This window comes from Paraburkholderia sp. SIMBA_027, assembly GCF_046535315.1.
Lineage (GTDB): Bacteria > Pseudomonadota > Gammaproteobacteria > Burkholderiales > Burkholderiaceae > Paraburkholderia > Paraburkholderia tropica.
The window spans coordinates 55127-167639 of sequence record NZ_JAWRWY010000002.1 but is presented as its reverse complement, the minus strand read 5'-3'; the positions used below and the strand labels follow the sequence as shown (position 1 = coordinate 167639).

112 protein-coding genes (1 of these 112 only partly in view) are annotated in these 112513 nt (G+C 64.5%); 54 read left to right on the top strand and 58 right to left on the bottom strand.

The window, feature by feature from the left end:
* Positions 1-34: 34 nt before the first annotated feature.
* Positions 35-700 carry a hypothetical protein gene (locus SB764_RS03765; RefSeq protein WP_065058891.1) on the bottom strand — a complete coding sequence of 222 codons (666 nt, stop codon included), beginning with the start codon at positions 698-700 and terminating at the stop codon, positions 35-37.
* A 461-nt stretch (positions 701-1161) separates the two neighbouring features.
* On the opposite strand from SB764_RS03765, the gene tssJ reads away from it, so the two are divergent.
* The 3 genes from tssJ to icmH all read left to right on the top strand — a co-directional run bounded on the left by tssJ (position 1162) and on the right by icmH (position 4133).
* The gene (gene tssJ / locus SB764_RS03760; RefSeq protein WP_065058892.1) at positions 1162-1788 is read left to right on the top strand and encodes a type VI secretion system lipoprotein TssJ; all 627 of its coding nucleotides are present in this window, start codon (positions 1162-1164) and stop codon (positions 1786-1788) included.
* 216 nt (positions 1789-2004) lie between these two features.
* A complete protein-coding gene (tssK, locus tag SB764_RS03755) occupies positions 2005-3351 on the top strand; it encodes a type VI secretion system baseplate subunit TssK (RefSeq protein ID WP_065058893.1) in 1347 nt (448 codons plus the stop codon).
* A complete protein-coding gene (gene icmH, locus SB764_RS03750; protein WP_065058894.1) occupies positions 3348-4133 on the top strand; it encodes a type IVB secretion system protein IcmH/DotU in 786 nt (261 codons plus the stop codon). Before tssK ends, icmH begins: the two co-directional genes overlap by 4 nt.
* 50 nt (positions 4134-4183) lie before the next feature.
* Here icmH and SB764_RS03745 read toward each other — a convergent pair whose 3' ends face one another.
* Positions 4184-5245: a diguanylate cyclase gene (locus SB764_RS03745; protein ID WP_065058895.1), complete on the bottom strand. Its 1062-nt coding sequence runs from the start codon at positions 5243-5245 to the stop codon at positions 4184-4186.
* Positions 5246-5700: 455 nt separating this feature from the next.
* Here SB764_RS03745 and SB764_RS03740 point away from each other — a divergent pair, with 455 nt between their 5' ends.
* The gene (locus SB764_RS03740) at positions 5701-6261 is read left to right on the top strand and encodes a DUF4142 domain-containing protein (protein ID WP_065058896.1); all 561 of its coding nucleotides are present in this window, start codon (positions 5701-5703) and stop codon (positions 6259-6261) included.
* 79 nt (positions 6262-6340) lie between these two features.
* On the opposite strand, the gene SB764_RS03735 is transcribed toward SB764_RS03740, so the two are convergent.
* Positions 6341-6940, bottom strand: coding sequence for a TMEM175 family protein (locus SB764_RS03735; protein ID WP_065058897.1), 600 nt, complete (start codon positions 6938-6940; stop codon positions 6341-6343).
* Positions 6941-7106: 166 nt separating this feature from the next.
* Here SB764_RS03735 and SB764_RS03730 point away from each other — a divergent pair, with 166 nt between their 5' ends.
* Positions 7107-7817: a cytochrome b/b6 domain-containing protein gene (locus tag SB764_RS03730; protein ID WP_080180445.1), complete on the top strand. Its 711-nt coding sequence runs from the start codon at positions 7107-7109 to the stop codon at positions 7815-7817.
* Positions 7818-7829: 12 nt separating this feature from the next.
* Here the strand turns inward: SB764_RS03730 and SB764_RS03725 are convergent, their stop codons facing one another.
* Entirely contained in the window at positions 7830-8903 is a 1074-nt protein-coding gene (locus tag SB764_RS03725; protein ID WP_373681642.1) for a hypothetical protein, read from the bottom strand.
* A gap of 132 nt (positions 8904-9035) precedes the next feature.
* On the opposite strand from SB764_RS03725, the gene SB764_RS03720 reads away from it, so the two are divergent.
* Positions 9036-9296 (top strand): H-NS family nucleoid-associated regulatory protein, encoded by a 261-nt coding sequence (locus SB764_RS03720; RefSeq protein ID WP_065058899.1) that lies wholly within the window; start codon positions 9036-9038, stop codon positions 9294-9296.
* 123 nt (positions 9297-9419) lie between these two features.
* On the opposite strand, the gene kdgD is transcribed toward SB764_RS03720, so the two are convergent.
* The 4 genes from kdgD to SB764_RS03700 form a co-directional block, all read right to left on the bottom strand.
* A complete protein-coding gene (gene kdgD, locus SB764_RS03715) occupies positions 9420-10337 on the bottom strand; it encodes a 5-dehydro-4-deoxyglucarate dehydratase (protein ID WP_065058900.1) in 918 nt (305 codons plus the stop codon).
* Between the two features lie 44 nt (positions 10338-10381).
* On the bottom strand, positions 10382-11731 hold the full coding sequence (gudD, locus tag SB764_RS03710; RefSeq protein ID WP_074985718.1) for a glucarate dehydratase: 1350 nt from the start codon (positions 11729-11731) through the stop codon (positions 10382-10384).
* Positions 11732-11820: 89 nt separating this feature from the next.
* A complete protein-coding gene (locus SB764_RS03705; RefSeq protein ID WP_074985793.1) occupies positions 11821-12897 on the bottom strand; it encodes a lactonase family protein in 1077 nt (358 codons plus the stop codon).
* 37 nt (positions 12898-12934) lie between these two features.
* Positions 12935-14272 carry an MFS transporter gene (locus SB764_RS03700; RefSeq protein WP_183716161.1) on the bottom strand — a complete coding sequence of 446 codons (1338 nt, stop codon included), beginning with the start codon at positions 14270-14272 and terminating at the stop codon, positions 12935-12937.
* 400 nt (positions 14273-14672) lie between these two features.
* On the opposite strand from SB764_RS03700, the gene SB764_RS03695 reads away from it, so the two are divergent.
* Both SB764_RS03695 and SB764_RS03690 read left to right on the top strand, forming a co-directional pair.
* Positions 14673-15032: a type II toxin-antitoxin system RelE/ParE family toxin gene (locus tag SB764_RS03695; protein WP_260183600.1), complete on the top strand. Its 360-nt coding sequence runs from the start codon at positions 14673-14675 to the stop codon at positions 15030-15032.
* Between the two features lie 26 nt (positions 15033-15058).
* Positions 15059-15343 carry an XRE family transcriptional regulator gene (locus SB764_RS03690; RefSeq protein ID WP_065058904.1) on the top strand — a complete coding sequence of 95 codons (285 nt, stop codon included), beginning with the start codon at positions 15059-15061 and terminating at the stop codon, positions 15341-15343.
* Positions 15344-15401: 58 nt separating this feature from the next.
* Here the strand turns inward: SB764_RS03690 and SB764_RS03685 are convergent, their stop codons facing one another.
* Complete coding sequence (locus tag SB764_RS03685) at positions 15402-16142, bottom strand: FadR/GntR family transcriptional regulator (RefSeq protein WP_065058905.1); 741 nt, start codon at positions 16140-16142, stop codon at positions 15402-15404.
* Between the two features lie 611 nt (positions 16143-16753).
* Here SB764_RS03685 and SB764_RS03680 point away from each other — a divergent pair.
* The 8 genes from SB764_RS03680 to SB764_RS03645 all read left to right on the top strand — a co-directional run bounded on the left by SB764_RS03680 (position 16754) and on the right by SB764_RS03645 (position 22887).
* Positions 16754-17359, top strand: a complete 606-nt coding sequence (locus SB764_RS03680; protein WP_410862882.1) for a c-type cytochrome — start codon at positions 16754-16756, stop codon at positions 17357-17359.
* Between the two features lie 103 nt (positions 17360-17462).
* A complete protein-coding gene (locus tag SB764_RS03675) occupies positions 17463-18737 on the top strand; it encodes a c-type cytochrome (protein ID WP_065058964.1) in 1275 nt (424 codons plus the stop codon).
* Positions 18738-18744: 7 nt separating this feature from the next.
* Positions 18745-18927, top strand: coding sequence for a hypothetical protein (locus SB764_RS03670; protein ID WP_065058906.1), 183 nt, complete (start codon positions 18745-18747; stop codon positions 18925-18927).
* A gap of 15 nt (positions 18928-18942) precedes the next feature.
* Positions 18943-19518 (top strand): cytochrome C oxidase subunit II, encoded by a 576-nt coding sequence (locus SB764_RS03665; RefSeq protein WP_065058965.1) that lies wholly within the window; start codon positions 18943-18945, stop codon positions 19516-19518.
* Positions 19508-21133, top strand: a complete 1626-nt coding sequence (locus SB764_RS03660; protein WP_065058907.1) for a cbb3-type cytochrome c oxidase subunit I — start codon at positions 19508-19510, stop codon at positions 21131-21133. Before SB764_RS03665 ends, SB764_RS03660 begins: the two co-directional genes overlap by 11 nt.
* Positions 21130-21918 (top strand): c-type cytochrome, encoded by a 789-nt coding sequence (locus SB764_RS03655; protein ID WP_321892575.1) that lies wholly within the window; start codon positions 21130-21132, stop codon positions 21916-21918. The genes SB764_RS03660 and SB764_RS03655 overlap by 4 nt, the downstream gene beginning before the upstream one ends.
* 89 nt (positions 21919-22007) lie before the next feature.
* On the top strand, positions 22008-22439 hold the full coding sequence (locus tag SB764_RS03650) for an OsmC family protein (RefSeq protein ID WP_065058909.1): 432 nt from the start codon (positions 22008-22010) through the stop codon (positions 22437-22439).
* A 103-nt stretch (positions 22440-22542) separates the two neighbouring features.
* Complete coding sequence (locus tag SB764_RS03645) at positions 22543-22887, top strand: cupin domain-containing protein (protein ID WP_110328155.1); 345 nt, start codon at positions 22543-22545, stop codon at positions 22885-22887.
* A gap of 51 nt (positions 22888-22938) precedes the next feature.
* Here SB764_RS03645 and SB764_RS03640 read toward each other — a convergent pair whose 3' ends face one another.
* The 4 genes from SB764_RS03640 to SB764_RS03625 form a co-directional block, all read right to left on the bottom strand.
* Positions 22939-23523: a hypothetical protein gene (locus tag SB764_RS03640; protein WP_065058911.1), complete on the bottom strand. Its 585-nt coding sequence runs from the start codon at positions 23521-23523 to the stop codon at positions 22939-22941.
* A gap of 60 nt (positions 23524-23583) precedes the next feature.
* Positions 23584-23895 carry a hypothetical protein gene (locus tag SB764_RS03635; RefSeq protein WP_074985730.1) on the bottom strand — a complete coding sequence of 104 codons (312 nt, stop codon included), beginning with the start codon at positions 23893-23895 and terminating at the stop codon, positions 23584-23586.
* An 87-nt stretch (positions 23896-23982) separates the two neighbouring features.
* Positions 23983-27417, bottom strand: coding sequence for a YadA-like family protein (locus SB764_RS03630; protein ID WP_410862694.1), 3435 nt, complete (start codon positions 27415-27417; stop codon positions 23983-23985).
* A gap of 334 nt (positions 27418-27751) precedes the next feature.
* Positions 27752-29482: a LuxR C-terminal-related transcriptional regulator gene (locus SB764_RS03625; protein WP_410862692.1), complete on the bottom strand. Its 1731-nt coding sequence runs from the start codon at positions 29480-29482 to the stop codon at positions 27752-27754.
* A gap of 255 nt (positions 29483-29737) precedes the next feature.
* On the opposite strand from SB764_RS03625, the gene SB764_RS03620 reads away from it, so the two are divergent.
* Positions 29738-31324 (top strand): sensor domain-containing diguanylate cyclase, encoded by a 1587-nt coding sequence (locus tag SB764_RS03620; protein WP_065058914.1) that lies wholly within the window; start codon positions 29738-29740, stop codon positions 31322-31324.
* 94 nt (positions 31325-31418) lie between these two features.
* Here SB764_RS03620 and SB764_RS03615 read toward each other — a convergent pair whose 3' ends face one another.
* On the bottom strand, positions 31419-32861 hold the full coding sequence (locus tag SB764_RS03615; RefSeq protein WP_410862690.1) for a cytochrome-c peroxidase: 1443 nt from the start codon (positions 32859-32861) through the stop codon (positions 31419-31421).
* 205 nt (positions 32862-33066) lie between these two features.
* Positions 33067-34749, bottom strand: coding sequence for a phospholipase C (locus SB764_RS03610; RefSeq protein ID WP_110328150.1), 1683 nt, complete (start codon positions 34747-34749; stop codon positions 33067-33069).
* Between the two features lie 517 nt (positions 34750-35266).
* Between SB764_RS03610 and SB764_RS03605 the strand changes: the two genes are divergently transcribed.
* Positions 35267-35527, top strand: a complete 261-nt coding sequence (locus SB764_RS03605; protein WP_321869950.1) for a hypothetical protein — start codon at positions 35267-35269, stop codon at positions 35525-35527.
* A 120-nt stretch (positions 35528-35647) separates the two neighbouring features.
* Here SB764_RS03605 and SB764_RS03600 read toward each other — a convergent pair whose 3' ends face one another.
* The 3 genes from SB764_RS03600 to SB764_RS03590 form a co-directional block, all read right to left on the bottom strand.
* Positions 35648-36052, bottom strand: a complete 405-nt coding sequence (locus SB764_RS03600) for a DUF302 domain-containing protein (protein WP_065058917.1) — start codon at positions 36050-36052, stop codon at positions 35648-35650.
* A 137-nt stretch (positions 36053-36189) separates the two neighbouring features.
* Positions 36190-37197 carry a M23 family metallopeptidase gene (locus SB764_RS03595; RefSeq protein ID WP_231957480.1) on the bottom strand — a complete coding sequence of 336 codons (1008 nt, stop codon included), beginning with the start codon at positions 37195-37197 and terminating at the stop codon, positions 36190-36192.
* A gap of 380 nt (positions 37198-37577) precedes the next feature.
* Positions 37578-37877, bottom strand: coding sequence for a hypothetical protein (locus SB764_RS03590; RefSeq protein WP_082991784.1), 300 nt, complete (start codon positions 37875-37877; stop codon positions 37578-37580).
* Between the two features lie 260 nt (positions 37878-38137).
* Between SB764_RS03590 and SB764_RS03585 the strand changes: the two genes are divergently transcribed.
* The 4 genes from SB764_RS03585 (at position 38138) to SB764_RS03570 (ending at position 40928) form a co-directional block, all read left to right on the top strand.
* The gene (locus SB764_RS03585; RefSeq protein WP_321869949.1) at positions 38138-39679 is read left to right on the top strand and encodes an FAD-dependent oxidoreductase; all 1542 of its coding nucleotides are present in this window, start codon (positions 38138-38140) and stop codon (positions 39677-39679) included.
* 151 nt (positions 39680-39830) lie between these two features.
* Entirely contained in the window at positions 39831-40040 is a 210-nt protein-coding gene (locus tag SB764_RS03580) for a hypothetical protein (protein WP_183716155.1), read from the top strand.
* 47 nt (positions 40041-40087) lie between these two features.
* A complete protein-coding gene (locus SB764_RS03575) occupies positions 40088-40504 on the top strand; it encodes a universal stress protein (protein ID WP_065058921.1) in 417 nt (138 codons plus the stop codon).
* 31 nt (positions 40505-40535) lie between these two features.
* Positions 40536-40928 (top strand): hypothetical protein, encoded by a 393-nt coding sequence (locus tag SB764_RS03570; protein ID WP_065058922.1) that lies wholly within the window; start codon positions 40536-40538, stop codon positions 40926-40928.
* A 107-nt stretch (positions 40929-41035) separates the two neighbouring features.
* Here SB764_RS03570 and SB764_RS03565 read toward each other — a convergent pair whose 3' ends face one another.
* The 3 genes from SB764_RS03565 to SB764_RS03555 form a co-directional block, all read right to left on the bottom strand.
* Positions 41036-41308, bottom strand: a complete 273-nt coding sequence (locus SB764_RS03565; RefSeq protein ID WP_146230020.1) for a hypothetical protein — start codon at positions 41306-41308, stop codon at positions 41036-41038.
* Positions 41309-41353: 45 nt separating this feature from the next.
* Positions 41354-42277 (bottom strand): LysR substrate-binding domain-containing protein, encoded by a 924-nt coding sequence (locus tag SB764_RS03560; protein WP_110328145.1) that lies wholly within the window; start codon positions 42275-42277, stop codon positions 41354-41356.
* 76 nt (positions 42278-42353) lie between these two features.
* The gene (locus SB764_RS03555) at positions 42354-43316 is read right to left on the bottom strand and encodes a fatty acid desaturase (protein WP_080180446.1); all 963 of its coding nucleotides are present in this window, start codon (positions 43314-43316) and stop codon (positions 42354-42356) included.
* Between the two features lie 266 nt (positions 43317-43582).
* Here SB764_RS03555 and SB764_RS03550 point away from each other — a divergent pair, with 266 nt between their 5' ends.
* Positions 43583-44608: a sulfonate ABC transporter substrate-binding protein gene (locus SB764_RS03550; RefSeq protein WP_065058924.1), complete on the top strand. Its 1026-nt coding sequence runs from the start codon at positions 43583-43585 to the stop codon at positions 44606-44608.
* Between the two features lie 248 nt (positions 44609-44856).
* Positions 44857-45483, top strand: coding sequence for a LysE family translocator (locus SB764_RS03545; protein ID WP_065058925.1), 627 nt, complete (start codon positions 44857-44859; stop codon positions 45481-45483).
* A gap of 18 nt (positions 45484-45501) precedes the next feature.
* Here SB764_RS03545 and SB764_RS03540 read toward each other — a convergent pair whose 3' ends face one another.
* On the bottom strand, positions 45502-46917 hold the full coding sequence (locus SB764_RS03540) for a PLP-dependent aminotransferase family protein (RefSeq protein WP_410862686.1): 1416 nt from the start codon (positions 46915-46917) through the stop codon (positions 45502-45504).
* Positions 46918-47071: 154 nt separating this feature from the next.
* On the opposite strand from SB764_RS03540, the gene SB764_RS03535 reads away from it, so the two are divergent.
* From SB764_RS03535 to SB764_RS03525, 3 genes are all read left to right on the top strand, one after another.
* A complete protein-coding gene (locus tag SB764_RS03535; protein WP_065058927.1) occupies positions 47072-48400 on the top strand; it encodes an aspartate aminotransferase family protein in 1329 nt (442 codons plus the stop codon).
* Positions 48401-48634: 234 nt separating this feature from the next.
* Positions 48635-48883: a hypothetical protein gene (locus tag SB764_RS03530; RefSeq protein ID WP_410862683.1), complete on the top strand. Its 249-nt coding sequence runs from the start codon at positions 48635-48637 to the stop codon at positions 48881-48883.
* A 2-nt stretch (positions 48884-48885) separates the two neighbouring features.
* Positions 48886-49986: an NAD(P)/FAD-dependent oxidoreductase gene (locus tag SB764_RS03525; RefSeq protein WP_410862681.1), complete on the top strand. Its 1101-nt coding sequence runs from the start codon at positions 48886-48888 to the stop codon at positions 49984-49986.
* A gap of 22 nt (positions 49987-50008) precedes the next feature.
* Here SB764_RS03525 and pcaC read toward each other — a convergent pair whose 3' ends face one another.
* The 5 genes from pcaC to SB764_RS03500 form a co-directional block, all read right to left on the bottom strand.
* Complete coding sequence (gene pcaC, locus SB764_RS03520) at positions 50009-50422, bottom strand: 4-carboxymuconolactone decarboxylase (RefSeq protein WP_410862679.1); 414 nt, start codon at positions 50420-50422, stop codon at positions 50009-50011.
* Complete coding sequence (gene pcaD / locus SB764_RS03515) at positions 50419-51210, bottom strand: 3-oxoadipate enol-lactonase (protein WP_410862677.1); 792 nt, start codon at positions 51208-51210, stop codon at positions 50419-50421. Before pcaD ends, pcaC begins: the two co-directional genes overlap by 4 nt.
* Positions 51211-51214: 4 nt before the next feature.
* The gene (locus tag SB764_RS03510) at positions 51215-52594 is read right to left on the bottom strand and encodes a 3-carboxy-cis,cis-muconate cycloisomerase (RefSeq protein WP_410862675.1); all 1380 of its coding nucleotides are present in this window, start codon (positions 52592-52594) and stop codon (positions 51215-51217) included.
* 127 nt (positions 52595-52721) lie between these two features.
* The gene (locus tag SB764_RS03505; protein WP_065058932.1) at positions 52722-53381 is read right to left on the bottom strand and encodes a 3-oxoacid CoA-transferase subunit B; all 660 of its coding nucleotides are present in this window, start codon (positions 53379-53381) and stop codon (positions 52722-52724) included.
* Positions 53382-53398: 17 nt separating this feature from the next.
* On the bottom strand, positions 53399-54100 hold the full coding sequence (locus tag SB764_RS03500; protein WP_074985751.1) for a 3-oxoacid CoA-transferase subunit A: 702 nt from the start codon (positions 54098-54100) through the stop codon (positions 53399-53401).
* Positions 54101-54459: 359 nt separating this feature from the next.
* On the opposite strand from SB764_RS03500, the gene SB764_RS03495 reads away from it, so the two are divergent.
* Positions 54460-55383, top strand: a complete 924-nt coding sequence (locus SB764_RS03495) for a LysR family transcriptional regulator (protein WP_205991862.1) — start codon at positions 54460-54462, stop codon at positions 55381-55383.
* Between the two features lie 114 nt (positions 55384-55497).
* Positions 55498-56160 carry a GTP cyclohydrolase I FolE gene (gene folE / locus SB764_RS03490; protein WP_205991861.1) on the top strand — a complete coding sequence of 221 codons (663 nt, stop codon included), beginning with the start codon at positions 55498-55500 and terminating at the stop codon, positions 56158-56160.
* Between the two features lie 64 nt (positions 56161-56224).
* Here folE and epsC read toward each other — a convergent pair whose 3' ends face one another.
* Together epsC and SB764_RS03480 are read right to left on the bottom strand one after the other, a co-directional pair.
* A complete protein-coding gene (gene epsC, locus SB764_RS03485) occupies positions 56225-57148 on the bottom strand; it encodes a serine O-acetyltransferase EpsC (protein ID WP_065058935.1) in 924 nt (307 codons plus the stop codon).
* A gap of 149 nt (positions 57149-57297) precedes the next feature.
* On the bottom strand, positions 57298-57531 hold the full coding sequence (locus SB764_RS03480; RefSeq protein ID WP_065058936.1) for a hypothetical protein: 234 nt from the start codon (positions 57529-57531) through the stop codon (positions 57298-57300).
* 313 nt (positions 57532-57844) lie between these two features.
* Here SB764_RS03480 and SB764_RS03475 point away from each other — a divergent pair, with 313 nt between their 5' ends.
* Both SB764_RS03475 and SB764_RS03470 read left to right on the top strand, forming a co-directional pair.
* Positions 57845-58282, top strand: a complete 438-nt coding sequence (locus SB764_RS03475; protein WP_065058937.1) for a DUF3005 domain-containing protein — start codon at positions 57845-57847, stop codon at positions 58280-58282.
* A gap of 537 nt (positions 58283-58819) precedes the next feature.
* Positions 58820-59524 carry a helix-turn-helix transcriptional regulator gene (locus SB764_RS03470; RefSeq protein WP_065058938.1) on the top strand — a complete coding sequence of 235 codons (705 nt, stop codon included), beginning with the start codon at positions 58820-58822 and terminating at the stop codon, positions 59522-59524.
* Here SB764_RS03470 and SB764_RS03465 read toward each other — a convergent pair.
* A complete protein-coding gene (locus SB764_RS03465; protein ID WP_065058939.1) occupies positions 59508-59828 on the bottom strand; it encodes a helix-turn-helix transcriptional regulator in 321 nt (106 codons plus the stop codon). The genes SB764_RS03470 and SB764_RS03465 overlap by 17 nt on opposite strands.
* A 167-nt stretch (positions 59829-59995) precedes the next feature.
* On the opposite strand from SB764_RS03465, the gene SB764_RS03460 reads away from it, so the two are divergent.
* Positions 59996-60586, top strand: coding sequence for an acyl-homoserine-lactone synthase (locus SB764_RS03460; RefSeq protein ID WP_065058940.1), 591 nt, complete (start codon positions 59996-59998; stop codon positions 60584-60586).
* 223 nt (positions 60587-60809) lie between these two features.
* Here the strand turns inward: SB764_RS03460 and SB764_RS03455 are convergent, their stop codons facing one another.
* Positions 60810-62360, bottom strand: coding sequence for an MFS transporter (locus SB764_RS03455; protein ID WP_065058941.1), 1551 nt, complete (start codon positions 62358-62360; stop codon positions 60810-60812).
* A 356-nt stretch (positions 62361-62716) separates the two neighbouring features.
* On the opposite strand from SB764_RS03455, the gene SB764_RS03450 reads away from it, so the two are divergent.
* From SB764_RS03450 to SB764_RS03440, 3 genes are all read left to right on the top strand, one after another.
* Entirely contained in the window at positions 62717-63184 is a 468-nt protein-coding gene (locus tag SB764_RS03450; protein WP_410862672.1) for a universal stress protein, read from the top strand.
* 179 nt (positions 63185-63363) lie between these two features.
* On the top strand, positions 63364-64122 hold the full coding sequence (locus tag SB764_RS03445) for a helix-turn-helix domain-containing protein (protein ID WP_410862670.1): 759 nt from the start codon (positions 63364-63366) through the stop codon (positions 64120-64122).
* 162 nt (positions 64123-64284) lie between these two features.
* Positions 64285-65562, top strand: coding sequence for an SUMF1/EgtB/PvdO family nonheme iron enzyme (locus SB764_RS03440; RefSeq protein WP_410862668.1), 1278 nt, complete (start codon positions 64285-64287; stop codon positions 65560-65562).
* Positions 65563-65645: 83 nt separating this feature from the next.
* Here SB764_RS03440 and SB764_RS03435 read toward each other — a convergent pair whose 3' ends face one another.
* The 3 genes from SB764_RS03435 to hisN form a co-directional block, all read right to left on the bottom strand.
* Positions 65646-66083, bottom strand: a complete 438-nt coding sequence (locus SB764_RS03435; RefSeq protein WP_074985757.1) for an NUDIX hydrolase — start codon at positions 66081-66083, stop codon at positions 65646-65648.
* Positions 66084-66128: 45 nt separating this feature from the next.
* The gene (locus tag SB764_RS03430) at positions 66129-66899 is read right to left on the bottom strand and encodes a DeoR/GlpR family DNA-binding transcription regulator (protein ID WP_065058946.1); all 771 of its coding nucleotides are present in this window, start codon (positions 66897-66899) and stop codon (positions 66129-66131) included.
* 74 nt (positions 66900-66973) lie between these two features.
* Complete coding sequence (hisN, locus tag SB764_RS03425) at positions 66974-67765, bottom strand: histidinol-phosphatase (RefSeq protein ID WP_065058947.1); 792 nt, start codon at positions 67763-67765, stop codon at positions 66974-66976.
* 272 nt (positions 67766-68037) lie between these two features.
* On the opposite strand from hisN, the gene SB764_RS03420 reads away from it, so the two are divergent.
* The 3 genes from SB764_RS03420 (at position 68038) to SB764_RS03410 (ending at position 71833) form a co-directional block, all read left to right on the top strand.
* Complete coding sequence (locus tag SB764_RS03420; protein WP_173816841.1) at positions 68038-69054, top strand: ABC transporter substrate-binding protein; 1017 nt, start codon at positions 68038-68040, stop codon at positions 69052-69054.
* Between the two features lie 80 nt (positions 69055-69134).
* Positions 69135-70151: an ABC transporter ATP-binding protein gene (locus tag SB764_RS03415; protein WP_074985760.1), complete on the top strand. Its 1017-nt coding sequence runs from the start codon at positions 69135-69137 to the stop codon at positions 70149-70151.
* A complete protein-coding gene (locus SB764_RS03410) occupies positions 70136-71833 on the top strand; it encodes an ABC transporter permease subunit (RefSeq protein ID WP_410862665.1) in 1698 nt (565 codons plus the stop codon). Before SB764_RS03415 ends, SB764_RS03410 begins: the two co-directional genes overlap by 16 nt.
* Before the next feature lie 96 nt (positions 71834-71929).
* Here the strand turns inward: SB764_RS03410 and SB764_RS03405 are convergent, their stop codons facing one another.
* Together SB764_RS03405 and SB764_RS03400 are read right to left on the bottom strand one after the other, a co-directional pair.
* Positions 71930-73429: an ATP-binding protein gene (locus tag SB764_RS03405; protein WP_176080554.1), complete on the bottom strand. Its 1500-nt coding sequence runs from the start codon at positions 73427-73429 to the stop codon at positions 71930-71932.
* Positions 73426-74187 carry a response regulator transcription factor gene (locus SB764_RS03400; protein WP_065058950.1) on the bottom strand — a complete coding sequence of 254 codons (762 nt, stop codon included), beginning with the start codon at positions 74185-74187 and terminating at the stop codon, positions 73426-73428. The genes SB764_RS03405 and SB764_RS03400 overlap by 4 nt, the downstream gene beginning before the upstream one ends.
* Before the next feature lie 165 nt (positions 74188-74352).
* On the opposite strand from SB764_RS03400, the gene msrB reads away from it, so the two are divergent.
* The 5 genes from msrB to SB764_RS03375 all read left to right on the top strand — a co-directional run bounded on the left by msrB (position 74353) and on the right by SB764_RS03375 (position 79913).
* Entirely contained in the window at positions 74353-74886 is a 534-nt protein-coding gene (gene msrB / locus SB764_RS03395; RefSeq protein WP_065058972.1) for a peptide-methionine (R)-S-oxide reductase MsrB, read from the top strand.
* Between the two features lie 40 nt (positions 74887-74926).
* Positions 74927-76828 carry a cytochrome c biogenesis protein DipZ gene (locus tag SB764_RS03390; RefSeq protein ID WP_410862663.1) on the top strand — a complete coding sequence of 634 codons (1902 nt, stop codon included), beginning with the start codon at positions 74927-74929 and terminating at the stop codon, positions 76826-76828.
* 69 nt (positions 76829-76897) lie between these two features.
* Positions 76898-77614, top strand: a complete 717-nt coding sequence (msrA, locus tag SB764_RS03385) for a peptide-methionine (S)-S-oxide reductase MsrA (protein WP_065058952.1) — start codon at positions 76898-76900, stop codon at positions 77612-77614.
* A 156-nt stretch (positions 77615-77770) separates the two neighbouring features.
* On the top strand, positions 77771-79030 hold the full coding sequence (locus SB764_RS03380) for a sensor histidine kinase (RefSeq protein ID WP_110328132.1): 1260 nt from the start codon (positions 77771-77773) through the stop codon (positions 79028-79030).
* Between the two features lie 7 nt (positions 79031-79037).
* The gene (locus tag SB764_RS03375) at positions 79038-79913 is read left to right on the top strand and encodes an alpha/beta fold hydrolase (RefSeq protein ID WP_410862661.1); all 876 of its coding nucleotides are present in this window, start codon (positions 79038-79040) and stop codon (positions 79911-79913) included.
* A 125-nt stretch (positions 79914-80038) separates the two neighbouring features.
* On the opposite strand, the gene SB764_RS03370 is transcribed toward SB764_RS03375, so the two are convergent.
* The gene (locus tag SB764_RS03370; RefSeq protein WP_065058973.1) at positions 80039-80617 is read right to left on the bottom strand and encodes a VOC family protein; all 579 of its coding nucleotides are present in this window, start codon (positions 80615-80617) and stop codon (positions 80039-80041) included.
* 17 nt (positions 80618-80634) lie between these two features.
* On the bottom strand, positions 80635-81006 hold the full coding sequence (locus SB764_RS03365) for a nuclear transport factor 2 family protein (RefSeq protein ID WP_183039433.1): 372 nt from the start codon (positions 81004-81006) through the stop codon (positions 80635-80637).
* A 650-nt stretch (positions 81007-81656) separates the two neighbouring features.
* Between SB764_RS03365 and SB764_RS03360 the strand changes: the two genes are divergently transcribed.
* Together SB764_RS03360 and SB764_RS03355 are read left to right on the top strand one after the other, a co-directional pair.
* On the top strand, positions 81657-83402 hold the full coding sequence (locus SB764_RS03360; RefSeq protein WP_410862659.1) for a winged helix-turn-helix domain-containing protein: 1746 nt from the start codon (positions 81657-81659) through the stop codon (positions 83400-83402).
* A 4-nt stretch (positions 83403-83406) separates the two neighbouring features.
* A complete protein-coding gene (locus tag SB764_RS03355) occupies positions 83407-84825 on the top strand; it encodes an MFS transporter (protein ID WP_080180449.1) in 1419 nt (472 codons plus the stop codon).
* Between the two features lie 21 nt (positions 84826-84846).
* Here the strand turns inward: SB764_RS03355 and SB764_RS03350 are convergent, their stop codons facing one another.
* Both SB764_RS03350 and SB764_RS03345 read right to left on the bottom strand, forming a co-directional pair.
* Positions 84847-85500, bottom strand: a complete 654-nt coding sequence (locus SB764_RS03350; protein WP_065058956.1) for a response regulator transcription factor — start codon at positions 85498-85500, stop codon at positions 84847-84849.
* Positions 85493-87133: a PAS domain-containing sensor histidine kinase gene (locus tag SB764_RS03345; protein WP_260183610.1), complete on the bottom strand. Its 1641-nt coding sequence runs from the start codon at positions 87131-87133 to the stop codon at positions 85493-85495. Before SB764_RS03345 ends, SB764_RS03350 begins: the two co-directional genes overlap by 8 nt.
* On the opposite strand from SB764_RS03345, the gene SB764_RS03340 reads away from it, so the two are divergent.
* Positions 87132-87299, top strand: coding sequence for a hypothetical protein (locus SB764_RS03340; protein ID WP_234774886.1), 168 nt, complete (start codon positions 87132-87134; stop codon positions 87297-87299). The two genes, SB764_RS03345 and SB764_RS03340, sit on opposite strands and share 2 nt — an antisense overlap.
* A 119-nt stretch (positions 87300-87418) precedes the next feature.
* Here the strand turns inward: SB764_RS03340 and SB764_RS03335 are convergent, their stop codons facing one another.
* Together SB764_RS03335 and SB764_RS03330 are read right to left on the bottom strand one after the other, a co-directional pair.
* On the bottom strand, positions 87419-87805 hold the full coding sequence (locus tag SB764_RS03335) for a response regulator transcription factor (protein ID WP_221224367.1): 387 nt from the start codon (positions 87803-87805) through the stop codon (positions 87419-87421).
* A gap of 345 nt (positions 87806-88150) precedes the next feature.
* On the bottom strand, positions 88151-88906 hold the full coding sequence (locus SB764_RS03330; RefSeq protein WP_074985773.1) for an SDR family NAD(P)-dependent oxidoreductase: 756 nt from the start codon (positions 88904-88906) through the stop codon (positions 88151-88153).
* A 298-nt stretch (positions 88907-89204) separates the two neighbouring features.
* Between SB764_RS03330 and SB764_RS03325 the strand changes: the two genes are divergently transcribed.
* Positions 89205-90167 carry an alpha/beta fold hydrolase gene (locus tag SB764_RS03325; RefSeq protein ID WP_065058960.1) on the top strand — a complete coding sequence of 321 codons (963 nt, stop codon included), beginning with the start codon at positions 89205-89207 and terminating at the stop codon, positions 90165-90167.
* 112 nt (positions 90168-90279) lie between these two features.
* Here the strand turns inward: SB764_RS03325 and SB764_RS03320 are convergent, their stop codons facing one another.
* Entirely contained in the window at positions 90280-90693 is a 414-nt protein-coding gene (locus SB764_RS03320; protein ID WP_074985774.1) for a putative quinol monooxygenase, read from the bottom strand.
* Positions 90694-90911: 218 nt separating this feature from the next.
* Positions 90912-91148: a hypothetical protein gene (locus SB764_RS03315; protein WP_410862894.1), complete on the bottom strand. Its 237-nt coding sequence runs from the start codon at positions 91146-91148 to the stop codon at positions 90912-90914.
* Between the two features lie 142 nt (positions 91149-91290).
* Here SB764_RS03315 and SB764_RS03310 point away from each other — a divergent pair, with 142 nt between their 5' ends.
* On the top strand, positions 91291-92055 hold the full coding sequence (locus SB764_RS03310; RefSeq protein ID WP_080180148.1) for an SDR family NAD(P)-dependent oxidoreductase: 765 nt from the start codon (positions 91291-91293) through the stop codon (positions 92053-92055).
* 78 nt (positions 92056-92133) lie between these two features.
* Positions 92134-92838: a pirin family protein gene (locus SB764_RS03305; protein ID WP_065058378.1), complete on the top strand. Its 705-nt coding sequence runs from the start codon at positions 92134-92136 to the stop codon at positions 92836-92838.
* Positions 92839-93015: 177 nt separating this feature from the next.
* Here the strand turns inward: SB764_RS03305 and SB764_RS03300 are convergent, their stop codons facing one another.
* Both SB764_RS03300 and SB764_RS03295 read right to left on the bottom strand, forming a co-directional pair.
* The gene (locus SB764_RS03300) at positions 93016-94494 is read right to left on the bottom strand and encodes a YncE family protein (RefSeq protein WP_124261758.1); all 1479 of its coding nucleotides are present in this window, start codon (positions 94492-94494) and stop codon (positions 93016-93018) included.
* On the bottom strand, positions 94491-94904 hold the full coding sequence (locus tag SB764_RS03295) for a DUF305 domain-containing protein (RefSeq protein ID WP_408733987.1): 414 nt from the start codon (positions 94902-94904) through the stop codon (positions 94491-94493). Before SB764_RS03295 ends, SB764_RS03300 begins: the two co-directional genes overlap by 4 nt.
* Positions 94905-95702: 798 nt before the next feature.
* On the opposite strand from SB764_RS03295, the gene SB764_RS03290 reads away from it, so the two are divergent.
* From SB764_RS03290 to SB764_RS03275, 4 genes are read left to right on the top strand one after another with little or no spacing between them, the layout of a single operon-like run.
* A complete protein-coding gene (locus tag SB764_RS03290; protein ID WP_110329568.1) occupies positions 95703-96509 on the top strand; it encodes a transporter substrate-binding domain-containing protein in 807 nt (268 codons plus the stop codon).
* A gap of 48 nt (positions 96510-96557) precedes the next feature.
* Positions 96558-97235 carry an amino acid ABC transporter permease gene (locus SB764_RS03285; RefSeq protein WP_065058374.1) on the top strand — a complete coding sequence of 226 codons (678 nt, stop codon included), beginning with the start codon at positions 96558-96560 and terminating at the stop codon, positions 97233-97235.
* Entirely contained in the window at positions 97232-97882 is a 651-nt protein-coding gene (locus SB764_RS03280) for an amino acid ABC transporter permease (RefSeq protein WP_074987390.1), read from the top strand. Before SB764_RS03285 ends, SB764_RS03280 begins: the two co-directional genes overlap by 4 nt.
* The gene (locus tag SB764_RS03275; RefSeq protein WP_065058372.1) at positions 97869-98588 is read left to right on the top strand and encodes an amino acid ABC transporter ATP-binding protein; all 720 of its coding nucleotides are present in this window, start codon (positions 97869-97871) and stop codon (positions 98586-98588) included. The genes SB764_RS03280 and SB764_RS03275 overlap by 14 nt, the downstream gene beginning before the upstream one ends.
* A 6-nt stretch (positions 98589-98594) precedes the next feature.
* Here the strand turns inward: SB764_RS03275 and SB764_RS03270 are convergent, their stop codons facing one another.
* The 11 genes from SB764_RS03270 to SB764_RS03220 form a co-directional block, all read right to left on the bottom strand.
* Positions 98595-99284 carry a GntR family transcriptional regulator gene (locus tag SB764_RS03270; protein WP_065058371.1) on the bottom strand — a complete coding sequence of 230 codons (690 nt, stop codon included), beginning with the start codon at positions 99282-99284 and terminating at the stop codon, positions 98595-98597.
* Positions 99285-99401: 117 nt separating this feature from the next.
* Positions 99402-99824, bottom strand: coding sequence for an oxalurate catabolism protein HpxZ (hpxZ, locus tag SB764_RS03265; RefSeq protein WP_110329599.1), 423 nt, complete (start codon positions 99822-99824; stop codon positions 99402-99404).
* A 35-nt stretch (positions 99825-99859) separates the two neighbouring features.
* Entirely contained in the window at positions 99860-100525 is a 666-nt protein-coding gene (locus SB764_RS03260) for a cysteine hydrolase family protein (protein WP_110329570.1), read from the bottom strand.
* A 6-nt stretch (positions 100526-100531) separates the two neighbouring features.
* Positions 100532-101530, bottom strand: coding sequence for a formamidase (locus SB764_RS03255; protein WP_410862653.1), 999 nt, complete (start codon positions 101528-101530; stop codon positions 100532-100534).
* A gap of 3 nt (positions 101531-101533) precedes the next feature.
* Positions 101534-103180: an ABC transporter ATP-binding protein gene (locus tag SB764_RS03250; RefSeq protein WP_410862651.1), complete on the bottom strand. Its 1647-nt coding sequence runs from the start codon at positions 103178-103180 to the stop codon at positions 101534-101536.
* Positions 103181-103182: 2 nt separating this feature from the next.
* Complete coding sequence (locus tag SB764_RS03245) at positions 103183-103875, bottom strand: cysteine hydrolase family protein (protein ID WP_065058368.1); 693 nt, start codon at positions 103873-103875, stop codon at positions 103183-103185.
* 67 nt (positions 103876-103942) lie between these two features.
* On the bottom strand, positions 103943-104869 hold the full coding sequence (locus SB764_RS03240; protein WP_065058367.1) for an ABC transporter permease: 927 nt from the start codon (positions 104867-104869) through the stop codon (positions 103943-103945).
* Positions 104862-105992: an ABC transporter permease gene (locus SB764_RS03235; protein WP_065058366.1), complete on the bottom strand. Its 1131-nt coding sequence runs from the start codon at positions 105990-105992 to the stop codon at positions 104862-104864. Before SB764_RS03235 ends, SB764_RS03240 begins: the two co-directional genes overlap by 8 nt.
* Before the next feature lie 67 nt (positions 105993-106059).
* Entirely contained in the window at positions 106060-107157 is a 1098-nt protein-coding gene (locus tag SB764_RS03230) for a BMP family ABC transporter substrate-binding protein (RefSeq protein WP_074987394.1), read from the bottom strand.
* Positions 107158-107243: 86 nt separating this feature from the next.
* Positions 107244-109094, bottom strand: coding sequence for an allophanate hydrolase (atzF, locus tag SB764_RS03225; protein WP_410862648.1), 1851 nt, complete (start codon positions 109092-109094; stop codon positions 107244-107246).
* 358 nt (positions 109095-109452) lie between these two features.
* The gene (locus SB764_RS03220; RefSeq protein ID WP_321867533.1) at positions 109453-110412 is read right to left on the bottom strand and encodes a universal stress protein; all 960 of its coding nucleotides are present in this window, start codon (positions 110410-110412) and stop codon (positions 109453-109455) included.
* A 343-nt stretch (positions 110413-110755) separates the two neighbouring features.
* On the opposite strand from SB764_RS03220, the gene SB764_RS03215 reads away from it, so the two are divergent.
* Positions 110756-112336: an isocitrate lyase gene (locus SB764_RS03215; protein ID WP_065058363.1), complete on the top strand. Its 1581-nt coding sequence runs from the start codon at positions 110756-110758 to the stop codon at positions 112334-112336.
* 131 nt (positions 112337-112467) lie between these two features.
* On the opposite strand, the gene SB764_RS03210 is transcribed toward SB764_RS03215, so the two are convergent.
* A protein-coding gene (locus SB764_RS03210) for a LysR family transcriptional regulator (protein ID WP_065058362.1) crosses the window boundary here: on the bottom strand, positions 112468-112513 show its final stretch. It continues 974 nt past the right edge of the window; only the last 46 of its 1020 coding nucleotides appear in the window; its start codon lies off the right edge, out of view — the gene reads right to left on this strand; the stop codon is at positions 112468-112470.

The window sequence follows — 112513 nt, the reverse complement described above, 5'->3', positions numbered from 1 at the left end:
TGTTATCGGACGTGTCGCGTGTGGTGCTCGAAACTCAGCGCAGCGCGCTGAACGGATCAGCGGCGTTACCGGCAGCCTTGGCGGGCGCCGGCGCGGCGGGTGCTGCGGGCGCGGCCGGAGCCGCGGATGCAGCCGCCGTTTCTGCGGATTCGGCAGCCTTCGGCGCGGCCTTGGTGACGCGCTTCACATAGCGCTTCTTCTTCACCGGCGACTTCGCGCTCTGGTCGGGCGGGAACAGCGCGTCCTCGCCGAGCGTGTCGCGCAACTGCTTCGCGAGCGCCTGGGCGTCCGACTTCGCGTCGCCTTGCAGCGAAGCATCCTGACGCAGTTCGCCAAGCGACTCTGTCGCTACGCGCAGGCCGGCCACGGCCAGCACGCTCTTCGCGCCACGATCCGTCTGATCGCGTTGCAGCGCTTCTTGCGCCGCCACGATCGCCTGACCGTAGTGCTGCTGCTGGAACTGGATCTGGGCGATGCGCGACCACGGCTCTTCACGCGTGGGATCGGCGGCTGCAAGCTTTTGATACGCGGCGATCGCCTGATCCTGGTCGCCGCCCTTCGAGAGCGCGTCCGCATCGGCGAGCGCCTTGTTGAATGCTTCGGGCGATGCGGAAAGATTGTTGCCCTGGGTGGCGCAACCCGCGACGATGCCGCACGCGATCACAGCCCCCGTTAGCTTCGAGAAGACGCTCTTATTCATGTTTTCTCTACCGACCAGAGAGTTTGATTGTGTTTGTGATTCAGCTTCGAGATCTGCGCCTCGAAAACTACCATCGAGATCTCTGTCTCGCAGACTTATCTCGATATTGAAACGAGTGTTTTACTTATTGCTCAACGCGCGGGTATAGTACAGGCCAAATTTCGATAATTCAACTGTGCAATGAAAAGTGCCCGAAAGAAAATGGTCCTCGCGTGAAGCTGAAAAGTGCTGGAGAAGCGAGTAAGAACCATGACAGAAGCCACAAAGTAACGGGCGCACAGCTGACAAGGAAATAATTTCCGGCGCAACCAATGTACACGGGGCTTCGGGCAGGAAAATTTGCCGGATTTTTATTAAAGAAGGCATCACGGGGATAATGCCCGCGCAATGCGCCGTGCATTACCAACGTTCAAGCGGATTTAACGTTGTCGGAGAGTTCGGGCTTCAAGCCCGCGATAAAAATGACTGCGCGCATTATTCAAATCGCATCAAATGCGGCTCTGGTTTGCGCCGCTGCTGCCTTGCTGGGCGGGTGCGCGGCGGCCGTGCCCGCGTTGGGCAGCGCGGCCTCGGCGGCGCTGCAACTCGCGGGCATCGGCAAGCCCGATGTACCCGACAGCCAGAAGCCGCCGCGCGACCTCGGCGTCACGCTCTACGCGGCGCGCAATCTCAATGCGGCGACCGATAACAAGCCGCTCGCATTAGTCGTGCGCCTCTACGCGTTGAAGGATCCGACCTCGTTCCAGCAGGCGCCGTTCGACACATTCACCGATCCCGCGAAGGAAAAAAGCACCTTGGGCGCCGACCTGCTGAGCGTGCGCGAAATCACCTTGATTCCGGGGCAGCGGTATAACGCCACAGAGAAAGTTTCGCGCGAAGCACAAGCTTTCGGCATCGTCGCGCTGTTCCGCGACCCGGCAATGAAGCGCTGGAAATTCGCTTTCGATCCGGCGAAATCGGAGAAATCCGGCATAATGGTTGGCCTGCACAACTGCGCCATGACGGTCACGAGCGGTACCGTAATCCCCGCGGATGCGAGTCAGTCGGCGCAAGCGCTCAATCTGCTTTCGTCTGTCACCTGTGGTTAAAAGCGAATCGGTGACAGCGAATGCGAAGATTTAAAACGGGGCAGAAAGAGCGGCAGCGAACCTTGCAAATGAGGGGAATGCGGGGATGAAAGCGGGGATGAATGCACACGCCAGAAGCGCGTTGAATTTCACGGAAACGGACCTCTTTAACCAATTCAGTCAGCCGGCGGCTCGCACGCCAGGCACGACCCGATCGACGCATAACGCTGAATCAACATGAGCTATTCCTCGAAAGTGCTTTGGGGGGAAGGCCTGTTTCTCAGGCCTCAGCACTTCCAGCGGCAAGACGCCTATCACGAAGCGCGGCTCTTCGAGTCGATCCAGGCGATCCAGCCATATAACTGGGGCGTGCGCTCGATCCGTATCGATCACGACTCGCTTGGCAGCAATATTCTGCGCATCAGCGAGTTGTCGCTCGTGTTTCCCGACGGCACGCTCTACTCCGCGCCGCAAGCCGACGACCTGCCGCCGCCCGTCGCGCTCGACACGCTGCCCGAAGGCATCAACGAATTCACGTTCTATCTGGCGCTGCATCAGGTGCGCGAAAACGGCTCGAATTATTCGGCCAATCGCGACGACGGCTTTATTGCGCGCTACGTGAGCGAACAGTCGAGCGTGGCCGATCATTACACCGACGCCGCGCAGGCCGACATCACGTTCCTCAAGAACAACGTGAAGCTCGTTGCGCACACCGAGCCGCGCGACCAGTTGCTGTCGGTGCCGGTGGTGCGCGTGCGCCGCACGGCGTCGTCGGGTTTCGAGGCCGACGAGAGCTTCGTGCCGCCGAGCCTCGCCATCGAGGCGTCGCCGCTGCTGCATCAGCGCCTGCGCCGCCTGATCGACGCACTGCAGGCGAAGGTCAACGCGCTCTACGGTTTCCACCGCGAGCCGACCAAGAACATCATCGAATTCCGCTCGGGCGATATCGCGTCGTTCTGGCTGTTGCACACGGCCAGCGGCGCGTTCGCGACGCTCGCGCATCTGTACCAGCACGCGGCGCTGCATCCCGAACGGCTCTTCCAGGAAGAGCTGCGTCTCGCGGGCCAGTTGCTCACGTTCTCGAAGAATCACACGCTCGCCGATCTGCCCGCTTATCGTCACGACGATCCGGGCCCGGGTTTTGCGCGCCTCGACGCCATCCTGCGCGATCTGCTCGAAACGGTGATCTCCACGCAGTACTTCGCGATTGCGCTCGAAGAAGTGCGCGCGTCGTTCCATATCGGTCGCCTCGACTCCGGCAAGATCGACGACAAGACCACGTTCTATCTCGCTGTCTCGGCCGACATGCCCGCCGTCGATCTGGTCGATGCCGTGCCCGCGCGCTTCAAGGTCGGCGCGCCCGACGACGTCGACAAGCTCGTGCTTTCGGCCATGCCCGGCGTGCGTCTCGTCTACACGCCGCAAGTGCCGCCCGCCATTCCGGTGCGCCCGGGCGCCTGCTATTTCGCGCTCGAATCGCGCAGCGCGCTCTATGAGCGCATGATTCAGGCGCAGTCGGCGATGGTGTACACGCCCTCGGGCATCAACGATCTCAAACTCGAACTGATTGCGGTGACGTCATGACCAACGCGCCTTCCCTTTTCGGCGACGTCGCGCCGCCGCCCGTCACGCCGCAAGCGCCGGTGGGCGATCCCGCCTATCAGGTGCGCTCGCTGCTCGACCTGCTCTACGATGGCTTTTTCATGCTGTTTCTGCTGAAAAACGGTCGCGAGCCCGGTGACGCCGCCGAGTTCAGCGCACGCGTGCAGCAGTTTCTCGGCGACTTCGAGCGCGGCGCGAAAAAGCTGAATGTTTCCGCCGACGACGTCTATGCGGCCAAGTTCGCGTTCTGCGCGGCGATCGACGAATCGGTGCTGTCCTCGCCGTTCCGCATTCGCGCGGACTGGGAGCGCCGTCCGCTGCAACTCACGCTGTTCGGCGAACAGCTTGCGGGCGAGAAGTTCTTCCAGTATCTCGAGCAATGTCGCGCACAAGGCGCCGCGCGCCTGCAATCGCTCGAAGTCTTTCACATGTGCCTGCTGCTCGGTTTTCAGGGCAAATACATGCTCGAAGGGCCGGAGAAGCTTGCTTATCTGACCGCGCGCATCGGCGACGAAATCGCGCACATGAAGGGCAAGCGCGCGCCGTTCGCCCCGCATTGGCCGCTGCCCGATCAAGTGGTGCACCGCCTCAAGCGCGAAGTGCCGCTCTGGACGATCGGCGCGGTGTTCGCGCTCGTCGGCGTGCTCGGATGGCTGGGTCTCAGCACGTGGCTGCGCGACAACACGCTGCGTACGCTCGCGCCTTACACGCAGATCGTCAAGCTCGGCCCGCAATCGGCCAATCTCACGATCTCGCTGCCTTGATGTCGACCCGATGGCGATTTCAGCCCTGAAAACACGGGCTGGAATCGCTCTCACGCAGGTTCGCCCTGCTCCGCGACCACGCGATCGCGACCCGTCATCTTCGCGCGATACAGACTCGAATCGGCCCGCTTGAGCCATGCGGCGTGATCGTTCATCGCCTCGTCGCATTGCGCCACGCCGATGCTCACCGTACACGGGCACACGCTGTCCGCGTCCTTCGCCTGCAAGCGTACCGCGCGCGCAAAACGCTCGGCGACCGTGCGCGCTTCGGCGAGCGTCGCGCCCGGCAACACCACGCCGAATTCCTCGCCGCCATACCTGCCAATGCTGTCGCTCGCGCGAAAATGCTCGCGTAGTTGCCCCGCAAACGCGCTTAGCACGGCGTCGCCCGCCTGATGCCCGCGCGTATCGTTGACGTCCTTGAAATGGTCGAGGTCGATGAGCAGCAGCGACGATGCATAGCGCGTCGCGCGGCAGCGTTCGAATTCGCGCACGAGCAGATTTTCCCAATGGCGGCGATTCAAGAGACCGGTGAGGCCGTCGGTGCGGCTCAGCCCTTCGAGCATGCGCGATTGCTCGGCGAGCTTGCGCGAGATGCGATACACCGCGAGGCCCAGCGCAAGCGGATAAATCGCGAGAAACGGCAGGCACGCGAGCAGCGTGGGCAAGCGCGTACCGGGCTCGAACGCGAAGCCGAACATCAGCAGACCGGCCGCCAGCCCCGCAAGATTCGCCAGCACGCCGCGCAGAAACAGCCGCATGCCGCCCGAAGCCATGTTGTCCATGCCCGACATCACGAGCATCAATGCGCTCGGCAGCAAATCGAATCGCATCGCGGCCACCCACACGCCGCCCATTGCGGAATCGACCATCAAATTGAGGCGTTCGCCGCGATACGGCACGGCCCACGCGTGCGCGGCACGCCGCGCGATATGCGGCCAGATCAGGCAGTCGATGACGAGCAGCACCCAGAACGGCGCGCCGCGCCCCTGCTGCACGAATACCGACGCCATGCAGAAAAACGCGAGCACACGCCCGCCGACGCGCAATCGCCAACTGCGCTCGACGAAGCGCCTCCCCTTGCCCGCCATCGGATTCGTGCTGGGTAACATTCTCGGTCTCTCGAATGTCCTGCTGTCGCGCAGGATCTATGCATGTATTGTGCCATCGGCGACAGCGTTCGCCGTGGAGAATTCGGGTTTTCCCCCTGAAAATAAGGGCTATTCGATGCGTGCGATGAGCGCACGATCGATGCCCGCGCAACCGGACGTCCATGTGTGTGGATCGCGACGGCCCCGCATCGCATGACGTCGCGATGAATTCACCCCACTCAGGGCGCGTCCAAGCCCGTTCTTACCAACCGTTACAGAAGCGACGTGATCGTTGCACCTGTACGCGCCACGCCTTCCTAGAATGCTTCAACCGTTGCGCAGCAAGACCGCCAGCGGCCGCCAACGACACTCGACGCGGACATTGCACGCCTATGCACGGTGCATGCGGCAGCGCGCGAATGCCGTGGGCGTAATCGATACCAATGACGTAGAAATCACGTAGAAAAGGAGTTCGCATGAATCGCCTCTCGCTTGCCTCGCTCGCCAGTGTTTCCGCCACCGCGCTGCTCGCGCTCTCCGTGAGCGCTCACGCGCAAACCGCCGCGCCGGCAGCCACGACGGCGGGCGCCACGCAGGAACTGCATGCCGCCGACAAATCGTTCATCGCGGACGGCACGCAAACCGTCGCCACGCAGCGCGACGCGGCGCGTATTGCCGACTCGCGTTCGACCGACCGCGAAGTGAAGGCCTTCGCGGAACAACTGGTCGCCGACTACACGAAGCTCTCGAATTCGATGCGCGCCGCCAGTCCGCGCGGCGTGGACGTCCCGCGCGACGATCCGGACGCCGCCGTGCTCTCGAGCATCAACAATCTGCGTGGCGCCGATTTCGACAAGACCTATATCGAACAGGTCGCGCTGGCCGGCCAGCAAAAAACGCTCTCGGCATTTCAGGCGGAAATTGCATCGGGTCGCGATGCCGGTTTGAAGAAGGCCGCGACCGAAGGGTTGCCCGTGATTCAGGCGGATATCGCCAAGGCAAAGGAGCTGGCCGCGCGCAAGCATCTGGCGGGCTGATGAAAGCATGCGCGTGAGCGCAGGATCGGCGAGGCGGCGCGCATTCGTGCGCCGCCTCGCATTCTGTCATGCGCGTCTTTTACGCTTCCGGATGGTCGTGCGCAGCCGTCACGAGACGTTCCATGCGGCGGTCGGGCACGAGCCACAGCAGCGCGACGAGCAGGAAAAACAGCGCGCCGAAATGCGCGTAATCGGCAGCGGCACAGCCGATTCCCAACAGATATCCCACCACCGACAACTTGCCTTTGTAATCGCGTCCGAGCGCTTGCGCCAGCGCGCTTTGCGCACCGTGATAGCGCACCAGGCAGCCTTGCAGCACGACATAGGCAATCGCGCAAAGCAGCAGATTCACGCCATACAGCATGGTCGGCCAGCGCCCGAAATGATTTTCGCCCATCCAGCCCGTGGTGAACGGCAGCAGCGAAAGCCAGAACAGCAAATGCAGATTCGCCCACAGCACGGTACCGTTCACGCTGCGCGCCGCGTGCATCATGTGATGATGATTGTTCCAGTAGATGCCCACGTAGATGAAACTGAGCACGTAGCTCAAATACGTCGGCCACAATGGCGCGAGCGACGCGATGCTGTCGCCGTGCGGCACCTTGAGTTCCAGCACCATGATCGTGATGATGATGGCGAGCACGCCATCGCTGAACGCTTCGAGTCGGTTCTTGTTCATTGGCTCAATGATTCGAGGGGTTCGCAGACGAAGTAAGGCGCGCGAAAGTATTGCCGAAGTATCGCTGAAACCGGCGTGCGATGCTACGTCCTGCCGCCATCGCGCGATAATCTCCCGATGCCGCCGTAAGCGGCGCGCTACATCGTCTGACGAATCGGGCTCGCCCATGGATACCGACCGACGCGCCACCGCCCCACCCGCGAACGCAACCGACGCCGCTGCACCCTCGCGCAGCGTGCGCGTCTGGGACTTGCCGACCCGGCTCTTTCACTGGCTCGCTGTATTGCTCGTCGGCGTCGCGTGGATTTCGCAGCATTTCAACTGGATGCAGTTGCACGTGCGCGCCGGCGAAACGCTGCTCGCGCTGGTGCTGTTCCGTCTGCTATGGGGCGGGTTCGGCAGCGAGACCGCGCGCTTCGGGCGCTTCGTGGCGTCGCCGCTTGCCGCGTGGCGGCATCTGCGCCACGTCTTGCGGCGCGAGCCCGACACCCAGGTGGGCCACAACGCGGCGGGCGGCTGGATGGTGCTGTTGCTGCTCGCGTTGCTGTTCGTCGAAACGCTCAGCGGTCTCTACGTCAACAACGATATCGAGGATGAAGGCCCGCTTTCGGAGTACGTGAGCGCCGCATTCGCGAACGCGATTTCGGCGCTGCATGCCTACGGCTGGGATGTGCTCGCCATCGCCGTCGTGCTGCATGTCTGCGCGATCGGCGTCTATGCGCTCGCCAAGGGCCACAATCTGCTCGGCCCGATGCTCACGGGCCGCAAGCGTCTGCCCGCCACGGTGCGTGCGCCCGCGCGCGCCTCGCTCTGGCTCGCGGCGCTGCTGATGGGCTGCGCCGCGCTCGTGACGGCCTTGCTGGCGATGTATCTGTGACGCTCGGGCGCGTCAGCCGGCCGGCACCGTGAGTATCGGCGCCTTCTGATCCTGATTCGCCTGCGAGAGCGCGATCAGATTCTGCAGCACCGTCAACGCGTATTTCGAATCGAAATCGTCGTTCTCGATCCAGTAAGTGGCGTCGTGATAACCGATCGTGGCATACGCATCGGGCGGCGCCTTGCTGCCCACGTGCACGATGATCGTGGGCCGCGTTTCGCCGCCGATCAGATGCACGGTGGGAATCGTCGCGCCGCGCTTCACATCGTCTTCGGGCACGGAAATCTGCGCGCCGAGATTGGTCAGAATGCCCATCACAGAACGCGTCACCATGCGGATGCTGCGGCCGTCGCCGTTCGCGGGACCGTACACGACCGGATATTCGCGCACGACCGGCGAGAGTTTCAGCAGACGGCGCACGTCGTCGAGATCGGCTTTCGTTTCGGGCGGCGCGTCTTCGCTGCCGAGTGTCATCGTCACGCGATGCGAGTGATCCACCGGATCTTCCTTGTAGCTGACGGTGAGTTGTCCCGCGAGTTGCAGGCGACGCAATGCGCGCAGCAGTTCGAAAAAGCCGGGACTGCCGTCGCTCGTTGGGCCGCCGAGCGGCGCGGCGTTTTGCAGGCCGCCCACCGATTGCACCGAGAGGCGCAGCAGCAGGTCGATCGGCACGCCGCTGTCCGCGAGCGGCAGCACGAGTTCGGTCGGCAGCGGGCGAATATAGCCCGTGGCGAGCGCCTCGCCCGTGGTCGGCACGAAGGTGAAGGTCGGGTGATTCGAGTACGTCGCGCCCACGCTCGCCTGGCCGTAGCTGGTGCCCGCCGTGCTGGAGCCGCCCTCCGCGATCGCGCCCGCGTTGGCCTCGAACGTGTAAGACGCGATGATCTGGCTCACCGCGACGAACGACGGCGAATCGCCGAAACGCAAACCGACGATGGTCGCGAGCATCTCGCGTTTCTTGGCGTCGCCGAGCGCGCGTTCGTAATCGACCTGATCGGTGCGCAACATGTGCGGACCGAACCAGGCGCAGCCGGACGTCATGAGGAGTGGACACAGAGCGGCGATCAGGCGGCGCCGCGGCAGCAGGCGAAATGAAATCATGTCGGCTTCGGTCGTCGGTGAGGCAACAGCCGATGCAGCTAGCAAGTCACATGCCTCGCGTGCGCCGCTTGACGTAAAATCGGGCGATCCCGTTCACTTCATTCGACACGACCGCACATGGCAACTTACCTCGAATTGCTCGCCGAAAAGCGTGCGCTCGACGCGCGTATCGATGCGTTGCGCGCCGAGGCGGCCGACGAAGCACTCGCGGCCGCCCGCGCCGCCATCGCCGAATTCGGTTTCACGCCGGACGACCTGTTCGGCAAACCGCGCGCGAAACGCGAGAAAAAAGGCGCGGCCCGTTCGCGCAAGAATGCGTCCGCGCAAGATGCCGACCACGGCAATCTCGATCTTTTCGGCGGCTCCGGCGCAAATTGAAAATCTGCGTTGAACCGTTGAAATAAACGATTGAAATAAACGCGTGCGCGCACGATAAAAAAGGCCCGCGAACCATCACGGTTCGCGGGCTTTTTTTCCTGCGATGCGAGCTGATCGGCCAGCTTACTGCGCGCCCAGCTTCTTGATCAGCACGTCGAGCTGCTCCATCTCCTCGGCCGTGAGGTCGGTGAGCGGCGCGCGCACCGGACCCGCGTCGTGGCCGACGAGCTTCGCGCCCGCCTTCACGATGCTCACCGCGTAACCGGCGCGGCGATTGCGGATCTTCAGATACGGCAGGAAAAAGTCGTCGATCAGCTTGCCGACCGTTGCGTGGTCATCGGCCGCGATCGCGCGATAAAAGTCCATCGCCGTCTTCGGAATGAAGTTGAAGACCGCCGACGAATACACCGGCACGCCCAGCGCCTTGTACGCCGCCGCATACACTTCCGCTGTCGGCAGGCCGCCGAGATACGAGAAGCGGTCGCCCAGACGACGGCGGATCGTCACCATCGCCTCGATCTCGCCCACGCCGTCCTTGAAGCCGATCAGGTTCGGGCAACGGTCGGCGAGCTGTTCGAGCATGTCCGGGCCGAGCTTCGAATTCGCGCGGTTATAGATGATCACGCCCATCTTCGGCACGGCCTTGCAGACCTGCTCCGCGTGCGCCGCGATGCCTTCCTGCGAGGCTTCCGTGAGGTAATGCGGCATCAGCAGAATGCCTTGCGCGCCGTTGCGCTCCGCTTCCTGCGCGTACTCGATGGCCACGCGCGTCGCGCCGCCCGCGCCCGCGAGAATCGGCACCTTGCCCTTGCAGGTTTCCGTGGCGGTCTTGATGACCTGCGAGTATTCGCTTTTCGTGAGCGAGAAGAATTCGCCCGTGCCGCCGGCCGCGAACAGCGCGCTCGCGCCATACGGGGCGAGCCATTCGAGGCGCTCGGCGTAGGTATCGGCGCGGAAATTGCCTTGCGCGTCGAAGTCGGTGACGGGGAACGACAGCAGCCCTTCGGAAACGATCTGCTTGAGTTCTTGCGGCGTGGTCATGGTCGGGGATCCTGTGATGATGGCGATATCGGGCGAGCCTGCGTTCAGCGCACGAGGCACGGACGCTTGTGGTCGAACGTCCAGTTGGGAATCAGGTATTGCATGGCGATCGCGTCGTCGCGCGCGCCGAGTCCGTGCTGCTGATACAGCGCGTGAGCCTTGTCGAGTTCGTCGAGATCGATGTCGATGCCGAGGCCGGGCTTCTGCGGCACCTGCACCTTGCCGCCCACGATCTGCAGCGGCTCGCGTGTGAGACGCTGGCCGTCCTGCCAGATCCAGTGCGTGTCGATCGCGGTGATCTTGCCGGGCGCGGCGGCGGCCACGTGCGTGAACATCGCGAGCGAGATGTCGAAGTGATTGTTCGAGTGCGAGCCCCACGTGAGGCCCCAGTCGTTGCACATCTGCGCGACGCGCACCGAGCCCTGCATGGTCCAGAAGTGCGGATCGGCGAGCGGAATATCGACCGATTGCAACTGGATCGCGTGCCCCATCTGACGCCAGTCGGTGGCGATCATGTTGGTGGCCGTCGGCAGGCCGGTCGCGCGGCGGAATTCGGCCATCACTTCGCGGCCCGAGTAACCGTTTTCCGCGCCGCACGGATCTTCGGCGTAGGCGAGCACGTCGTGCTGGTCGCGGCACAGGCGAATCGCTTCGGCCAGCGACCACGCGCCGTTCGGGTCCAGCGTCACGCGCGCCTCGGGAAAGCGTTCGGCCAGCGCCGTGACCGCGTCCATTTCGGCGTCGCCGGCCAGCACGCCGCCCTTGAGCTTGAAATCGTTGAAGCCGTAACGCGCTTTGGCGGCTTCGGCCAGGCGCACGACGGCCTCGGGTGTCATCGCCGCTTCGGTGCGCAGGCGCTCCCAGTCGTCGCGGCCGTCGGCGCCGCTCGCGTACGGCAGATCGGTCTGGCGCCGGTCGCCGATAAAGAACAGGTAGCCGAGCATCTCCACTTCGCTGCGCTGCTGTCCTTCGCCGAGCAGCGCCGCCACCGGCACGTTCAGATGCTGGCCGAGCAGATCGAGCAGCGCTGCTTCGAGCGCCGTGACGGCGTGAATCGTGGTGCGCAGGTCGAAGGTCTGCAGGCCGCGGCCGCCGGCGTCGCGATCGGCGAACTGCTTGCGCACCGTGTTGAGCACCGCCTGCAGATTGCCGATCGACTGACCGACCACGAACGCGCGCGCGTCGTCGAGCGTCTTGCGGATCGCCTCGCCGCCCGGCACTTCGCCGATGCCGGTGTTGCCCGCGCTGTCGCGCAGCAGCACGACGTTGCGCGTGAAGAACGGGCCGTGCGCGCCGGAGAGATTCATCAGCATGCTGTCGCGGCCCGCGACGGGCACGACGCGCAGTTCGGTCACGACGGGCGTGGCGTTCGGTTGGACGGTTGGTGTGGACATGAAGGCTTACCTGCTTGAAAGCGCTGTTTAAAGGCGGCGCGGGCGAGCGTCCCGCGCCAGTCGGTCGGTCAAAACGGTATGTGCCGAAATCAGGCCGGGGCGGCGACGATCTCCACCCAGTTCGCGCCGTGTCCGCCCGCGCAGCGCGCGGCGAGCGTGAGCGCCCCGCTCTGCGCATCGACGCGATACAGCGAGACATGCGGTGACTTCTCTCCGCAGGCCACCGCAAAGCGGCCCGAGGGATCGAGGCGGAAACCGCGCGGCTGGGTTTCGGTATCGACGAAACCGGCGTAGTCGAGCGCGCCATCGGGCTGCACGGCGAACGTGAGCAGGCGGCTGGTCGTGCGCTCCGAGGCGTAGACGAAGCGGCCGTCGGGCGAGACGTGGATATCGGCGGCCCAGACCAGCTTCGCCAGCTCGGCGGGATCGGGCTGCACCGGGTCCGACGAACTCGGGCGCGCGAAGCCGTCGTTCAGATGCGCGAGGTCGGCGGCGCGCGGCGAGACGTGGCCGGGCGCAAGTGCGCCGGTTTGCGCGTCGCGCGTCAACGCGGCCACGGTGGCGCGGAATTCGCTCAGCACGTAAAGCGTCTTCTCGTCGGGCGACAGGCACAGATGGCGCGGACCGAAGCCCTTGCCGAGATCCACGGCGCCGATCTCGCGCAGGCGCCCCTCGTTTTCCAGCGCGAAGCAGAACACGCGGTCGCTGCCGAGCGACGAGGCGTACGCAAAGTGCCCGTCGGCGGAAACGATCACGCAATGCGCGTTCTGGATCCCTTCCACGGTCTGCAGCGGTCCGCCCAGGCCCTGGTCGATGTCCTGCGTGCGATACAGACACACGCGATGCTCGCCGTACGAGGCGCCGAGCAGAAAGCGCCCGAGCGGATCGGCGCACAGATAGGCGAAACTCGAATCGAGCGGCGCGCGGCCGAGCGTGGTCAGCGTGCCGTTGTGCGCATCGATCGCGTAGCGATACAGATGCAGGTCCGAACCGCGCGTCACGGCATAGAGATGGCGGCGGTCGGGCGCGAGCGCCATCGGCATGACGGTCGGCGCGATGGCCGTGCGCGCGTGCGGCGTGAGCGTGGCGGCGTTGGCGTCCAGGTGCAGCACGTCGATCTCGCCGTCGTTGGCGTTCGAAACGTAGACGAAGTAGCGGTCTTGCATGAGCGTTTCCTCAGTGGTCGCGGTCGTGGCGAAAGCCTCAGTGTGCGCCACGATGGACGGACTCTGCTTCGTCGCCGAACGCGCGGCGCGTCGGTTTGTTGCGGGCGAGGAACGCGGCGGCCGCGGCGATCAGCGACGTCACGCCGAGTCCATACAGGCCGCCCGCGATCGAGCCGGTGTGCTGCTGTAGATAGCCGAAGGTGGCGGGCGCGAAGAATCCGCCCAGATTGCCGAGCGAATTGATCAGCGCGATCACGGCGGCAGCCACGCGGGCGTCGAGATAACCTTGCGGCAGCGGCCAGAACAGCGACGAGGCGGCCTTGAAGCCAATCGCCGAAAAGCAGATCGCGACGAACGAAAACACCGGATTCGCCGAGGTCGACGCGAACAGCCCGCACGCGGCAATCACCAGCGCCAGCGCGAGCCATGCCTGCTGGAAGCGCCATTTCGCCGAGAGCAGCGCGAAGCAGTACATCGCGACGATGGCGATCATCCACGGAATCGCGTTGTAGAGGCCCACCTGGAAATCCGTCAGGCCGCCCATCTTGCGGATGATCGTCGGCAGCCAGAACGTGGCCGCGTAGATCGTGAGCTGGATCGCGAAGTAGAGAAAACAGAACAGCACGATCTGCGGATCCTTCAGCAGGCGCATGACGGGCACGTGCGCGCCGGTCGCGGCTTCGCGCTCGGCCTGTTCGCGCGCCATGTAGCTTTCGAGCGCGCCCTGCTCGTCGTGCGTGAGCCAGTGCGCGTCGCGAATGCGCGACTTTAGCAGCAGCCAGCTCGCGCCGCAGAGCACGATCGAGAACGCGCCTTCGATCAGGAACATCCACTGCCAGCCCGCGAGGCCGAAACCGCGCACCGAGAGCAGCGCGCCCGTGATCGGCCCGGACAGCACCGAGGCGAACGCCGAGCCCGCCAGAAACACCGCCACCGCCTTGCCGCGCGCCTGCTGCGGCAGCCATTGCGCGAAGTAATACACCACGCCCGGAAAGAACCCCGCTTCGGCGATACCGAGCAGAAAACGCAGCAGATAGAACGAGGTGTCGTTCTGCACGAACGCCATCGCGCCCGCCACGAGACCCCACGTTCCCATGATGCGCGTGAGCCAGGCGCGCGCGCCGTACTTCTGCATCAGCATGTTCGACGGCACTTCGAACAGCGCGTAACCGATGAAAAACAGACCGCTGCCGAGCCCGTAGGCCGCCGCGGAGAGGCCCAGATCGGCCTCCATGTGCGCATTCGCGAAACCGACGTTCACGCGGTCGATGTAGTTCGCGATGAACATGATCAGGAAGAGCGGCAGCACGTGCCGCATGACCTTGGCGCTGGCCGAATCCAGCAGGTCGTCGTGACGCTTGGCGGGAATGGACATCTGGGCTTGTCTCCTGAGCGGCGTCCGCGCATCGGGGTCCGTGTGCGGCGCTTCATGGTACGTTTCATGGTACGTTGTCTGACGACATTGTAGGGAGGAGACGGGTGGGATTCTATTGGGTGTTTACCCTGAAAATTGGCTAGATTTGCCGTGAAAATGCGATCAGAGCAAGCAACATCGCTCCCATTAAAGGCCGGTCAGTCGATAACTTCGCCTAGTTGTACGATGACTTACTTGGCCCATCTGGCGTGCGCTGCCCGCGTGCTGGGGCAGCCGATCAAACCGGCATCCACATCAACTTCCGCTGCCGACCCAGCCATTTGGCCGAGTCTTTTCGCATCACATCGCTACGTAAGATCAAACTCCATCGGCTTGATATTTCGTACCAATGTTGATACATTTGAATCGTCCCAATCGCTACCTCTCGCCGCTCGTCGTGCACTTTTTCCGAACCGGTTCCGGCAACGAACCGGTTCGGCTATGGCTCAAGGATCTCGAGGCTGCCGACCGCAAGGCCATCGGCGAGGAAATCAAGGTGGTGCAGATCGGCTGGCCGCTGGGCATGCCGGTCGTGCGCAAACTGGAGCGCGATCTGTGGGAGATCCGCGTGCATTTGCCGCTGCGCATCGCCCGGGTTTTCTTCACGGTCGCGGGCAACGCCCTCGTCCTGCTGCACGGCTTCATCAAGAAGTCGCACGGCACGCCACAAGACGATCTGGAGTTGGCAAGAGAGCGGTTACGTCAATTGAAAAACGGCTAGCGCGCCCCGCGCACAAGGAGCACGGCATGACGAACAAACATATCGGCGCAAATTTCGACGACTTTCTCGCCGGGGAAGGTCTGCTCGAAGAATCGACGGCCATGGCCATCAAGCGCGTGATCGCGTGGCAGATCGAGCAGGAAATGAAGGCGCAGCAACTGACCAAGACGCAAATGGCCGCGAAAATGAAAACGAGCCGCGCGGCGCTCAACCGCCTGCTCGACCAGAACGACACCAGCCTCACGCTCACCACGCTGGCCAGCGCCGCCGCCGCGCTCGGGAAGAAGTTCAGGTTCGAACTCTGCGCCTGAACGCTGCCTGAGCATCGCCTGAGCGTCGCTTTCGCCGCGTGTCATGCGCGAACGGCGATTAGACCTTGCCGCCAGGCGCCGTTGCCGCGCGGCGCAGTCGTTCGCGGCTGCTCGACAGATGCATGCGCATGGCCGCGCGCGCGCCCTCGGGGTCCTGACGCGCGATCGCCTCGAAAATGCTTTCGTGCTCGCGGTTCACGAGTTCGGCGTAAGTCTTCGGATCGCGGTGCGCAATACCGGCCGAATCAATGCGATGGCGCGGAATGAGCGCGGCGCCCATCTGCGTGAGGATGTCCACGAAATACCGGTTGCCGGTGGCGCGCGCCACGGAGACATGGAACGCCAGGTCCGCGCCTGCGCTGTCGCCGCCCGCGTGAGTTGCCGCCGAGATCGCGTCGAGCGCCGTGCGGATGTTCGCGAGATCGCGTTCGCTCGCGCGCTGCGCGGCCAGTCCGGCGCACTCGGTCTCCAGGCTGATGCGCAACTCCAGCACCGAGAGCAGATCGTTGAGCGTGCTGGCGGGCACGACGTCGAGTTCGAGCGGTTCGCGGCGCGGCTCCAGCACGAAGCTGCCAATGCCGTGCCGGGTCTCGATGACCGACATGGCCTGCAGCCGCGAAATGGCCTCGCGCACCACCGTGCGACTCACGCCCAGTTGCGTCATGAGACTGCTTTCGGTGGGCAGCTTGTCGCCGGGCTTCAACGCGCGCGATCCAATCTGCTGGTTGATGAAGTCGACGACCTGCTCGGCCAGGTTGCGGTTGCGCGCGGGTATCGGCGCGGCGAGCGATGCGGCCATCGTCCCCTCCTTGTCATTCGGTTTAGGGAATTATTATACGTCGTCGGACAACTGATGGTTTGCGGGCGTTGGCGCGCCAAAAGCGCCGCGTAACAGCGCTTGGCGGGCGTGGAGCGTCGCGCCGGCAGTTATCGGACAACCGTGCCCAACCGGCGCTCGGCGGAATCTCCCCCCCGCATAGTGACGCGAATCGATCATGTCAAAAATTGATTAGCCATCCGAATAAAAGGCAGCGATAAAACCGCATCACTGTCTCGCCGCCAATGCTGAAGACGAAAACAAACATACGATCGTGTCGTTAGCAAACCTGTTAATCCACTTCTCCACTTACAGTTTTTTTGCACACCTTCACGTGCATCGACGGCATTTTTCTTGATAATGTCGATCAGAGGATGCGCGCCGGACTGCCGGAACATCGGCTGCCAAAGAGAACGAAAGCTGCCCCACACCGGACGACGCCTCAACTGATATCGAATCGCACCGCGTTTGTGTCGCCACAATCCGCAACGAGGGAATCATTGAGAACCCGCTTCGTCCTCTTCATTGCCGCGCTCGTCCTGCCCTGGGCGCCGCTGTTCGCGGCACCGCCGGCTGAGCCCGCGCCCGATACGATGCAGGCACGCGTGATGGGTTGCGCCGCCTGCCACGGCGCGCACGGCGAAGGCACCGACAATGACTACTTCCCGCGCCTCGCGGGCAAGCCGGCCGGTTATCTGTACAACCAGCTGATCGCGTTTCGTGACGGCGGCCGCAGCTATCCGCCGATGAACTATCTGCTCGCGTATCTCCCCGACGCGTACCTCAAGCAGATCGCGGAATTCTTCGCGCAGCAGCATCCGCCCTACCCGCCGCCCGCCACGCCGAAGGTCGACGCCGCGCTGCTCGCGCTCGGCAAGTCGCTCGTGCTCAACGGCGCGCCGAACCGCAACGTGCCCGCGTGCGCCGCCTGTCACGGCGCCGGGCTGACCGGCATGGAGCCGGCCATTCCGGGCCTCGTCGGCCTGCACGCGGATTACATCAGCGCGCAACTGGGGGCGTTCCGCTACGGCACGCGACGCGCCGCGAGCCCCGACTGCATGCACGATATCGCCTCGCATCTCGCCGAACGCGACATCACGGCCATCGCCGCGTGGCTGGCCGCGCAGCCGGCGCCCGCCGATCCGAAGCCCGCGCCGCCCGCGCCCCTGCCGCTCGCCTGCGGCAGCGTCCCCCACTAGCCGAGGCCTCGACGTGCGCAAACATCGAATCCTCACTTCGCTGCGTTTTTCCTCGCGCCTGCCGGCCTTGCTGGCGCCGCTGGCCGTGTGCTGCGCGTTCGCCCTGAGCGCGAGCGCGCAGACCGCCGCGCCTTCCGCGAATGCCGCCAATGCGGCGAGCGCCGCCGCAGCCGCCGCGTCGGCGAACGCGAAGCCCGTCGCCGCCCACGCCGGGCAGATTGCGCGCGGCGAATACCTCGCGCGCGCCGGCGACTGCATTGCGTGTCACACGGTGCCGTCGCAGCAGATGTTCGGCGGCGGCCGTCCCATGGAGACGCCGTTCGGCACGCTCTATACGCCGAATATTTCGTCGGACAAGACGTATGGCATCGGCGCCTGGACCGCCGACGAGTTCTATCGCATGCTCCACGAGGGCAAGTCGCGCGACGGCACGCTGCTCTATCCCGCGATGCCGTTCGCCTCGTACACCAAGGTCACGCGCGCCGATTCCGACGCGATCTACGCCTACCTGCTTTCGACGCAGCCCGTGCATCAGCCCAATCGCGCGCACACGCTGCGTTTTCCGTATAACCAGCGCTCGCTGCTGCTCGGCTGGCGCGCGCTCTATTTCCGCGAGGGCGAGTTCAAGCCCGATCCGAAACAATCGGCGGAATGGAATCGCGGCGCGTATCTGGTCGAAGGTCTCGGCCATTGCACGATGTGCCACACGGCCATCAACGCGCTGGGCGGCAACTCGGCCTCGAAGGCCTTCCAGGGCGGCCTGATTCCGTTGCAGAACTGGTATGCGCCGTCGCTCACGTCGAACAAGGAAGCGGGTCTGGGCGACTGGAGCATCGAGGATATCGTCGACCTGCTGCACGCGGGCGTGTCGAATCGCGGCGCCGTTTATGGGCCGATGTCCGAAGTCGTCTACGACAGCTTCCAGTATCTGACCGAAGACGACGTGCGCGCCGTGGCCGTCTATCTGAAGTCGCTGCCCGGCCATTCGTCCGAAGTCGACAAATCGCCGAAAAGCGATTTCGTGACCGAGGAAGCGAACCGTCTCGCGCCGCTCGGCAAGAAGATCTACGAGGCGCAATGCGCCGTGTGTCACGCGACCGAAGGTCAGGGCAAGCTGCCGCATTTCCCGCCGCTCGCGAACAATCAGTCGATCCAGATGAACTCGGCGGTGAATCCGATCCGCATGGTGCTCAACGGCGGCTATGCGCCCGGCACGCGCAAGAATCCGATGCCGTACGGCATGCCGCCCTTCGCGCAATCGCTCTCCGACGAGGAAGTGGCGGCTGTCGTGACCTATATCCGCACGGCGTGGGGCAATCACGGCACGCCGGTTTCCGAACATGAAGTGAACGCGCTGCGTTCGGCGCCGCTTTTCTGAGGCCGCGATGATCGAAACTTCCGTTCCCGAACAACCGGGCGAGCGCCCGCAGCACGAACAGGTCGACGAGATCGTGCGGCGCGGTCCGGGCGGCGCGCTCGCGCTCGCGGGCATCGCCACGGCCATCGTGTTCGCGATCTGGTTCGCGTTTTACTTTCTCGTGTTCCTGCCTCGCGGCGTCATCCAATAAGCGGGCCGCTCATCCATGTCCACGAATCCGACCGATTCCCATGCCAGCGCCGACGTCGCCGCGCGCGTGGAGCGCCGCTGGGCCACGCTCATGGTGGCGCTCGTTCTGCTGCTGGTGGCGATGGTGGTGTTCACCGGCCTGCACTGGGCGATGATGCCGCCTTCGCGCGTGGAAACCATCGACCCCGAAACGCTGCACGTGTCCGGCGAATTCGTCGAAACCAATCTGGGCAGCGCGCTCGAATCCGACGGCTCGGTGACCGTGCGCGTGCTCGCGCAGCAGTATTCGTTCACGCCGCAATGCATCGTCGTGCCGACGGGCGTGCCGATCACGTTCCGCGCCACCAGCGCCGACGTCGTGCACGGTTTTCTCGTCACCGACACCAATCTGAATTCGATGGTCGAGCCCGGCTACGTCTCCACCTTCCGCACCACCTTCGACAAGCCCGGCGACCATCTGATGCCGTGTCACGAATATTGCGGCACGGGCCACCAGGGCATGTGGGCGCACGTGAAGGTGATCGATCGCGACGCGTTCATGCAACTGGCCAACCAGGCGGGAAATTCGCGGAGACTCAGCTGTGTTAAATAACAAGCGCCTCGTGCTCGCCCATTTCTGGCTCGCCTTCGTGCTGTTCGGCGTCGCGCTCGTGCTGGGCGCGTGGCAGATGCTCGTGCGCAGCCCGCTGCATCCATGGCTCAAAGACCCCGAGCTTTACTACCGCTCCGTCACCGAGCACGGCACCGTGATGGGCTACGCGTTTCCCACGCTCATCGCGATGGGCTTCGGCTACGCCGTCACCGAACTCGCGCTGAAAAAGCCGCTGGTCGGCGTGCGCTGGGCGTGGCTCGGCTTCATCCTGCTCACGCTCGGCTCGGTCACGGCGAGCGTGCCGGTCGCGCTCGGCCGCGCCTCGGTGCTCTACACCTTTTATCCGCCGATGATCGGCAGCGTGTTCTATTACCTCGGCGTCGTGCTCGTGGTGGTGGGTTCGTGGGTCTGGGTCGCGTTGATGGGCGTGAACCTCGCGGCGTGGAAGCGCGACAACCGCGGCAAGCCGGTGCCGCTCGCGATGTTCGCGACCGTGGCGGGCGCGTATCTGTGGGGCTGGACCGCCGTCGGCGCGGCCATCGAAGTGCTGTTCCAGATCCTGCCCGTGGCACTCGGTCTGCGCAGCACCATCGACGCGGGACTCGCGCGCGTGTTCTTCTCGTGGACGCTGCACGCGATCGTCTACTTCTGGCTGATGCCCGCGTACATCGCCTATTACACGATCATTCCGCGCGCGATCGGCGGCCGCCTCTACAGCGATGCGATGGCGCGCATCTCCTTCATCCTGTTCCTCGTGGTGGCGATGCCGATCGGCCTGCACCACCTCTTCACCGATCCGCAAGTCGGCTCGGGCTTCAAGTTCCTGCAGTCGGTGTTCACGGCGCTCGTCGCGGTGCCGACGCTGCTTACGGTGTTCACGATCTGCGCATCGGTGGAAATCGCGGGCCGGCTGCGCGGCGGCAAGGGCGTGTTCGGCTGGATCGCGAAGCTGCCGTGGCACAACCCGCAGATGCTCGCGGTGGCGTTCTCGTTCGTGATGCTCGGCTTCGGCGGCGCGGGCGGCCTCATCAACATGAGCTACCAGCTCGACCAGCCGATCCACAACACGCAATGGGTCACGGGCCACTTCCACCTGATCTACGGCGGCGCGATCGTCATCATGTATTTCGCCATCGCCTACGATCTGTGGCCGCAGCTCACGGGCCGCGCGCTCACCAACTGGCGGCTGATGCGCTGGCAGTTGTGGCTGTGGTTCATCGGCATGATCGTGACGACCTTCCCGTGGCACCTCGTCGGCATTCTCGGCATGCCGCGCCGCATGGCGTATTTCGATTACGCCGATCCCGCGCTCGCCGGCCAGGCGCTGCTCGTGGCGATCTCGGCGGTGGGCGGCTTCATCCTCGTACTCTCGGCCGTGCTGTTTTTCGTGGTGCTCTGGCAGGGCCATCGCAGCGAGGCGGCCGCGCCCGAGGAATACCGCTTCAGCACGCCCGTGCATGAGACGCCGCGCCTGCCGGTCGCGCTCAACAGCTTCGCGTTGTGGATCGTGCTGATGATCGCCCTCACGGTCGCCAATTACGGCTACCCGATCGCGCAACTGCTCGCGACACCCGACACCGCCGTGCCCGCGATTCCGATTGGAGCGCCGCGATGAGCGACGAACGCCTGTTCTCGTTACGCAATCCCTGGTTCCGCGTGAGCGTGGGCGCGACGATCGTCGCGTTCTTCGTCTCCGCGCTGATCGGCTTCGTGTGGCTGCCTTCTGCACAAAGCGATCCGAACTTCCAGGGCCTCTGGAACGCGATCTGCAGCGCGGCGGGCGTGCCGCGCCAGTGGCATCAGAACGAAACCTCGTTGACGCCCGGCTACAAGGTGAGCACCGTCGAACTTACGCCGCACATGCTCGACGGCGCGAGCAGTCTCTCGATCGGACGCGGCGCGACGCTCTCGCTGCGCTGCACGATGTGCCACGGTCCGCATGGCATGAGCGACGCCAATTCGCCGAATCTGGCGGGCCAGTACGCGAGCGTGATCTACAAGGAACTGCTCGACTTCCAGAGCGGCGCGCGTCAGAACGCGGTGATGTCGCCGATGGCGCAAAATCTGTCCGATCAGGATTTGCGCGATCTGGCGGCGTATTACGCCTCGCTGCCGCCGTTCGTGCAACTCAAGGGCGAGCCGCCCGAGATCGTCTCGCAGGGCGCGCCGCTGCGCAATATTCCGGCGTGCGCGTCGTGCCACGGCGGCGTCGATCACAAAGTCGGCAGCCCGTGGCTCGACGGCTTGCCGGCGGTCTACACGAAGGCGCAACTCGCGGCCTTCGCGAACGGCACGCGCCACAACGACATTTCCGAGCAGATGCGCAACATCGCGCGCAACATGACGCCCGACGAAATCGATGCGGCCGCCGCCTGGTACGCAGGCGCCACGCAGCATTGAGCGATCAGCACTGAGCACTGGGCGTCGAGCGCCTGCCGAGGCACGCGGCTTGCGCGACTCGCCTTCCCACCCTTACGCGGAGAAACATCATGCAAAAGACGGCTAGCGCCAAATGGCACGGCGGCATCAAGGACGGTCAGGGTTCGATCTCGACCCAGACGGGCGTGTTGCGCGACGCGCCCTACGGGTTCGCCTCGCGCTTCGAGGGTGGCCCCGGCACCAATCCCGAGGAACTGATCGGCGCGGCGCACGCGGGCTGCTTCACGATGGCGTTTTCGCTCTTTCTCACCGAAGCCGGTTTCAAGGCCGACAGCATCGAAACGAAGTCGACGGTGACGCTCGAAAAAGTCGGCGCAGGTTTTTCGATCACGGCTTGCCAGCTCGACATGACCGCGAAGATTCCGGGTATCGACCAGGCGAAGTTCGAAGAACTCGCCAACGGCGCGAAGGAGAACTGTCCGGTGTCGAAGCTGTTCGCCAACAACGCGAAGATCACGCTGAAGGCGACCCTGGCCGCCTGACGCACGCGGTGTTGTTTGATGTTTTGCGATGTTTTGTGATCGACCGGTTCGGGTCCGGTCCCCGGCACCGAACCGCTGATTTCCGTCTCGCAGAGAACCCATCATGGCCATTCCGCATGCCGCCCCCGGCGAGATCTTCGACGCCCGCCCGCTAGGCGGTGCGCTCAAGAACGCGAAGTCGACCACGCTGATCCGCGCGAAGCAGCTCGAAGTGATTCGCCTCGTGCTGCCCGCGGGCAAGCAGGTGCCCGAGCATCGCGCGCCGGGCGAAATCACCGTGCTGTGTCTCGAAGGCGTGATCCGTTTTTCCATCAACGGCGATCCGCGCACGATGCACGCGGGCGATATGCTGTTGCTCGATGCAGGCGTGCCGCACGCGCTCGAATCCCTCGACGACGCCTCGGTGCTCGTCACGATCCATCTCGCCCACGACGACAAAAAAGCGTGAGCGTCGCGAGACGCTCACGCTTCGCACAATCGTGCGATTGCGCGCCTTGACTCAACCCTGCGTATCCTGCACGGCGTAAGTCTGGACGAAGACCAGCCGCACCGTGTCGCCCGGATGGACCTGTTTCAGGTCGACGCCCGGATGCACGTCCATCGCGAAGCGCCGTGTCGCGCCACGCAGCGTGACCTTGCGGGCTTGCGTGTCGACGTGCAGGACCGTCGCCTCGACTTCCACCTGACGCGCGACTTCGTAGCCGCTGGCGGTGGGCAGGAACACGTCGGTGTCGACGCGCTTGCGGATGCCGTCGCTTTGCGCGGCCACCTTGTGAAGCTCGACGACCAGCGCATCCTTGTATTGCAGCGCAATCGCATCGCCCACTTGCGGCAGCGTCTTGTCGTCGGGACGCATGACGAGCGGCAGACGCACTTCCTTGCCATGCTCGCCGAGCACGGTCATCGTGCGGCTCGTGACGTCGACCGAGGTGACGCGGCCTTTCAGCGGCACGGCAGCGGCCTGCGCGACGACGCTTTGTGTCGCGTCGGCGGTGAAGTCGGAGGCGGCAGCCGGAAGAACCGGCGCGACGCCGAGCAACATGGCGGTGCTGATCGAGATGAGCTTGAGGGTAGCGGATTTCATTTTAGACTCCTGATGATTGATTGAACATGGCGGACGCGGCGCGCCCGCTCAAACTGCGATTTACTGCACTACAGGTGCGGCCTTGTGTGCCGCGCAGGTGAAGGTCAGCTCGCGCGGATCGCCGCTGGCCTCGGTGCCTGAAGCGGCCTTGTCGATCGTCGAGACGAGGTTCACTGCCCCTTCGCCACAGATCTTTTCCGCTTGCTTCATGCAGGTCCGGCTACTGGAAAAGAGGCCCTGACACTGCACCCGATAAACCGGCGCACCTTGTGTCGACGTCATGACGTCGAGGTTGTGTGCCGGGCCCGATGCGCTGGAGCAGCCCGCAAGAAGCGCGAGACCGATTGCGCAGAAGAGAATGTGATGTTTCATGATTGACTCGTAAAATCGGATTAATTAATTCGGGTTCCAGACTATTTGGGTTTTGACGGGGTGACGGCGCCGAGCGCCGCCCGATCGTTACCACTGATACGAAGCGCCAACGCCCACCGTGGTGCCGCCCGAACTCACGCCCGCGCCCGCGCGCAGCTTGATGTTCTGGGTGACGCGCGCCGTGCCGCCGATCGCCATGGCCTGATAGCCGCGATACGTGCCGCCACCGACGCCGACCGAGATCGACTTGCCGAGGTCCACGTCCGGGATCATCGAGAGCGCGGTTGCTGCCGCGACGCCCGAGTACGCATCGCGCGCCACGCGGTTCACCTGGTCGCCCAGCATGTTCACGCGCTTGTCGGTGTACTGATTCGCCTGCGCGCCCATGTTGTTGAGCTGATTCAGATTCACGGCGTCGGTGCCGACCGTGCCGGGCGCGACATTGGTGATCTGCCGCTCGTTGCCCGCGGTCCCCACGGAGACCGTGTTCGCGCGGTCCGCCACCGAGCCCGCGCCGACCGCCACCGAGTTCGCCGCGCTCGCCTGGGCGTTCGCGCCCATCGCCGTTGCGTGATCGCCGGTCGCGCTCGCGGCTTCGGCATTGCGATCGCCATCGGCCGTGAAGAACGGATTGGCAGCCGCGCTGAGGTTGTCGGTGATGCCGCTCACGGCCTGGTTGAGCTGATCGACGTTCACCGCATCGGAGCCTTCCACGCCCGTCGCCACGTTATGGATGGAGGTTTTCTCGCCGCCCTCGCCTTGCAGCGTGACGCTGTTGTAGTTGATCGTGCCGTCGGGGTTGCGGTCGTACTTCACCGTGCCTTCGGTCGCCTGCGTGACGCTCGCGTTGAGGTCGCCGATCGCCTGGCCCACCGCATAGAGCTGCGAGCCGTTGATGGCGTCGGTGCTGTCCGCGCTGACCTGGCCCGCCGCGACGTTCGTGATGGTGCGTTCGCTGCCTTGCGCGCCCACGCTCACCGTGCCCGTCGGGTTGGCGCCCGCGAAGTTGTAGTAGCTGTTGCCGAACACCGCGCCCGGCGTGGATACCGCATACGAGGTCGACGAACCCGCGCCCAGCGCCACATCGTTCGCGTGGTTCGCACGTGCGCCCATGCCGATCGCGACGCTGTCCTGACCGACGGCCTGCGAGTCGACGCCGGTCGAGTTGGCGTGGAAGTACTTCGTGCCGCCCATGTAGACGTTGTCGATGTTGGTGGTCAGGTTGGTGATGTCGCCTTCGACATTCGTCACGCGGCCATCGAGATTCGTGATGCTCTGGCGAGTCTGATAAAGCTGCGAACCGTTGATCGCATCGGTGCTGTTTTCGTTGACTTCGCCTTCGGCCACGTTGCTCAGGCGCACTTTGCTGCTCGCGCCCGGGCCGCCCAGCGTCACGGAGTCACGCGCCGGCGAGTCGTACATCACCGCGTTGCCGATGTCGCCCTGCAGATTCGTGATGTCGCTGGTGTTCTTGTTGACGGCCAGATTCGTGGCGTGCAACTGCGAACCGTTGATGGCGTCGGTGCTTTGATCGTCCACGCGGCCCGCCGCAACGTTCGTGATCGTGCGTTCACTGTCTGCGCCGCCCACGCTTACCGTGCCGACCGGCGCGGAGCCCGCATAGCCGCGATAAACGCCGCCGACTGTGCCGCCCGCCGTGCCGAACGCCGTGTCCGTCACCGCGTTCGAGCCGAGCGCGACGCTGTTTGCGTGCGCGGCCATCGCATTGCGGCCCAACGCGAGGCTCGAATTGCCTTGCGCCGCGGCTTCATAACCGACTGCCGTGCTGCCTTCGCCGCTGGCATAGGCGTCCGCTTTCGCAAGGCCCTGCTCGTTGGTGCGCGCGTAGCGAATACCGATGCCATTCGCGTTCGTGTAGGTTTCGCTCGTATCGCCCGCGATGTTCGTGATCGTGTCGCCGAGGCGCGTCACGCCACCTTCGACCGTGGTCACGCGGCCATCGAGATCCGTAATGGCCGTTGCGTGCTCGTCGACGACCTGATTGGTCGCGTGCAGTTGTGAACCGTTGATGGCGTCGGTGCTCGTGCCGCTGAGGCGGCCGGCAGCGACGTTCGTGATCGTACGTTCAGCGCCTTGCGCGCCCACGCTCACGGTGCCCTGAGGCGTCGCGCCTGCGAACGTCACGCTCTTGCCGCCCACGTTCGCGCCGCTGGTGCCGACGGCGCCGTTCGCCACCGACCCGCGACCGAGCGCGACGTCGTTCGTCCCGGACGCAACCGCGCCTGCGCCGATTGCCACGGTGTTGGCCGCAAGGGATTGTGCGCCGGAACCCACCGCGACGCCGCGCGTCCCGTTCACCGATGCGCCGGATCCGAGCGCCGTTGCATGGGTCGTGCCCGCGGCGACTGCGCTGTTGCTGCCGAGCGCGACGCTGTTCGTCGCCTCGGTCCCGACCACGGCGTTCGCGCCCACGGCGACCGACGATCTGGCATTGCTTTGCGCCTGGCTGCCCACCGCCACGGAGTCGTCCGCTTTGGTCGACACGGTTGCGCCGTCGCCCATCGCCACCGAATTCGAGCTGCTGACGCTGGCATTGACGCCGGCCGCGAGCGAGTGAGGCGCGATTGCGCCCTCGTTGCTGTAATTGCCTTGCGGCGTGCCGTTGTCGTTCACGCTGTAGTAATGCGTGCTGTTGCTGTCGATCAGGTCGGCCACGCTCTTCAACTGCGAGACGTTCACGGCGTCGGTATCTTCGGCGCCGGCCGCGAGGTTGGTGATGCGACGTTCGGTGCTGGTCATGGCCACGCCGGAAGAGCCCACCGAGACTTCGCCCACGGGCGTCAGGCCCGCGAGTTTCGCCATCGCTTCCGCTGTCGGCGCGTAAGCCTCGGCGGCGGCGTTCATCGACGTGACGCTGTTCGCGCCCAGCGCCACGCTGTTGGCCGCGTTGGCCTGAGCGCTCGTGCCGATCGCAATTGAATTCGCCGCCGCGCCAGCCGTGAAGGCGCGATTGCCGATCGCCACGCTGTTCGCGCCGTTGGCGAAGGTAGCTTCGTTGCCGATCGCGAGGGAGCCCGTGCCGCGAATCTGATCGTTGAGCACGATGCGGCCGCCGTTCACATACAGCTCGTTGCCGAGCGTGAGTGAATCGCTGCCGACGATGCCGGGATCCTGATCGTTGACCGTGGCGCCATAGAACAGCACGCGCTTCGTTTGCGTGGCCTTGTCGCCCGCGCTGCAATATTGGAGCTGCCCCGGGTAGTTGCTGGCGTTGATGCCGAACCACTGATTGCCCTGACCGCCGCCGGTTCCGCTGCCCGCGTCATAAGCCGCGATGCAGCCGCCGGTCGAGACGTCATTGACGAAGATGCCGGTATTGCCCTGCCCGCCGGGCGCGGGCGTGGCCCACGCGCCGCCGCTGCCCAGTGCGGCGACAGCGGCCAGCATGGCCACCGTCAGCGCCCGCCGCGCCGAATGCTTGCCGTGCGCGTGGGCGTTTTCCTGCGCAGCCGTCCACGTTTGTGTGGAGGCGTTCCAGATGGATCGATAGATCTTGTTCATTACGGACTCCCGAATGTCGAGTGAAGTGACGTGAGCGGGAGCAGCCGTGCGATGCCCTGCATCGCGAGAAAACCCTGCCTACTCGCTCGCTACAACGAAGACGGATTGCGGTGGCGCTGCATGTGTCTGGCGAGGTATCGCCTGGCGGATGCATGCGCTCGTTGCGTCTGGATGTAACGATAGAGGCCGGAGCGATCGGGAAATATGAGCGAATACTGAGTCGCGCCCAGGACAATGCTGTGCTCGACGGAAAAGGCCAACGGAGGGGCGAAACCAGGAAAATACTGCGGTGCCGGGCAGACAATACTGCGGGTCGCCGGCGCGGCGCGCGGCCTTATTCAGCGGACGCGACGAGCCGCCAGGTGGTGCCCCGGCGCGCACCGGCGTGCAGTTGCAGCGAGCCGTGCATGAATTCGGCCATGTGCCGGCACACGAGAAAGCCGACCTGATTGCCGGCTTCGACGACAGGGAGTGGCGCGGCTGTCCCCGCCGAAGGCTCGATGTCGATCGTGAGGCGATACGCGCCGCCCGGCACCATCGGAGCGACAGTGAGATGAATGTCGACCGTGCAGCCCGGACTTTGCAGCATTTCGCGGCGCACGAGCAGACGGGCGAGATTGATCATCCGGCCTCGATCCAGCAGCGCGGACACCGTGGCGTCGCCAGTCACGCGCACGGCCAGCGTGCAACCGTAACGGCGCGCGTCGGCCTGTTCCGCTTGCGCGGCTTCGCGCACGAGATCGGCGGGACGCGCGGGCGCCTGTTCGAGCGCCTGCTCGCCCTGCTCCAGCGCGATCAGATCCTTCACGTTGCGCGTGAGATGCTCCACGCGTGGAATCGCTTCGCTCAGGCGCGAGGCAAACGCGCGCTGCTCCGCCGTTGCCGTGCCGCTGTCGAACATCGCGGCTGCCGTCTCCAGCAGTCCGGCGAGCGGTTGCATTTCGTCGCAGAGTGCGCCCAGCAGGCGGCCCATGCCTTCCGCGACGCCGGCCGCGTTATCGCGCTCGATCGACAACGCGCGCAGCATGTCCTCGCGCCCCGTGACGTCGATCGTGCCGACCACCATGCCGAGCAATTCGCCGTCCGTGCCGCGATACGGCGTCGCCCAGCTATGCAGCATCGCGCGACGACCGTGCATGACCACTTCGCGATCGGTGCGCGCGGGCGTGCCGAGCGACACGCGCGCACGGTAGCGACGTTCCAGTTCGATCGCGGTCTCCGTTCCGATCGATGGAAGATCGCTGAAACGCGTACCGGCAACGGCGTCGAACGTCGTGTCGTGCAGTTTCAGGAAAGCGTCATTGCACGCAACGAGACGGCCATTGAGATCGCGCACATGCAGCGGCAATGGCGTGCCGTCGAGCATCGCCCGCAGCATCGAAACGTCGTGCTCGCTCGCCTGAAACGTTTCCGTCGGCGCGATCCCGGCGCGTGCGGATTCGCCGAGCAAGCCGGCCTTGCGCGCAATATCGGCGAGTTCGACCAGCGATTCCGCATTGAGCTTGCGGCGCAGATGACTCCGATGCGCACTCACCGTCTTCTCGCTGATCGACAATTCCTGAGCGATGGCGATGTTGGGAAAACCGCGCGCCAGATAAGTGAGAATGCTCAATTCGCGCGGCGAGAGCACCGAGAGCGGGCCGGCGGAATCGACGCGTTTGCGCGTGCCCGCGAACTCGGATTCGAACGCAGGAAAATAGCGGTGTCCCGTGAGCACGCCATTCATCGCGCGGCGCAATTCGCCCGGCTCCTCCTGTTTGCCGATGAATCCGTCCGCGCCCGCCTCATAGCAGCTCTGGATGAAATGCGCGGCCGTTTCTTCTCCGTACAGCAGGATTTTCGTGCGCGTGCCTTTCGCCCGCAGACGCCGCAACACTTCCACGCCGCTGATCTTCGGCAGATGGGTGGCCAGCACCAGCAATTCAGGCTCGACCTCGCGCAGCAACTGCAACGCCCGCTGCCCGCTCTCGGCCTCTCCCGTCACCTGATGGCCCGCCGCGCGCACCAGTTCGCTGAGCGCCGCGCGTTCAACCGGTTGACCGCTCGCTACGATCACGCTGGCCATGCTGCTCCTCCAGGTCGCTGTCTCCGTGCTCGATTCTATGACCGTTTCGCAAAATCGCCCCACTCGCTGAGCGCGAACACCGCGAATGTTGCAACGTTAGCAATCGATGATTAGTTCGTTAAACTGATTGTTTCATCGCGTTGAATGGCGATGCCATGCAAGCGGCATGTTTTAGGCCACTTAGCTTCCCTCTCCAGCGCCGCTACGGCACCATGGCTGAACGTGGTCACGCAGACCGCGCCACGGAGAGCCTGCATGACGTTCCAGTCGCTTTACCGATCCACGGCCGCCCGTGTTCGCGCGGCGTATCTGTACCTCTTTCGCTGGCTCGGCGAGCATCCGTTCGTGCTCGGCAGCGCCGGGACGTTCGTCGGCTTCGCCATCGTCGCGATCGCCTTTATCGGTTTTTCGCAACAACGGCAGCAAGCGCTGCAAAATGCGCAACGAACCTCCACCATGCTGACCGCGCTGATTTCGAGCCACCTCGAAACCAATCTGGGCCTGTACGACCTGATTCTCTCGGACGCCGTCGCGTCGATCCGCGATCCACGCACGGCGACGCTGCCGCCCGACCTGCGCCGCACGGTGCTGTTCGGCCGTATCGCGGGCGCGCTTTATATCGACGGCGCGCTGTACGCCGACGCGCGCGGGCACGTGGTCGATTCGCAGGACGGGCGCGCCTACCCGAATGTGAATCTCGCCGACCGCGACTACTTCCGCGCCCAGGAACGCAGCCGCTCGCAGGGCATGTACATTTCCGATCCGTTCCGCTCGCGCGTCAACGACGGCCAGTATGCGATCGGCCTGTCGCGCCGTATCAGCGACTACGAAGGCGAGTTCGGCGGTGTCGTGCTGCTCACCTTGCGGCTCGCGTATTTCCAGCAACTGTTCAATCGCATCGACGTGGGGCCGAACGGCAACGTCTTCATCATGCTCGACGACGGCACGCTGCTCGCACGCAAACCGTATTCCGATTACGACGTGGGCACGAATCTCGCCTCGCAGCGCCAGATCGCGCCCATGCTGAAATCGAGTTCGGGTTCCTTCGTCGCGCGCGACGACGAGGACGGCACGACGCGCATCTACACGTATCAACGCGTGCCGCACGCTTCGCTGACCGTGGTGGTCGCGCCCGCACTCGACGACACGCTCGTGCGCTGGCGCGAGCGCGTCGCCGTTTACGAACCGACTTCGATTGCGTTCGGCGCGTTCGTCGCGCTTTCGTCGTGGCTGCTCGCGTTCGGTTTGCGCTCGCGGCTGCGCGCGGAATCGGAACTGAAACGCCTGTCCGTCACCGACGCGCTCACCGGGCTGTCGAACCGTCGCGCGCTCGATCTGCGGCTCGTGGAAGAATGGCAGCGCGCGCGCCGCGCCGAGCAGCCGCTTTCGATCCTGTTTATCGACATCGACCGCTTCAAGCTGTTCAACGACTTCTACGGTCACGCGGCCGGCGACGAAGTGCTCGCCGCCGTGGCGCACGCCATCGGCGCGACCGTGCAGCGCGCGACGGATATGGTGGCGCGTTACGGCGGCGAGGAATTCGCGGTGGTGCTGTCCGGCACGCCCGCCGATGGCGCGTGGAAGATCGCGCAGCAGATTCGCGAGAACGTGGCGGCGCTCGGCATCGCGCATGGCCATAGCGAGCACGGCTCGGTGACCGTGAGCGTGGGTTGCGCGACCTGCACGCCGCGCGAGGCCACCGGCGCTCACGCGCTGTTGCGCGCCGCCGACGAGGCGCTCTACGCCGCCAAGGAAGCAGGCCGCAATCAGGTCAAGGCAACGGTGTTCGAAGGCGCGCCGCCCGATCCGCGCGATTCGTTGATCGGCAACAGCGCGAACTGAACGTCGCGATCAAATAAAAAAGCGCGCCCGGGAGCGCGCTTGGCCGTTGGTCCGCGTATTTGCGTATTTGCATATTCGCGTGACTTTGCGTCGATCAGTGCGACGGCACCGGATCGTCGTTGAGCGTTTTGAGGAACGCGATGATGTCGTGGATTTCGTCCGCGGTCATGGCGGGCTTGTCGCCGAACTTGCGGTCGAACGGTGCATCGGCCACATCGACGTTCTTCTGCAGATCGGCCGGCATGTCGTCGTATTTCTCGATCTTGCCGTCCGCGCCGCGCGGATAGAACTTGCCCGGATCGGTATTGCGCTCGTTGTAGAACGCCATCACGCGGTCGAGGTCGTGATAGATGCCGTTGTGGAAGAACACCGTGCGCGAGGCCGAGTTGCGCAGCGTGGGTGTGAGGAACATCCCGCAGTATTGCTGCTGGTCTTTCATGTCGGCACGGAACGGACCGCATACGCCGAGATCGTTGAACTTCGGATCGCGGTTCTGCGCGAGCGTGCGATTGCGCGGCACGCCGAGCGCTTCATACTGGTAGTCGGTGAACATCGGCGGCAGACCGTCCTTGCCGGGCTTCGAGAGGTGGCAGCCCGCGCAATTCGCCTTGTCCGGATCGTTGAAGAGACGCAGCCCGTGCAGTTCGGCCTGCGAGAGATGCGCGCGCCCTTCGAGCCAGCGGTCGTACTTGCTGTTGTACGGATGGAACGACGGATCTTCCACCTGATAGCGCGAGATCGCGAACATCGCTTCCGACACGGCCATCTTCGGGTTGTCGAAGATTCGGGGTCCGAACAATTCGTTGAAGTGCTTCGCGTAGGGCGCATTCTTCAGCTTCTGCGCGACGCTGTCCACGTCCTTGTTGGCCATTTCCACCGGATTGAGCAGCGGGCCATAGGCCTGCTGTTGCAGCGTGTCGGCGCGACCGTCCCAGAACAGACCGCCCTGCGGCACCATTTCCACCGACGTCGACGCGCCGCCCGCGGTCTTCTGCGACTTCACCACATTCGCCGAAGCGGACGCCTGCTGCTGCACCGTGGGCGCATCGTCGTTTTCACCGGCATCGGGACCGATGCTGAAATTGGGCTGGCGATACAGATACATCAGCGAAGGCGGCGGACGATAGCCCTGCTGCGTCATCGCGAGACCGCCCTTCTGCACGTCGAGCCCGTTGGGCGGACCGTATGCGTGATCGGGGCTATGGCACGAGGCGCAGGACTGCTGACCCGAGCCCGAGAGCGAAGGATCGAAAAACAGTTGCTTGCCGAGCTGCGCCATCGCCGAGAGCGGCGCGACCGGCGGACGCTGCAGCACGACAGGATGCGGATTCGCGCCCGTGAGGTTCTCGACGACTTCGCCGACCGCCTCGGGCACATGTGCGGGAAACGCCACGGCGTAGGCACAGAAGCCGAGGCCCGCGACCAGCACGGCGGCGGCGGCGCGCAGCACGAGGCGCGCGGGACGCGTCGACGTGCGCGGCGCGTGCGGCCCGGGTGAAGGAGAAGACGGAGTGGGCGATGCGGAAAGCTCGGACATGATGCGTTCTTCGTGGCGTTCTTCGTGTTGGCGCTGAAACGCCGAATTGCCGTGAGCGCTACGGGAGCGCATGCACGGCAAGCGGGTCAGCGATAGTCATCCCGTCATCTCGACATCGCTGGTTATCGGATGTCGTCGATGGCGGGCAAACGCGGCGCGAGGCTGGCAGCTCACTTGCAGCTCAAGCCTCGCGCCGCCGCTCGATTTACATCGCCGGTGCGGCGCTCAGCTGCGTGCCGAGCGTTCCGTCGAGGTACAGGGGCGACGTCACCGCCGTGCCGGTCGTGTTCAGCATGCCGCGCAGGTCGCCTGCCGCGGCATCGAACGAGCCGCCGCCGAGACGCGCGCCGCCGAGCCAGTTGTCTTCGATGAAACGCACCACCGAAGCCTGGTCGATGAACGTGTGGTCGACGTAGTTCGTCTTCGCCCACGGCGAGATCACGAGGAACGGAATGCGCGTGCCCGGACCGCAGCGGCCGTTGACCGGCGAGCCGTTCACACCCGTCGGCTGCGTGCCCGTGCCGCACACGCCGCTGCCGTTGAGCTGGTCGGCGCTGGCGAGCGACGACCTGACCGGCGCCATGTACTGATGGTCGTACCAGCCGTCCGAGTCGTCATAGGTCACGACCACGGCGGTGTTCTTCCAGTCCGGCTGCTGCATCAGGAAGTTCACGACCTTGGTGACGAACGCCTGCTCGTCGAGCGGATCCGAATAGCCTGCGTGCGCGTCTTGCGCGGCCGGCGCCTTCAGGAAGCTCACCGACGGATAGTTGCCCGCCTTCACCGCAGCGAAGAAGTCATCCGTGTCGTACTGGTGGTTCGCCGGATCGAGCGTCTTGCCGTCCGCTTCGAGCGTGCTGCCGATCACGGCCGTCGAGCTCGGGCGCAGATGCTGCGGGTTCGCCGTCGACTTGAAGTACTGGAACCAGTTGTGGTGCGGGATGTAATCGGCCGTCGCCGCGTTCACCGCCGTCGCGATCGTGCTGCGCTTGCAGCCCGTCGTGCCGTTCGAGTTCACGGTCTGCAGGTTGAAGCCGCCCATGAAGCCGCCCCACGTGATCTTCTGCGCGTTCAGCAGGTCGCCGATGTTCTTCGCGTTGATCATGCCGGAGTCGGTCGTGCTCGAGCAGGTGTCGTAGCCCGGATCGACGTCGTTAATCATCGTCAGACCGCCTGCGCCGTCCTGGATGTAGTAAGACGAGGTGGTGGCCGTGGCCGGCTGCTTCGACGTGTTCACGAGTTCGAGGCCGTTGGTCTGGCCCGACACGACTTCGAGCGCGCCAGGCGTCGACGGACCGTAGGTCGTCGTCCAGGCGTTGTCGCTCATCGCGTACTTCTGCGCGTAGTTCCAGAGCGCCGTGACGGTGTTGCCGTCGTAGAAGCCCATCACCTGGCCCTTCGTGCCGAAGGCGCCGGCGCCGCCGCTCGTCGCGTTACCCGTGTACTTCGGGAACAGGTCGAGCGCGCCGTTGTCGCCGGCTTGCTGCTCGGCCGTGTAGGCGTGGTTCTGGTCGGCGGTGGCGGCTTGCGTGCGGTCGAGGCGGAACGGATTGGCCGCGTCCGTGCCGTTGGCCGTGTTGGTGAAGTTCGGGTTCGACGTGAGCAGCGTGCCCGTCAGGCCGTTGATCGACGGCGTACCCGAAGCGGCCGTAAACGACGGCTCGCCCGACGGATTCGTCGCGCTCGGATAGGTCGCGAAGTAGTGATCGAACGAGACGTTCTCGCCGTAGATCACCACAAGGTGCTTGATCGGCGTGGCAGTCGTGAGCGCGTCCTGTGCGGACTGCGACGACGTCGTCGAACCCGAGTTCGAATTGCTGCTGCCGCACGCGAACAGTGCGGCGGCAATGCCGACGCACGGTACGGCGAGTAATGCTCGGCGGTACATTTTTGTGGGCTCCATCGATTTTTCGAGTTGGTTTTAGAGTCCTGCTCGACGCGTCGAATACGTGTGGGCTTGCTTTCGCGCCGATCAGGTTTCACCGGGTTAATGCGCCAGACATCAGGGCGAGCGAATTACAACACCACAACATGACGTGACAGCGACCATTCAATTTCCTTAAGCTTTCACTACATTTCAATGCCGAAAGAAATGGGAAGAATTGGTGAAATCCTGAAAGACGGCCGGGTTTTGCACTCTCGCGTGCGCGCGCTATAACTGAAGGGCAGCGCGGACGTTCTCTGCGCGCCCGCTCTTCCCTTCTTCTTGCGCCGCGCCGTGCTGCGCCGCCCTCCGCCTGGCGAGGGCGCGCCACGGTGTAAGCAGTCAGCTAACACGTTCGGCAGCCCTGGCGTTGTGCCGGCATCCCGACTCCACCTGAATGCGTACGGCGCGGTGGCGCGTGTCGTGCGCGCGCGCCGCCCTGCACCGCGTGTGCGGCGGCGCATGAAGAAGGAGTGTCGAAATGAAAATCCGATTGGCGATATTCGCCGTGTGCGTGAGCGTCGTGGCGGCCGGCACGCCGCGTACGTCGCTGGCCCGGGACGAAGCGGTGCCGCCGGAAAGCGCACATCGCAGCCTGCTCGACGACGCCAACGCGTCCGCTCAGGCCGCGACCGACATGTCGTACGGCGGCACGGCCGACACGCGCAGCGCGGCCGGCCAGCGCACCGGCGGCAAGCCGTGTCTGCCTCGTTCGCAGTGCGATCTATTTTTCGGGCAATGAAGCGCGTGCGTTGCGCAACGCGCTTTTCAATCAACGAACGATGAAGAAGATGTACACTGACGCGCGCTTTTCGCCCCGTATTTCAGGGGCTAAAGCGCACGGCTCACTTTTCGTCGGATATTACTGCACGGCCGCCTGCAACAAGGCGGCGACGCGCTGGATCGGCCCGAGCAGTTCGGGCGCGATGGCGTAGAGCGGACCGAGCGTCTGCGAGACATCGCGGTAATCGACCACCGCGTGGCCCTCGTCGTCCTGCCAGACCACGAGGCGCAGCGGCAACTCGAGCGCCGCGTGTGCATTGGCGGCCATGATCGGCGTGCCCGCTTTCGGATTGCCGAAGAGAATCAGCCGCGTGGGCCGCAATGCGAGCCCGACGAGCGACGCCGCCTCGCGCTGGTCCACGTCCGCGAACACGGTGGCGCCCACGCCGTCGAGCGCCCTTTTGAGTTGCGCGATGGTCGTATCGAAATCGTGGGCGCTTTTGAACGACACCACGGACGATGGGTGCTGCCGATGTTCGGTCATGACCTTGGCTCCCTGATGAGCGGTGATGCGCGCGATAAGGCGTGCGTGCTCACGCACTGTAGTGCATAAACCTGACGGCAGGGGAAACCGTGCGGAAACGGCCGGGGACCGGCGCGCAAACGGCGGGGACACCGCGATCAGAGCATCGGCTCGAACTGCGCGACCTGCTGGGCGAAATGCTCTTTTTCCTCGGCGCTCATGCCCGAGCGTTGCGGCAGCGCGACCGTGAGCGGATTCTTCGGCACGTGATCGACGTGCACTTCGTAATGCAGATGCGGTCCCGTCGCCCATCCCGTCGACCCGACATAACCGATGACTTGCCCCTTGCGCACCTGCGCGCCCGCGCGCAGCGACTTCGCAAAACGCGAGAGATGCGCGAAGGTCGTCGAATAGTCGCCGAAATTCTTGATCTTGATGACGCGTCCATAGCCGGTCTCCCAGCCCGCGAACGTCACGGTGCCGCGCGCGGTTGCGTGCACGGGCGTGCCTGCGGGCGCGGCGAGATCGACGCCTTCGTGCGCCGCCCAGCGATGCGTGACCGGATCGAGCCGATTTGGCGAGAACGCCGACGACACTCGCGTATAAGCGAGCGGATAGCGCGTGAACGAAGGCGCATTCGACTGGCCGTCGGCGCCGTAATAGAACGCCTTGCCGTCGAGATTGCGATAGAGGAACAAGTCGTGCGACGTCTTGCCCGTGGAAATGCGCACGGCGAGCGGGAGATCGTCGTCGGGACTCGCGGCAGTGCTGGCGCTCGTGGCGGCTACCGGTTGTGACGCCGCCTGCGCATTTGTCTGCATATTCGTCTGTGCATTCGCATCGGCCGGCGCGTTGTCGTTGCGAAACACGAAGCGCACTTCGCTGCCGGGTTGCAGATCGCGGCGAAAATCGAGTCGGCCCGCGAGCGCGCGCGCGAGTTGCGCGGCGGTCGCCGCGTCGACGCCCAGTTTGGTCGCGGCTTCGGAAAAGCTGTGCGTAACCTGGGCCGTTTCGACGCGATAAGCGGGCGCGGCGGGCGGCGTGCTTGCAGCGGTCTGGGCGGATTGCGTGGCAGTCGCGGACGCGCCGTCGCGCGTGGCATGAGCCGGGATATCGTCGGATGCGTGCAGCGATACGTCGGCGCTTTGCGTGGGGGCCTGGTGCATGAGCCATGCGGTGCAGGCCGTGCTCATAGCGGCGACGATGAACGCTTTACCCGAGAATCCCGTAGATGTCGACAAGACGAGTTTGGGCATCTGCTGGAAACGGAATGCTGGCGAAAAGCCGCGCGCGTGACACACGACTTTCGATGTGACACCGGCCACCCTTGCGGTGCCGATGGGCGAAAGGCCCGAGGCTATCGAGGCTTTCTTAAAACAAACTTAAAAAAGTTCGATAACGTTATTCCCCTTATTTTTTCGGTATTTATTTCTGAATTATTGTTCGCACGCCGCGAAATTGCGGCAATTATTTTATGGCCCCGTTTCAGGCGGAACGGCCCTTTCGGGCCGCTCGCGCAATGCATTTTCCACCTCACGCTGCATCGCTATTGACCCTTGGTATCGCTGCTGGCGTCTGCGCCAGGCGTATTCGTGGTGTCGTTCATGGGCTTCTTTGCGTGGTGCGACTTCGTGCTGTGATGCTTCGTCGTGGCATGCGCCGACGAGGCCGGCTGGCGCTGGTCCATGTTCATGTTCTGCGTCGAACCGCTGGCGTCGCCGCCCGCGCCCTGCGCACCCGTGCCGTTGCTACTGCTGCCGCCGCCGTTGCCTTGCGCGAACGCGGCGCCCGACATCGTCGCCATGGCGACGACCAGCGCCGCCGCAAGTGTTTTCTTCGTCAACATAGATTGGACTCCTGATTAAATGAAAATGGTCGATCTGCCCGAATGAAAAACGCAGACCGACAAACACGTGTCGATCACACGCTCACGACCGTTAGCGCACGAAGCGTGCCGTTGGCGCGGCTGATTTATCCGCATCGTTATTCGCATCGTTATTCGCATCGGCTGGCCGTGTTGCGGCGGCACGGCGCTTGCGCTCTTTCCTATGCGTCTTTCCGCTACATCAAGCGGGAAATATCGGCTATTTCAGGCAGGAGCGCGTCATGAATGCATGGATCAAGGCAGCGGAACTGGGAGCATTGCCCGCTTCGGGCATGACGCGCGTGAAGATCGAAAACGAAGCCGTCCTGCTCGTGCGCGACGGCGAATGCCTGCGGGCGTTTCAGGCGGATTGTCCGCACGCTGGCGCGCCGCTCGAAGCCGGCGCGCTCTGCAATGGCCGCATCGTCTGTCCGTGGCACAAGGCCGTATTCGCCGCCGATAGCGGCGCGTGGCTCGAACCGCCCGCGCTGGGCAGCCTCAAGGCGTGGCCCGTCAAGGTGGAGTCGTCGAGCGTATTCATCGATCTGCAGCCCGGCGCGCCGGCGGCGACCGTCGCGCGGCGCGGCACGCCGCAACGCTTCGCGATTATCGGCGGCGGTGCGGCGGCCGCATCGGCGGTGGCCACGCTGCTCGACAACGGTTTCGACGGCGAGTTGACCGTCTTCTGCGCGGAGCCCGAAGCGCCTTACGACCGCACCTGTCTGAGCAAATTCGTTCCCGCAGGTGACATGCAGCCTGACGACGTGCCGCCGCTTTTGTCCGAGGAAATAACGCGCGACGAACGTCTGCGCATCGAGCACACCGCCGTCGTGCGCTTCGACACGGCGCTCAAGCGCGTCACGCTCGCAGATGGCCGCGAAACCGCATTCGACGCCGCACTGGTCGCGACCGGTTCGAGCGCGCGTCGGCCCGACCTGCCCGGCGCCAATCTCGATCGCGTGTTCACGCTGCGCACGTTGCACGACGCGAAGGCGATTCTTGAAGGCATTGCACCCGGCGAGCACGTCGTCATGCTCGGCGACAGCTTCATCTCGCTCGAAACCGCCTCGGCGCTGCGCAAGCGCGATGTACGCGTGACCGTCGTCACGCCGAGCGGCGTGCCCTTGCACCAGGCGCTGGGCGCGCGCGTCGGCGGCCTGTTTCGCGACTGGCACGAGGCGCACGGCGTGACGTTTCAGCGCGCGAAGGCGCTGCGTCTGGAAGGCCGCGAATGCATTGAATCGATTCAACTCGACACTGGCGAGAACTTGCCCGCGCACGCGGTCATCGCGGGCGTGGGCGTGCGCCCCGCGACGCAGTTGCTGGCCGGACTGAAGCTCGATCACGACGGCGGCGTGAGCGTCGATGCGACGATGTGCGCCGCGCCGCGCGTCTACGTGGCCGGTGATATTGCGCGCTTTCCGCTTGCCGACGGCTCGGGCCTCGCACGCACGGCGCGCATCGAGCACTGGCGCGTCGCGCAGCAACTCGCGCACGTAGCGGCACTCAACATGCTCGAACGCGAGGTGCGCTACGAAGGCGTGCCGTTCTTTTGGACCGAGCATTTCGGCCAGCGCGTGGATTATCTCGGCCACGCCACGCAATGGGACGATCTCGACATCTCCGGCAGCTTCGCGGAAGGCCGTTTTCGCGCGATCTATTCGCGCCTCGGCCACGTCCAGGCCGTGCTCGCCTGCGGTTACGATCAGGCGACCGCACATCTGATCGAACGCATGCGCGAACCGATTACGGCCGATATTGCGCGCGCCGTACTCGGCGGCTGATCCCGGCCTGATCCGCTTTCTGCGTTTCGATACGCCGCGTTTATGACGGCCGCCGCGTGTTTTAGCACGGTTTTTACGGCGCGCCCGCTACGATTTCCTCCGTGGTTGCAGCTCCTGCAACTTTTGCGCATCGCGCGTCGACGGAGGGTTCATGACGGTATTCACCTGGGCGCAAGCACCGCTTGCACGCTCGGCGTCGCTGGCCGAGATCGAGTGCCGGCGTGCGCGGCGGCGGCGTCTCGATGCGATCGCCGTGACAGGCGTGGGCGCAGCCGTGACCTGCATCGCGCTGGGGTCCGCCGTAGCCGGTCTCGCGCTCTGCGTGGCCGCGCTGGCTCCGTTCGTGTTCGTGCGCGACTGAGCGCCCTGTCTGCGTCGAGCGTATTCACAAAGTCTCCCGAGGTTTCCGTGCTCAAACTGCTGATCCCCATCTTCGACCGGCACGGCGCCGCCGAAGCCGCGCGCCACAGCGCCTTTCTGTTCGCCGAGCATTGCGTCAGCGAAGTCGAAGTCGTCGAAGTGCTGGGCGACGCTTCGATCGACCGCAGCAGCGCATTCTGGTCGCCGGCCGAATTGCGCGAACGCTACCATCGCTCGATGAGCGACGCACTCGCGCGAACCTGCGCGATTCTCGACGACGCCGGCGTGCCCTACACGCGGCGCAGCGTGTTCGGACCGCCCGCTCGCAGCATTGCAGCATGCGTGGAGTGCGCGAGCGCCGATATCGTCGTGGTCGACGCGAGCCGTCTGGGCTTTCTGCGCAAATGGGGCATGCTCGCGCAACTCCGGCGGCTGTGCGCCGCACCCGTCACGCTGCTGCAATGAGCCAAACAATAAATACGCGTAGCGACTCACCATGCACCACCCCGGCACCTCGTTTCGTCACACGTCGACGCCGCGCCGTCGCGCGGTCTTGCGCCTCGTCGTCCTGATTCTGCTGATCAACCCGATCCTCACCTGCGCGTTCGCCTTTGTCGCGCGCGGCAGCCATCCCGATCTCGCGCTCGGCCTCACCACCCTGTTCTGCTTCATGACCTGCGCCGCATTGAGCGTCTGGATTCGCTCCGACGCGCACCACGCCTGGCGCGACGCGCGGGCGAGTGGCTTCGTCGAGCCGCGCGCCATCGCGAGCGGCCGCACCGTGCGCGTCAGCAGCGAGTGCCCGCGCCGCTGGCTTGTGGAATTGCATATTGGATTGCAGGGCGGGATCGCGGCGCGCGGACCGTGGCAGCCGCGATCGTTGCGCTAATCCGCACAGTCGGCGCCGGTTTTGCCCCGATTTTCGGGGCCAGCCGGGGCCGAGTGTTGCAAATCGACACACTCACGCCGTTGCATTCCCGATGGAAGCGCGTATGATTAGGGATAACCCTTAGGTACATACCCCAGCCAAACGAGGACATCATGGGCGCAGTGATTATTGCAATTTCGTCGAATGTGGCTCGATTTCTTGAAGCAGCACGCCGTCTCGGCACCGTGGCGCTGAATCGCCACCTCGAATACTGCGAACTGCTCGCCGAAGCGCAGCGTCGCAGCTTCTAAGAAGCGCAAGCTTCGCGGCAGACCGTCGTCTGCCTGACTCTGCGCGGTCGCCGCATCCAGCGCGACCGCGTCGGCCGTTGCTACGCCCATGCGTGGCCTCCGTGCGCGCTCATCGCGCAAGACGCCGCGTGCATGCTAGCCGGCGGCCTTCGCCACGCGGCTTTTGCCGGCGATCGCCAGAAACCGGCTCAGCGCGGGCGTTTCGCGCGCCTCGTGCCAGACCAGCCAAAGTTCGGCGCGCGCTCCACGCGCCGCCAGCGGTCGCGCCACGATCCCGGCGCCCGCGAGCCGCGCGATCTCAAGCGGCACGATCCCGAACCCCAACCCGGCCGCCACCAGGCCGATGATGCTGCCCACGTCCGAGACCTTCCACTTCGGTTGCAGCTTCACGCCCGCCTTGGCCGCGAGGTCGGTGACGACGCGCATCGTGCCGACGTCGTCGGGATCGGGAAAGCCCACCATCGGCTCCGTCGCGAGCTTCGCCAGCGGAATCTTTTCCAGCGCGGCGAGCGGATGCCACTTCGGCAAGATCACCACCAGTTCCTGACTCGAATGGACGCGATGGCGCAGCGGCGCCTCGGCGGCCACGGGCGCACGCACCAGCGCGACATCGAGTTCGCCCGCTTCCAGCGCCGCGAACAGCGTACGCAGGTTCTCGTCGCGCAACTCCAGTTCCACATTCGGATGCGTCTCGCGCATGGCCCGCAATTGCGCGGGAAAGCTGCGCTCGAACATCGCCGACGCGACATAGCCGATCGCCAGCGTGCCCAGTTCGCCGCGCGCAGTGCGCCTGACCGCGTCGATCGCGTGACCGTGCAGCGCGAGCAGTTTCTGCGCTTCGGCGCGAAAGGCCTCGCCCGCCGCCGTGAGGTCGATGCCCCGCTTGCGGCGATGAAAGAGGCGCACGCCGAGCGCCTCTTCAAGTCCCTTGATCTGTTGACTGAGCGCGGGCTGGGCCACGCCGAGCTGTTCGGCGGCGCGCGCCATATGCAGCGTCTCGCAGACGGCGAGAAACACCTGCAGGCGCCGCAGCGATGCGGAAGTGAGTAAAGAATCCATACGCCGCAGCCTATCAATCCCGCGCTTCGATGTATATCGATCTTTTGGCTAAACGTGGGGTGGGCTCGCGAACGGATCAGGCCGCGCCGTTGCCGAACGGATGAACCGGTGCGTCGGTGGCTTTCCAGGCGTAGCGGCGCAGCAACTCGCCATAGCCGCCGCGGATCACGAAATCCGCGCATTTGTCGGCGTAATCCGCGCGACGCAGATGGTACGCACGCGGCAGGTTGTACCAGGCGAGCGACGGCAGGTCGTGATGAACGAGGTGATAGTTGTTGTTCAGAAACAGCAGCCGCATGGCCGCGCCCGCTTCGTTGATCGCGATGCGCGCCTTTGGGTCCGGCGCGGCGCGATGTTCGTATAACGAGCGGATGGTCGCGAGCGACAGCGCGGGCCACGTCACGGCGAGCAGATAAAACCACCACGGCACGCCTGCCCAGTGTTGCAGCGCGAACAGCAACGCAGCGACGCACGCGCCGTGCACGATCCACATCGGCGCATAGCGGCGGTCGCGCGTGCGCAGCGCTTTGAACGCGGCGGCCAGCACCGCGGCGGCGCTCATCGGCGGGCTCACCACCATTCTGCCCACGAAGCTTTTGCGCGCGTGCCAGAGCGCACGACGCCACGCGGGCCAGCGTTGCCACTCGCCTGCGGGCACATAATTCGTTTCGGGATCGAGGCCCGGCAAGGTGAGCGCTTCGTCGCGATGATGTTCGAGATGCGCGTCGCGATAGAGCGTGTAGGGAAACCAGATCGTGAGCGGCGCGAATCCCAGCAATTTATTCAGGAATGCATATTGTGTCGGATGACCGTGCAGCAATTCGTGCTGCATCGACATATGCCAGGCGCACAGCACAGCGAGCAGCGGCGCGGCGGCGTGCAGCGAGAGCGCATGATGGCGCACCATCAGCAGCGTGGCGAACCAGCCGCCGTACACGCCCGCGATCAGCAGCCATGTGGGCCATTCCGTGCGCGCCGCGAAGCGCGCTTCGAGCGCGGCAACAGCCTGCGCGTGTTCCGCGTCGAAATATTCCGCCATGTCTGCCGCCTGCCACTTCGCCCACAATGAGGCCGCAGTATAAGGACGCGCCGCGCGGCGCTCCAATAATGGATTTGCACATCGTTATGACGTTCGCGCATGCAACGCGATATGCGAGGCGGCAGATAAGCATCTGACGATATCTTGGTTAGGCCGACGCTAAAACGGATTTAAGGTGACACCTCTCGCGCGAACAATCGGCGTTCAATGGGTGTTCAATGCGCGCAGCCATTCGCAAATAGCGTCATTCAAAGGCAGACCACACGATGTCGAACGATCAACACGACGACCACCGCGCCAACGGCGCGCGTCGACAGCTTCTGAAAGCCGCTGCGGGCGCGGCCACGCTGGCCACGATCCGTAGCGCGGCCGGCGTCGGCGCCGCCTCCGCATTCGCGCTGCAAAGCGGCGCGGCGCGCGCGCAAGGCAACAAGGTGCTGCGCGTCGGTTTTCAGAAGTACGGGAATTTCGTCGTATTGAAAGCGCGCGGCACGCTCGAAAAACGCCTTGCGCCGCTCGGTTTTTCGGTGCAATGGCTGGAATTCCCCGGCGGTCCGCAATTGCTCGAAGGCCTCAATGCGGGCGCGGTCGATGTCGGCACGGTTGGCGAGACGCCGCCGATTTTCGCGCAGGCTGGCGGCGTGGATTTCGTCTATATCGCCAGCGAGCCGCCCGCGCCGAAGGGCGAAGCCATCGTGGTCCCGCAGGATTCGCCGATTCGCACGGTCGCCGATCTGCGCGGCAAGCGCGTGGCCTTGAATAAAGGCTCGAACGTGCACTATCTGCTCGTGAAAGCGCTCCAAAAAGCGAATCTCAAGTACGAGGATATTCAGCCCGTTTATCTCGCGCCCGCCGATGCGCGCGCCGCGTTCACGAGCCGCAGCGTCGATGCCTGGGTGATCTGGGACCCGTATCTCGCCGCGATCGAGCGTCAGGCCAATGCGCGCACGATCGCCAACGGCGAGCATCTCGTCGACAACGTGCAGTATTACCTCGCGACCCGCAAGTTCGCCGATGCACAGCCGCAGGTCGTGCGGGCGCTGGTCGACGAACTCGTCGCCGTGGATAATTTCGCGCGCGACAACATTCCGGCGGTCGCCGCGCAACTGTCGCCGCTGGTCGGCCTCGACACGGCCACGCTCGAAGTGGCGCTCAAGCGCGCCGGTTACGGCGTGCGCCCCATCGATGCCGCCACGCTCGCCTACCAGCAACAGATCGCGGACACGTTCACCGAACTCAAGCTCATCCCGCGCAAGCTCGTGGTCGCCGACGCACGCTGGCAGACCACCTGAGCGACTTCGCACCCAGACGCCCGCCGCGTGCAGGACAGCGCGGCCGGGCGCGGTCCAGCTCAGCTTGGCCCGGCGGTCCGCCCGTCACCGCCCGTCACCCCGACCACCGGACAGTTCCCGTCCACCCGCCACCACGCCGTACCGGCAGACACTCTGCCATCTGTACCGGTACTGTACCGAAACACGCAGCTAGACTGGCTCCATCCTGATCGATACGATCGCCCTCGCTTTACCGGAGCCCTCGCCTCATGCTGCCCGACATGCTCAGCGCCCTGCCCGCCGGCATGCTGTTCGTCATCGTCACGACCATCACGCCCGGCCCCAATAACACCATGCTGCTCGCCTCGGGCGTCAATTTCGGCTTCCGGCGCACGGTGCCGCATATTCTCGGCATCAGCGCGGGCGTCGTGGTGTTGATGCTCTCCGTGGGTTTCGGTCTGGGTCAGGCGTTCCGCCACGTGCCCATGCTCTACACGGCACTCGAAGCCGCGAGCGTGGCGTATCTGCTGTGGCTCGCGTGGAAAATCGGCACCTCGGGCGACCTCAAGATGAAAAGCGGCGAGCGGCGTCCCATGCGCTTTCACGAGGCCATCGCGTTCCAGTGGATCAACCCCAAGGCGTGGATGATGGTGCTGACCGCCGCGACGACGATCCGGCTGTCGACGGACTTCGGCATGAATACCGTCGTGATGGCCGCGTTGTTCTATGTGATCGGCTTGCCCTGCATCTGCGTGTGGGCCGCGTTCGGCACCGGCATGCGCCGCTTTCTCGCCGATCCGCGCCGCCTGCGCGCATTCAACATCGCCATGGCGCTGTCACTCGTCGCCTCGATGTATCCGCTGCTTGCGCATCTCGCGCATCTTGCACAAAGCTGATCGCTTCGTCAGGATCCCTTAGAAGTTTCCGCTGCTCGCGCGCTCGATAAAACGCCAGAGCGCGTCGTCGAGCGAGTACGGCGCATTGAAACGGAACCAGGAACAGGCCGCGTCGTCGGGACGGAAATACGAGCCCGGCGCGAGCCAGATACCGTCCCGCAGCGCGGCCGTCGCCAGCTCGCCCGCCCGCGCGGCCTCCACCGGCAGCCGCACCCAGACGAACAGTCCCGCGCGCGGCCGGCAGAACGGTTCGAGCCCGAGCGCGTCGATGCGCTCTTCGAACGTCGCATGCGCGGCCTTCAACTGCTCATTGACGATTTCGACGTGGCGCGCGTAGCGCCCTTCGAGCAGCACCTTGTCGACGATGCGCTCGATCGTCTGCGAAGACGTGAGCCCCACCGCCATCTTCGCGCGCGCGAGTTCACGCAGCACGTCGCGCTCCGCGACGACATAGCCGCAACGCAGCGACGGCGTGACCGTCTTCGAAAAGCCGCCCACATACAGCACGCGCTGCAGGCCTTCCATCGCCGCGAGCAGCGGCGCGCCCGGCGGCGCGAGTTCGCGGCTGACATCGTCTTCGACCACCCACATGCGCTCGCGCTCGGCGATCTGCAGCAGGCGGAACGCGTTCGCCATCGTGAAACTCGCGCCGGTGGGATTTTGCAGCGTCGTGTTCACGAAGATCGCCTTGGGCCGATGCGCGGCGACCTGCTGCTCGAGCGCGTCGAGATCGAGCCCGGCGGGCGTGCGCGGCACGCCCTGCACCGTCAGGCCCGCGAGCTTGAGAATCTGCAGCAGATTGCAGTAGCCCGGGTCTTCGACCAGTACAGTGTCGCCGGGCCGCAGCAGCGTGCGCACGATCAGATCGAGCCCTTGCGTCGCGCCCTGCGTGAGCAACACGTTGCCGACCTCGACCGGCAGCCCCTGGCGATCGAGTTGCGCCGCCACGCGCTCGCGCAACGGCGCAAAACCATACGGATGACCGTAGTCGCCCAGCCGCACCGCCGGCACGCGACTCGTCGCGCGCAGCGCATGGTGCAGCCCCGTTTCGTTGATCCACTCGCCGGGCATCCAGCCGCAGCCGGCCTTGATCGGCACCGAGTGATCGGCGAACACATCGGACAGCAGCCAGGTGGCGGCGAGCGCGGGCGGCTGCCAGCCCGCCGCGCTGGCGCGCGGCGCTTCGGCGCGCTGCGCCACGCGATAGCCGGAACCGCGCCGGGCCACCACGAGTCCCATCGACACGAGCCGGTTATACGCTTCGGTCACCGTATAGGTGGACAACTCGTGCGATTGCGCGAGCTGGCGCACCGAGGGCAAAAGCGCGCCCGTGCGCAGCGTGTGCGCCTCGATCGCCCGCGCAAACGCGCGGACGATCTGTTCGACGAGCGTCGTAGCGGCCTGGCGGCCGCGTTCCAGTTCGATTTCGATCATAAGGTGGCGTGGACTGTACCCTGCCGTGCCGAGTACAGACCAATACAGTTGGGACAAATTGTCCAGCACAGTTATCAGCGCAGTATAGAGACTGTATCTGCCGCGCTTCAAGCCCCGGCGATAGAGTCTGTCAAACCACCTCAGGAGAACACCCATGACTTCGCGCCCCGTCATCGACGACCTGTCGTCGTTCTGGATGCCGTTCACGGCCAACCGTCAGTTCAAGGCCGCGCCGCGCCTGCTCGAATCGGCCAAGGGCATGTATTACCGCACGACCGACGGCCGCGAGGTGCTCGACGGCAGCGCGGGTCTGTGGTGCGTGAACGCGGGCCACGCGCGCGAGGAAATCGTCGCGGCCATCGCCCAGCAGGCCGGCACGCTCGATTTCGCGCCGACGTTCCAGATGGGCCACCCGCTCGCTTTCGAAGCGGCCAGCAAGGTCGCCGAGATCATGCCCGAAGGGCTCGACCGCATTTTCTTCACGAACTCGGGTTCGGAGTCGGTCGATACGGCGCTGAAGATCGCGCTCGCCTACCACCGTTCGCGCGGCGAAGGCCAGCGCACCAAGCTGATCGGCCGCGAGCGCGGCTATCACGGCGTGGGCTTCGGCGGCATTTCGGTTGGTGGCATCGGCCCGAACCGCAAGGCGTATTCGGGCCAGTTGCTGCCCGCCATCGATCATCTGCCGCACACGCACAACCTCGAACACAACGCGTTCTCGAAGGGCCAGCCGGCGTGGGGCGCGCATCTCGCCGAGGACCTCGAACGCATCGTCGCGCTGCATGATGCGTCGACCATCGCGGCCGTGATCGTGGAGCCGGTTGCCGGTTCGACGGGCGTGCTGATTCCGCCGCAAGGCTATCTGCAACGCCTGCGCGAGATCTGCACGAAGCACGGCATCGTGCTGATTTTCGACGAAGTGATCACCGGTTTCGGCCGTCTCGGCAAAGCCACGGCGAGCGAATACTTCGGCGTGACGCCCGACATCATCACGATGGCGAAGGCGATCAACAACGCCGCCGTGCCGATGGGCGGCGTGGCCGTGAGCCGCACGATCCACGACACGGTCGTGAACAGCGGCGCGCCGGGCGCGATCGAACTCTTCCACGGCTACACCTATTCGGCGCACCCGCTCGCGTGCGCCGCCGCGATCGCCACGCAGGATCTGTATCGCCGCGAAGGGCTGTTCGAGCGCGCGAATTCGCTCGCGCCGAAGTTCGAAGCCGCGGCGCACGCGCTGCGCGATGCGAAGCACGTGAAGGACGTCCGCAATCTCGGCCTCGTCGCGGGCATCGAACTGGATTCGCGCGACGGCGCACCGGGCGCGCGCGCCTATGAAGTGTTCGTGAAGTGCTTCGAAGCGGGCGTGCTGATCCGCTTCACCGGCGACATTCTGGCGTTCTCGCCGCCGCTGGTCGTCACGGAAGAAGAGATCGAGCGTCTGTTCGGCACCGTGCGCGACGTGCTCGCGACGGTGCAATAACGCAGCTTCGCCGCCGCGCTCCGGCGCGGTGCGCAACGCCATCGGGCGGCCCTTTTCGGGCCGCTTTTTTTTCGCCGCCCGCGCGGCGATTGCGCGACTTCGGCACGCTCAGACCGGGTTCGCGCACGGTTTGGGCAAGGTTCAGGCAAGACCCGCGCCATCGGCGTATCGTGAGGTTATCGACACATCATTGCGCTGCCGGGCCGCACGCGGGCAGCGGCCGGAGGCATCGCGATGAAGACACCGATCCGCGTGGGAACGCATATCGAAGGCGTGCACTGGGTGGCCGAATATCTCGCGTCGACACTCGAAATCCGCGTGTTCCGCGAAGGCCACGAAATCGAAACCATCGCGGCGCCCGCCTCGCTGTTCGGCGACGAAGCCGAAGCCGGTTCCGCGAGCGACGAAGCGAGCCGCGCCGAAGACGCCGCCGTGCTCGCCGTCCTCAAACATTACGTGGCCGAGCGCAATCCCGAGGAGTGACCATGACCGACGGCGCCGAACGTCCGCCCGAGACCGCCCTTTCCCGGCCCGCCGCCGCGCACGATCAGCCCATCGAAACGGATGCGCTGATCGTGGGCGCCGGTCCCGTGGGCCTCTTCCAGGTCTTCGAACTCGGGCTGCTCGACATACGCGCCCACGTGGTCGACTCGCTGCCCGTGGTCGGCGGTCAATGCGCCGAACTCTATCCCGACAAACCCATTTACGACATACCGGCGATTCCGGTTTGCACGGGCCGGCAACTCGTCGATTCGCTGATGCAGCAGATCGAGCCGTTCGGCGCGACGTTTCATCTGGGCGAAGAAGTGCAGATCGTCGAGCGGCGCGGCGACGGACGCTTTTTCGTGCAGACCTCGAAAGGCACGGCATTCCTCACGAAGACCGTGTTCATCGCGGCGGGCGTGGGATCGTTTCAGCCGCGCACGCTGAAAGTGAGCGGCATCGAACGCTATCGGGACCGGCAACTGTTCTATCGCGTGCGCGACCCCGAACAGTTCCGCGACAAGGACATCGTGATTTGCGGCGGCGGCGATTCGGCGCTCGACTGGGCGCTGCGTCTCGTCGACGTCGCGCAGAGCGTGATTCTGCTGCACCGGCGCGAGCAGTTTCGCGCCATGCCCGCGTCGGTCGCGCAGATGCGCACGCTATGCGAAGCGTGGCGCATGCAGGCGATCGTCGGCCAGATCACCGGCTTCGACGACGATGACGGCGTGCTCAAACGCATCAAGGTCACGGGCGGCGACGGCGTCACGCGCTCGCTCGAACTTGAGTATTTGCTCGTGTTTTACGGCCTTTCGCCGCAACTCGGGCCGATCGCGCAATGGGGCGTCGAACTGGACCGCAAGCAATTGCCCGTCGATACGGCGCGCTTCGAAACGAGCGTGCCGGGCATCTTCGCCGTGGGCGATATCAACACGTATCCGGGCAAGAAGAAGTTGATTCTCTCGGGCTTTCACGAAACCGCACTCGCCGCGTTTGGCGCGGCGCGCCACGTTTTTCCCGAGAAGAAAATCCATCTGCAATACACCACGACGAGCACACACCTGCACGAAGTGCTGGGCGTGAACTCTCCGTCGATGGACTAAACCTGCGCCGATTGCTGGGCAATCAGCCTTGCTTACCTTGCGAACCCTCGGCCGGAGCCGCGTCTTCCTCGCGGAAAATGCGATCGGCGAGATGGAACGCCGAATTGGCCGCGGGCACGCCGCAATAGATCGCCGTTTGCAGCAGCACTTCCTTGATTTCGTCGCGCGTCACGCCGTTGTTCTTCGCGGCGCGCAGATGCAGCGCGAGTTCCTCGTTGCGGTTGAGCGCCACCATCATCGAAATCGTGAGCAGGCTGCGCGTGTGACGCGGCAGACCTTCGCGCGTCCAGATCTCGCCCCACGCGTAGCGCGAAATGAGCTTCTGGAATTCTTCGGTCAGATCGGTGCGGTTCGCGATGGAGCGGTCGACGTGTGCGTCGCCGAGCACCGCGCGGCGCACTTTCAGGCCGGCTTCGTAACGATCGTCTTCGTTCATTTCGACTCCTGCAGGAAGGCCAGCACGACCTTGTTCCATTCGTCGGCGAGCTCGACGTTCGAGATGTGCGCGGCATTCAGTTCGACATAGCGCGCGCCCGGCACCGACTCCGCCAGTTCGCGGCCTTGAGCGGGCGTTGCGGCCAGATCGTGCGTGCCCGAGATCACGAGCGTCGGCGCCTTGATCGATGGCGCTTCGCCGCGCAGGTCGGCGGCGTTGAGGGCTTCGCAGTTCGACGCGTAGCCGTCCTTGTCGGTGTGAACGAACACGTCGCGCACCTGCGACATCACCAGCGCGTTGCGCGCGATGAATTCCGGCGTGTACCAGCGCGGCAGCACGGCGTCGGCGAGCGCGAGCATGCCTTCGGCGCGCGCTTTCGCGGCGCGCGGCACCCACACTTCCGGCGTGCCGATCTTCGCGGCGGTGTTGCACAGCACGAGACGGTCGATGCGGTCCGCGAAACGCGCGCCGAGGCCCACGCCCGTGAGACCGCCCATCGAAACGCCCGCGAAATGCGCGCGCGCGATGCCGAGATGATCGAGCAGGCCGATCACGTCGCCGGTCAGTTGCTCGATGGTGTACGGACCTTGCGGCGCGGCCGAATGACCGTGACCGCGCGTGTCGTAACGCAGGACGCGGAAATGCTTCGAGAATTCGACGAGCTGGGGCGTCCACATCGATACGTCGCTACCGAGCGAGTTCGACAGAACCAGCCACGGCGCCGTGCTGTCCTGCGCACCGTCGATGCGGTAGAACAGCTGCGTGTCGTTGACGGCTGCATAAGGCATGCGGTTACTCCTGATGAGTCTGCGATGAAGAATGGGGCGAGCGCTGGGCGTACGACGCGAGCACCGCGTCGACGAACGCGTGCGCTTCGCCCACGTAATTGGCGGGGTCGAGCAGCGCTTCAAGACGATTTTCGTCTAGATGCTGCGTGACGGCGGGATCGGCCGCGAGCACGTCGTAAAGCGTGCGTTGCGATTGCACCGCCTGTTTCGAGGCCTTTTCGACGAGGTGATGCGCGTCGAGGCGGCCGATGCGGTCGCCGAGCGCGAGCATCACGGCCTCACCGAGAATCAGCCCGTGCGTGACGTCGAGATTGGCCGCGAGACGTTCGGTGCGCACTTCGAGACCGCCTGAAATCTGTTCGATCTGCGCGAGCGCGCCGCCCGCGAGACGCGCGAGTTCGGGCAGCGCGTCCCATTCGGCTTGCCAGCCGCCGAGCGCGCGCTCGTGCTCCTGCACCATGCCCGCGAACACGGTGGCGACGAGTCCCGGCGCGCGCGTGGCCGCCGTGAGCACCGCCGCGCAACCGACCGGATTGCGCTTGTGCGGCATGGTGGACGAACCGCCCTTGCCTGCCGCCGCCGGTTCGCCGAGTTCGCCGATCTCGGTCTGCATATGCAGCGAGATATCGCGCGCGATCTTGCCGAGCGTGCCGATCAGCATGCCGAAGAACGCCGCCGCTTCGGCGATGCGATCGCGTTGCGTATGCCACGGCAGCGTGGGCTGCGCGAGGCCGAGTTCCTTCGCGAGATCGGCGCTCACCTTCGCGCCCGCGTCGCGCAAGCTCGCGAGCGTGCCCGCCGCGCCGCCGAATTGCAGCACGAGCGCACGTTCGCGCAAGGCCGCAAGGCGCTCGCGATGACGCAGCAGCGTATCGAGCCACTGCGCGAATTTGAGGCCGAGCGTGATCGGCAGCGCCTGCTGCAGCCACGTGCGCCCGACCGCGGGCGTCGCGCGGTGTGCGCGGGCAAGTTCGGCCAGATTGGCGCAGGTGGCGTCGAGACTCGTGTCGATCAGCGCGAGCGCGTCGCGCAGTTGCAGCACGGTCGCCGTGTCGATGATGTCCTGGCTCGTCGCGCCCCAATGCACGTATTTCGCGGCCTCGGGATCGGCCTCTTTCACGCGCGCGGTCAATTGCTTGACGAGCGGAATCGCCAGATTGCCGCCGAGTGCGGCGTCGCGTGCGAGCGCATCGGCGTCGAGACGATCCGCGCGGCACGTCGCGACGATCGCCGCCACGGCCGCTTGCGGAATCACGCCATGCAGCGCCGACGCGCGCGCGAGCGCCGCTTCCACGTCGAGCATGCGCTGGAGCGTGGCCTCGGTCGACCACGCGGCGTTCATCGGCTCGGTGCCGCAAATGAGGCTCGTCAGGCGTTCAATCATGGATCGATATGAAAAAAGTATGGATGCGATGCGCGCAAACGCAGATGGCGCGGCGCCCGGCGACTATTGCCGCCGGACCCGCGCCACGCTGGTGTTCATCTGCGAGAAGTGCGCGCGTTGCCGCAGTTTACGCCGCGCGGCGATTCTGCGTCGCGTCGATCAGCGGCACGCCGGCAAGCTTCTGCAGCGCGTCGAAGTCGATATCCGAATAGATCTCGCGCACGGCGAGACCGTCCGGCGTCACGTCGAAGGCGGCGAGGTCCGTGTAGATGCGGCCCACGCAGCCCACGCCCGTGACCGGGTACGAGCATTCGCTCACGAGCTTGCTTTCGCCCTGCTTCGTGAGCAGTTCCATCATCACGAAGACCTGCTTCGCGCCGAGCGCGAGATCCATCGCGCCGCCCACGGCGGGGATGGCGTCCGGTGCGCCGGTGTGCCAGTTCGCGAGGTCGCCCTTCACCGACACCTGGAACGCGCCGAGCACGCAGTAGTCGAGGTGGCCGCCGCGCATCATCGCGAACGAGTCCGCGTGATGGAAGAAGGCGCCGCCGGTCAGCAGCGTGACGTGCTGCTTGCCTGCGTTGATAAGTTCGTCGTCTTCCAGACCGGGCGCGGGCGCCGGGCCCATGCCGAGAAGACCGTTCTCGCTGTGCAGGAAGATTTCCTTGCTCGGATCGAGGTGGTTGGCCACCAGCGTCGGCACGCCGATGCCGAGATTCACATAAGCGCCCTCAGGAATGTCCTGAGCCACGCGTTGAGCCATTTCGTCGCGATTCAACCGTTTCATTGCATAACTCCGTAGCTTCAGGCGGCCTGAGCGGCTTGCAGCGCGGCTTGCGCGGGCTGCGGCACTTCAACGACGCGCTGCACGAAAATGCCCGGCGTCACGATGTTTTCGGGGTCCAGCGCGCCGAGTTCGACGACTTCCGACACCTGCGCGATCGCAACCTTCGCCGCGCTCGCCATGATCGGGCCGAAATTGCGCGCCGTCTTGCGATAGACCAGATTGCCCCAGCGATCGCCCTTGTACGCCTTGATCAGCGCGAAGTCCGCGTGCAGCGGCGCTTCGAGCACGTAATGGCGACCGTCGATCAGGCGGGTTTCCTTGCCTTCGGCCAGCTTCGTGCCGTAGCCCGTGGGCGTGAAGAAACCGCCGATGCCGGCGCCCGCCGCGCGGATGCGCTCGGCGAGGTTACCTTGCGGCACGAGTTCCAGCTCGACTTCGCCGGCGCGATAGAGACCGTCGAACACGTACGAGTCGGTCTGGCGCGGGAACGAGCAGATGATCTTGCGCACGCGTTTGGCCTTGAGCAGCGCGGCGAGGCCCGTGTCGCCGTTGCCGGCGTTGTTGTTCACGATCGTGAGCTCACGCGAGCCTTGCGCGATCAGCGCGTCGATCAGTTCCGCCGGCATGCCGGCCGTGCCGAAGCCGCCGATCATCACCGTGGCGCCGTCCTGAATGTCGGCGACGGCGGCTTGAAGCGAGTCGAAAATCTTGTTGATCATGCCTGTTCCTGAAAGCGATGCGCATCGCGGAAAGTCCACGCCACTCGATCGCGAAAAAGTTCTATATACGAACACTGATTCGTTTAGCGAACGTCCAGCGCATTATCGGAGTGCCCAGGCGCGATTGTCAAGGCGGGACTTCCTTAGGTCGAACGCGAAAGCGCGTCGATTCGTCGGCGGAAATATCGCGCATCGGCATCTCACAATGCACCGAAATGCCTGTGCGCGGCGGCAAGGTGGCGTCGATCCGCCCGACCCGCCCACCTCGCCCGGGCACATACCCCAATATCTCGAATCGGCATGTTTGCACTATGGTTTATCCCGTTTAGACATAGTGCGGCGCTGCTCGCGCGCTTCTCATGCAAGACCTCGACCTGAATCTGATCCCCTATCTCGTCGCGATGGAGGACACGCGCAACGTGAGCCGCGCCGCCGAACGGCTCGGCGTGAGCCAGCCGCGCGTGAGCACGGCGCTCGGCAAGCTGCGCGAGTATTTCGGCGATCCGCTGTTCGTGCGCACCTCGCGCGGCATGGAACCGACGCCGCGCGCGCTCGGGCTGATTCCCGCCGCGCGCGACGCGCTCATCCGCATCGAAAAAGGCATGCTCGAAGATCAGGCCTTCGATCCGGCCACCAGCACGCATACGTTTTCGATCGCGTTGTCGGATGTCGGCGAAATCGTGTTTCTGCCGCGGCTGCTGCAAATGCTCGCCAAACGCGCGCCGCATGCGAATCTGCGTTCGGTGTCGCTGCCGCCCAGTCAGGTCGAGCGCGGGCTCGAATCGGGCGACATCGACCTCGCCGTGGGCTACTTTCCCGACCTCGGCGGCAATAACTTCTTCCAGCAGCGGCTCTTCACGCATCGCTTCATCTGCCTGATGCGCAGCCAGCACCCGCTCGCGGGCAAGCCGATCACGCTCGAACAATTTCTCGCGCTCGGTCACGCCGTGGTCCGCGCCGAAGGACGCAGCCAGGAAGTGCTCGAGCATTTTCTGGAGAAGAAACGCCTGCGCCGCCGCGCCGTGCTCGAAACGCCCCACTTCATGAGCCTGCCGTTCATTCTCACGCGCACCGACCTGATCGCGACGGTGCCGCACGCGATCGGCTTCGCGTACGTCTCCGAGCATGCGTCGATCACGCTCGTCGAGCCGCCGCTGACCTTGCCGCGTTTCGATCTCAAGCAGCACTGGCATCGCAAGTATCACAATGCGCCGCGCGGCGCGTGGCTGCGCAGCGTCGTTGCCGAACTCTTCAACGACGCGATGGACGAGTGGCCGAAGTAAGCGCGGCCGCCGCGCGTTCGCACATTCGCGCTCGCACGGTCACGCAGGATTCATGAAACAATGCGCGTTCGTGGCGCGCCGAGCGGGCGTCGGCCACATGACCGGAGCCGATGCATGAGCGACACAAAGAACACTGAAAAGAAAGGCAAGAAACGCGCGTCGAAGGACGCCGTCGAGATCGCCGCGCGTCCGTCGCGCAGCGAAGCGGAAGACGCCGTGCGCGTCCTGCTGCGCTGGGCCGGCGACGATCCCACGCGCGAAGGTCTGATCGATACGCCGTCGCGCGTGGTGCGCGCCTATGAGGAATTCTTCGCGGGTTATCAGCTCGATCCGCGCGAGATCCTGTCGCGCACGTTCTCGGAAGTCGACGGTTACGACGAGATGATCGTGCTGAAGGACATCCGCTTCGAGAGCTACTGCGAACACCATATGGTGCCGATCATCGGCCGCGCGCACGTGGCGTATCTGCCCGAGCATCGCGTGGTGGGTATTTCGAAACTCGCGCGTCTCGTCGACGCCTTCGCGAAGCGTCTGCAGATTCAGGAGAAGATGACCGCGCAGATCGCCGACACGCTCAACGACGTGCTGCAGCCCAAGGGCGTGGGCGTGATTCTCGAAGCCGCGCATCAATGCATGTCGACGCGCGGCGTGCACAAGGCGGGCGTGTCGATGGTCACGTCGCGCATGCTCGGCACCTTCCGCACCGATCCATCCACGCGCCGCGAGTTTCTCGCCATCGTCGGCAATCCCGGCGCGATGAGCGTGGCGAATACCTGATCGAGCGATCAGACGGACGCCGCGCTCGCGGCGTCCTTCGCGTTTTTGCGCACGGCTCTTACGCTTACTGCCCGTCGTTGCCGCGCTCGATTTCGCGGATCTTGCCCTGGCGCACGCTGCTGCCCGGCGGCACACTATGCGTGAGCCACACGTTGCCGCCAATCACCGAACCCTTGCCGATGGTCACGCGGCCGAGAATCGTCGCGCCCGCGTAAATCACCACGTCGTCCTCGACGATCGGATGGCGCGCGTTGCCCTTCACGAGCGTGCCGTCGAGATCGGCCGCAAAACTCTTCGCGCCGAGCGTCACCGCCTGATAGACGCGCACGCGCTCGCCGATGATCGCCGTCTCGCCGATCACCACGCCCGTACCGTGGTCGATGAAGAAGCTCGGACCGATCTGCGCGCCGGGGTGAATGTCGATGCCGGTCGCCGAATGCGCGATCTCGTTGATGAAGCGCGCGAGTAAAGGCACGCCGAGACGATGCAGCGCGTGCGCGAGCCGGTGATGCGTCATCGCCCAGACGCCCGGATAGCAGAGCAGGATTTCGGTGATGTGCTGCGCGGCCGGGTCGCCCGTGAACGCCGCCTGAATGTCGCTCACGAGCAGCGCGCGAATGCCCGGCAACTGATGGCCGAACTCGCGCGCCACTTCGAAGGCGCGCTTGCGCAGCACGTCGTCGGCGGCGTCGGCGTACTCGGGCAGGAAACGCAGCGCGCGGCGGATCTGTTCGGCGAGCAGACGCAGCGTGCTTTCCAGCGTATGGCCGACGTAGTAATCGACGCTCTCGTCGGTCAGGTCCGGCGCGCCGTAATGCGTTGGAAACAACGCGGCACGCAGACCCTGCACGATATTGCCGACGGCGTCGCGCGAGGGCAATTCGCGGATGCCGAGCGGATGGCGCGTGCGGTGGCGTTCCTCGCGCGACGCGCGCAGGTCGGCGACGATCTGTTCGAGGCCCCAGTCGGGGCTGGCAGGTGTGGACATGGTGATGCGCAGGCGGCGACTTGGGCCGCACAGAGGAGTGTATCGACCCCAGAGATTACCGCTTTTCGAGAGAGTTCGCCGAGGTCCGCCGTGGCGTGGCGTGCGGATTCAGTCGCCGCGCGAAAACTGCGCGGAACGTGCGGGAAGTGTCAGAGCGTGACGCTGCTGGCGTCGATCCAGCGCACGGCCCAGTCGCGTGCGTGCGCGATAGCGGCGCTTTCGTCGTTAAAACGGAGATCGGAAGGGAAAAAACGATTGGCAACGAGTTCGCCGTCGCTGGAACGCGAAATCACGACATAGGGTTGATACGTACCGTCGCCAGCACGCGCCGGCGCACAGTTGAGCAGGTAACCGCGATGCGTGAATGCAGCGTCGAAGTGCATGTGTCTCGTCCGCCCCTGACTGCCTCGTTCGATTATTGTCAGGCGCGTGCAGAATCGATGCGGCAAAGCCACAGCCCGGCCGTGATTTCAGGCCGTTAATCTAAAGCGCGCCAACTCGTTGAAAGAGGATCATACTCCGAGGAAATACGGCGATCCAACGAAAAAAATGCAAAATCGCTGGAGGCGTTCTCCTGGCGTACCGGCTTGATTTTCGGTCCGATTCCAGTGTCCAGAAAGACGTGGAACGCCAGTTGCTGAAACGGGGTTGACCCGGCCTGCTGTTTTCGGCCCCGCCTCTTTCACGGAGGGCATCATGAACCAATCCGACCGAACCGATGCCGCGCAAACCGCGCAACCGCGCAGCGCCGAACTGCACAACGACCGCACGCACGACAGCACGGTGGACACCGACGGCAAGAATCGCGAAGCCGCGCGCCTCGCAGGCGCCGGCCACATCGGCCCCGACGAAGTCACCACGAGCAACGCCACGCTCGACAACAGCATGCCGGAAGCGAACGACGGCCTCGCGGGTTTCGACAGCCGCGGCGGCGCGCATCGTCATCCGTTCGCGCCGCAGGCGGATTTCGAAGCCGTCGACAAGGGCATGGCGCCGCCGGCATCGCCTGTCGCCGCCGACGAGCAGTTCGCCGATTCACCCGAGCGCGGTACGCGCCGCAGCCCAGGGCGTCTGCATTACGCGATCAATCATCTGCGACCGACGCGCATCGTCGAATTGCATCGTAAAACGTAACGGCGGATAGCCCGTCGCGCGCATGACGACATGATTTCGTCATGCGGTTTTGTCATGCGCGCGTGAACGCCGATTAAAAAATGTCGGTCAAAAACGTAATTGACCCACCTTAAACGGCATAAAACTGCCGTCCACTTAACCCTGTCTGTCATTTTTGCCATTCGCGCGCCGCGGCTTCGACGGTAAAATCCCGCCGCCTTCGCTGCTTTATTACCGATTTTGATTAAGCGAATTACAGAATCGGTAAAGAAAGCGGAAATCCAGTGCCGTTTTTCGGCGACGAAAGCGGGTCGCGGCTCGCGCGCAGCGGCACTTTTGTTCAGTCGACGGTGAATTACTCGCCAGGGATTTTCCCGAAAGGCGGGCAAACCCCTGGCGCAAAGCCCACAGCGCCGGGGGATAAAGGCGAGCATTACGGAATTTAGTGATAAATTGTTACATCATAAGAAGCGAGGCCAGTGCCCGCCCGGGCGCTGGTAGCGGACTGGCCCACCGCAGACGGAGAGTGTTGACGTGCCTCTACATTTCATTGAGCAGATGTCGCCCGTGCTCGACGCGCCCGAAGAGGCCGCGTGGTTCGACGCGGTGTCTCAGCTCGCCGTTTCGTGGGGTTTCGGCCAGGTCATGCTGGCGATCCTGCCGCGCGCCGGCATGCGGCTCGAGGACGCGTTCATCCGGACGAATTACTCGGCCGCGTGGCGTCAGACCTATAACGACCATGGGATGGCGTATTTCGACCCGACGGTGACGCATTGCACCACGCGCTCGTCGCCGCTGATCTGGTCGCCGGAACTGTTTGCCACCGAGCAGCAGCAAACCATGTATGAAGAAGCCCGCTCGCATGGGCTGCGTGCAGGCATTACGCTGCCGATCCATGGCCCGCGCCAGGAAACCGGCATGCTGTGCTTCGTCAACGATGTTAACCCGTCAGACAAGTTCTGGCAGGACGTCAACCGTGCGCTGCCGAACCTTGTCCTGCTGCGGGATCTCGTGCTCGACACGAGCCAGCGTCACCTGAACGATCACGCCCAGTCGCTGGTTCCCAAGCTCACGCCGCGCGAAAAGGAATGCCTCAAGTGGACTGCCCTCGGCAAGTCCACTTGGGAGATTTCGCACATCCTCAATTGTTCCGAGGCCGTCGTGAACTTCCACATGAAAAATATCCGCGGGAAGTTCGGCGTGAACTCACGGCGCGCGGCAGCCGTGATTGCGACGCAGATGGGTCTTATTGACCCGGGCTAAGCATCATCGGCGCCTCGGGACGCCGCAGGACGCGCTCCGCACGGCCGAGATCGCCGTCCGAAATCGTTTTGTTGAAGTACAGACCCAGCAGGATCGACACCGGCGGCGGAATCTCCGCGCCCGATTCGAAACGGCTGCCGCGCGACTGCGTCACGCCGAAACGCGCCCAGAAGCGGCGCTGGCTTTCCTTCTTCTTTTTCCGATACGCGATGATCAGGACACGGTCGATTACCGACGACAGGTCCCCCGCGTTATGAAGGGAATTCGTGCCTGCCTGCCATTGATGATTGTCCAGAAGTTCCATTTTGACCTCGCTGTCAGATATGCCTGATGAGTGACTGCCGCCCAGCCATTCGCCAGAACTGACCCTCCCTGCGCACCTACCTATCTGGATAGGTGTTTTTTTATATTCATAACGCATAGCTTTCGATCCATACCGCTGCCCCTCCACAAGTTCAAGGGAGAGTTGTCATGCAAGCTGCGATCCGGATCGGACTGCGTCAAGAGTTCGCCAACGAAGACATCAACGAGATGTACCGACTGCGGGCGCGGGTTTTCCGCGACCGGATGGGCTGGGATATTCCCACCATCGCCGGCATGGAAATCGACGGGTACGACGCGCTCGGCCCGCATTACATGCTGATCCAGGACGACGAGCGGCAGGTGCGCGGCTGCTGGCGCCTGATGCCGACGGACGGTCCCAACATGCTGCGCGACACCTTCCCGCAGCTGCTGCACGGCGAATCGGCGCCCACGGGCCGCCATATCTGGGAATTGAGCCGTTTTGCCATCGAAACGGGCAACGATCAGGCTTTTGGCTTCGCCGAACTGACCATGCACGCGATCCAATCGGCGATCCAGTTCGCCGACCGCATGGGCATTTCGCGCTATGTGACGGTGACCACCACGCCGATCGAACGCATGCTGCGCCGCACCGGCATGGAGATCACCCGCCTCGGCGCGCCGATGCGCATCGGCGTGGAAAATGCCGTCGCGCTCGACATCGCCATGAGCGAGCAGACGCATAACGCGATCTTCGGACCGATGGCCGCGGCCGCCTGACGCGCGCCTCGAAAGTCTCCGAAAACACCCCGGCCACCCCGGATTTCGCGCCCAGGCTCGCGACGCAGGCGTCAGGCATCATACGCTTTTGTCTGACGAATTGCGTCGAAGACGGCAGAAAACCGTCGCAGCGGGCGAGCCTGGCACGTAAATCCGGGGAACACGGCAACCGCACGGCAACCGTTTTATCGGCGCTCGTCGATTTTGCGACGGCCGTTTACCGTCATTCGGGCTGCGCCGGCGAACTGGCCGGCGCCGCTTTTGTGGCGGATTTGCCAAACCGGATGTGCGAAATGCGGCGTACGCACAACGCCGCCAGCAGCGCCGCGAGTCCGGTCAGGCCGATGCCGAGGTGAATCGCGTCGACCAGCACGTGCCGCACCGCCTCGATGAGCGCCGCGCCATCGAGGCCCGCGGCCTTCATCTGCGTGGTCAGGCCGTCGCGCAACGCCGGATCGATCAGCACGCGCGGGTCGGACAGCTGCGGCTGCCAGCGGGCCGCGCCCGGCGCGCCGAGCACCGCGAGCGCGTCGCCGATGCCGGCCGCGTAGCGATGGTTCACGATCGTCGCGACGACGCTCGTGCCGAGCATGCCGCCCACCATGCGCGTCGATTGCAGCAGCGCCGTCGTGATGCCGAAACGTTCGCGCCCGGCGATCTCCTGGCCGAACACGTTCAGATTGTTGAGGATAAAGCCGAGGCCGATGCCGACCGCGCCCATCGACAGTTCGAGCCACAGATGCGCCGTCGTGCGCGTCGCGAACGCGAGGCCCACGGAGGCCACCACCAGCAGGCCGAAACCCACGGTCAGGATCGACGTGGGTTTCTTCAGGTGAATCACGATGCGCGTGTTGACGAGGCTGCCGAGCGCGATGCAGGCGGCGATCGGCGTCGCGAGCAGCCCCGCGACCTGCGGCGACAGGCCGAAGCCGCCTTGCAGCAGCAGCGGCGCGAAGAAGATCAGTGAGAACATCACGAAGCCCGAGAGGACCGAGAGCGTGAAGAGCGTGACGAGCTGCGGATCGCGAAACAGGTCGAGCGGGATGATCGGATGCGTCGCGCGCCGCTCGCAGATCAGCAACGCCACTGCCCCCACCGCCACCAGCGCGATCAGGGCGAGATTGCCGGTCGTGAAGCCGTCCTTCGGCACGCCTTCGATCACGGTCTGAAAGCCGCCGAGCACGACCGCGACCAGCGCCGCGCCGGTCCAGTCGATCTTCACCTCGCCGGTGCGTGCATGGCGATAGTTCGGCAGATGCGCCCAGATGAAATACAGCGCCAGCACGCCGACCGGCAGATTGACCATGAAGGTCGAGCGCCAGCCGAAATGCTCGCTGAGCCAGCCGCCCAGCGACGGCCCCGCCGCCGTGCCGATACCGTAAGCGGCCGCCATCACGACCTGCCAGCGCACGCGGGCGCGCGGATCGGGAAAGAGATCTGGGATCGACGCGAACGCGGTGCCCACCATCATGCCGCCGCCCACGCCCTGCAACGCGCGCGCGGCCGCGAGAAACGGCATGTCGGTCGCCAGTCCGCACAGCACCGAAGCCACGGTGAACACGATCACGGCGGCGAGCACGAAGCGCTTGCGGCCAAAGTAATCGCCGAGACGGCCAAACACCGGCACCGTCACCACCGAGGCCAGCAGATAGGCACTGGCGATCCACGCGTAGTACTCGAAACCGTGCAGTTCGGCGACGATCGAGGGCAAAGCGGTGCTGACGACGGTCTGATCGAGCGCGACCAGCATGTTGACGAGGCCGATGCCGAGCATGGCCAGTAGCGCGTCGCGAAACGGCAAAGGAGTGTGGGTAGAGGTCACGGCGGGGATTGCTGCGGCGCGCAAGGACTAGAGAGACGCAACGATAGCGGCCTGACGGTGTGCGCGCAACCAGACCATTAAGCGGAACGTGCAGCATCTGTCAGTTTATCCTGACAGATGCTGCACGTGGCCGTCTGACGCAGAGGTCTTGATCCGACTGCACTCGCCTTCCATCTTTCATACAGCGACACTGCATCTTTGTCAGTGATCCTTTAAGCTCATTGCAGATCGCGAGATGCCGCACCGGCCGCCGATGTCCGGATGCGCGCAGCCGCGCCTGTTTTCGGGCTCATTTACGCGGAGGTTCCATGTACAAACGCATCCTGGTGGCGGTGGACGGCAGCGCAACGTCGCGCCGCGCATTCGAAGCCGCGCTCGAACTCGCCAAGGCGATGGGTTCGACGCTGCAACCGTTCTATGTCGTTGAAAACACGCCGATGTATTTCGACGCGCCCGGTTACGACCCGTCGATCCTGCGCAATCAGATGATCGCCCAGGGCAACGAACTCGCCGAGGAAATGAACAAGCTGATGAGCGAGCGCGGCGTGTCCGGCGAAATGCTGACCGGCGAAGCCTCCTCGCTCGACGACGTGCCGACACTCGTGCTCGATGCGGCCAAGACGAGCGGCGCCGATCTGATCGTCATGGGCACGCACGGACGTCGCGGTTTTCAGCGTCTGATTCTCGGCAGCGTGGCCGAACGCTGCGTGCGTCAATCGACGTTGCCGGTATTGCTGATTCCGAGCGCCGCGGGCGCGGTTAATATCCCGGAATAATATCGAGATAATCGAATAAATCATGCATTTCAGGTAGCACTTGCGCCTTGTCATTTGCCGCGAAAGCGCCTTCTGACAAGGCGCAAGCGGGTTCATCTCAAAAGCGCGTCCTTTTGCCGCCATTTTGAGATTCAACCCTGGTGGGAGAATGCTCCGAAACCGATTAAAGGAGCGTGCAAATGCTGACCCCTACCGTCGTTACTCATACCACCACCGTGAGGCGCGGCAGCCGCGCACCAGTGACAAGCCCGCGCTCCTCGGCGCGTTGCTCGAGTTGCGCGATGCGTCATCTGTGCATGCCCCAGGGTCTCGCGCTCGACGACCTGCCCAAGCTCGAAGCGCTCATCTGCACCGCGCGCAGCGTGCGCCGCGGCGAATCCCTCTACCGCGCCGGCGACCCGTTCGACAGCCTCTACGCCGTGCGTTCCGGCTCGCTGAAGACCGTCATGGCGCACCGCGACGGCCGCGAGCAGGTCACCGGCCTGCGTCTCGCAGGCGATCCGCTCGGTATCGACGGCATCAGCACCGACATCCACACGTGCAGCGCCGTCGCGCTCGAAGACAGTTCGGTCTGCATCATCCCCTACCCGGCGCTCAAGCATATGTGCCGTGAAACCAGCGCCATGCAGGACCGCCTGCACCGGCTCATGAGCGAACAGCTGATCCGCGAATCGTCGCAAATGATGGTGCTGGGCTCGCTGTCCGCCGACGAACGCGTGGCCGCCTTCCTGCTCGATGTCTCCGAACGTAACGGCCAGCGCGGCTATTCGCACGCCGAATTCAACCTGCGCATGACGCGCGAGGACATGGGCAGCTACCTCGGCATGACGCTCGAAACCGTCAGCCGCACGCTGTCAAGATTTCAAAAGCGCGGCCTGATCGACGCGCAGGGCAAGCTCATCCGCATTATCGATATCGAAGGGCTGCGGCACCTGTAAGGCCTTCGTTCTCCGCGCGCCGCCCTCTATCAGGCGGCGCGCTGCCGTTTACGGCCTCCTGACAGCGTTCAGGCACGCCGCGCCGTCGTCCGAAGTGCATTGGCACAGCGCGTGCGCAGCGGTAGAGTCTCACTCACCGCCCAAGCCAGGAGACTCGCCGCAATGCAGCTCCCGACCACGCCCACGCTCGCCGCCCGCCTCGCCGACGCACGCGCGGCCAGCGACGCGCTCTTCGCCCTCGTCAAGCCCGAATTCCTCTACGAACGCCCGATTCGCGAGCGCCATCGCATCGTGTTCTATATCGGCCATCTGGAAGCGTTCGACCGTAATCTGTTCGATCAGCGCCTGTTCGATCTGCCGTCCGCCGACGCGAAACTCGACCAGTTGTTCGCCTTCGGCATCGATCCCGTCGATGGCGCGCTGCCGACCGACATTCCCTCGGACTGGCCGGGCCTCGACGCCGTGCGCGACTACGCACGCGACGCCCGCACGCGTATCGACGCACGACTCGCCGGACTCGATCTGGCGCCCGACGCGTCCATGCACGACACGCCGGGGCAATTGCTGAACGTCGCGATCGAGCATCGTCTGATGCATGTGGAGACGCTCTCCTACATGCTCCATCAGTTGCCGTTCGAGCAAAAGCAGGCGCCGGACGCCGCGCGCGCGATCGCGGACCACCTCTATGCGGTGACGCCCGAAACGGTGAGCGTGCCGGCCGGCCGCACCGAGCTCGGCATGACGCTCGAACGCGGCCTGTTCGGCTGGGACAACGAATTCGGCGAGGAGCAGGTGGATGTGCCCGCGTTCGAGATCGACCGCTATATGGTCACGAACGGCGCGTTTCTCGATTTCGTGAACGATGGCGGATATCGCCGCCGCGAACTGTGGACCGAGGCCGACTGGGCGTGGCGCGAGGCCGAAGGCATCGAGCATCCGGTGTTCTGGCATCGCGGTGCGCAGGGCTGGCGTCTACGCACGATGTTCGACGATATTCCGCTGCCGCTCGCGTGGCCCGTCTACGTGAGCCACGCGGAAGCGAGCGCCTTCGCGCGCTGGCGCGGCGCGCGGCTGCCGACCGAAGCCGAATGGCAGCGCGCGGCGCACGGCGCGTTGCCCGGCGAAACCGACAACTTCGACTTCCGCAGCTGGGACCCGGTCGCCGTCGACTCGACGCCGGACAGCGCCAGCACCTGGGGCGTCGAGGGCCTATACGGCAACGGCTGGGAATGGACCTCGACGGTGTTCGCTCCGCTGCGCGGCTTCACGCCGTTTCCGTTCTACGAAGGCTATTCGGCCAACTTCTTCGACGGCCAGCACTACGCGATGAAAGGCGGCTCCGCGCGCACCGCGGGCTGCATGCAGCGGCCGACGTTCCGCAACTGGTTTCAGCCGCGTTATCAATACGTGTACGCAGGGTTTCGTTGTGCGAAGGGTTGAGGAAAAAAGCGTGCGTTGACCTGTGAAGGCGCCTTGAGCGGCTTCACTGGCGCAATGCCGTGCCCCCACGTGCCCCAAAATCCTCAAGGCACAAACTCCAGCCTCGCATCATCCTTTCCGCGCGTATTCGATGCAGCCACGTCGAAGTCCGACGCCGTGCCCGCCGCTCCAAAAAGCAGCGCGACGATCTGCCGGGTCGGCACGCTCGCCACGAGTGTGCCGACCTTCCGGGGACGGAACCAGCGACAGCTCACGATTTCATTGCTCGGCTTCGGCCGCGCATCGTCCGGCAGGAGCGTGAAGAACACGTGATGGCGCTTGTTCAGCCCGCCGAACTGGAAAACATAGTCGAGTGCGTGGCCCTCGAGCGAGGTCTCTTCGATGAGTTCACGCGCGGCGGCTTCGAGCGGTGTTTCGCCTCGCGAAATCGTCCCGCCCGGGAGTGACCAGCGCGACCGTCCTCTTTCCACCAGCAGGATCCGGTCACGCTGCCAGCAAACAACGGTAGCTCGCTCTTTCATGTGTCCAGGGCTCGGCTTGGGCGCCGCGTCATTCGAAGCAATAGCTTAAACATATTCGATCGCGCGCACCGCCTCGGCCAGCGCTTGTGCATCAGCCGATTTCGCCGCGCGACTGTTCGTCACAATCGCGGAGATACGCTCGACGGGACACGACACCACCCTGCTGCGCACGCCGATTTTCGAGTAGTCCGCCAGGATGAGCGTTTGCTTCGCGTTGCGGCTCATGGCATCGGCCATTTCCGCCTCTTCCTGGACAAAGCTCGTCGCGCCATGCACCGCATCCACGCCGACCGGCGACAGCAAGGCGATATCGGCGTGAAAGCGATGCACCTCGGCAATCGCCGCGCCGCCATACGTGGCGCCAACCGATGCATTGAATGCGCCGCCAAGCAGATGCACGGCATGGCCGCCCGACTTCGCGGCGCGCTCGCCCGCCAGTTCGTTGGCGACGGCCACCGAGTTCGTGACGATGTGCAGACCGCTCAGCGAAGCGAGGGCATCGGCAAGAATCGCCGTCGTGGTGCCGGCGTCGATGAACAACGTCTGTCCGCTGCCGATATGCGCGAGCGCACCGCGCGCGAGCGCACGCTTTTCCTTCACGCGAATGCCCGCGCGCACGCTGATCGGCAATTCGCTCTCCACGAACATCGCGCCGCCATGCACGCGGCGGATTTCGCCCGCCGTGTCGAGCTCGACGAGATCGCGGCGAATCGTTTCGCGCGAGACGCCGAGCGCCTCCGTCATATGATCGACCGACACAGTGCCGTGCGCCTTCAACAGCGCGCGAATGCGGCGATATCGCTCCTCAACCAGCATGGACTGTCTGCCCCCTCATCGCTTGTCCCCTCATCGCTTGTCCCCTCATCGCTAATCCGGCTCCGTTTGCGCGCTCAAAGACGGCGCGTGATCTCGAGGATCTGCGCATGCAGTTCGGGCGTGGCCGCCGCGATGATGCGCCCGTCACTGCCCATGCCCACCGTGCGGCCCTGCCAGTCCGTCACGCGTCCGCCCGCGGCCTCCACGACCGGCACGATAGCCAGGTAGTCGTAAGGCTGCAAGCCCGCTTCGACGACGGCGTCGACGTAGCCCGCCGCGACCATCGCGTAACTGTAGCAATCGCCGCCGAACCGGCGGCTCGCGGCGGCGCGGCTCACCGCTTCGAACACCGCCAGTTCGGCTGCATCGAAGATGTCGGGCGAGGTGGCGTAGACGTGCGCCGCCGCGAGCCGCGTGCAGCCGCTCGTGCGCAGCGTTGCGCCCTGCCCGTCGCACGCGCCCCGTATGCCGCCGATCCAGCGCTCGCCGGTCACCGGCGCATCGATGATGCCCAGCACCGGCTCGCCGTCGCGCAGCAGCGCGAACAGCGTGCCCCAGATCGGCCAGCCCGTCACGAAACTGCGCGTGCCGTCGATCGGATCGATCACCCACACATATTGCGCGTCGGTGCGCTCGCGCCCGTGTTCCTCGCCGAAGATGCCATGCGCGGGAAAGCGCTGCGCGAGCCGCGCGCGGATATGCGCCTCGATCTCGCGGTCGGCGATGGTCACGGGGCTCTCGTCCGACTTGGTTTCGATGTCGAGTTTCTTGCGGAAATAGCTCAGCGAAATCTCGCGTGCCTCGTCGGCGAGCTGCACCGCAAATGCCTCGCATTCGCGCAGCACATCGTCGCTTTCCTGACTCATCTTGAATGCCCTTTTCTGGGGCAGCGCTGACGCTGCCGTGATGTGAACAGTGTGGCAAAACCTCCGCGCCCAGGGCGCGAAAGGCTCGCTTTCGTGGTGTCGCCATCATGGCAGCAGATATTTTTGATTGCTAGACCCAATGCCAATATTCTGCAAATATCCACAAAACCACACAGCGCAAACACACGGTTCGACACAGACGGCAACGCGCGCCTTGTGACCTTGTGGGGTTCCTTTCTTCGGTCGCCTCTCACTCATTCAGGAAGATCGCAATGCGTATCCGCAAGACACTGACTTCGCTTTTTGCCCTCGGGCTGCTCTCGTGCACGATCTCGAACGCGGCTCAGGCCGGGCAGATCACCGTGTATTCCGCGCTGGAAAGCGACGAAATCGCCACGTATCTGGCCGCCGCGAAAAAAGCGATGCCCGACGTGCAGGTCAACGTGCTGCGTCTGTCCACGGGCGACCTGGCCGCGCGCATGATCGCCGAGTCCGGCGCGCCGCACGCGGACGCGGTCTGGGGCGAAGCGCTCACGAATCTGCTCGATCCCCGCATCGCGGGCCAGCTCGCGCCGGTGAGCGGCAAGAACGTGTCGAGCCTGCCGAAGCAGTTCCGCGATCCGGCCGGCAAATGGTTCGCCGCGACCGGCTACATGGCCGCGCTCTGCGTGAACACCGACGCGCTCGCCGCGAAGAAGCTGCCCATGCCGACTTCGTGGGAAGACCTCGCCAAACCGGTCTACAAGGGCAACGTGGTGATGCCCGACCCGGCTTCGTCGGGTACGGGCTATCTGCAAATCGCGGCGATCCTGCAAGGCGCGGGCGAGGACAAGGGCTGGCAGATCCTCAAGGGTCTTGGCGCGAACGTCGCGCAGTTCACGCCATCGGGTTCGCAGCCGTGCAAGCTCGCGCGCACCGGCGAATATGCGGTGGGCGCATCGTTCGCGTTCGTCGCCATGCAGTCGATCAAGGCCGGATTTCCGGTGAAGATGGTGATTCCGTCGAAGTACGTGGGTTACGAACTCGAAGGCTCGGGCATGCTGAAGAGTTCGACGCATCAGGCCGATACCGAGCGCTTCCTCGAATGGGTCGCCTCGCCCGACGCCGCGAAGCTCTATCAGCAATACAAGGAAATCGTCACGACGCCGGGCATCAAGCCGACGCCCGAGCAGATCGCCGAAGGCCTGCCCGCCGATGTTTCCAGGGTGCTGTACCCGATGGACTTCGCCGCGTCCGCGAAGATGCACGATGCGGTGCTCAAGCGCTTCAAGACCGACGTGATGCATTAAACCGTCGCGCATTCCCGCAGTCCGTTTCATGCCCGGCGCAACGCCGGGCAACCTCGCCTGGCCACTCAGGGAAGTCACCCATGCATCTCACCGTCTCCGATCTCTTCAAGACTTTTGCCGGGCACGTCGCGCTCGAACGCATTCATTTCGACGTGCAGGAGGACGAGTTCGTCTGCCTGCTGGGTCCGAGCGGCTGCGGCAAGACCACCCTGCTGCGCATCATCGCCGGCCTGCTCGACGCCGATGGCGGCAGCGTCACGATGGGGACGCGCTCGCTGCTGGAGATGCCCGCGCGCGAACGCGGCTTCGGCATCGTGTTCCAGTCCTACTCGCTGTTTCCGAACATGACGGTCGCGCAGAACATCGGTTATGGCATGAAGATACGCGGCGTGCCGCGCACGCAGATCGAGGCCCGCTGCAAGGAGCTGCTCGAACTGATTCGCCTGCCGCATCTCGCCGGGCGCTATCCGGGCCAGCTTTCGGGCGGTCAGCAGCAACGCGTCGCGATCGCGCGCGCGATCGCCGTCGATCCCTCGCTGCTCCTGCTCGACGAACCGCTTTCCGCGCTCGATGCCCAGGTGCGCGTCGAAATGCGCCGGGAAATTCACGACGTCCAGCGCCGTCTGCGCATTCCCACCATCATGGTGACGCACGACCAGGAAGAGGCGCTCACGCTCGCCGACAAGATCATCTGCATGAATCACGGCCGCATCGAGCAGATCGGCTCGCCGCGCGAGCTGTACGAGCGGCCGCGCACGCGCTTCGTGGCGAGCTTTATCGGCACCTCGAATCTGTTGCCGGCGACGTGGGTGCGCGATGCGTTCCCCGCCTTGATGGCGCATCATCCGGGCGGCGCCGATACGGCATTCGAAGCGTGCGTACGTCCCGAGGATCTCACCGTGTCGCCGGGCGCGCACAATGAAGGCGCGAGCGCCCGCGTGATCGACTCGACTTTTCTGGGCAGCACGACGCGCATCCGCGTGCACTGGTGCGGGCGCGAACTGCTCGCCGAGCAGCCGCGCGGCCTGCCGATGGAAGCGGGCACGCCGGTCACTCTTTCCGTGGCCAACGATCGCTGCGCATGGGTGGCGGCATGAGCGCCTCGCTTGCCGCCACGAATCGTCCGCGCGTCGAGCGCACGGGCCGCGCGATGGGCGCCGTGCTGCGCGTCGCGATGGTCGTGGTGCCGCTCGCCTGCCTCGCGCTGTTCTTCCTCTATCCGCTTGCAGTCATCGCGTGGCACAGCCTCCTGAACGGCGACGCGCGATTGGGCGTGGGCAATTACGTCGCGCTCTGGCGCACGCCCGGCATGCTCGAAGCGGCGTGGCACAGCCTCGTCCTGAGCGCCGCGACGACGCTCGTGAGCATCGTGCTCGGCTTCATGATCGCGTTCACCTTGCAGCGCTCGCGTCTGCCCGCGCCGAACGCGATCCGCGCGACGCTGTTGCTGCCGATGCTCGCGCCTTCGCTGATGCAAGGCCTCGGCATGCTGTTCCTGCTCGGGCGCAACGGCCTCGTGCACAAATGGACCGGCTGGGACGTCGAAATCTACGGTTTCTGGGGACTTCTGATCGCCGACGTGATCTACGCGTTGCCGCAGGCCGTGCTGATTATCGGCGCGGCGCTCGCACAATCGGACGCCCGCTACTACGATGCCGCCGACGTGCTCGGCGCACGACGCTGGCAGCAATTCTTCGCCCTCACCTTGCCAAATGCGCGTTTTGGCCTGCTGTCCGCGGCCTTCGTTGTATTCACCGTAACGATCACCGACTTCGGCAATGCGGTAGTGATCGGCGGCAATTATCACGTGCTCGCCACGGAGATCTATAACCAGGTGTCCGGGCAGATGAATTTCGGCATGGGCGCGGCCGTCGGCATGGTCTTGCTGCTGCCATCGCTCGCCTCGGTGTATATCGAGCGCATCGCTTCGCAACGGCAATTCGGCGGCGCATCGGAGAGCCGCGTACCGGTGACGCCGCGCGCGAATCGCCTGCGTGACGCGCTGCTCGGCGTCGGTTGCCTGCTCACGCTGTTGCCGATCGCCGCGTCCGTCGCGACCGTGGTCTTTGCGAGTTTTGTGCGCTTGTGGCCGTACCGCCTCGAACTCACACTCGCCAACTACGGGGGCGAATTGTCGGGCGGATATGGCGCGATCGTCACGTCGCTGGAAATCTCGCTCGCGGCGGCCGCGCTGGGCGTGCTGCTGTTGTTCTCGCTGAGCTATGGCGCGCGCCGCATGCCGGGCGCGGTGTCGCGACTGATTTACACCGTGTCCGTGCTGCCGGCCGCCGTGCCGGGAATGGTCGTGGGACTCGCCTATATTCTCGCGTTCAACAGCGGCCCGCTGGCGACATGGCTCTACGGTAGCGCCACCGTGATCGTGCTCTGCAACTTCTACCACTATCACACGCAGGGCTTTCTCACGATGAGCACGGGCTTGCGCGCGGTGCCGGCGGCGCTCGAAGAAGTCGTGGATTGCCTGGGCGGCGGCCTGCGCCATGCGCTTCAGGACGCCGTGCTGCCCTTCATCGCCGCAACGGCTGTGAGCGTGTTTTTCTTTCTGTTCATGCGCTCGATGGTGACGCTCTCGGCTGTCGTCTTTCTCGTGACGCCCTCGCTGAATCTCGCTTCGGTGGCCGTCATGCAACTTGATGAAAACGGCTTCGTTTCGCAAGCCGCCGCTTACTCCACGTGCATCATGGTCGTGACGTCGCTTGCCCTTGGTCTGATGCGTCTTGCGATGAAGCGCGTGATGCTGCGACGCGACGTCGTGCGCTGAGAGGTGAATCGCCGTGGCCAGGCTGCGGCTCGTCGTGTCGACGCGTGTAAGCCCTTCGCAACACCTCACACCGACCCACGACGGCAGACGAGTCGCCTACGTCCTGGGCGCCGTTCGCAGCGGCGCGGCGTCGAGCCTGAAACTGAACGTCGCGCCGCGCTGATCCCGCTCGATCAGCTCGATCACGCTGCCGTGCAGTTGCAGCATCCGCTGCACGATCAACAGACCGAGGCCGCCCTGGCGACGTGCGTCGCCTGAGCTGAATGCACGCCTGAACAGATTCGCGCGAAGTTCGGGCGCGATGCCCGGCCCGGTATCGCTCACGACCACCCTCACCTTGCTATCCTCGCCGGCCAGCTCGACGCTGACCTCGCCGCCTTCGGGCGTATGGCGGATCGCGTTATCGAGCAGATTGGTCAACACGCGTTCGGTCATGGCGAGATCGGCGCAAACGGCAGGCAAACGCGGCGGGACCACAGCTCGCAAGCGGATCCGGCGCGCCTGCGCCGCAAGCTCGAACTTCTGGAACACGTCCTGCACGACATCCGCGAGGGGAAACGTCTCCAGCGTGAGCTGGACGTTCTCATGTTCGAGGCGCGCCAACTCGAACAGCGATTGAGCCAGCCGTCCCACCTTCGCACTCTGGGTCAGCGCGATCGCCAGATAGCGGCGACGCTCGACGCCTTCGAGCGTGTCGTCCTTCAGCGACAAGGTTTCGAGGTAGCCATGCAGCGACGTGAGCGGCGTGCGCAAATCGTGCGAGATCGTCGCGAAGAGTTCGCGGCGCTCCTGGTCCTGACGTTTGAGCTCGCGCCACTGCATGCCGATGCGCTCGACCATCTGCGCAAACGTGCGTTCGAGAATGGCGATCTCGTCGCGTGTTCCCGTGTGCGCCGCCGGGCGACTCAGCACGAGCGGCACCGGCTCCGAGCCCGCCTGGATCGACGCGTCGATCCGGCTCACGCTGTCGGTCAGACGGCGCAAGGGGCGCGTGATCAGACCAAACGCGATCAGACCGGCGAACAGGCCGAGCGACGCAACCACGGCCATCAAACCAAGCGTCGTGCGCAGCACCGTGCTGTGCGCGAGCCGCGTCGCCAGCGCATCGCGCGCTTCGCCGATCAGCACGACATAGATATACCCCGCCAGCCGCCCGTCGGCGCCCGGGACAACGGCGGCGCTGAACACCTTCTTCGCATCCACGCTGCGCGGATCGTCGCCGAGAATCGGCAACGCGTCATTGGCGAGAAAGCGCTGCACCGGTTGCAGATCGACGCGCGTGCGCCGGATGTGTCCCGGCGGCGCGTCGTCGCCGGTGATGCGGCCGCTGGCGTCGAGCAGGTAAACCTCGACACTGGGATTCACCGCCATCAGTTGTCCGAACAAGGTGCGTAACGCGGCGGGCCTCGGGCCGTCCGCGCCCATGAGCGCCGAGCTATGCGCAATGTGGGACGCGAGGTCGTGCGACAAGGCCTGGATGACCTCCTGATCGTGCAGATCCGACGCCCGTATCTGCAACCACGCCGACGCCCCGCAGCACGCGAGCAGCAACGCCGAGAACACGACGGATATCCGCTGCGTCAACGACAGTCTCACGGCGCGTCTCCTTGTCCGCTGTTGCGAGGCGCGGCATTGCCGGACGTCGATGGCGTGAGCGGGTCGAATTTGTAGCCGCGTCCCCACACGGTCAGGATACGGACCGGTTGTGCGGGATCGGCTTCGATCTTGGTGCGCAGGCGATTGATGTGCGTGTTGACGGTGTGCTCGTAGCCTTCATGCTGATACCCCCACACGGCGTTGAGCAGTTCCATGCGCGAGAACACCTTGCCCGGGTGGCGCGCGAAGTGATAAAGCAGGTCGAATTCACGCGGCGTCAGCTCGATGCGCTTGCCGTCGACCTGCGCTTCGCGCGTCACGGGATCGATCGAAAAACCGCCCAGCATCAGCGTGCCGCCTTCGAGCCGCACATCCTTCGCCATCGCCTCGACTCGGCGCAGCAGGGCCTTCACGCGCGCGACGAGCTCCAGCACCGAAAAGGGCTTGGCGAGGTAGTCGTCGGCGCCGAGTTCGAGGCCCAGAATGCGATGCACCTCGCTCGAGCGCGCGCTCGTAATAATGATTGGCGTGTAGCGCGTCATCGCCCGCGCGCGGCGGCAGATTTCCAGGCCGTCGACGCCCGGCAACATCAGGTCGAGGATCAAGGCGTCCCAACCGCCCTGCTCCAGCAGACGCAGCCCTTCGGCGCCGTCGGCGCTGTGCACGACCTCGTAATGCTCGTCGCGCAGATGCAGCATGAGCACGTTGGCGATATCCGCGTCGTCCTCGACGATGAGTACGCGTTTGGTCTGATCCATGGGGTTTTCGGTTCCCGGCGCGGCGCGCTCCGATGAAAGATCCGGATTAAATCGCTCATTGTGCAGAAAATTCCGGCCCGGAGTTATCACATTTAATTTTACTTTTCGTGAGGACTTCGAGATCGGCGGCTACCTATGCTTCGTGTAACGAACACGGAGAACCTCATGAATACTCGTAGACGCCTGTTGCTATCCGGCGGCGGCGCGCTCGCCGTCATGGCCGCGCTCGGTCAATGGCGCGCGAAGGCCGCCCAGCCCGCCGGCGGCGCGATGGCCATGCGTGCGGCGTCCGGCGCCGCCGGGCATTTCGCCGTGGAGCATACCGAAGCCGAATGGCGCAAGCGCCTCACGCCCGCCCAATACGAGGTGCTGCGCAATGCGGGGACGGAGCGCGCCTTCACCAGTCCGCTCAATCACGAGCACCGCAACGGCACGTTCGCGTGCGCGGGTTGCGCGGCGAACCTGTTCGCCTCGAGCACGAAATTCGACAGCGGCACCGGCTGGCCGAGTTTTTACGCGCCGCTGCCGCACGCCGTGATCGAGCGCGAGGATCTCTCGTTCGGCATGGCCCGCACCGAAGTGCTGTGCAGTCGTTGTGGCGGCCATCTCGGGCACGTTTTCGACGACGGCCCGAAGCCGACCGGCCTGCGCTACTGCATGAACGGCGTCGCCATGACCTTCACGCCCCACGCGGCCTGAGCGCGTCGATCGATCCGCTATCGCTTCTTCCAACACCATCATGTTACTCATCACCCTGGCGTATCTCGGCGGCGTGCTCACCATCCTGAGCCCCTGCATCCTGCCCGTGCTGCCCTTCGTGTTCGCCCGCGCCGATCAACCCTTCGTGCGTTCCGGCCTGCCGCTGCTCGGCGGCATGGCCGCGACCTTCGCGGCGGTCGCCACGCTCGCCGCCGTGGGCGGCGGTTGGGTCGCCCAGGCCAACGAATATGGCCGCTGGCTCGCGATCGTGCTGCTGGCCGTCTTCGGCATCACGCTGCTGAGTCCGCGCCTCGCCGGGCGCATCATGCAACCGCTCGTGAACGTCGGCAACCGGCTGACCGAAACGACGCAGCAGGCGCGCGCGCCCGGCGTCGGCGCCTCGTTCCTGCTCGGCATCGCGACGGGGCTGTTGTGGGCGCCCTGCGCGGGCCCGATTCTCGGCCTGATCCTGACCGGCGCCGCGCTGCAAGGCGCAAGCATCGGCACGACTCTGCTGTTGCTGGCCTATGCGGCCGGCGCCGCGACGTCGCTGGCCGTCGCGCTGCTGCTGGGCGGACGGGTCTTCGCCGCCATGAAGCGCTCGCTGGGCGCGGGCGAATGGATCCGGCGCGGGATTGGCGTGGCGATGCTCGCCGGCGTCGCCGCCGTGGCGCTCGGGCTGGACACGGGCGTCCTCACACGCATTTCGCCGGTCGCGACCGGCGGACTGGAGCAGCATCTCGTCGATACCTTCGCACCGTCGAAACACGGCGCGATGGCGATGAGCGGCGCGGTCAATTCGTCGGAATCGTCGATTGGCGCACAGACCACCCAGACCGCGCAGACCACGAATACGCCGACCGGGCGCGCGGATAGCGAAAACACGATGGCGGCAGGCGCGATGGCGGCCAACGGCGGCGCGATGATGCGCGCCGCCGACGCCCTGCGCCCGGCGACGACGACACTGCCGGTGCTCGGCCAGTTGCCGCCGCTCGACGGCGCCGTCCAATGGTTGAATTCGCCGCCGCTGACGGCTCAGGCCTTGCGCGGCAAGGTAGTGATCGTCGACTTCTGGACGTATTCGTGTATCAACTGCCTGCGCTCGCTGCCGTACGTCAAGGCGTGGGCCGGCAAGTATCGCGATCTGGGGCTCGTCGTAATTGGCGTGCATGCGCCCGAATTTGCCTTCGAGCGCAACATCGACAACGTGCGCAAGGCCGTGCACGACCTCGGCGTCGACTATCCGGTGGCGATCGACAACCGCTACGCGATCTGGCGCGCGTTCGACAACCAGTACTGGCCGGCCCATTATTTCGCCGATGCCCAGGGACGGATTCGCTACCAGCATTTCGGTGAAGGCGACTATGACCAGTCCGAGCGCGTCATTCAGCAACTGCTCGTGGAAGCGGGCCACCCCGAGGCCATAAATGTGCCGATCGGTCTGGGCGGCGCCGCGGAGCGCGGCGTGCAGATGCAAGCCGACAATGCGGATATGCGTTCGCCGGAAACCTATATCGGCTTCGAGCGTGCCGAAGGCTTCGCGTCGCCGGGCGGCTTCGCCCAGGACCGGGCCCGCGACTATCGCGCGCCCTCGCATCCCGAGCTCAACCACTGGGGACTCGCGGGCGAATGGAGCGTCGGCGCGGAGCACGCCACGCTGGCAACGCCGGGCGGCGAAATCGTCTACCGCTTCCACGCGCGAGACCTTCATCTGGTGCTGGGCCCCGGGCCTGACGGCAAACCCGTGCGCTTTCGCGTGACAGTGGACGACAAGGCGCCGGAGCACGCACACGGCAGCGACGTTGCGCCGGACGGCGTCGGCGTGATTACGCAGCAGCGTCTCTATCAACTCGTCCGCCAACCCGGCGACGTGGCCGATCACACCTTTGCGATCCAGTTTCTCGATCCGGGCGTGCAGGCCTTCGCATTCACTTTCGGTTAATCGCCCAACCCACCACGTTCGCCGGGCGCGCTTCGCGCCGGCAAGGATGACATCGTGAAACCGCTTTTCATGCACTCCACCCGATTCGCCCGTTACGGCGCCGCGGCTATCGCATTGCTTGCCGTCGCGCTCTGGCAGCGCAGCGCCCATTCCGACGAACGCGCCGTCTCGATTCCCGCACCGGTTCAGGACGAGCATCCGAATGGCGTTCACCCGGAAACCGCCGTCGTGGCGGGAGGCTGCTTCTGGGGCGTCCAGGGCGTGTTCGAACATGTGCGCGGCGTCACGCAGGTGGCGTCCGGTTACACCGGCGGCGCGGCCGATACGGCCCAATACGAACGCGTCAGCGACGGCGATACCGGCCACGCAGAATCGGTGCGGATTACTTTCGACCCCACCGTGATCAGCTACGGCAGGATTCTGCAGGTGTTCTTTTCGGTCGCCCACGATCCGACCGAACTCGACTATCAGGGCCCGGACCACGGCAGCCAGTATCGCTCGGCGATCTTCCCGACGAATCCGCAACAACGCAACGTGGCGCAAGCCTATATCGCGCAATTACAGGGCGCACATGTTTTTTCGAGCCCGATTGTGACGCGCATCGAGACCTTCAAGGGCTTTTATACCGCCGAGGATTACCACCAGAACTTTCTCGCTCTTCATCCCGATTACCCCTATATCGCGATTAACGACATGCCGAAGGTCAATGCACTGAAGAATCTGTTCCCCACGCTTTATCGAACCCAGCCGGTTCTGTTTCAGGCCGCCGCACACTCCCCGTCATAGCCGCGCGGGTAAAGCGGAGAGATTCCGGATTAGTGAAGCGGCGATTAACCAATACTTTTTAATGTATAGTCACCCGTGTGTTGAGGACACAACGCGTTCTCCATTGCGCCAGGCTAACTATCACTCTCGACGATTAACCTATGTCTCTGACGTAGCATGCAGGCGTTCCCTTTCGTTGCCGAATCCGCCGCGCACGGCGGACCGCACAGCCAGGCGCCGGACTTCGCCCACAATGACCTGTTCCTGTCGGCGCCTATTCCGATCATGGTGGAGGACTGGTATCGCGTCTACCTGGCGATCCAGGCAATACGCGACCAGGGTGTCACGAATCTCGACGACTATTTCGATGCCCACCCCCACGCGATCGACGAGTTGCGTGGACTCCATTCGTTCGTTGAGGCAAACCACGCCGTGCTGGAGCTGTTCGAGGCCAGTTCAAAAGAGGGCTTTTTCGACGCCGCCCGGAAGCTGCTGCCAGCGAATCGCGAAAGCAACATTGTCGTCTATCGGGCGATGCTCGACGGCAGTTCGGCATGTCAAGGCGAGCGCACGCTCGTCACCTTCAAGGGCAAGGAGGTGCCAATCGTCTGGCGCTGCTCGCTGCCCCGCGACGCAGAAGGTTATCGGCGGCTCTGCTTTTATGCTTTCGATGTGACGGAGCAAAAGGAAAACAACGATCGATTGCAGGCACTCCGCGCAGAGATGGCGCGTGCTGCACGCGTGTCCTTATTCGGCGAACTTTCGGCATCGATACTGCACGAGATCACTCAACCGCTCTCGGCCGCCAGTACCTATGCGGATGCCGCTGCCCGTTGGCTGACTCGCGACATACCGGACGTCGAAGAGGCTTTCTCGTCGATTCAGAATGCGGCGCGCTGGGCGCGCGATGCTACCGATATCTGCCGGAAAATGCGCGGATTTCTTGGCAAGGTTCCCGTGCAATCCATTTGCGCGCCCGCCAGCCAGGCAATAGATGCCGCGCTTTTTCTCGTTTCGCCGGAAGCCAATGCAAAGGAGATTACCGTTGCACGGCGAATTGCCGACGACGCCACCATTTTCGCCGATCCCGTTCAGATTCAGCAGGTGCTGGCCAATCTTCTGTTGAATGGCATTCACGCAATCGATTCGAGCCGTTCGACCATTCGATCCTTGTCGCTATCGGTCCGGCGCATTGACAACGGTGAAACGCTATTCGAAGTCTGCGATTCGGGCTCGGGCATGAGCAGCGAGACGCTGGACTCGCTATTTCAACCGTTCTTCACGACCAAAGTCGACGGCATGGGCATGGGCCTCGCAGTGGCCCGGTCGATCATCGACGCGCACGGCGGCCGTATCTGGGTCGAAAGCTCCACGGCCGCCGGCACGTGCTTCCGTTTCACGGTCCCCACGACGGCCGTCGACGGCACCCATCGATAAACCCTGGATGACGAAAGCAGTCCATTCACCACTCGATGCGCCGCGGGCGACCGACCCAGCGCACGACGCAAGGCCTCACACACCCATGCATTCTCCCGCGACGCTTTTCGCAACCGAAACCGGCAGCGGCGTCTGCGTCATGTTCATTCATGGCTGGACGTGCGACTCCCATGACTGGATGTGGCAGTTGCCGTACTTCGAAACCCGGTATCGCGTGATCGCAGTCGACTTGCGCGGGCATGGCCGATCGGAGGTGACGCCGCCAGGCACGTATGCGCCCTCGCACTACGTCGCGGACCTCGAAGCCTTCATGACGACGCATTACCCGGGCCAACGATTCGTGCTCGTCGGGCACTCGATGGGCGCGCAGATCGCCGCGCGGCTTGCCGCACAACGCCCGGATCTGGTCGGCGCGGTTGTCTCGGTGGACGGATCACTGGGTGTATCGAATGCTGCCGCCGATTTCCTTGCAAAGACCACGCACGATCTGGAAACGGGTGACGCCCGCGAGTTGGCGCCGGCGCTGTTCACGCTCCTCTACGATCGCGACACCGACCCGGCACTGAAGTGCTGGCACGCGCGGCGCGTGCGAGGCATGCCCTTGCATGTCGTTCGCGATTCGTTTGGACCGCTTTATTTCGGCGACGATCAGATCGGCATGGGAGAAGCGAGCGCGGCGTTCTGCCGAAGCCTCGCCACGCCCGTCTATCACCTGAGCCGCGATGCGGAGCAAGCCGAACACATGCGCGCCTGGTTTGCACATCCGAAGTCCAAAGTCGAGGCGTGGTCCGATACCGGACATTGGATCATGCAGGACCGCAAGGACGAGGTGAATCATGCCATCGCGGCCTGGCTCGACGACGTCACAGCAGACTGGAACTGAGCCGCCAGATCCGACGGCCACACGGTGACCGCTGGCGCACCCGATTCAATGGATGCGCCAGCCAGACGGCGCACAGCGCGGACATTCAAACGCGCGCCGCCGGGATCAACGAAGGCCGCGCCACATCATTCCGTGGGTCTGGACGGATTCCACAGCTTGATCTTCGCGTGTTTCTCGTAGCCCTTTCCATGCGGATAGCTAACCAGTTCCAGTTCCGATCCCCACGGCGAGCGAAAGTGCACCCACGTTTCGCCTTCCGTATCGCCCGAGGACATCGTGACCGGATCGCCCAGCACGGTGATGCCCCGCGACTTCAGATAGGCGACCGCGCCCGCGATATCGTCGGTATAAAACGCAATATGCGATGCGCCGATATCTTCCGCCTTCGGCATCTCATTGCTGCCCTTTGAGTTGCGATACTGGAACAGCTCGATATTGGAGCCTGTGCCACAGCGGATCATGGCAATGTCGACGCTATCGGCGCGCGGCACGAAACCACCCGACATATGGGTCAGATCGAACGGTCCAATGTGCGTAACCGGCACACAGCCGAACGTGTCGGAGAAAAACGCCTCGGCTTGCGCGAGATCCGGCACGCTGACGCCCACGTGATCGACACCGACCGCTTTCACCCCGGCGGCATGCGCGCCTGCCCCGCCTAGCAGAGCCAGTGCGGCCAGAACATTGGGGATGAACTTCTTCATGATGCCTTTTCCTTCTTTCATTTGCGATTGAGAAAGACGCGCGCGCTCGCGAGCTTGCCGTCCTTGATGGTGAAAATGTCTTCGCCGCGCACCAGATTCGGGTTGTCGCGCGGACCGTAACCCCAGGTGACCCGGCCCAGGCCGTGATTCCACGCGATCGGGTCGGGCGTGAACACAAAGCCCTCGTGGCTGCCTCGCAACTGTTCGATCAAGCGGCCAACCGCTTCATAGCCGGTTGCCACGCCGGATTCGTCGGCGACGAAGAAATGGTGCGAATACACCAGCGGAAACTTCGCGGCACGGCTGGTGGGATTGGGGTCGTTCCAGATCTCGAAGTGCAGATCAATCAGATGCTGCGCGTCACGGGCGTCTTGATCGCGGGCTTCCATACGCGTCGTTTCCTCTGAGTGTGCGACGCAGGGTGCCACGTAAAACGTAGCGCCCGACGCCATAAGAGCCGTGATAAAAACAACCCGGCGAATCATGTTTTGCATAGCTCGATCGGTTCTCTTCTTTTCAAACGGAAGCGAGATTACCGATGCAGCGCCACGCAGTCCTTGCTGGCGGATTAATTGTTCTTAAGCGTCGACTGCGTCGATCGGCACTGCGTATGTTCACGGTCGACGCACCAATCGCCCGGGTTTTAAATGTCCAGATCGTGGGACGCAAAAGCCTGGCGTGTTTCAACGATGCTTAAACGCACGTGAGCAATTAATCAGGCAATTCGCTGGAGCAACGTCTACTTATACTTTTGTATAACGCCAGCCATGCAATGAAGGCGGCGATTCCCCAGGATTTCCGTCGCGAAATGCAAGGATGGCTGGCCAAAATTGCAACGCTTCACCACGCGCCGCGCGCGCCGGCCGTGGGCGCAGCGGCGCATCCTGAGTGCGTTTAACACTTAAGGACTATGGACCCATTCACCTTGAGGAAATAGCATCGGTACAGTCAATCGACCATTGCCGCTTTTTAACGCCCGGCAATCGTCGAACAGCGACACAAACGACACTCCAACGACTTAACCGCTAGTGAGCCGAACATGTACACGTTCGACCGGGTCAGCGTCTGTCTTGAAAGCCGCGAGGTGTTCCTCGGCGGCCAGCGGCATTCGCTCAGCACGCGCGCGTTCGACATCCTTGAACTGTTAATCAACGCTCGCGGGCGTCTCGTCACCAAGGACGAAATCATGCGCGTCGTCTGGCCGCGGACTTTTGTCGTCGACAATAATATCCACGTCCATGTCTGCGAATTGCGCAAGCTTTTCGGCGGCAAGCACGGATGGATTCGCACAGATTCCGGGCGCGGCTATCGCCTGACGCCGCCTGAACCGCGCGAGCGCGAGCCACGCACCGCGTCTCCCGAATTCACGGCGCCCCATGCGCTGGTCGGCCGCGAACGCGAGCTTGCGGAACTGCACGCGCTTGTCGACAGCGAGGCGCTGTTGACGCTGGTCGGTGCGCCAGGCATCGGCAAAAGCAGTCTCGCGCGCGAACTCGTGCGTGAGCGCGCGAGCACCGGCGATATGCGAACTTTCTTCATCGATCTGGCCGACGCGGCGCCCGGGACCTCGGTGGTGGGCGCGCTCGCCACGGCATTCGGACTGCCCTTGCCGCACGACCGAGCGGCGATCGTCGCCACTGTCGCGCAGCGCCCCGCGCTCATCGTGTTCGATGGCTGCGATCGATTCATCGATGAAGTCGCGTCCCTTTGTCAGACGTTGTCGACGTTCGGCACACGGATTCAACTCGTCGCGACCAGCCGCGAGCCGCTCCAGATCTCCGCCGAACGGACGTGGCGGGTGCCGCCCCTCGGCACCCCCGACGCCGCAGGAAGCGACGCCGACGTGGCCGGTGCACCGGCCGTGCGCCTTTTCATGCAGCGTCTGCAAGAGACGCTACAGGAGACGATCGGAGACGGCGCGCGGCAAACGGGCGAACACGGACAGAACCTGCTCAATGTCGTCGCGTCGCTATGCAGGCGCGTCGGCGGCAACCCGCTCGCACTCGAAGTGGCGGCTGCGCGCGCCGCCACGCTGGGACCATTAGGCATGCTTGAACTGACCGATGAGCAATGGCTGGTTCTCGGCAATGCGAGACGCGACGCGCCCGCGCGCCATCGCTCGCTGGCAGCGGCTTATGCGTGGAGCTGCGCGCGACTCGCCGCGCAAGAATGCAGCGCGCTCTCCCGGCTCGCAGCGCTGCCCGACAGCTTTACGATCGAAACGGCTTGCGCGATCGCCGGACACGGCGCGCTCGACAACGAACAAATGCTGGACGCGTTGGCGTCGCTGGTTTCGAAGTCGCTCGTCGAAGTTGAAACGACATCGCATCTCAACGGACGGCGCTATCGTCTGCCGCATACTTTGCGAGCATTTATGCACAGCTTGCCGGTGGCCGGGGTTTCGCAACCAGGCGAAGCCAGTCAGGCAGAAGACGCTGCCATCGTGGTCGAGTTCGCACCGCGTCCGCGCGAGGAAGCGGCAATCGATTCGTTGCACACGCCGCCGGTTTGCGCCTCCCGTTCGTTTACCGACCACCCAGCAATCGCCCACACCGCAATCGCCCACGCGGATGTCGCCGTTCCGGTTGTCCCGTTACGCCCAGGAAAGTCGCCCGTGCACGGCGCGTCGCCGCCACGACGCGACCGCCGAGTCGCGCGCGAGCCGGCAAATCACCTGCATCAGCGAACCTGCGACGGACGTGCGAAAATCGCCGCAAGCTGCCGTGTGCCGAGCGTGTTCTGTCTCGCGCAGGGCAAGCGACGCACACAACGAGAACGCTCCTGATCCCATGGCAATCACCACGGCGTGGACAGGCACCGGCATCGACGCCACACCGTCCGCATACCTTGGGGAGAGCAACGTGGAACTGCACGTGAGTTCGGCACAAGAGTACGCACAAGCGCAAACACACCCCGAAGCCTGCGCGCCCACCACCGACGCCGCCAGCGCCGAATGGCGCATCTGCCGCCGCCTTGCGTGGCAAACCCTGCCGGTACTTGTCTTCACGTACCTCGCCGCGTACATCGATCGCGTCAACGTCAGTTTCGCGGCACTACAACTGAATGGCCAGCTCGGTTTTTCCGATGCGGTATTCGGCTTCGGCGCGGGCGCCTTTTCGCTCGGCTACGTCGTATTCGAAGTGCCCAGCAACATGATTCTTCAGTACGTCGGCGCGCGCCGCTGGCTTACACGCATCATCGTCTCGTGGGGCGTCGTGATTGCGCTCACGGCGCTGATCGCCACGCCGAAGCAGTTCTACGTGATGCGCTATCTGCTGGGTATCGCCGAAGCGGGACTCGTGCCTGGCATTGTCTACTACATCTCGCAGTCGTTCCCGAGCTATCACCGCGCGCGCGTGCTGTCGATCTTCTATGTCGCGCTGCCGCTCTCGGGCGTCATCGGTGCGCCGCTGGCCGGTTTTATCATGCAACACCTCGACGGTGTGATGCAGATCGCCGGCTGGAAGTGGATGCTGATCGTCGAGTCGGTGCCGGCCTTTCTCGCCGCGCTGTTCTGCTGGATGCGGCTGGACGACGATGTGACGCTGAGCCAGCGCAACGCGCCCGCAGACCGCGCGCAGCTCGCGAGCGCACTCCGGCACAATCCGGCCGCGCCCTCGTTCCCACCCGATGCGATCTACACCAATGGGCTCGTGTGGGCATTCTGCGCGATCTATTTCGTGGTTGTGTTTGCCATCTACGGATACACGCTGTGGGCGCCGACCATCATCCAGTCGCTCGGCGTGAGCGGCGATTTCAAGGTCGGCCTGGTCGCGGCGCTCCCCAACGTCGTGGCCATCGGCGTGATGATCGCGGTCGGACGCAGCGTCGATCGGCTCCGCGAGCGGCGCCTTCACCTGGCCGTGCTGATGTTGATCACCGCGCTCGGTTTGACGATGTCGGCGCTGTTGCACCAGCACCTGTACCTGTCCGTATTGGGGCTCTGCATCGCAAACGCGTGCCTGCTGTCGATGCCGCCGGTATTCTGGAGCATGCCGACCGCGGTGTTCAGCCCCGCTGCGGCAGCGACCGGCATCGCGTGGATCAGCGCAATCGGCAATCTCGGCGGCTTCTTCGGACCGTACATGGTCGGCCATTTGAAGCAGAGTTCCGGCGGCCTGCTTCTGCCGGTCGTGGCGATCAGCGGCTGCTTGCTGCTCGGCATGCTGCTGACACTGCTTTTACCGAAGTGCCGAGTCGATCCGTGAAGGCGAGGCGTCAGCGCGCATTCAACGCGTCATTGGCGCACTAATGCCGAGCGCCTGCGCCTTCAACACGAGATCGGCCAGCGAGTTCGCATTCATCTTCACCATTGCATGCTTGCGATGGATCTTTACCGTGATCTCGCTGACGTCCATCTTCGCGGCGATCTGCTTGTTCATCAGCCCGCCCGTCACGAACGCCATCACTTCGCGCTCGCGCGGCGTCAACGCCGCGTAGCGGTTGCGCAATTCGGCCACCTCGCCGTCCGCGGCGCGGCGCTCGCGGTCTTTCAGCAACGCGTTCGAGACGGCATCGAGCAGGTCCTGGTCGCGAAACGGCTTGGCGAGGAAATCGGAAGCGCCGTTCTTCATCGCCTTCACCGACATGGCGATGTCGCCATACGCGGTGATAAAGATAATCGGCAGGCCCGATGCGCCGGCAACGATCTGATCCTGGACCGCGAGCCCGCTTTGCCCCTTGAGACGCACGTCGAGAATCAGGCAACTGGGCACATCGGGCTTCTCGAGCGCCAGGAACTCCTGTGCCGACGCGAATGCCTGCACGTTAAGATCGACCGAGCGCAACAGCGTGCTAATGGCCGCACGCATCGAGTCGTGGTCGTCGACGACATAAACGAGCGACTGCGCGAGCGGTTGCGCAGCGGTGTATTCATCATTCATCGGTTGTATCCCCAGAAATTGCGAGCACCGGATTCTCTGTCGGTTGTTGCATCGCGCGCTGCGCGAGCGGTAATGTGAACTGCATCCGCGCCCCCCTTCTTTTGTTATTTTCGGCCCAGACTCGTCCGCCGTGAGCTTCGACGATCGAACGGCAGATCGACAGTCCCATGCCCATGCCGTCCTTGCGCGTCGTGAAGAACGGCGTAAAGAGCATTTTTGCGTCGGCCTCGCTGATGCCGTGACCGGTGTCGTCGATCTGCACCCGGGCCGCCCCTTCGCAGCGCGCCGTGATGACCGTCAGCTTCGCGCCATCGGAAATATTGGCCATCGCCTGCACGCCATTCATCAGCAGATTGATCACCACCTGCTGAAGTTGCACGCGATCGCCGCACACGACGAGCGGCATCTCCGCGAGCATCACCGACATCTCGACACCGTGGCTGCTCACTTCGCGGCGCACAAGCTCGACCGATTCCTCGATGATCCCATTGACGTCGACATCGGTGATATCCGCGTCGCGCTTCCTGGCCATCGTGCGAATCCGGCGAATGACTTCGGTGGCGCGCCTCGCGTCGCTTGTGCTTTGCTCAATCGACGCGCGCACTTCGGCCAGTTCCGGCGGATGGCGATTGAGCCATCGCAGCCCGGCCTCGCCGGCCGTGACGATCGCAGCCAGCGGCTGCGTCACCTCGTGAGCGATCGACGCCGCCAGTTCGCCGAGCATCGAGACACGGGTCGTATGCGCGAGCTCGTTACGCGAACGGTCGAGCGCCTGCTCGGCTTTGCGCAATGCATCGATGTCGGTATTGACGCCATACCACGCCTTGGCGCGCCCGTCGGCGCCACGCAGCGGCGCCGACGCGATGACGGTCCATCGATAACTGCCGTCCCGGTGCCGGATGCGGGCGGTGCGCTCGAAATGGCTGCCCCGCTCGATCGCCTCGCCCCACGCTGACTGGACGTCGGCAAGGTCGTCCGGATGCAGAATGTCGGGCCACACATCGCCTTCGCAACGGGTGTCGATGCCGTATTCGCTCCAGCGCTGATTCACGTAAGTCGGCCGGCCGTCGTCGAACGAACTCCAAACCATGGCGGGGATCGCGTCCAGCGTCGCGAGCAGTTCTTCCTTCTGCTCGCGCAATTCGACCTCCATGCGGCGCGTTTCCGTGATGTCGTCGTCGGTCGAGAGTATGCCGACGGGGCGGCCCCAGCGGTCGCGCGACAGCATCACGCGGCTCGCCACCCGAACGGTCGCGCCATCCTTGCGCACGCGCTTGAGTTCACCATGCCAATGACCGCTCTTGAGGGTCTGCTGGTGGATTTCGCTGTCGGCGACAGCGCCTTGCGTCGCGGTGAGTTCGTGCAGGCGCCGACCGAGCGCTTCCGCCGCACGCCATCCGTACAGGCGCTCGGCACCGTGACTCCAGAATGTGATGCGATCATCGAGCCCGTAGACGACGACGGCATCGTGCGTGAGGTTGAGCAAATCGACGTGATGGCGCAGCGTGGCGTGCACGCCCTGATTGCGCACCGCCAGAATCGACACGGCGATCAACGCGCTCAGGCTCACTGCGCAGCGCGCGATCGAACTGGGCGCGACCGGATCGTTTTGCGAAATCAGGAATCCGAGCATGGTCATTGCCACGCACAACCACGCCACCGCGACGGTGACGCTAGTCGACGCAACGGACGACACCAGCAACACGACCACGACGTACAGCACCGCGACCGCAATATTCAGCGGCGCGAAAGCGTCGACCATGAATACGCCGAGCCCCACCATCAAGGCAAGCGCATAGACGATGCGGACGTTGCCCAGCGGGCCGCCGCCCGCTCCGGCTTCGAGCCATCGATTGCTGTCTTGGGTTGGCGGTGGTGTCATGCGGATCAGCGAAAGAATGGGACGAGCCCGTGACACTCAGACGCCGTCGGGGCGGCTCTGCTGGCGCCCTTCTGCACCGGCGGCGCGAATGGCGTCCAGACGCTCGCCGATCTGCGCGGCATCGACCGGTTTGCTGAATACGCACAACGCGCCGACTTCACGCGCTTGCCGCAACAGCAAGCCGGAGGCGAACGCAGTGATGAAAATGATCGGCGGCGGCGTACCGCGTTCGAGCAGGCGGCGATACATCTCGATGCCCGACAGGCCCGGCATCTGGACGTCGGAAATGATACATGCCACGTCCTCCAGCGTTTCGACACGCAAAAACTCTTCCGCCGACGCATGGGTACGGACCTCCCAGCCGAGCGAGCGAACGAGGCTGCGCGTGGCCTCCCGGACGGATGCATCGTCCTCGACGATCAAAACGACATGATGAGCAGACACGCTGGGGGGGTCCTTGGTCTTTTCTGGTTGAAGACGGCGGAACGGCACACGCCCCGAGTCGGCAAGTCAGGTCGTATGGTACTGTAGGCGCCCCAAGTCGGAAACCAGCTAAAAGTATGATTTCCTCGCGCCCCGTCGAGGCGCGCGCCCGGTCCAGGCAACGCTTACTGCTGTGGTTGCCCGCACAATTGTCTCCGGCTTCTTCCGTTTTCCCGAACTGATCCTGGTCCATGCGAACCGGCGGCGCACTCGGTGCACTCGGTGCACTCGGCGCAATCAGCACAATCCGCGCACGCCGCCAGCCGCGTTTTCGATCAGGCGCGTTCAGACCTGCGCGATACCGCCGTCGGCGAACACTTCGGCGCCGTTGACGAAGCTCGAATCGTCGGAGGCCAGAAAGGTCACGACCCTGGCCACTTCCGACGCCTCGCCCAGACGGCCCATCGGCACCTGCGAAGCCATGTAGGCGAGCAGGCCGTCCTGCGCTTCCTTGCTGGTCCCGCCGAGTTCGGCGAGCCCACCGGTGCGGATCGGCCCCGGCGCGACGACATTCACGCGAATGCCGCGCTCCTTGAGGTCATAGACCCAGCTTCGCGCCAGCGCGCGCACCGCGGCTTTCGACGCGCTGTAGATGCTGAACGCCGGCGTTCCCTTCGAACCGGCGGTGGACCCCGTCAACACGATCGACGCGCCCTTCGGCATCAGCGGCAGCGCTTTTTGCACCGTGAAGACGAGCGCGCGCACATTGCGGTTGAACGTGTCGTCGACATGCTGTTCGGAGATGTCGCCCAGCGGCGCCATCGTGCCGCCGCCGGCGTTGGCGAACAGCACATCCAGCTTGCCCGTTTCGCTGCGAATTTGTGCGTAGAGCGCGTCGAGGTCCGACATCTGCGTGACGTCGCCTCGCACGCCGCGTGCGTTCTGGCCGATTTCCGCCACCGCCTTGTCGAGTTCGGCCTGACGACGGCCCGTGATGTAGACCACTGCGCCGGCATTGGCCAGATCCTTCGCCGCCGCGAGCCCGATACCCGTCGTACCGCCCGTGACCAATGCGACTTTTCCGTTCAGCTTGCTGCTCATGTTGCCTCCTCGAGTGAATGTCGATGCTGGCAACGATAGAGATCTCGAGCCTGAAAGTCCTGATCGCCCGTTAAGCTTTCTTAAAGCCGCCGTCGCGGTGAGATCCATAAAACCCGGCCAGCCTGCCCACAAGAATTAAGAACTTTTAATACGGCGATCAGGACAGCGTGTAACCGGTTCGGTAACGTCCTCGCCAGGGTTTGGGATGCATGGTCAGCCCTTTACATCCACACGGCAAACGGAGAAAAACGTGAATATCGAAACTGCGATCGACGGGGCAAAAGTTTCCCGACGCAAGATGCTGACCGCGACGGTCGGCGTAGCCGGCGCGGTTGCCGCTGCAGCCAGCGCGCCGGTCAGCGCGGCCGCCGCTTCGGCGAGCGGCAAGGGTGCGTCGAACGAGCATGGCGGACACGGCCACGACGAAAGCTTCGTGCGCGCCAAAGACGGCACGCTGATCTATTACAAGGATTGGGGTCCGAAGGACGCTCAACCGATCATGTTCCATCACGGCTGGCCGCTTTCGTCGGACGACTGGGATACGCAGATGCTGTTTTTCCTGTCGAAGGGTTACCGCGTGGTCGCTCACGATCGTCGGGGTCACGGTCGCTCCGCCCAGGTGTCCGGTGGCCACGACATGGATCACTACGCATCGGACGCGTTCGCCGTGGTCGAAGCGCTCGATCTGCGCAATGTGGTTCACATCGGTCACTCGACCGGCGGCGGCGAAGTCGCGCGTTATGTCGCGAAGTTCGGCCAGCCGTCGGGACGCGTCGCGAAGGCCGTGCTCGTCAGCGCGGTGCCGCCGTTGATGGTGAAGACCGAGAGCAATCCGGAAGGTCTGCCGATCGAAGTGTTCGACGGCTTCCGCAAGGCGCTCGCCGAAAACCGCGCGCAGTTCTTCCTCGATGTGCCGACCGGCCCGTTCTACGGCTTCAACCGCGCCGGTGCGAAGGTCTATCCGGGCGTGATCCAGAACTGGTGGCGTCAGGGCATGATGGGTAGCGCCAAGGCGCACTACGAAGGGATCAAGGCGTTCTCCGAAACCGACCAGACGGGCGACCTGAAGGCGATCACCGTGCCGACCCTCGTGCTGCACGGCGAAGACGACCAGATCGTGCCGATCGCCGATGCGGCGCTGAAATCCATCAAGCTGCTGAAGAACGGCACGCTGAAGACCTACCCCGGCTTTCCGCACGGCATGCTGACGGTGAACGCCGACACGATCAATGCCGATCTGCTGGCGTTCGTGCAGAAGTAACCCGGCCAGAAGCCGCGAGGCACGAAAAAGCGGCCGCTGTTCGCGAGAACAGCGGCCGCTTTCCTATGCGGCGCGCCAAGCGGGCCGCTGCTCTTGCGAGAGCGAGACCGCATCAGGACACTTTGTCCCGCGGGTCGTCGATGATCTGGCGTGCGACTTCGTAACGAACGCCCTGGCGGTCGAGAATGCGTACGTTGTTCACCACCGTCGCCAAGGCAGTCAGGAAGGTGTCCGCGCTCTCGTGACGTTCGTACGCCTCCTGATCGGCCCACCCTTCCACGAGATGGAACAGGTTGGGATCGGTCAGGTCGGGGGCAAACGCGTAGTAAATGCACCCTTGCATCTGCCGCGCCGCGGTCATTTCCGGAATGACCGCATCGACGAAGATCTGGCGATCTTCCGGGTGAACTCGATAGTAGGCCGTAACGATAATGGCGGTCGGCAAATTCTTGTCGTGATCCGCTGCGGATTGGCCATGATCGGGGAATTGCGCGCTGTAAGCGCTGGCGTTTGCGATCGTGTTCATTGCTTCCTCTGTTTGATTTGCCGTCGCAATGCGCGACCGCGCAAGCGCGATAGTTTCAAATTCGCGCCTCGATGCTCGCAACACCGCATGCCTGCCGATAAAAGAACCCGCTATTTAAATTCAGGCCGGCGTGTGCGCGATGACTGCTGTCGACACCTAGATTAACGGACGAGCGAACCGAGAGTCTTTGAAAGCCGATTAATCGTTCTGAAATCGATTCAAGCCTTTCTGTATCGCGTAACGATAAGCGCGCTGCCTGATTCGAGTGCTCCGGTTTTAGCGCTCAGCGGTTTAAAAGCGAGCGACCGGGCGCCGACGATTACAGAGACTCCGCAGCACGGCAGCGTGCCATGCGCACCTTCAGGCAATGTCACGCGCGCCGCCGCCGCGAACGAGCCCTCCTCGGCGATCTTCGCGAACATCGCCAGTCCTTCGAAATCAGGCAGCTTCGCCATTTCCCCTCATCTTTTCATTTCTGCAACGTTGGATTGCAATCAATTCTATTTCGAAAAGACCGGCCCGTCGATATTCTTCTCACATCGCAGCACGCAACACCCAACCCAAACATCCACTGAACGAAACACAAGGAGCTTCACCATGGCACGCAAACTCGACAACAAGATCGCCCTCGTCACCGGCGCAACCAGCGGCATCGGCCTCGCCACCGCCCAGCGCTTCGCCGCCGAAGGCGCGCATGTCTACCTCACGGGCCGTCGTCAGGCCGAACTCGATGCCGCCGTCAAGAGCATCCGCGAAGCCGGCGGCCAGGCGACCGGCGTACGCGTCGATTCGACGAAGCTGAACGAACTCGACGCGCTCTACGCCCAGATCAAGGAGGAGCATGGCCATCTGGACGTGCTGTTCGCGAACGCAGGCGGCGGCTCGATGCTGCCCTTCGGCAACATCACCGAAGAACATTTCGACGACACCTTCGATCGCAACGTGAAAGGTGTGCTGTTCACGGTGCAAAAGGCGCTGCCGCTGCTGACGAAGGGCGCATCGGTGATTCTCACGGGCTCGACGGCGGGCAGCGCGGGCACGGCGGCGTTCAGCGTGTATGCGGCGTCGAAGGCGGCGGTGCGTTCGTTCGCCCGCAACTGGATTCTCGACCTCAAGGACCGCCAGATCCGCGTGAACACGATCAGCCCCGGCGCGACCCGCACGCCCGGCCTGCTCGACCTGGCCGGCGACGACGCCGCCCAGCGCCAGGGTCTCGCCGACTACCTGGCCGCGCAGATCCCGATGGGCCGTCTGGGCGAGCCGAACGAAATCGCCAGCGCCGCGCTGTTCCTCGCCTCGGACGATGCGAGCTTCGTGAACGGCGTCGAACTGTTCGTCGATGGCGGCCAGCAGCAGATCTGAGTGTGATGCGGGCGCATTCGGGGCGCGCGGGAGTTGAGCGCGCCCTGGCCGCCCGGCACATTCGAACGGAGTTTCATCATGATCGAACACCGCCCTTTTCATTCGCTCGGCGTGCTCCGGCGCGACTGGCTGCATGCGCGTCTGCACTTCCGCGTCGGCGACATCGGGCGCGCGGAGCATGCGCCGCTCGGCCCGCTGCACGTCTGGAACGACGACGAATTCGCGCCGCACTCGGGTTTCGGCCTGCATGCGCACCGCGACGTGGAAATCGTCACGTGGGTGCGCTCGGGCGCGATCACGCATGAAGACGATGCGGGCAATCGCGCGCGCCTCGTCGCCGATTCCGTGCAGGTCATGAGCGCGGGATCGACGATCTTTCACGCCGAGCGCAACGACGAAGACAAGCCCGCGCGGCTGTTTCAGATCTGGTTGCGCCCGCGTACGCCAGGCGGCACGCCGCGCTGGGCCACGCGAGCCTGCGCGCGCGAATATCGCGAAGGCCGCTTCGTTACGCTGGCGAGCGGCGATCCGGGTGACGTGAGAACAGGCGCGTTACCCATCAACGCAGACGCTCGGGTCATGGTTGCCACGCTGCGAGCGGGAGCAAGCGTCAAGCGAACGATGTCCGGTACGCGGACAGCGTATCTTGTCTCGGACCACGGGGACATCGATGTCGGGTCACTGCGCGTCGGCGCTCGGGATGGCGTTGCTATCCGGCGAGAACGCGAAATTTCACTCACGGCTCACCAGGACACCGACGTCGTGATTGTCGAATTGCTATGAGTACGAGGATGCCCGACTCCGGCAAGTCCACGGGTCCTCGCGTCGGCGGTACGACCTGAAACGGTTCGTCCGGAATCGGCTTCAGCCGGGAGCGATGAGCATGCGCATGCAAGCGACAGTCAGCGTAAGCATGGCCCGTAGCAGGGGCACGCAGCGCGCCCCTGCCCACGTGCCCGATTAAAGCGCCTGGACCTGCACCGGCGATCCGGTGTGACCATCGATCAACGGCACGATCACGAGATAGCGCCGCCCCGCGTCCGCTAGCGGCGCATTCACCGAAACGACTTGCCGTATCTGACCAATCGCATTGACGATGGCGGAGCCAGCGGGATTGGTCATGAAGTTCGCCAGCGCATCGATGCGTCCGCTGCCGTCCGCGCGGTCAGCCAGGCCAAGGACATAGGGTTGCTTCGGTTTCAGGCCCGTCACGGACGCCTGAAGCACCTGCAGCAAGCCCTGATCGAAAAGCGCAACGCTTGTCGGGAAATTCTCCGCGCCCGATGCGTGCGCGCCCGCCGCGCCAAGATAGAGATGAGCGGTATTGCCGGCGACACCGAGCGGCTGAAGGTTTTGCATGCCGTCACCCTCGGCCACCGCGCCGGGAACATACGTGACAGCTTGAGGCGCCTGGCCAATCGGCACCTGCGCAATCACCTTGTTGGTCAGCGTATCGATGGCGGCGAGCGCATCGGCGTTTTCCAGCCCGACATACACGCGCGTACCGTCTCCCGAAGGCCAGATGCCATGCGGCAGATTGCCGACCGGGATCGTCGCGACCTGCTCGTAGTTGTCGGTACGGAACACCTTCACTTCGTTCAGGCCGCCCACCGTCACGTACGCGAACATCCCCTGCGCGTTCTCGACGATATTCACATGATTGGTGATCGGGCCGGTGTCCAGCGTCTTGAGCAAATCGAACGGCGGCTTCGCCTCGAACACCTGCGTCTTGCCGACATCCTTGAGCGTGAACCAGACCTGCTTGCCATCCGGACTGGCGGCAATGTTCGGGCAAAACGGACTGGCTTGCGGTACCTTGCCGACGATCTGGTGATCGGCCACCGAAATCACGTCGACCTCCGGATTGAAGGACGAACAAACGTAGCCGTACTTACCATCGGGCGAGAATATCTGCATACCGGGGCCGGCCGGAACGGTAATACGTGTCTTTTCCTCGTAAGTCGTTCCGTCGAGAACCGCGACATAGTTCTCGCCGCGCACCGTCACCCAGACCTCCTTCCCATCGGGCGTGAAGAACGCCTCATGCGGGGAACGCCCAACGTACGTCACGTGCTTGACGGCATTGGTCTCGGTATCGATAAACGAAACCGAGTTCGATCCGATGGAGACGACCGCGAGTGTCTTGTGATCGGGCGAAAAACCCATGCCGTGAACCAGAACCTGGCCACGGTAGAGCGGACTAAAGTTCGTCGGCGCGGGATCGCCGAGTCGAATTACGCCGAGCAGCCGATTGTCTGCGGGATCGGTAACCGAAACCGTATTGGAGAACTGCTCGGCCGCATAAACCCGATCGTGGTGGCTGACACGAATGTCGGGCGCACTGTCGGCGCCCGGAACCTGCCCGGCCGACGCGAGACTCGATGCGGCCAAAGCCGCAGCGAAGGCGATGGTCCGCAACGTCAATACACGTGCACTCATTTCTGTTCCTCATGATTTGACGTCGATGCCGGCGAGTCCATGTGCATGTTCATATGCATGTTCATGGGCATCGACGAATGGTCGGGCCCGGTGGCCTGGCTGGGGTGAATCTGGTCAGGCGACGGCGACGACAGCGGAAGCGACTGCCCCAACGCGACGCGCATGGCCACAATTTCCTGCTGCTGTTCGACGATGATTTCCTGCGCGATACGGCGTAGTTGCTCGTTGCGGCCATACCTGAGTTCGGCTTGCGCCATATCGATCGCGCCTTGATGATGCGGAATCATCATCGCGACGAAATCGTGATCGACATCACCCGATGGCTGCACGGACATGCCGTCCATCATCTTCGACATCGCCACGTCGTTTTCTTTTAGAAATGACGTCTCCGATGCTGCCGGCGGATTCAACAATTCGCCTGAATATGCGGTTGAAGCGATCGATAAACACGAAGCCATCGCAATGACCACGAGTATGAGTGGCCTCGATGTATTGGCTGGACGCATGCGTTTCCCCTGGTGCTGTTCATGGTCGCTAACACCGTCATTCGCTGCTTTATTCCAGCATGACGGGTGTGCACCGCGGCGGGTCCTCGTGATCGAGACCAGATCACCGACGATATATCGCGACCGCTGAATCTATCGCCCTCCCCGGTGACTGTCATTAGCCGAAGACTTAACGCTTCTTAAGAAAAGTGAATGTCCCGTTTGCGAGCGGCTATGGCAGCCTCGCTTCTCCGCCCCCTGAACGCGCTTTAACGGTGTCGAATTCGGATCACAGAGACATCGCGCTTGCGCGACGTGAAGAATGCATACGCATACGTGACAAGACTTGTCTACAGCGATTGCGGGCTGACAATTATTGAGAATAAACCGCCGATCGACCTCACAGTTTGCCTCGACATCAGGCGCCGGCGCAGTCCTTCATCACGATGACCCGTGCGGTGCTTCGATAAGTTGGCCCACTCGGGTCCCCCTCCAATTTGAAACGCACTTGCCGTATACCTCAGGTTTGCATCTCCCCAAACTCCCCCGATTCAATGCACCAAACCTGTGAATCGGCGCGCCGTTAACACGAATTCCTCGCCCGTCATTTCCCGTCGGCTTCCCGTAAACGCCCGTCCCGCTTCGGTTGGCTCGCGCCTTGCTTAGAGCATCGCCTGCCGCGCAACACCCAGTCGCGCCCACTATCTTTCCAGGGATCACAGGATGGCTCTCGTCCAAACACTCGCGTCGCGCAGACGCCTGCTCGCCGCGCTGCTGAGCGCGCCCGTACTTGCCGTTTTCGCCGCGCCCAGCGCGCACGCTGACGCGCTCGACGCGATCCAGAAGCGCGGCACGCTGCGCGTGGCGGTGCCGGAGGACTATCCGCCGTTCGGTGCGGTCGGCCCCGACATGCAGCCGCAAGGCTATGACATCGACATGGCCGCGCTGCTCGCGAAGTCCATGAAGGTGAAGCTGCAACTCGTGCCCGTGAACAGCGGCAACCGCATTCCGTATCTCCAGACTGACAAGGTCGATCTCGTGATCTCCTCGCTCGGCAAGACGCCCGACCGCGAAAAGGTGATCGACTTCTCGACGCCTTACGCGCCGTATTTCCAGGGCGTGTTCGGCCCCGCCGACGTCAAGGTAAGCGGCCCGGCCGACCTCACCGGCAAGACCGTGGGCGCAACGCGCGGCGCGCTGGAGGAAGTGGCGCTCACCAACATGGCGCCCAACGCGACCATCCGCCGTTTCGACGACAACAATGCCACCATCCAGGCCTTTCTCTCCGGCCAGGTTCAGTTGATCGCCGCGGGCAACATCGTGGCGGCGGCGATTCTCGCGAAGCATCCGCCGCGCGAACCGCAGATGAAGTTCGTCATCAAGGACTCGCCCTGCTTCGTCGGGCTCAACAAGAACGAGCCGCAACTGCTCGCGAAGGTCAACGCCACGATCGACGAAGCGAAGAAGGACGGCGCGCTCCAGGCGATGTCGAAAAAGTGGTTTGGCCAGCCGCTGCCCGCCAATCTCTAAGGTCTCGCGCGCCACGCGCGTCATCACCGCGAAACTCCTTTTCCGTTCATGAGCTATCAGCTTCAGTTCGGCGACCTTGCCGCCTATAGCGGCATGTTCGCGTCCGGCGCGGCCGTCACGCTCGCACTCACCGCCGCCTCCACGGCGCTCGGCGTGAGTCTCGGCGTGGCGGGCGCCGCCGTGTACCAAAGCAGCCATGCGGCTGCGCGTGCGATCGTTCACGGCTATGTCGAAGCGGTCCGCAATACGCCGTTTCTCGTGCAACTGTTCTTCGTGTTCTTCGGCTTGCCCGCGCTCGGCGTGCATATCGGCGAATACACGGCGGCCGTGTTCGCGATGACGCTCAATCTTGGTGCGTACGCCGTGGAAATTCTGCGCGCGGGCATCGACGCCGTGCCGCGCGGGCATCGCGAGGCTGCCGCCGCGCTCGCCATGTCGCCGCGCGAAACGTTCGTGCACGTGCTCTTGCCGCAAGCCTTCGCGAAGGTCTTTCCGGCACTCACGAGCCAGATCGTCATTACCATGCTCGGCTCGGCTGTCGTCTCGCAGATTTCCGTCGCCGATCTCACGTACGCCGCGAGCTACGTGCAGTCACGCAATTTCCGCGCGTTCGAAACGTATTTCCTGATCGCGGGGATTTATCTGGCGATGGCGCTCGTGCTGCGCGCCGTGCTCAACGCGGCCGGCCGCAAGCTGTTCGCACGCAGCCCGCGAGGAACGCGATGATCGAATTCACATTCGCGCAAATCCTCGAAGGGCTGTTGCTGGCCGCGCGCTGGACCGTGCTGCTTTCGCTCGTGTCGTTCGTCGCGGGCGGGGCGCTCGGTCTTGTCCTGCTCGTCATGCGCGTGTCCAGTTCGCGTGCGCTGCGCGCGATCGTGCGCATCTACATCGAAGTGTTTCAGGGCACGCCGCTGCTGTTGCAGCTGTTCATCGTGTTCTTCGGTTTGCCGCTCGTGGGCGTGGACGTGTCGCCCTGGGTCGCCGCGACGCTCGGCCTCACGTTCTTCACGAGCGCCTATCTCGCCGAAATCTGGCGCGGCTGCGTGGAAGCGGTGCCCAAAGGCCAGTGGGAAGCCTCCTCCAGTCTCGCGATGAATTACTTCGAGCAACTGCGCCACGTGATCCTGCCGCAAGCGGCGCGCATCGCCGTCGGCCCGACCGTGGGCTTCGGCGTGCAGGCGATCAAGGACACGGCGCTCGTCTCGATCATCGGTTTCGCCGAACTCACCAAGGCCGGAACGATCATCTCGAACGCGACGTTCCGCCCGTTTCTCGTTTATGGCCTCGTCGCGCTGATCTACTTCGTCCTGTGCTACCCGCTCACGCGCTACGCACGCTCGCTGCAAAGGAAATGGCATGCCGCTCGTTAAAACCCAGGGCGTCGAAAAACAATTCGGCGCCAATCATGTGCTCAAGGGCATCGACCTCAGCGTGGAGCGCGGTCAGGTCGTGAGCATCATCGGCCGCAGCGGATCCGGCAAAAGCACGTTTCTGCGCGCACTGAACGGCCTCGAAAGCATCGACGCCGGTTCGATCGAAATCGATGGCGAACACGTCGATGCACGCCACGCCGACCTGCGCGCACTGCGGCTGAAGGTCGGCATGGTGTTCCAGCAATACAACCTTTTCCCGCATCTCACGGCCGGGCAGAACGTGATGCTCGCGCAGACCGTCGTCAAGAAAACGTCGCGCGCCGCCGCGCGCGAGACGGCGCAGCAGATGCTCGAACGCGTGGGACTCGGCAACAAGTTCGATGCGCTTCCCGAGCAGCTTTCGGGTGGTCAGCAGCAGCGTGTGGCGATCGCCCGCGCGCTGGCGATGAAACCGAGCGTGCTGCTGTGCGATGAAATCACCTCGGCGCTCGACCCCGAACTCGTGGGCGAAGTGCTGAGCGTGGTGGAAAGTCTCGCGCGCGAGCACATGACGCTGATTATGGTCACGCACGAAATGCGTTTCGCGCGCGCCGTGAGCGATACCGTCGTCTTCATGCACGAAGGCCGCGTGTGGGAGAGCGGCCCGCCGGAGACCATTTTCGAGCAGCCTGAGACGGTGGAATTGCGGCGCTTCATTCAATAGCGCCGTTCAAGTCACGAAAGGCAGCTTGCTATGTCGCGCCTGCGCAAGCATCGATACGGTGATCTTGCGCACCTCCAGCTTGCTCTGCGTGACGTGCGCGCGCAGCAGAATGCCCGCTTCGGCGGTCTTGCCGCGCTCGATCAGCGAGAGTATGGTCGCGTGCTCGTCGTAGGTTGCGTCGGTGCGATGCGGTTTCAGGAAATCGAGGCGCCGCACGATACGGATACGCTCGGTCACTTCGTTGTGAACCCGCAGCATTTCCGCGTTGCCGGTCGCTTCGACCAAACCACGATGAAACCCCTCGTCGAGCCGGAACATCCGCGCCGGATCGCTCTCGCGCGCGTCGGGCGCGACGCACCAGAGCGCCTTGAGCGCCTCGATGGCGGGATGCGGCGGCCGCGCGCTCGCTACGCGGTCGATCGCGGCGAGTTCCAGCACGATACGCAGATCGTAGAGCTGATCGAGCCGCTCGAAGTCGATATCGCAGACTTTCCAGCCGCGCCGGAATCCCACTTCGAGATAGCCTTCGCGCAGCAGCCGAAACAGCGCATCGCGCATCGGCGTGCGCGAGACGCCATAGTGCTGCGCGATATCGGTTTCCGAAAATCGATCGCCGGGAAACAGCCGGAAATCGAAAATATCGTGCTTGAGCCGCTGATAGACCTGCTCCGCCAGCGGATTCGCGCCATAAACCACTTTCGCGTCGCCGGCGCTCGTGTCGTCGGGCGCGTCCGTCGCGTCCGCCTGCTTCGTTTCGGTTTGCCGTTTCGGTTCGATGACTACTCTCCTGCCCGTTACTCGTCGCCTTGCAGCTTACGCGCGCGCTTCGCAGGCCGCCGCATCCGGCGGCTCGATCAGACTCACGTGCGCGGCCACGATAATCCAGCCTCCGAACGGCGCGCCAGCCGAACCGAGCCGCGCCCAGGTCTGCATCTGCCGGCCGACGAGCGGCGTCGCATCGCTCGTGAATTCGGTGCTCACCGTCGCGTAGTCGCGGCCGAAGGTGGTCACCACCGTACGATGGCGGCGGCGCGACGTCGGCACCGGCGCGCACGTTTCGCGCCACGCGCGAATGGCCTCGCCGCCGTGCTGGATTTCGGCGATGCCGTAGCGCACCGTCTCGGGCGCGTCCCAGAACAGTACGTTCATCGCCGCGACATCATTGTCGATCAACGCGCGTTCGTAGGCTTCGAACGCGTCCGTCACTTCGGCGACGATGGCAGGATCGTCAATCATCGCGACCTCTTTCATTTGCTCACCGGTTTGCATCGTCACGCATCGGCCTCCAGCAGTTGCGCAAGGCTCGCGGTCCATCCCACGATACCGCCTTGCGAATGGATCATCGCGAGCGTCGCCGCCTTGAACGCGGGAATATAGCTCGCGGTCGCGTCCTCGATCAGCAGGCAGTCATAACCGCGGTCGTTCGCCTCGCGCATCGACGTCTGCACGCAGACTTCCGTCGTCACGCCCGCGAACACCAGATGCGTGATGCCGCGCTGGGCCAGTTCCTCGCCGAGCCGCGTCGCATGGAACGCGCCCTTGCCTGGCTTGTCGATCACGAGTTCGCCGCCGACCGGCGCGAGCGCGTCGATAATCGCGTTACCCGGCTCGCCGCGCACGAGAATGCGGCCCATCGGACCCGCATCGCCGATGCGCGCGCTCGGCTGCCCGCGCAGCCGCTTGGCAGGCGGACAATCGGAAAGATCCGCCGCATGCGATTCGCGCGTATGCACGACGAACCAGCCGCGTTCGCGCGCGTGATGCAACAGGCGCGCGACGTCCGGCACGATGCCGCCCAGCAGCGAAACGTCGTTGCCGAGCGCCGCGCCGAAGCCGCCCGGCTCGATGAAATCGCGCTGCATGTCGATCACCACGAGCGCCGTCTTCGGCGCCTCGAAAACAAACGGCGAAGGCAGCGCGCCAGCAAGTGTCGGCATGATCGATCAACCCTCGTAAGTGCGTTCGGGCGGCGCGAAACCGCAGGACGTGCCGTCGCTCACGCGCACCTCGCTTTCCCACGGCAGACGATATTCACCGCGCACCATGTCCTGCATGAAGGTGTACGGGCAATCCTGCGCGCCGCCTTTCACGGCCACATAGCCGCGATGTCCGAGCTGATAGATATTGTTCTCGACGCCCCAATGCACGCGCGCCTCGCGCACCAGATCGGGCCGCATTTCGCAGGTGATGATTTCGTCGGGACGATGGCTGCCGTCCACCATGACGGTGCCGTCGAAATCGCAGAACATGCCCTCGCCCATCGAATCGAACGTGCCGTCGCTGCCGCACAGACAGACGCTCGCGGTCTGCGCGAGATTCTGAAACGCATTCGACTGATTGGTGATGCGCCAGGCGTGACGGATCGGCGCCGTATAGCCCGCCGTGCGCACGATCACTTCCGCGCCCTTGTACGCGGCTTCGCGCGCCATTTCCGGGAACATGCCGTCGTGACAGATGATGAGCCCGAGCTTGACGCCGCGCGGCCCCACGCACACCGGCACGCCGAGATTGCCCGGCTCCCACGGTTCGACCGGCACCCACGGATGCAGCTTGCGGTAGTAAAGCTGGATCTCGCCGCGATCGTCGATGATCAGGCCGCTGTTATAAGGATTGCCGCGCGGATTGCGCTCCATGATCGAGAAGCAGCCCCAGATGCGATGCTCGACGCACGCGGCCTTGAAGGCCGCCACTTCGGGACCGTCGAGCGTGCACATGATCGCGTCGTCGGTGCGCATCGACAAACCATGCAGCGCGTATTCGGGAAACACCACGAGATCCATCGAGGCGTTGTTGCGCCGCGCCTTGCCGACCAGCTCGACGATGCGCTGCGTTTGCGCCGCGAGTTGCGCGGGCGTTTCGACATCGGGATTGCGCAGTTGCACGAGGCCGATCACCACGCCCGCGGGCGAGCGGTTCAATCCGCCGAGTCCATTCGAACTCATTGCTCAGGCTCCATGAAAGGCGGCGGACGGAACCGCCGCTTCGGTTTGACGATCATCGCCGTGGCCGGCCATGTGGCGGCCGAGCACCACGCGGTCCGCGTTCTCCACGGCGGTTTCGAATACGAGCCGCCCTTGCGCGATCACCGCGATGCGGTCGGCCAGTTCGAGCAGTTCATCGAGATCCTCGCTCACCAGCAGCACGGCCGCGCCCGCGTCGCGCGCGGCGAGAATGCGCGCGTGGATATCGGCCACCGACGCGAAGTCGAGCCCGAACACCGGGTTCGCGACGATCAGCACATCGACCGGCTGGCCCAGCTCGCGCGCGAGCACCGCGCGCTGCACGTTGCCGCCCGACAGCGTGCCGATGCCGCGCTCCGGCACCGGCGGCCGCACGTTGAATTCGGCGATGCGCTGCGTCGCACGTTCGCGCAATGCGCGCCGGTTCAGACGCCAGCCGCCCGAGCGCAGCGGCGCGCGGTCGAAGTCGCGCAGCGCGAGGTTTTCGGCGATGCTCAGGTTCGCCACGCACGCATTGCGCAACGGCTCTTCGGGCAAAGCGAACACCGACAAACGCGTCATCGCTTCACGGGTCGCGCGATACGGCTCGCCCTTCACGCGCATCGCACCGGACTGCACGCGGCGCTGGCCGACCAGCGCCTCGACGAGTTCTTTCTGGCCGTTGCCCGACACGCCGGCCAGCCCGAGGATTTCCCCGGCGCGCACGGCCAGCGACGCTTCCCGCACCGCCGCGAGGCCGCGGTCGTCGAGCACGGTCAACTTCGAAAGTTCGAGCGATACCGGCGCTTGAGCGGCGAGTGGTTTGCGCGCGGGCCGCGCGGTGTCGATGTCCGCCGTCGCGCGCGCTTCGGCTTTGGCCGCCGCGTCGGCGTCCGTTCCCATCATCCACGCGGCGAGGCGGTCGCGGTCGGTGTCGCGCACCGCGCAACTGCCGACCAGACGCCCTTTGCGCAACACCGTCACATCGTCCGCATACGCCATCACCTCGCGGAACTTGTGCGTGATCATCAGCACCGTCAGCGCGTGGCGCGTGGCGAGATCGCGCATCAGGCCGAGCACTTCGTCGGCTTCCTGCGGCGTGAGCACGGACGTCGGCTCGTCGAGAATCAGCAGACGCTGACGCAGATACAACTGCTTGAGAATTTCGAGCTTCTGCTTCTCGCCCGCCGCGAGACCGGACACGGGCGCGTCGAGCGCGAGCCGGAATGGCATCTCCCGCATGAACGCGTCGAGCGCCTTGCGCTCGGCATCCCAATCGATCTTCCACGGCATGCGGCCGCGCGCGAGCACGAGATTCTCTTCGACCGACAAGCCCGACGCCAGCGTGAAGTGCTGATAGACCATGCCGATGCCGAGCGCCTGCGCATCGCGCGGCGAAGCGATGCGCGCCTCGCGGCCGTCGGCGACGATCTGCCCGCTATCGAGCAGGCCATAACCGACGAGCCCTTTCACGAGCGTGCTCTTGCCCGCGCCGTTTTCGCCGAGCAAGGCATGCACCGTGCCCGCGCGCACCTTGAGCGTGACGTCGTCGAGCGCGCGGAATGCGCCGAAGCGCTTGCTGGCGCCGAGCACTTCGACGCTGAGCGCGCCGCGCTTCGGCGGCAGCGCTTTCATGCTGGCGAGCGTCGACATGATCAGCGTCCGAGCGTGGCGAGCAGCGCGTGCGAATCGGACACCGTGCCGAACACGCCGCCCTGCATCAGCACCATGTTCAGCGCCGCGTCGTGATTGCCTTGATCGGTCGCGCCGCAGCAATCGGCAAGGATCGTGCATTCGAAGCCGCGGTCGTTGGCCTCGCGCATCGTCGTATGTACGCACACGTCGGTCGTGATGCCGGTGAGCACGAGATTGGCGATGCCGCGCGTGCGCAGCACGAGTTCGAGATCGGTCGCGCAGAACGAGCCCTTGCCCGGCTTGTCGATCACGATCTCGCCCGGCAGCGGCGCGAGTTCGTCGATGATTTCCCAACCCGGTTCGCCGCGCACGAGGATCTTGCCGCACGGACCGTCGTCGCCGATGCCGATGCCGTTCGTGCCCGCCTGGCGGCTGCGCCAGCGCTTGTTCGCGGGCAGATCCGAGAGATCGGGACGATGGCCCTCGCGCGTGTGAATGATGGTGAAACCCTGCGCGCGCATCGTGGCGAGCACGTGCTTGATCGGCTCGATCGGCGCGCGCGTGAGCGAGAGGTCGTAGCCCATCTTGTCGACATAGCCGCCGAATCCGCAGAAGTCGGTCTGCATGTCGATGATGACGAGCGCGGTGTTATCGGCGCGCAACGCGCCGTCGTAGGGCCACGGATACGGACGGGCTTCGATGAAACGGGTCATGTCGGTCTCCGGTGAGACGAGATGGATCGATGGCGAAATAACGCGTGAACAAGGTGTCGGCAAAGCGTCAGCGCGTGAGGCTCAATTCGCCGGGCGCGCCGGCCAGCGAGCGGTCCGGGCGGCAATTGACGATCATGATCGCGAGCGTCAGCACATAAGGCGCGGCGTTGAAAAGGTAATAGCCGCTCGTCACGCCGATCGCCTGCAACGCGGGGCCGAGCGCGCCCGCCGCGCCGAACAGCAGCGCGGCCCACAGGCAGCGCAGCGGCTGCCAGCGCGCGAAAATCACCAGCGCGACCGCCATCAGCCCCTGGCCGCTGGAGAGACCTTCGTTCCAACTGCCCGGATAGACGAGCGACAGATACGCGCCGCCAACGCCCGCAAAAAAGCCGCCGACCGCCGTCGCGGCGATGCGCACGCGCGTGACCGGATAACCCATCGCACGCGCGCTCTGAGCGTTGTCGCCGACGAGGCGCAGCGTCATGCCCCAGCGCGTCGAACGCAATCCCCATTGCAGGAGGAACGCCATCGCCACGCCAATCAGAAACAGCGGGTTCACGTGCAGCGCGTTATGCAATTGCGGCGACGCGCTCCAGGCGCCGAAATCGAACGAGCGCAGCATCGGCGCTTGCGGCTCGATAAAGGGCTTGCCGAGATAGAACGCTAGGCCGGTGCCGAACAGCATCAGCGCGATGCCGAAGGCGATGTCCGAGACGCGCGGCAGCGAACAGATCAAACCGTGCAGACAGCCGAGCAGCAGCCCCGCGCAACCGGCCAGCAGCACGCCGAGCCACGGCGAGCCGCTCAGATACGCGCCCGCATAACCGCTCATCGCGCCCGTCACCAGAATGCCTTCGAGGCCGAGATTGACGCGCCCGCCCTTCTCGGTCAGGCATTCGCCGAGACTCACGAACAGATACGGCGTACTCACGCGCACCGCGCCCGCGATCAGCGAGAGCAGCAGCACGGCAAGCGGCGAATGCAGATCAGACATGGCTTTGCTCCAGCGTGGAAGCGACATCGGACGGCGCGGCGGCCTGCAATTTCACGCGCCATGCGGCGAGCCGTCCGCCGAGCGCTTCCCACGCGAGCAGGTTGGCGAACAGCAGGCCCTGAAGCACGAGCGTGGTCGCGTCGGGCAGATCGAGACGGCGTTGCAGCAGACTGCCGCTCGCCTCGATGCCGCCGATCATCAGCGCGCACACGATGATCGCGAGCGGATTCTGGCGTGCAGCGAACGCCACGAGAATGCCCGCGTAACCGTAGCCCGCGAGCAGCGAGGCGTTCGCGCTGCCCTGCACGGCCGCGACCTCGAACATGCCCGCGAGACCCGCCGCCGCGCCGCCCAGCGCGCACGCCGTCAACGCGAGCGAATTCACCGGCAGGCCGACGAGACGCGCGGCGCGCGCGTTGCCGCCCGTTACGCGCATGGCGAAGCCCTTCGTGCTGTGACGCACGAAGACCCACGCGGCCACGCACGCCAGCGCGCCCCAGAACAACCCCCAATGCACTTCGAGTCCCGGCAGCGAGCCGATCGAGAACGCATCGGGCAGCGGCGGCGTCGACGGCTTGTTCAGGCTCGCCGGATCGCGCAGCGGCCCTTCGACCAGAAACTTGAACACCGCGATCGCGATATAGGACATCAGCAGCGAACTGATCGTCTCGTTGACGCCGCGCCACTGCCGCAACGCCCCGACCGCGCCGATCCACGCGCCGCCGACGATCATGCCGGCCAGCGCCATGACAGGCGTCGCGACGAACCACGGCGTCCCGTGCGGCAGCAGCGACGGCACGACCGCCGCCGCGAGCCCGCCGAGCGCGAGCGCGCCTTCGCCGCCGATCACGATCAGCCCGACCTGCGCGGGCAGCGCCACGCACAGCGCGGTGAGCATCAGCGGCGCGGCACGCAGCAGCGTGCTCTGCCACGCGAACGACGAGCCGAATGCGCCCTGCGCGATCAGCGCGATTGCGTCGCCCGCCGGTTGGCCCTCGATCAGCAGAAAGAGCGAGAACAGCAACAGCGTGCCGACGATGGCGGCAAGCGTCGGCAGCGCGGGCAACAGGCCGATCAGCGCGCGGGCGCCAGCCGACGTCACCGAGGAAGCGGGAGCGCGCATGATCTCTCCTGGCGAGGTTGAGCGATGGGGGACTTCACGGCGGGATCGCGCTGGACAGGCTCATGGTTCAGATCTGACCGACTACGCCGGCGACGAGGTAATTCATGCTCTCTAGCGTGATGTCGGTCTGCGCGTAGTTGGTGCCCGCCGCGATGGCCGTGCCGCCCTTGTTGTCCTTGAGCGGCCCCTTGAAGATCGCGAACTGGCCGGCCATCATGTGCGCCTTGATCGCGTCGGCGTTCTTCTTCGCATCGGGCGTGACCTTCGCGCCATACGGCGACATCTTCACGAAACCTTCCTTGAGACCGCCGCGCAAGATGTTCGGCTGCGGCTTGCCGGTCTGCGCATCGGCGACGAGCGTCTGATACGGCGTCGCCCAATCCCACTCGGCGCCCGTGAGATAGCCCTTCGGCGCGAGCGCCGCCTGGCTCGCGTGATAACCGCAGCTCATCGCGCCGCGCTTCTCCGCGGTTTCGATCACGACCTTCGGACCGTCGACGTGACAGGTCAGCACGTCGCAACCCTGATCGACGAGACTGTTGGCCGCCTCGGCTTCCTTCACCGGCATCGACCAGTCGCCCGTGAAAATCACATGCGTCGTGATCGACGGATCGACCGACTGCGCGCCAAGCGTGAACGCATTGATGTTGCGCAGTACCTGCGGAATCGGCTTGGCCGCGACGAAACCGAGCTTCTTCGTCTTGCTCATATGGCCCGCGACCACGCCGTTCAAATACTGGCATTCGTCGATATAACCGAAATAGCTGGCGATATTGGGCGGATTGCCCTGCTTCCACAGGCCGCCGCAATGCGCGAAACGGATCTTCGGATATTTGGCCGCCATCTTCAGCACATGCGGGTCGAAATAACCGAACGATGTCGCGAAGATCAGCGTCGCGCCGTCCTGCTCGATCATGGCTTCCATCGACTTCTGCACCGCGACGGTTTCCGGCACGTTCTCTTCCTCGACCACCTTCACGTTCGGCAACTTCTTGATGACCGCCGCCGCTTGCGCCTGCGCCTGGTTGTAGCCGTAATCGCCCTTCGAACCGACGTAGATCACGCCGACCGTCAGTTTCTCGGCGGCGAACACGCCTTCGAAAGGCAGCAGGCTGCCGAGCGCGAGCGCGCCCGCCTGTTTGATGAAGTCGCGACGTTGCGTCATGATTTGGATTCCTGATGGTTATCGGTCACTGCGTTCGGTGTTCGCTTCGGGGTTCGTTGTGCGTTTCAGTTCAGCGTTTGAGTGCATTAGCGCTTTAGCGCGCGATGCGCCAGATACGCGCGCCAGCCGCCATAAGCCGTGATATCGGATGCAGCCGCGTCGGCGGCCACCGCAAAGGGCTCGCAGACGAAACCCTTCACGGTTCGCCCATCCGCGAGATCGAGCGAGCCGATCGCAAGCGGTGCGGGCACCGCGGCAACGAACGCGCCGAAACTGCGCAGCGGCACGTTCCACAATTCGATGGCGATCGCGTCGCCTTCCGCGCCCTCGCTCTGCCGCACGAGGCCCGGCTTCGGCGGCGTGGTGCCCGCGAGCGCGTAAAGACGGTAATGCGGCGCCGTCGTGGTCGCTTCGACAAAGCGCGCGCCCGCCTGCAACAGTTGCCAGTTCAGCGGCTCGCCGCGCAGATGCGCGCCGACCACCGCGAGCGTGACGCACGGTTCCTGAATCGGCAGCGGACTCGCGGCGATCGCATCGGCATCGCGTGCCGCGGCGGCTGCGGTGGTTTCGTCCGTTTCGTTAAACAGCGCCTGAATGCGCGCGCCGAGCACCGCGAGCTGCTGGTCCGCGCCCGACGGTCCGATCAGCGTGACGCCCGCGGGCAAGCCATCGTCGCGCGGCACGCCCGGCACCGCGAGCGCACACCAGTCGAGCAGATTGACGAAGTTCGTATAGACGCCGAGGCGGCTGTTCACCTCGACCGGATTCGCCTGCACCTCGGCGAGGGTCGGATGTGTCGGCGCGGTCGGAACGATCAGGATGTCGAACTGTTCGAACAGCGCGTCCGCCTCGCGCTTCAGACGCGCTAGCGTGTACTGGCCGTCGAATGCCGTCGCGGCGTCGAAGCGTTCGGCCTGAGCGATCACCTTCGCCACGGTCGGTTCGATCTGCGCGCGATGCGTGTCGAAGAAGTCGCCGAGCGCGGCGCGCCGCTCCGCCACCCACGGGCCGTCATAGAGCAGCGCCGCGACCTGCTGCAACGGTGCGAAGGCGAAGCGCGCGGGCGTGAGCGTCAGATGCGTGGCAATGCCGTCGAGCGTCGCGGCGAATGCGTCCTGCGCGCGTCTGTCGTCGAAGAACGTGAGCGTGTCGGGCACGCCGAGGCGCAGCGGTCCATGCGCCAGGCCGCGTGAGACGAGCGGCTTCGAATAGGCGTCACGCGCGTCGAAGGCCGCCAGGCGATCGAGCACGGTCCACGCGTCGGCGACATCGTGCGCGAACACCGAGAGCGTATCGAGCGTGCGGCACGCGGGCACGACGCCACGCTTGCTGACGAGCCCCAGCGACGGCTTGAGGCCGACGATGCCGTTGCAGCCCGCCGGCACGCGCCCCGAGCCCGCCGTATCGGTGCCCAGCGCAAACGCGACGATGCCTTCCGCCACCGCGACCGCCGAACCCGAACTGGAGCCGCCTGAAATGAAGTCGTCGTGATCGACCTGACGCACCGCGCCATAAGGCGACCGCGTGCCGACGAGGCCGGTCGCGAACTGATCGAGATTGGTCTTGCCGATCAGGATCGCGCCGGCGTCGAGCAGACGCTCGACCGCGAACGCCGTTTCGCCGGGCGTATAGGCGAACGCCGCGCAACCGGCCGTGGTCGGCAGGCCTGCGACATCGACATTGTCCTTGACCGCGAACGGCACGCCGAACAGCGGCATGCGCTCGAATAGCGCAGGACCTTCGTCGGCGAGCAGTTGTTCGAGTTGCGCGGCGCGCGTGACGAGGCTGGACGCGGCAACACGCAGGATCCACGCTTCTGGACGATGCGTGGTCGCAAGGCGGTGCAGCACGGTGTCGACCGTCTCGCGCGGCGAGATCTCGCCACGGCGATACGCATCGAGCAGTGCGCGAACCTTCAACGGGCGGAGGCGTGGCATGAGTTCAATCTTGGATACAAGATGGAACTCAACACGCAGCATCCATGCCAGATGACCCCGCGCGCGCCGCGCAAGCTTGCCTGGCGTGCCTCACAGACGAACGGGCACGCACCGCACAGACAGCGCGCGGCTTCGTTCGCGCGCCATCGTGGGACATCGCGGGCCACCTGGCGGCGCGTACCGGTGCAGCGATTCACGTTGCCAGTGCACGCAAAGTGCCGACGCAAGTCGTGCGGGGCGCGCCGTTTCGGGGCCGCTCGCGCATGCAAAGTCGATCTATCCGCGCGGGTAGCGAAGACTTTCCGTTGCGAGTGGTACGCCGGTGGCGGGGAAACTGGCGCGTGCCGGTCTGCCGCCGCTATTCGCGAGGCGTTGGCACGAGCAAAAGCGGAACGGACGTCAATCGCAGCGTTCTTTCGGCGACGCTGCCGAGCAGCCAGCGCGTCACGCCGCGTCGCCCGTGCGTTCCGAGGACGACGAGTTGCGCCTTCCATCGCACCGCGTCGCGCTCGATTGCATGCGGCACATCGTCGAAGGTGCTGCTCGTCTTGATGAGCGCGGTTTCCACGGCTCGCTCATCTTGCTGGCCATACGAGGCGAGTTCGCCGACTGCGGCCTTGAGGGCGACCTGGCCGATCTCTGAGAGCGTCTCCTCGAGCTGCCTTTCAAATGGCCCGGTGCCCGGCGCCAGCAGACGATCGACGACATGGATGATGCGCCAATCCGAACGTGAAGCGACGAGACCGGCGCCTGCACGCAGCGCGCACCGGGAAGCGTCGCTGCCATCTGTCGCGAAAAGCACCCGCGAAGGCGGACCATCGCACGCGCCGTCGTATTCGGCCGGCACGATCAGGACCGGAGCATGAAGCAGTCGGGCCAGCGGCGCGGAGACTTCGCCCTCCACCCAACGCAACAGGCCCTGATGATGACGCGTTCCCAGCACGACAAGATCAGGCGCCCATTGCGAAATCGCCTCGCCGAGCGCATCCACGAGATGGCCGCCCACTTTGCAAAGGTCGACGAGCTGGCCGTCGATTTTTGCACCGCGGCCCTGCAACCGGGCTTGCGCGGTCTGGATCGCGGCGTCCGCGTCACGCAGCAATTCGACCCGGAAAGCCTGAAGCTGCGCTCCCGCCCATCCGCCCAACGGGACAAGCGTGTGCGGGTTTTCTGCGACGGACACCACCCGCACGGTCACGCCGCGGTGGAGGAGCGGCTTCAGATACCTGAGCGCCGCAGACGACGCCGTGGTGGCGTCCACCGCGACCAGAATCCTCGTGAATCGCATGAGTCCCTTCGCGCCGGATTGCTGAGTCATTTCTCACCTCACGATCAACGCAGAACGTGGAACTCATACTCGCGCGGATCGACTTCCGGCGATTGACACAAATCAATCCTGATCGGACGGCAGCGCCACACTCCAACTCCAGCTGCCGAAAGCACATTTCATATTGCGGAATTCCGACGAATCGACGGCGAATCCGTCATTCCGCTCCTTGGGAGCATGTTTTACATCGCAAAAATCATCGCGCAAGTCATTGAAAAACAACAAAAAATTATGTCTTATGTCTTATATAAGAGTTGGCGCCGCGGCGTTACTATTAAGTCATGCAGTTCGACCGACTATCTAGTCACTCACGCTTTCCCTTCAGGAGATACTCATGACCCAATATCAAGACGACATCCAGGCGATTGCCGGGTTGAAAGAGCAGCAAGGCAGCGCCTGGAACGCGATCAATCCCGAATACGCCGCACGCATGCGCGCGCAGAACAAGTTCAAGACCGGTCTCGACATCGCCCGCTATACGGCCAAAATCATGCGCGCCGACATGGCCGCCTACGACGCCGATCCGGCGAAGTACACCCAGTCGCTGGGCTGCTGGCACGGCTTCATCGGCCAGCAGAAGATGATCTCCATCAAGAAGCACTTCAACAGCACCGAGCGCCGCTATCTGTACCTCTCGGGCTGGATGGTGGCCGCGCTGCGCTCGGAATTCGGTCCGCTGCCGGACCAGTCGATGCATGAAAAGACCTCGGTCAGCGCGCTGATCCGCGAGCTGTACACCTTCCTGCGCCAGGCCGACGCCCGTGAGCTGGGCGGTCTGTTCCGCGAGCTGGATGCCGCCCAGGGCGCAGCCAGGGCCGCCATCCAGGCAAAGATCGACAATCACGTCACGCACATCGTGCCGATCATCGCCGACATCGACGCGGGTTTCGGCAACGCCGAGGCCACTTACCTGCTGGCCAAGCAGTTCATCGAAGCGGGCGCGTGCTGCATCCAGATCGAAAACCAGGTCTCCGACGAAAAGCAGTGCGGCCACCAGGATGGCAAGGTCACCGTGCCGCATGAAGATTTCCTCGCGAAGATCCGCGCAATCCGCTACGCCTTCCTGGAGCTGGGCGTGGACGACGGCATCATCGTGGCGCGCACCGACTCGCTGGGTGCGGGCCTGACCAAGCAGATCGCCGTGACCAGCACGCCGGGCGATCTGGGCGATCAGTACAACTCGTTCCTCGATTGCGAAGAACTCTCGGCCGACGCGCTCGGCAACGGCGACGTCGTCATCAAGCGCGACGGCAAGCTGCTGCGCCCCAAGCGCCTGCCGAGCAACCTGTTCCAGTTCCGCGCCGGTACGGGCGAAGCACGCTGCGTGCTGGATTGCGTCACCGCGCTGCAAAACGGCGCCGACCTGCTGTGGATCGAAACCGAAAAACCGCATATCGCGCAGATCGGCGGCATGGTCAGCGAGATCCGCAAGGTCATTCCGAACGCCAAGCTGGTGTACAACAACAGCCCGTCGTTCAACTGGACGCTGAACTTCCGTCAGCAGGCTTACGACGCGATGAAGGCCGCGGGCAAGGACGTTTCGTCCTACGACCGTGCGCAATTGATGAGCGTGGAATACGACCAGAGCGAGCTGGCACAGATCGCCGACGAAAAGATCCGCACCTTCCAGGCCGACGCGTCGCGCGAAGCCGGTATCTTCCACCACCTCATCACGCTGCCGACGTATCACACGGCCGCGCTGTCGACCGACAATCTCGCGAAGGAGTATTTCGGCGACCAGGGCATGCTGGGTTACGTGGCCGGCGTGCAGCGTAAGGAAATCCGCCAGGGCATCGCGTGCGTCAAGCACCAGAACATGTCCGGCTCGGATATCGGCGACGACCACAAGGAATACTTCAGCGGCGAAGCCGCCCTGAAGGCAGCGGGCAAAGACAACACGATGAATCAGTTCTGATCGTCACCGCACCTCATGCAAAACGCCAACCCGGCTGGGTTGGCGTTTTTTTATTTGCCGGACAAATTGTTTGCGGATGCGAGGCGGATGCGAAGCGCCTGCATGAACGCCTCGCCGTCATGCCGTTTCTTTCAGGCCGGTGTGTCCGTCAAGGTATTCGCCGCGCCAGGCAAAGGC

Coding starts and splice junctions, on each gene's coding strand:
- SB764_RS03765 (WP_065058891.1), bottom strand. CDS start 700: ATGAATAAGAGCGTCTTCTCGAAGCTAACGGGGGCTGTGATCGCGTGC.
- tssJ (WP_065058892.1), top strand. CDS start 1,162: ATGACTGCGCGCATTATTCAAATCGCATCAAATGCGGCTCTGGTTTGC.
- tssK (WP_065058893.1), top strand. CDS start 2,005: ATGAGCTATTCCTCGAAAGTGCTTTGGGGGGAAGGCCTGTTTCTCAGG.
- icmH (WP_065058894.1), top strand. CDS start 3,348: ATGACCAACGCGCCTTCCCTTTTCGGCGACGTCGCGCCGCCGCCCGTC.
- SB764_RS03745 (WP_065058895.1), bottom strand. CDS start 5,245: ATGTTACCCAGCACGAATCCGATGGCGGGCAAGGGGAGGCGCTTCGTC.
- SB764_RS03740 (WP_065058896.1), top strand. CDS start 5,701: ATGAATCGCCTCTCGCTTGCCTCGCTCGCCAGTGTTTCCGCCACCGCG.
- SB764_RS03735 (WP_065058897.1), bottom strand. CDS start 6,940: ATGAACAAGAACCGACTCGAAGCGTTCAGCGATGGCGTGCTCGCCATC.
- SB764_RS03730 (WP_080180445.1), top strand. CDS start 7,107: ATGGATACCGACCGACGCGCCACCGCCCCACCCGCGAACGCAACCGAC.
- SB764_RS03720 (WP_065058899.1), top strand. CDS start 9,036: ATGGCAACTTACCTCGAATTGCTCGCCGAAAAGCGTGCGCTCGACGCG.
- kdgD (WP_065058900.1), bottom strand. CDS start 10,337: ATGACCACGCCGCAAGAACTCAAGCAGATCGTTTCCGAAGGGCTGCTG.
- gudD (WP_074985718.1), bottom strand. CDS start 11,731: ATGTCCACACCAACCGTCCAACCGAACGCCACGCCCGTCGTGACCGAA.
- SB764_RS03705 (WP_074985793.1), bottom strand. CDS start 12,897: ATGCAAGACCGCTACTTCGTCTACGTTTCGAACGCCAACGACGGCGAG.
- SB764_RS03700 (WP_183716161.1), bottom strand. CDS start 14,272: ATGTCCATTCCCGCCAAGCGTCACGACGACCTGCTGGATTCGGCCAGC.
- SB764_RS03690 (WP_065058904.1), top strand. CDS start 15,059: ATGACGAACAAACATATCGGCGCAAATTTCGACGACTTTCTCGCCGGG.
- SB764_RS03685 (WP_065058905.1), bottom strand. CDS start 16,142: ATGGCCGCATCGCTCGCCGCGCCGATACCCGCGCGCAACCGCAACCTG.
- SB764_RS03680 (WP_410862882.1), top strand. CDS start 16,754: ATGCAGGCACGCGTGATGGGTTGCGCCGCCTGCCACGGCGCGCACGGC.
- SB764_RS03670 (WP_065058906.1), top strand. CDS start 18,745: ATGATCGAAACTTCCGTTCCCGAACAACCGGGCGAGCGCCCGCAGCAC.
- SB764_RS03665 (WP_065058965.1), top strand. CDS start 18,943: ATGTCCACGAATCCGACCGATTCCCATGCCAGCGCCGACGTCGCCGCG.
- SB764_RS03655 (WP_321892575.1), top strand. CDS start 21,130: ATGAGCGACGAACGCCTGTTCTCGTTACGCAATCCCTGGTTCCGCGTG.
- SB764_RS03650 (WP_065058909.1), top strand. CDS start 22,008: ATGCAAAAGACGGCTAGCGCCAAATGGCACGGCGGCATCAAGGACGGT.
- SB764_RS03645 (WP_110328155.1), top strand. CDS start 22,543: ATGGCCATTCCGCATGCCGCCCCCGGCGAGATCTTCGACGCCCGCCCG.
- SB764_RS03640 (WP_065058911.1), bottom strand. CDS start 23,523: ATGAAATCCGCTACCCTCAAGCTCATCTCGATCAGCACCGCCATGTTG.
- SB764_RS03635 (WP_074985730.1), bottom strand. CDS start 23,895: ATGAAACATCACATTCTCTTCTGCGCAATCGGTCTCGCGCTTCTTGCG.
- SB764_RS03630 (WP_410862694.1), bottom strand. CDS start 27,417: ATGAACAAGATCTATCGATCCATCTGGAACGCCTCCACACAAACGTGG.
- SB764_RS03625 (WP_410862692.1), bottom strand. CDS start 29,482: ATGGCCAGCGTGATCGTAGCGAGCGGTCAACCGGTTGAACGCGCGGCG.
- SB764_RS03620 (WP_065058914.1), top strand. CDS start 29,738: ATGACGTTCCAGTCGCTTTACCGATCCACGGCCGCCCGTGTTCGCGCG.
- SB764_RS03615 (WP_410862690.1), bottom strand. CDS start 32,861: ATGTCCGAGCTTTCCGCATCGCCCACTCCGTCTTCTCCTTCACCCGGG.
- SB764_RS03610 (WP_110328150.1), bottom strand. CDS start 34,749: ATGTACCGCCGAGCATTACTCGCCGTACCGTGCGTCGGCATTGCCGCC.
- SB764_RS03605 (WP_321869950.1), top strand. CDS start 35,267: ATGAAAATCCGATTGGCGATATTCGCCGTGTGCGTGAGCGTCGTGGCG.
- SB764_RS03600 (WP_065058917.1), bottom strand. CDS start 36,052: ATGACCGAACATCGGCAGCACCCATCGTCCGTGGTGTCGTTCAAAAGC.
- SB764_RS03595 (WP_231957480.1), bottom strand. CDS start 37,197: ATGCACCAGGCCCCCACGCAAAGCGCCGACGTATCGCTGCACGCATCC.
- SB764_RS03590 (WP_082991784.1), bottom strand. CDS start 37,877: ATGTTGACGAAGAAAACACTTGCGGCGGCGCTGGTCGTCGCCATGGCG.
- SB764_RS03585 (WP_321869949.1), top strand. CDS start 38,138: ATGAATGCATGGATCAAGGCAGCGGAACTGGGAGCATTGCCCGCTTCG.
- SB764_RS03580 (WP_183716155.1), top strand. CDS start 39,831: ATGACGGTATTCACCTGGGCGCAAGCACCGCTTGCACGCTCGGCGTCG.
- SB764_RS03570 (WP_065058922.1), top strand. CDS start 40,536: ATGCACCACCCCGGCACCTCGTTTCGTCACACGTCGACGCCGCGCCGT.
- SB764_RS03565 (WP_146230020.1), bottom strand. CDS start 41,308: ATGGGCGTAGCAACGGCCGACGCGGTCGCGCTGGATGCGGCGACCGCG.
- SB764_RS03560 (WP_110328145.1), bottom strand. CDS start 42,277: ATGGATTCTTTACTCACTTCCGCATCGCTGCGGCGCCTGCAGGTGTTT.
- SB764_RS03555 (WP_080180446.1), bottom strand. CDS start 43,316: ATGGCGGAATATTTCGACGCGGAACACGCGCAGGCTGTTGCCGCGCTC.
- SB764_RS03550 (WP_065058924.1), top strand. CDS start 43,583: ATGTCGAACGATCAACACGACGACCACCGCGCCAACGGCGCGCGTCGA.
- SB764_RS03545 (WP_065058925.1), top strand. CDS start 44,857: ATGCTGCCCGACATGCTCAGCGCCCTGCCCGCCGGCATGCTGTTCGTC.
- SB764_RS03540 (WP_410862686.1), bottom strand. CDS start 46,917: ATGATCGAAATCGAACTGGAACGCGGCCGCCAGGCCGCTACGACGCTC.
- SB764_RS03535 (WP_065058927.1), top strand. CDS start 47,072: ATGACTTCGCGCCCCGTCATCGACGACCTGTCGTCGTTCTGGATGCCG.
- SB764_RS03530 (WP_410862683.1), top strand. CDS start 48,635: ATGAAGACACCGATCCGCGTGGGAACGCATATCGAAGGCGTGCACTGG.
- SB764_RS03525 (WP_410862681.1), top strand. CDS start 48,886: ATGACCGACGGCGCCGAACGTCCGCCCGAGACCGCCCTTTCCCGGCCC.
- pcaC (WP_410862679.1), bottom strand. CDS start 50,422: ATGAACGAAGACGATCGTTACGAAGCCGGCCTGAAAGTGCGCCGCGCG.
- pcaD (WP_410862677.1), bottom strand. CDS start 51,210: ATGCCTTATGCAGCCGTCAACGACACGCAGCTGTTCTACCGCATCGAC.
- SB764_RS03510 (WP_410862675.1), bottom strand. CDS start 52,594: ATGATTGAACGCCTGACGAGCCTCATTTGCGGCACCGAGCCGATGAAC.
- SB764_RS03505 (WP_065058932.1), bottom strand. CDS start 53,381: ATGAAACGGTTGAATCGCGACGAAATGGCTCAACGCGTGGCTCAGGAC.
- SB764_RS03500 (WP_074985751.1), bottom strand. CDS start 54,100: ATGATCAACAAGATTTTCGACTCGCTTCAAGCCGCCGTCGCCGACATT.
- SB764_RS03495 (WP_205991862.1), top strand. CDS start 54,460: ATGCAAGACCTCGACCTGAATCTGATCCCCTATCTCGTCGCGATGGAG.
- folE (WP_205991861.1), top strand. CDS start 55,498: ATGAGCGACACAAAGAACACTGAAAAGAAAGGCAAGAAACGCGCGTCG.
- epsC (WP_065058935.1), bottom strand. CDS start 57,148: ATGTCCACACCTGCCAGCCCCGACTGGGGCCTCGAACAGATCGTCGCC.
- SB764_RS03480 (WP_065058936.1), bottom strand. CDS start 57,531: ATGCACTTCGACGCTGCATTCACGCATCGCGGTTACCTGCTCAACTGT.
- SB764_RS03475 (WP_065058937.1), top strand. CDS start 57,845: ATGAACCAATCCGACCGAACCGATGCCGCGCAAACCGCGCAACCGCGC.
- SB764_RS03470 (WP_065058938.1), top strand. CDS start 58,820: ATGTCGCCCGTGCTCGACGCGCCCGAAGAGGCCGCGTGGTTCGACGCG.
- SB764_RS03465 (WP_065058939.1), bottom strand. CDS start 59,828: ATGGAACTTCTGGACAATCATCAATGGCAGGCAGGCACGAATTCCCTT.
- SB764_RS03460 (WP_065058940.1), top strand. CDS start 59,996: ATGCAAGCTGCGATCCGGATCGGACTGCGTCAAGAGTTCGCCAACGAA.
- SB764_RS03455 (WP_065058941.1), bottom strand. CDS start 62,360: ATGCTCGGCATCGGCCTCGTCAACATGCTGGTCGCGCTCGATCAGACC.
- SB764_RS03450 (WP_410862672.1), top strand. CDS start 62,717: ATGTACAAACGCATCCTGGTGGCGGTGGACGGCAGCGCAACGTCGCGC.
- SB764_RS03445 (WP_410862670.1), top strand. CDS start 63,364: ATGCTGACCCCTACCGTCGTTACTCATACCACCACCGTGAGGCGCGGC.
- SB764_RS03440 (WP_410862668.1), top strand. CDS start 64,285: ATGCAGCTCCCGACCACGCCCACGCTCGCCGCCCGCCTCGCCGACGCA.
- SB764_RS03435 (WP_074985757.1), bottom strand. CDS start 66,083: ATGAAAGAGCGAGCTACCGTTGTTTGCTGGCAGCGTGACCGGATCCTG.
- SB764_RS03430 (WP_065058946.1), bottom strand. CDS start 66,899: ATGCTGGTTGAGGAGCGATATCGCCGCATTCGCGCGCTGTTGAAGGCG.
- hisN (WP_065058947.1), bottom strand. CDS start 67,765: ATGAGTCAGGAAAGCGACGATGTGCTGCGCGAATGCGAGGCATTTGCG.
- SB764_RS03420 (WP_173816841.1), top strand. CDS start 68,038: ATGCGTATCCGCAAGACACTGACTTCGCTTTTTGCCCTCGGGCTGCTC.
- SB764_RS03415 (WP_074985760.1), top strand. CDS start 69,135: ATGCATCTCACCGTCTCCGATCTCTTCAAGACTTTTGCCGGGCACGTC.
- SB764_RS03410 (WP_410862665.1), top strand. CDS start 70,136: ATGGGTGGCGGCATGAGCGCCTCGCTTGCCGCCACGAATCGTCCGCGC.
- SB764_RS03400 (WP_065058950.1), bottom strand. CDS start 74,187: ATGGATCAGACCAAACGCGTACTCATCGTCGAGGACGACGCGGATATC.
- msrB (WP_065058972.1), top strand. CDS start 74,353: ATGAATACTCGTAGACGCCTGTTGCTATCCGGCGGCGGCGCGCTCGCC.
- SB764_RS03390 (WP_410862663.1), top strand. CDS start 74,927: ATGTTACTCATCACCCTGGCGTATCTCGGCGGCGTGCTCACCATCCTG.
- msrA (WP_065058952.1), top strand. CDS start 76,898: ATGCACTCCACCCGATTCGCCCGTTACGGCGCCGCGGCTATCGCATTG.
- SB764_RS03380 (WP_110328132.1), top strand. CDS start 77,771: ATGCAGGCGTTCCCTTTCGTTGCCGAATCCGCCGCGCACGGCGGACCG.
- SB764_RS03375 (WP_410862661.1), top strand. CDS start 79,038: ATGACGAAAGCAGTCCATTCACCACTCGATGCGCCGCGGGCGACCGAC.
- SB764_RS03370 (WP_065058973.1), bottom strand. CDS start 80,617: ATGAAGAAGTTCATCCCCAATGTTCTGGCCGCACTGGCTCTGCTAGGC.
- SB764_RS03365 (WP_183039433.1), bottom strand. CDS start 81,006: ATGGAAGCCCGCGATCAAGACGCCCGTGACGCGCAGCATCTGATTGAT.
- SB764_RS03360 (WP_410862659.1), top strand. CDS start 81,657: ATGTACACGTTCGACCGGGTCAGCGTCTGTCTTGAAAGCCGCGAGGTG.
- SB764_RS03355 (WP_080180449.1), top strand. CDS start 83,407: ATGGCAATCACCACGGCGTGGACAGGCACCGGCATCGACGCCACACCG.
- SB764_RS03350 (WP_065058956.1), bottom strand. CDS start 85,500: ATGAATGATGAATACACCGCTGCGCAACCGCTCGCGCAGTCGCTCGTT.
- SB764_RS03340 (WP_234774886.1), top strand. CDS start 87,132: ATGGTCATTGCCACGCACAACCACGCCACCGCGACGGTGACGCTAGTC.
- SB764_RS03345 (WP_260183610.1), bottom strand. CDS start 87,133: ATGCTCGGATTCCTGATTTCGCAAAACGATCCGGTCGCGCCCAGTTCG.
- SB764_RS03330 (WP_074985773.1), bottom strand. CDS start 88,906: ATGAGCAGCAAGCTGAACGGAAAAGTCGCATTGGTCACGGGCGGTACG.
- SB764_RS03325 (WP_065058960.1), top strand. CDS start 89,205: ATGCTGACCGCGACGGTCGGCGTAGCCGGCGCGGTTGCCGCTGCAGCC.
- SB764_RS03320 (WP_074985774.1), bottom strand. CDS start 90,693: ATGAACACGATCGCAAACGCCAGCGCTTACAGCGCGCAATTCCCCGAT.
- SB764_RS03315 (WP_410862894.1), bottom strand. CDS start 91,148: ATGGCGAAGCTGCCTGATTTCGAAGGACTGGCGATGTTCGCGAAGATC.
- SB764_RS03310 (WP_080180148.1), top strand. CDS start 91,291: ATGGCACGCAAACTCGACAACAAGATCGCCCTCGTCACCGGCGCAACC.
- SB764_RS03305 (WP_065058378.1), top strand. CDS start 92,134: ATGATCGAACACCGCCCTTTTCATTCGCTCGGCGTGCTCCGGCGCGAC.
- SB764_RS03300 (WP_124261758.1), bottom strand. CDS start 94,494: ATGAGTGCACGTGTATTGACGTTGCGGACCATCGCCTTCGCTGCGGCT.
- SB764_RS03290 (WP_110329568.1), top strand. CDS start 95,703: ATGGCTCTCGTCCAAACACTCGCGTCGCGCAGACGCCTGCTCGCCGCG.
- SB764_RS03285 (WP_065058374.1), top strand. CDS start 96,558: ATGAGCTATCAGCTTCAGTTCGGCGACCTTGCCGCCTATAGCGGCATG.
- SB764_RS03280 (WP_074987390.1), top strand. CDS start 97,232: ATGATCGAATTCACATTCGCGCAAATCCTCGAAGGGCTGTTGCTGGCC.
- SB764_RS03275 (WP_065058372.1), top strand. CDS start 97,869: ATGCCGCTCGTTAAAACCCAGGGCGTCGAAAAACAATTCGGCGCCAAT.
- hpxZ (WP_110329599.1), bottom strand. CDS start 99,824: ATGATTGACGATCCTGCCATCGTCGCCGAAGTGACGGACGCGTTCGAA.
- SB764_RS03260 (WP_110329570.1), bottom strand. CDS start 100,525: ATGCCGACACTTGCTGGCGCGCTGCCTTCGCCGTTTGTTTTCGAGGCG.
- SB764_RS03255 (WP_410862653.1), bottom strand. CDS start 101,530: ATGAGTTCGAATGGACTCGGCGGATTGAACCGCTCGCCCGCGGGCGTG.
- SB764_RS03250 (WP_410862651.1), bottom strand. CDS start 103,180: ATGTCGACGCTCGCCAGCATGAAAGCGCTGCCGCCGAAGCGCGGCGCG.
- SB764_RS03245 (WP_065058368.1), bottom strand. CDS start 103,875: ATGACCCGTTTCATCGAAGCCCGTCCGTATCCGTGGCCCTACGACGGC.
- SB764_RS03240 (WP_065058367.1), bottom strand. CDS start 104,869: ATGTCTGATCTGCATTCGCCGCTTGCCGTGCTGCTGCTCTCGCTGATC.
- SB764_RS03235 (WP_065058366.1), bottom strand. CDS start 105,992: ATGCGCGCTCCCGCTTCCTCGGTGACGTCGGCTGGCGCCCGCGCGCTG.
- SB764_RS03230 (WP_074987394.1), bottom strand. CDS start 107,157: ATGACGCAACGTCGCGACTTCATCAAACAGGCGGGCGCGCTCGCGCTC.
- atzF (WP_410862648.1), bottom strand. CDS start 109,094: ATGCCACGCCTCCGCCCGTTGAAGGTTCGCGCACTGCTCGATGCGTAT.
- SB764_RS03220 (WP_321867533.1), bottom strand. CDS start 110,412: ATGACTCAGCAATCCGGCGCGAAGGGACTCATGCGATTCACGAGGATT.
- SB764_RS03215 (WP_065058363.1), top strand. CDS start 110,756: ATGACCCAATATCAAGACGACATCCAGGCGATTGCCGGGTTGAAAGAG.